Here is a 115343-nt window from a genome sequence, read left to right on the forward strand (position 1 = left end):
TCTCTAAGTAGTCCAATCAAAAATCTGAATATCTCTAATCCAGTCTTAAGTACAATTATTTGATAACTTTCAGTGCGTTTACAACCCCATGATCAAACCCGCCGATGTCATCAGCACCAAACGCTTAATCAGCCTTGCACCTGATAACTGGGTAAAATGGGTAACGCAAATTCCTGATCTTGTTGCTAGTGAAATTCTCAACTCAGAATTTCAGTGGATAAGTCGAGAAAGTGATGTTTTAATCCGTGTCGAAAGTCCCCAGTATGGAAAATTTCTCGTTTTTAACGAATTACAACTACGCTATAAACCAGAAATGCCCCGCAGGATGCGTGCCTATGTAGCACTTGGAGAAGAAAAATATAATTTGCCAACGTATCCAGTACTAATTAATATCCTCAAGGCAAGTGACGCTGAAATACCGACAAGTTATGCATTAAATATTGCTGGTTTACGTGCTATTCAAGATTACCGTGTCATTAACCTGTGGGAAGTTGATGTCGAAATTGCTTTTCAACAACCCTTACCATCCTTACTTACGAAGTTCTGATCGGAGGAAACCTCCGCTCAGACTTCTCGCCCTTTGTACCCATTCTTAAAGGAGGTGATAATGAGTCTACAATTCGGGACGCATTGCGAATCTTGCGTGCAGATGAACAATTGAATCAACTAGAAACAGTATTAGGATTTTTTGCTACGTTTGTATTAGATAGTGCAATAGTTCAACAAATTCTCAGGTGGGATATGGCACTCATAGAGCAGTCGCCTTGGTATCAAGAAATTTTTAGCAAAGGGGAAGCACTCGGAGAAGCACGCGGAGAACTGCGAGGAAGAAAGGAGGAATTATATTCAGGGATTGAATTGGCATTAGAAATTAAGTTTGGCAATCAAGGTTCAGAATTGATGCCGATAATCTCTCAAATTACGGATTTGCAGAAATTAAAAACAATTCAGCAGGCAATTAAAACTGTAAATACAGTCAATGAATTACAGCAAATTCTATCAACTAAATTTACATAAAACATCAAAAACATAACCCCTCTCCGCCACCGGAAAGAGGTTAATCACTATCGAAACTAAGCACTATATTGTACAGACGCGATTCATCGCGTCTCCATTCAGCACTATCTAATAAGCGTCTTGCAACTCATAAAAATCAGGCGAGATGTAATCCTTCCGCAAAGGCCAACCTACCCAATCTTCCGGCATCAAAAGCCGCTTGAGATTTGGGTGTCCTTCGTAGATAATGCCGAACATATCGTAAGACTCGCGCTCTTGCCAATCTGCGGTCTTCCAAATCCAGTACACAGAAGGTACTACAGGATTTTCCCGTGGTAAGAACACCTTTAAGCGTACTTCTTCGGGGCGATCGCTATTATCACTCACTTTAATCAAGTGATACATACTCACTAATTCTTGTCCTGGGCCAAGGTCAATACCACCTTGACACTGGAGATAATTAAACCCATAAGCATAAAGGGCTGTAGCGGTAGGAAGCAAAAAATCTGCCTCTAGCTTAATTATCTCTACACCATTCTTGTCTGGTGCTAAAAACTCATGGTCAAAGCCATTTTCCGTCAACCACTGAGAAACTTTACCCGCTTGTACCAATGACTCTTCTTTGGCTGCTGGCACTGGTTTAGACTCTTCTTCGGCTGCTGGTACTGCTTTAGATTCTTCTTCAGCCACGGGTTTGTTCCTCCTTTTGTGTCTTTGCTGTCAGTAGTGCAGGTGGTATTGGCATACCAATCGCTTCCGTCAATTCCTTCGGTGGTACAGAGCGAGTTTCTGACTGCAAATACTTACCAGTTAAGATTTCATTTACTGGCTTCAAATTATGAGTTGTGCTGTAGTAGCGGTGGGTTTGCTTAATTTTATGCCGCTCTTGCATTGATTCATTGGAGATTTTCTTCCGCAGCTTAATTATTGCGTCGATAATTGCTTCTGGACGGGGAGGACAACCAGGCAAATACACATCTACAGGAATCAATTTATCGACTCCGCGCACTGCCGTAGGGGAATCAACGCTGAACATCCCGCCAGTAATTGTACAAGCTCCCATCGCAATTACATACTTTGGCTCTGGCATTTGTTCATAAAGACGCACCAGTTGCGGAGCCATCTTCATCGTAATAGTCCCTGCCGTAATAATTAAATCGGCTTGGCGGGGACTAGAACGGGGAATTAGCCCAAAACGGTCAAAGTCAAATCGGGAACCAATTAAAGCTGCAAACTCAATAAAGCAGCAAGCAGTACCAAACAACAACGGCCACAGACTAGAAAGCCGTGCCCAGTCGTAGAGGTCATCAACCGTAGTCAAAATGACATTTTCTGAAAGGTCTTGAGTGATTGTAGTCCGCTCAATGGGGTTGATGATTCGTTCTTTGCCCTGGGTTGTTAAGTTAGAATTCAAGACCATTCCAAAGCTCCTTTACGCCATGCGTAAACTAAGGCGACTACAAGAATTGCAATAAAGACTAGTGCTTCAATAAATGCTAATAGCCCCAAACGGTGAAAAGCTACCGCCCAAGGATACAAGAATACAGTCTCCACATCAAAGACGACGAAGACCAAAGCAAACATGTAGTAGCGGATGTTGAACTGAATCCAAGCTCCCCCGATGGGTTCCATGCCAGATTCGTATGTGGTGTGCCGTTCTGGGGTGTAACCACTGGGTCGTAGAAGCTTGGAAGCTGAGAGCGCTAAGGCAGGTACTAGGCTACAGATGATGAAGAAGCCTAGAAGGTACTCGTAACCACTGAGGACAAACACAATGAGTATCTACCGCTTATGGAGTATTTAAAGTAGGGAGTAGGGAGTGGGAAGTGGGGACTAGGGAGTGGGGACTGGGTACTGGGTACTGGGTACTGGGTACTGGGTAATCCTTCTGAATCTCCAATCCCTTATCCTTAATACCAAATTCTTTATTTGTAATCCTCAGTCCCCAATCCCCAGTCCTCAATCCCTCACCTGCGTTACTTTCTTTTACATTATATCTGTTTGGTTTTTCTGAAATCTGGGAAACAGATACATTTCAAGTATTTAATTCGCTTTTGATAGTGATAGAAAAGCCTAACAATTATGTCATAATTTTTAACGTATATTTCAGATTTCTCCTCTGCGAGGCCCTAGCCATGAGCGAACCAGCTGTTGAGACTCCGGTGTTAGACCGCTACGAGTGTCGAGCCTGCGGTTATGTTTACGAACCTGAGAAGGGAGACGACACGCATGATATTCCTTCAGGGACAACCTTTGCGGAACTACCCATAGATTGGCGCTGTCCAGTTTGTAGTGCTAAGAAAACCGCTTTTGCCAATATCGGGCCTGCGGGTACTGCATCCGGCTTCAAAGAAAATCTCGGTTACGGTTTGGGTGTCAACAACCTAACGCCAACCCAAAAGAATATTTTGATTTTTGGTGCTTTGGCTCTTGGCTTCTTGTTTTTTATCAGTCTCTACGGCTTACAATGACAGCCGTTATCTTAGAAACAGAAAGTAGTGAGTAGGGAAAGAGATTTTCATGATTGATTGTGTGATTATAATTACACAATTATGTTTTTATACTTATTCCTACAGCGTTTAATTAAGCTAATAAATGCTCACTTTTTTACATTGATTAGCAGTGTATTCTCTGATAAAATATCAGAGATTCAGGTGAGAATCCGTAACGTCAAGCAACCTCTATACTGATAAGTTGCCTCTGAGGTGTTACAGCAAAAAATCGCAAATATATTGCTTCTCAAAGCAAGAATCACGCTAGAAGCAAACAAGTAAGAGTGCATATAACTTGTTTTTATGCATCGATTGATACACCTTGGTTGAGATTGATCTGCTCAACTTATGTATTTGTTAGCAAATGCTAGCAAAGAAGTATCAGTAAACCTTTTAGAGAACAGCTACACAAATTTAGAAACAAGTTAAGAAATACTAATGCATTCAATTGTGAAAGGTTGGCAACGAATAGCTACCTTGTTGATAGTAGTCCTCATGTGTATAGGTTGTAGCAAAACTCCATCTGTTAGCTACAACCCCTGGAAAATCATTTCTGTGCCAACAGACTCGAATCTCCTGGATATTGCTTTTACTAAAAATCCTGAGCATGGCTACTTAGTAGGTAGCAATGCTACCCTATTGGAAACCAATGACGGTGGTGATACCTGGAAACCAATAGCACTACAACTGGATGAGCAAAAGTATCGCTTTGACTCAGTAAGTTTTGCAGGAAAAGAAGGCTGGATTGCTGGAGAGCCTGGACTGTTGTTGCACACTACTGATGAGGGTGCTTCTTGGTCGCGGATTCCCCTGAGCGAAAAGCTACCAGGTAGCCCGATCGCAGTTAAGGCACTAGCAGACAAGACAGCTGAAATGGCTACTGATGTAGGAGCCATATATAAGACCACAGACGGCGGCAAAAACTGGAAAGCCCAGGTGGAATCAGCAGTTGGTGTAGTGCGTAACTTAGAACGTTCTCCTGATGGTAAATATGTTGCCGTTTCTGCTAAAGGTAGTTTCTACTCGACTTGGGAACCGGGACAAAATGCTTGGGTACCCCATAACCGCAATAGTTCTCGGCGCGTAGAAAACATGGGTTTTGCTGACAATGGGCAATTGTGGTTGCTAGCTAGGGGAGGTCAAATTCAGTTTAGTGACCCAACTAAACCTGAAGAATGGCAAGAGGCAAAATATCCAGAGTTATCCACCAGCTGGGGTTTACTGGATCTGGCATATCGCACACCTGATGAAATTTGGATAGGTGGCGGTAGCGGTAATTTATTACGGAGTCCCGATGGTGGCAAAACCTGGGAAAAAGACCGTGAAGTAGAAGAAGTTGCTGCTAATTTGTACAAGATTGTGTTCTTAGAGCCAGAACGGGGATTTATAATTGGCGATCGCGGCGTATTGCTCAAATATCTGCCAAACCCTGAAACAACTTCTCCAGAAGCCGCTTAATGGGGACTGGGGACACTTCTCTTCTCTAGGAGAGGCTGCGCCAACGAGACGCTTTGCGTAGCTTGCTTCCCCAAAGGGGTACGACAAGCGGTAGTTGAATCTCGACTCCGCTCGATTACCGCAAAGTCGAAACTTAGTGCAGCGCTCTTTACTGGGGACTAGGGACTGGGGCGTGTTTTCAAAATACTCGTTTTACCCCATAACTTTTTAGATTCCCCTAAACCCCCTGATAAATTAGGGGACTAAGTAAGAGTTTTCCCAATCCCCATGCCCCTAATCCCCACTCTGTGGGGGCCCCGAGTTCCCCAATCTCCAATCCCTAATTTCTGAGAAGAACTTTGCAACTTGTAACTCTTTCTTAACTTTGTAGGATAATAAACTCAATAACACTCTATGTATAAGGTAGGGATCTAAATGTCAGGTACCACTGGAGAACGTCCGTTTTCGGACATTATTACTAGCGTTCGTTACTGGGTAATTCACAGCATCACCATTCCGGCATTATTTATTGCAGGTTGGCTATTTGTCAGCACCGGGCTGGCTTATGATGCTTTTGGCACACCTCGCCCCGACGAGTATTTCACACCAGCGCGGCAGGAAGTGCCCATTGTGAAGAACCGTTTTGAAGCTAAAAAACAAGTTGAACAATTTATTGGAAAGTAGTTTGAGATCATGACTAGCGGCAATAACATCAATCAACCAGTTACCTATCCAATTTTTACTGTTAGATGGCTGGCAGTTCACACCTTAGGTGTACCAACTGTATTCTTTTTAGGCGCGATCGCTGCAATGCAATTTATTCAACGTTAGGAGCAATTATGGTAGAAAGATCCCCCAATCCCAATAATCAGCCGGTTGAACTAAACCGGACTTCTTTATACCTGGGACTACTAATGATTTTCGTTCTGGGTATTCTGTTTTCTAGTTACTTCTTTAACTAATTAGAAGTACTGTTGTTAATTTTGGTTTATGAACGTGTGTTGATTAGTTGTTAAGGGAGGAGAGAAGCTGTGTCTGGAAGTGGGAGAATTCCCCTGTGGGTCGTCGCTACGATCGCAGGTTTAGGTATAATTACAGTCTTGGGCATTTTCTTTTATGGTGCCTACGCCGGACTTGGTTCTTCGATTTAACATCAGTTAGTTTGAACCGAACGCTATAAGTTAGAATTTTCTAGCATTTGTTGAAAAATCAACGTTAAAAAACCGCCTGTCTATATGAGATGGGCGGTATTAATTTTGGTCAGTTGTCAGTAGTCATTTGTCCTACCTTGCAGGAAGCCACTGGCACGTCTTAGTCATTAAATGACTAATGACTAAATCAATATCAGTTAATATCGCTGATATCGTCGCTTTCAATGTATAAAAACAGAAACGCGAAGACTATACCTGGCAAAATCCAACCAATTATGGGAACTAAGAAAGAAGACAAGTACGAAGTACTAGCCAAGATAGAAGGCAAAAAAGAAACTGCCATAGTAAAGGTTCCTATCAAATCACACTACAATTCAAAATGAGCTTACTGCAAATTCTGTCAAGATTTTTGAAATTCTAAAGATTGTTAACACAGGCAATATGGGGAGTGGAAAGTAGGGGAAGAAGCAAGGGAGCAGGGAGCAAGGGTGAATTTTCCCCTCTGCTAAGAGTACCCCGCCCCTGTGCCTCTTTTCAATGCCCGATCCCCAATGCCTCTTATCCCTGACCAGAAAGAAAAAGGTACAGAGCAAGTAAATTTATTTATAGGGTTCTTACTTTTGACTTCCCCGAACGCGAGTGCGTCCCGTAGGGAGGGGGTTGACTTACATACCCAAGAGTTCATCTAGCTGCAAGTCTGGCAAGTCTGGAGGAATCACAGTTCGCACTATTGTAACTTTGTGACTCTCCTGTTGGGTTATTAGATCAAGTGCGATCGCTTCTAAGCGAATTTCCAAACACCCCAAGGGAATATTTAATTGCGTCATCACTTCCAATCCTCCCAAAGCATTAGGTAGTAAATTTGTTAGTAAATGGGGCCCCTCTAGTAACCAGCGAGTTTGACAATCTTCAAGCCATAACTTGACAACAACTTGGGGAGGTACTTCAGGCAGTACTACGCGCACTATGATAATTTTGCCAGCAATTAATTCTCCGTCTGGTACATGCAGTTGTGGAATTGGCAAAGGCTCAATGGCTACCGCAGTTATGGGTGGGGAAGAGGATAAACCTAATAGTGGTTGCTTCTCTTCTTCAAAAGAGTCATTCTTCGTTTCATTGGCTTCTAGTTCACTATGTTCACTATATGTATCATCTACAACGATTTCTTGCGCCAACCAAGCTGACGCTATATTCATTCTTATTGGAGGTGGGGGCGGTAGTTGTGTTACCACCATTGAGAGTGTTGATTTGGATACTTCTACTACCGTATCTTCTCCTGTTTCTAGATCGGTTTCCTTTGCTGTGTCTACGTCTTCCCCAAAGTTCCCTAGATCAAAAACTGACTCTTGAACTTCTTCTGGTGTCTGTGTCTCAGCATCCAGGTTTAACAGCAAGTTGACATCAACATTGGGAGTTTTAGCACTAATAGAAAGCTCAGTTTGCTGGGCTGGCACATAACTATCGTGGTCTTCAGGTTCTAGATCATTAATGGATTCAGGTAAAGAGTATCCTTGACTGTATATCCACTTCTTAAGCAGGGGAGATGAATAAAGGTTACCTGTTGTAATGAATTGTGCATTTGGCTGGGCTTCTAGTTCTGCAACAGATTCTTCCTGGAATTGTTCATTTGGCTGGGTTTCTAGTTCTGCAACAGATTCTTCCTGGAATTGTTCATTTGGCTGGGTTTCTACCTCAGCAACAGATTCTTCTTGAAGGTGTGCATCATCTACTACTAATTCCAGCGTGTTTTCATCAGCTACAGTTATGTCCAATTGTGGTAAGTCTTCATCTGCTGAAACTTTCACATCTGGAGCATTGTTTTTTACTTCTTCTGTATCATCTGGCAAAGCTTGCAGCCGTTTCAAGTATGGCAAAGTATTGTCGAGTATTGGCATTCGACGTTGCTTGATGATCAACTGCTCCAAGTTGATGGCAACCATAGTAGCATTTTTTTCCAGAAATTCCTCTTCTGTAGGGGGTTCTGCAACAACATCTGTGGGAGTGTTGGCATTGGTTTGAATAGGGGGCAGCTTCGGCAATTGAGGCGAAGTGCCTGAATTTTTTAAGTTAGATATCCGCAGGGTAGTTTCTCGCAGAACTTGTAAGTTAATTTGTGGTGGTAAAGGTGTATTTTGGGATGGATTGAGTATCTGAGACTGGTCTGTTTTTGGAATCTTAACCAGATCGAATAGTTTCAAATCTATCCTAGCGGCCTTTGGTTCCGTGACAGCAGCAGACGAGTCCGATGGTGCTATGGAGTTATTTAAGGATGTACTAGGTGTTGCTGCGGCTGTGATTGCCAGTAATTCTGTTACATCTGCTGTAATGGTGAAGGACTGGCTGGCTAACCGGATAATTTCATCAACATCGGCGAATCGACCAGACAAAGTGATATCTGCCAAAATTAACTTGGATTCAAAGTCAGCAGAAATATCAATTGAGGTATTGATGGTGAAGGGTAACTCCTGATCTGGTAAGGGTTGCCGTATCTGGGTCAATATTTTCGAGTTTTTGGGCGATCGCAGTTCAATTTCTAGTTCAAGCGCCCGCAAGCTTTTGGAGAATAATGTTTCAGTCTGATCTAGATTTATTTTTTCTTTGAGTTCTACATGCCCATTGATTGTAAGAGGTTGTCCCCAACGAGCAATGTAAGTATCCCGATCTAAAGTTAGCAGTAATGGAGGCGGTGGTTGTGTTGCTGGAGAATCTGTAACCTTTTCATCATTAAGCAGGGCTTCAGAATTAGGTAGAGCGAAATCTATTAAATTTTGTAAAATCTGCTCTGCCGTCTCACCTTTGAGCCACACTTTATTCACAGGTTCATCGATATCTTTTTCCGTTTCATCCAGCAGAACAGTGGTATTAGGGTTGCTGTCTGTAGTAACTGACTGTTCTGTAGTGATCGCTTGATCTAAGTTAATTTTGGGTTCTGCTGGGGCAGTATCTTCTAAGTTCTTCTGATCTGGCACAACAATAATAACAGGGTTGCTGTCTGTGGTAACAGCCTGTTCTGTAGCGATCGCTTGATCTAAGTTAATTTCGGGTTCTGCTGGGGCAGTGTCTTCTAAGTTTTTTTCATCTGGCACAACAATACTAATAGGGTTACTGTCTGTAGTAACCGCCTGTTCTGTAGCGATCGCTTTATCTAGCGCAATTGTGGGTTCTGCTGGAGCTATAGATTCCAAGTTTTCACAAACAGTATCTAGCTGATTGAATGAATTTGATTCTACATTCTCCCCCTGCTCCCCCTGCCTCCTCTGCTCCCCCTCTACTTCCTGGCACAATACTTGAAGTTGGACACTGTATTGCCAAGATTTACTGAGTAGCTCCGACATGAAATCGCTGATACAGCGCAACTCCCAAACTCCCGGATCGAAGTAGGTAAAGGGAATGATCGCCATTAAGCCTTCTGAATTAGTGCGACGCGATCGCTTAAAAATTCGCCGCTTTGGTAGAACTTCTTGGGTTGAAGAGTGAGTTACCCGCACTTCCACGTCTGTATTAGGAAGGTTAGAACGAGCCAAAACTCTATACTCTCCTTCCAAAATTTCCAAATTTGGCGATTCTAGGATATGCCAAGAGCGATCGCCTTGTTTCTGTATCAGAAATTGCCAATGTTCCATTGTGAGTGATGCCCAGACCGATCAAGCCGCCCAATTATATTGTGTATTAACTTGCTTGCAAGTTTACCCTAGTATTTTGTAAATGCATCCCTTAAATGGCTATCTAGTTAACTCAGTTTTACTTACTTGCCTTCTGGCACTTTAACTAGTCGCATCAGGGGAATTTTAATGGATCGCCATGTTGCTTGTGCGTAAAGCTTTTGTTGTTTTCTCAATATTAAGTTTGACCAGAAAGAAAAAGGTACAGAGCAAGTAAATTTATTTATGGTTACTGAGTTTACGGTGAGCATCTCGGCTTTGCTCGAGGGAACCGCAGTCGAACTGCGTAGCCGAAGTATGGGCTTGGTAAATTATTGAATGCGTGAATGCGTGAATGCGTGACTTCCCCGAACGCGAGTGCGTCCCGTAGGGAAGGGGTTGACACTCTCCAGTGTTAATTTAACAGGGATGCAATAAATATTGTTGGCTGTATATGTTCAATTTATTGTAAAAAACTTTTGTATGATTTTTTACCAAAATGTCCATTTGCCATAGACACAACATACAATAAATGTAAGATTCACTTGACAATTTTTATTAAATTGTGATTGCCCACATTTTTCTTACAAAGAGTTAGGATGTGGCTCTTAAGTGTCCTCTGCGATCGCCAACGGCGGGCGCAAAGCGCCATCGCAAATCACAACACTTAACCACGTAGCACACGCCCAACCTACTTGAAACGTTTCTTTGAACCTCTACAAAGCGTATCCTCATCTAAGTAAAATGTCGGTAACAATGAGGATTTACAGGAGGGATTCGATGCTACCAACCAACTACTAGCGGCAAGCCAAGTAATCGAGTTAACAATGAGGATTTACAGGAGGGATTCGATGCTAGTCATTTTAATGGACGAGCAAATCCTTGCCCCTGAGCAAGTTTGCCAGTCTTGTTTACTCGCTGACAGGAGCGGTCAACCCCGTTGGCGTGGGGGTCAACTGCGTTGTGGTCAAGCCATTGGCAAACTCACTCAACAGCAGCCAGACCAGTATGAGTGTGTCATGGGTTTTCGCATTGCCCATATAGAATAGTGTAAATTTGCCAGCAAGACCAAGCAACTGCGTTATCCTAAGCTCAAGTAACTATTAAAAATTTAACCACAGGAGAACGCATAATGTCTTGGCGCGGGTCTACAACAGTTTCAGATCGAATTTTTGCTTCCTTGCCTTATTTGCTGCCCCTAGTTGATGGTTTAGTCTTCGGCAGCTTTTTGTTAAATCAGTTTCCACCATTACGAGTTCTGCTTTTACCACTGCAACCAGTGCTAATAATTTACGGTAGTTTAGGACAATTTGGACAAATAATTGTGTTCTTTGCCTTGTTCCTATTAGTGGTAAGAAATGAAAAAATCAGTCACTTCATTCGTTTCAACACAATGCAAGCAATTCTTTTGGACATAGTTATATTTTTGTGTTCCATACTCGTGCAAGTTTTAGGACAGGTTCCTGGTACTGGCTTTGCAATAGAAACAGTAGCTAACACCATCTTTCTAGGCGTTGTAGCAGCAGTTGGATATTCTGCCATTCAATCTCTACTGGGACGTTATGCGGAAATTCCGGCGATTTCCGATGCAGTGTATATGCAAGTGCGTTAGAAATTAACGTGGTGCTACGGTGTTTTCCAGGCGACCAATACCTTCAATTTCGACGCGGACGCGATCGCCTGGATGCAATGGATTTATACCCTCCGGCGTACCTGTAAGCACCAAATCACCAGGTAGTAGCGTCATAACCTGACTGATATAAGAAACTAAAACATCGGGAGAAAACACCATTTGATCGATACAGGCAGATTGGACTGGATTGGCGTCGTCATTCACAAAAGTCTGCAATCTCGCTCCTGGATTTAATTCCCGCACGATCCAAGGCCCTAAAGGACAGAAAGTATCAAAACCTTTGGCTCGCGTCCATTGACCATCGCGTTTTTGTAAATCCCGCGCTGTTACGTCATTAGCAATGGTGTAGCCCCAAATTTTGGTTTGGGCTACCTCTGGTGTACATTCAAAGGCGTAATCGCCAATCACTAATGCTAATTCTCCTTCGTAGTCAACTCTTTGTGACTGGGGAGGATATTTAATTTCCCTCTCGGATGGAATGATCGACGTGGGTGGCTTGAGAAAGATTAGTGGCTCAGAAGGTACTGGAGTTCCCATTTCGGCTGCATGATCTGCATAATTCTTACCCACCGCCACAATTTTTGAGGGAGCGCAGGGAGCCAGAATTTGGTAATTTTCTGGTGTCAAAGTTAAATCAGTGGGTTGTCCTTGTAGCCAAGGTGGAGCATCTAGCACTTGCACATTCAGGGATACTTGTAGTAACCCATAGTAAATTTGTCCTTCTTGATTTTGAATTCGCACATAGCGTTGCGCCATAACTTTAATGAATATCCTTTTATCTGCTTTTTTGTTGCTGTGAGCGGGTAGGAATCATCAGTTAGTTTTTTAGCGAATCGATTCAGCCTTGAGCCTGAAAGCGATTATTCGCTATAATATAAGTCCCCATCAGGTTCGGTTAATATGTTTGGTTCTTGGAGATCCCCTAACCCCCAATTTATCTGAGGTCGCCGCAGGCGGGGGGATCTTAAGCCAACCTGATATATGTCATTGGAGAAACACACCTCTTGACAAAGCTGATAGCTTGGTGAATCTTTTTAAAAAAAAAGACTACCTAGGTTCACTGCCGTCTCATCATTCCCTTGCAGGTGAGTCAGAGGTTTCTTTTGGAATATAGTTAAAGAAATCTAGGTGCTGGGAAGCGACCTAGTTTTCATTAGGGACATCCAAAAAATTCAAATTTCGGCGATTTGGCTAATGATTCAAATTTAAAACTGGTAAGATTATAGTTCCTTGTTGCTTCAGATGTTGATTAATACCGACATGTTGATTTAAATTAGGTATAAATTAGTATCAGCAGCCATTTCTGTCCATAAGGAGACTGAAAAATATGACTACAAGTTACGAAACAATGTACATTCTGCGTCCTGACCTGGGAGATGAACAGGTAGAGCAAGCAATTACTAAATATCAGAATTTGCTTCGCGACCAAGGCGCTGAGGATATACAAATTCAAAATCGTGGAAAGCGTCGTCTAGCTTATGAAATTAAAAAACACCGTGATGGCATCTACATTCAGTTAAATTACACTGCCCCTGCAACTGCGATCGCCCCCTTTGAACGCGCCATGCGTTTGAGTGAAGAAGTGATTCGCTATTTGACAATTAAGCAGGAAGTCGAAGAGGAAAAACCCCCTAAAGAGGAAAAAGAAAAACCCACTAAAGTGGCAGCAACGGTATAAGGAATAGGGAGTAGGAAGTAGGGAATGGACATGAATCAATAATTCTTCTTTCTCTACCTCACCTGCTTCCCCTGCTCCCCTTGCTCCCTCATCCCCACTCCCCAATACTCCATCCCATTCAATAAAATTTTGTTTTTTCTTTTTTCATGACTTGCTTAGGAATGCTAAATTAACAAATACTTGCCAAAGGTAGTACTCCCGCAGTTATACCTAAGAGTGGACAAGATTCTGAATGGGAGCTGTAAGCTACTGTGAGCCAATCTGATACACCCAATATTCAAGTTCTCTCTACGGAAGTATCGCAGCTACGCCAAGAGTTGCAACTTCGTGATTCCTTAGTACAACAACTATCTCAAGAACTCTTTCGGCTGGTAAAGGGTAACACTAATTTTATGCTTCAGCAGCCTGATCTTGAGCGTGATACGACCCAGTTACAAGCTTTGCAAGAACAACTCCAAGCTGTAGAGCAGCAGGTGGCGTTCTACCAAGAACAAATTACAACTCGTGACTCCGAAATTTACCAATTGCGACAGTCAGTTCAAGAACTCACCGATCGCACTCGGATGTTGGAGCAAGTAGTACAAGAGTTACCTCAAATTTACAGACGGAAGTTTGAAGAACGGATGACGCCTGTGAGAGAAAAGGTAGCAATGCTACAACGGGAAAACCGCCAACTACAAGCAGAATTGCAAAGTGTGAGTTACCGTTTAGCACTTAAAACTCGCAATGCTAGTCATAGTGGCATTGATTTACCTAATTTTCCCCGTCCGGCATCCGAAGAAACTAACATTTCGACTCCCCAGAACGCCTAAAGTTATCATTATCGTGGAATAGAATAGGTAAAAAATTGCTGTAAAAAAGTGTTTTGGATACATCAAACTAGTACACCAAGGCATTAACAATCCAAAATTCAAAATTAAAGACCTTTCAGATAAAGATTTAAATCCTGACTGAAACGGATACTATCGCAATCCTAAATCAGTTGTGAAAAATTCCGCAACGCGCAGCGTCTCGTTAAAGAGAACACCATCGCAAAGTGTCTCCTTAGAGGAGGATGCAAAGGGAAGAAACAAGGAAGAGATATAATTTTCACAAATGATTTAGGACTGCTATATATGTAAAGATAGGGTTCTTAAACCCTTTAATTTACCAGAAATAACAACTATGGAGTTATAAATAATGTAAAGGCTGATAGATAACCTTTCTCACCTTCTGCTTTTTTGCACTAGTTACGTCGGTTATAGAACAATTAGTTTAGAGTAATTTCAAAAGCCAGGGGAGTTTCACAAATAATTGCATTGTTTTGACCGATTTTAATCAATTTTTACTTCACTGCTTTAAATAGTACAATGTCTAAGTTAGTAATGAAAAGTTTGTAGTAAACGCAAAGCGTATTTAGAACATCAGGACTAAAGTCCTTACTCTTCTTCTTGATCAGAAAGAAAAAGGTACAGAGCAAGTAAATTTATTTATAGAAAAATAAAAAATGTATAACGAGTGGCACAGCGCCAGAAATATAGCGCGAAGGCGGAGTGTCTTTGCCTTTGCTCCTTGTTACAAGCGGCTAAATTTATTTGTGGGCTTGGTAAATTTTTGAATGCGTGACTTTTAAATTTTGACTTCCCCAAAGGGGTTGAGGGGATGCTACGCGAACGGATGAGCCTCGTTCGCGTAGGGTGTCGTAGACAAGACTCGCTCTATTAGTAGACGGCTTCCAACAAGTAGGTTGATTGATCTGCTTATTAGTATTATCTACGTCAAAGCCATAAGTTTCGCTCAACATTCTTCTTTAAAAAAAGAAAATTAGCCTGCTAGTACTAAATCATTCTCTTTGAGAATATGAAAAAATGCAAATATTGCTTGACTTTGCCATCCATCTATAGGTAGATTGATCATTTAGCCTGCTAGCACCAGACTTTTATCTTTAACGGTAATAAAAATGTCTTCGTAAGTGGGAAAAATTTCAAACACTGAATCTAGTTGGGTAAGTTCTAAAATTAACCGTACAGGAGCTTGCACGTTGCATAGAACCAAGCGACAACCACTCTGACGTGCAGCTTTCAACCCTTTTACTAAAGGGACTAATCCAGAACTGTCCATGAAATTAACTTCTGCTAGGTCGATAACCCAGAGTTGATAAGCTTGGGGCACTACTCTAGCCATCTGTTCACTTAAAGTCTTACCGCCTTCCAAATCTATGCTTGCTTGGGGTTTAAATAAAATCACTTGAAGTTCTTGTGTGAGAATCATGAATTTAACAGGGTAGTTGGAACACTTGACAAAAAATTGAAAAAAGACATCAATACTTCTTCTCTTTCAACAGCAAAATTACTGTTTTACCCTGATATTTGGGTAATTGCAGTCGTGCAGTTGAGAGTGATTTTTTCAGTATTCATGCCGTATAATTTGTGATAACTTTCATCAATATAGGCATAAACGCCTAACAATTTCGGTATCAACCGTATCTTTTACAAGATTTTCATCATTTAACAGGAGATTTATAAATTTTTTATAAATATTTTAATTTGTTTGTAATAAATGATGAACTTGTGGTACGAAGGTTTAAAAAATGCATAGTTAATAGTCAAAAATTAATAGTTACCATAGACTATATTTTTTGGATTATTTAAAATTAAACTAACGACTTAATGGCTTTATGTAAGGTTTTAATTGACACCTCGCGTATAGACAAGCAAAGATATAATAAAAGTAAAAATTTGTAAAGACGGCGGTGCGGGATGTCTTTAGAGCTGGTTTCACTAGAAAATATCCAGGAAGTCGCCCACATTTACGGGTATTGGGCAGTTTTTTTAGGAATTTTGCTAGAAAATTTAGGCATTCCCCTTCCTGGTGAAACTGTGACCTTAGTAGGCGGGTTTCTAGCTGGTAGCGATGAACTGAATTTCTGGCTGGTTCTGGGTGATGCAATTATGGGTGCTGTAATTGGCGGCACTTGTGGTTATTGGATTGGTAGAGCTAGTGGTTGGCCTTTTCTGATAAAAGTTGGTAGCATATTTCGGATTTCTGAAGTGCGGCTGCTGGCTATCAAAGAACAATTTAGTCAAAATAGCGCTAAAGCAGTATTTTTTGGACGTTTTTTAGCATTATTGCGAGTTTTTGCTGCACCACTAGCTGGTATAGCCGAAATGCCCTTTGGAAAATTCTTTTTATACAACTTTTTAGGAGCAGTTGCTTGGGCTAGTTTGATGGTGACATTGGCTTTTTTTGCTGGCAAAATTGTTTCCTTAGAACAATTGGTTGCTTGGGTGGGTCAATTTGCGATCGCAGCCTTACTGATTCTCGCTGCCTTAATTATTGTGCCTTTGTGGCTAGAGTCTCGCCAAGTTAAAGAAGCGAGTAGTAAAGAGTAAAAAGTGAGCAGTGAGGAGTGAGGAGTAAAGTAAAAAGTTATTTTTTAATTTTTACTTCTTATATTTTGCATTTTTAACTCCTGACTCCTGTACAGACGCGATTAATCGCGTCTCTTAACTTTTAATTTTCTGTGACCAAATGCGAGTCGGTAGCCCCCAAACGTAGATAAAGCCTTCAGCAGCTTTGTGATCAAATTGGTCTTCGGCGCCGTAGGTTGCCAAATCGGGAGTATAGAGAGAATTGTCACTCGAACGCCCAACTATTGTAGAGTTGCCCTTGAACAACTTCATTCGCACAGTTCCAGAGACTTGCTCTTGTGTCTTTTGAATAAAAGCATCCAGAGCAACTTTGAGTGGACTGTACCACAAACCGTTGTAAACGATTTGGCTGTAAGTCTCTTCAATCCCACGCTTGTAATGGGTGACATCTGCCGTCAAAGTCAAACTTTCTAAATCTCTATGTGCTTGAATTAGCACTAACATTGCGGGTGATTCGTAGATTTCCCGCGATTTGATGCCTACGAGACGGTTTTCAATCATGTCGATCCGTCCGATACCGTGATTTCCTACCGCCTGATTGAGTTCTTCAATTAGTTCAACTGGCTTTTTAGCTATACCGTTGAGGGTTGTCGGAATACCATTTTGGAAGCCAATTTTGATGTAGTCTGGCTCGTTGGGAGTATCAGCGATCGCTTTGGTCATTTCATAAATTTCTTCTGGTGGCTCAAATGACGGATCTTCGAGTAAACCAGCTTCAATACTACGACCGAGCAAATTTTTATCAATGCTGTAGGGAGAGGATTTTTTGACTGGTGAGGGGATACCAAACTTTTCCCCATAAGCGATGGTTTCCTCACGGCTCATGCCCCATTCTCTGGCTGGTGCGAGGATTTTGAGGTTAGGGTTTAAGGCAGTTACAGAGACATCAAAGCGAACCTGATCGTTACCTTTGCCGGTGCAACCGTGAGCGATCGCATCAGCACCATATTTTTCAGCCGTCTCTACTAATACCTTGGCAATCAGTGGACGAGCAAGGGCAGTTCCGAGAGGATAACGATTTTCATAAAGAGCGTTGGCTTGAATTGCTCCAAAAGCGTAATCTTTAACGAAGCTGTCTTTGACATCCGCCACGAGGGATTCACTTGCACCGGATTTGAGAGCTTTTTCTCGAACTGGCTCTAATTCATCTCCCTGACCTAAATCTGCTGCTAGGGTAATCACCTCTTCCACACCCCACTCCTGTTTGAGGTAAGGGATGCAAACGGAGGTATCTACTCCACCAGAATATGCTAGGACAACCTTTTTGGCGCGACCCATTAATTTCTCCAGTTAGGAAAACAAACAATGAGTCATTATTATATCTAAACAATCCATGTATATTTTATTCATGCAACAACTAATAAATTAATTAACTGCAAACCTAGACATTACCGTTAACTCTTGTCTGATGCTAAAGGATCATCAGCTTCAGTGTATGACTGACCACCATAGCTAGCAGAAATTTTTAAACCTTCTGCGATTGTTACTTCTTGATCGTCTGCTGCTGCTTGGTCGAATGAAAAGGTGCCGATAAGAGTTTTATCGTCGTTAGAAAAATTATAAGTTAGGGTTGCGGCTCGAGCAGGAATAGTCTCCCCTAACGAAAAAATCAAAGCAGTTCCTACCGTTGCAGCTGCTAACTTCTTGAAGATGGAGTTAGTCATTTTTTCCCTTGATAAAAGAACAGGTGGAAAAATATCGCAATAGTTTTTTGACACAGAGACGTGTGTTAGCACGTCTCTGCAATACATCAGTTAGTGTTTAGTGGAACGGTGTATTAATTTCATGGACATACAATCGCAGTTTTCATAGCTTGGAAGATATGACTTTGGTCAACCACGCCCCGAACACCAGGTACAGTATAAGTTCCAGAGCTATCTTTAATCTGAAAACCTTGTCCTAGCGATCGGGTCAGAGTTGATGCGTAAGCACCTTGGTAGTAAACAGGTACAACGCGGCGGCTATGGCTACCCCAGAGATATTTATAATTTGGATCAGACCCCCAGAAGTGCCCAGCATCAGTAGGATTGTGCTTGACGAAGGTGATATCCTTGGCGTTATACTTCAAGCCTTTAGCCTGATTTGGGTCAGGATTGGGAGTCAATTTAGAGGCAAAGTCATTATTTAGGGTTAGATAGTGGTCATGGTCAGCAGTAACCAGTAGCAGGTTTTTGCTCCAACCACCATGATTCTCTACCCAACTAATGACCTGCTGAACTGCTTTATCAAAATCATTCATGGTTCCGATGAGGTTATCCATGTTGTTGTCATGAGCAGCCCAATCGATATCGCCTCCCTCAACCATCAACCAGAAGCCATCTTTGTCTTTACCTAAAACGGTTAAAGCTGCTTTGGTTAAATCAGCCAAAGTTGGATTTTCGTTAATTTCTTTAGCGATAAAGCTGGCATCAGTTTCACCAGGAGCCAGAGGACGAACAGTATCGGGTGCAGGAGCATTAGGAGCGATGGGATTACCAGCTGCATCAATGACAGGAACACAATCCCCAATACTACCAGTTATTATCTTCCCTGATGGACAGGTAGCCGGAGTTCCAGGCTTGACAACAGAGGTATAAAGTGTGAAGTTACCCAGACCTGTACTGCTGTAGTCGCCTTTAGAGGAGCTGGTAGGAATGTTGCCATCTTGTCCACGCGCACCATACAGACCAAATAATCTGCCTCCCTTATTGGGGTCAATTTTAGCAGCCGTTTTTAGGAGTGTCTTCGCTGCATTAGGGCCGCGTTCCAAAAAGGTATAGCCATAACGATTGGACGTAGGATTATTCTTCAAATGCTGGTAAGTGTCTTCTGTAATATACGTATACTTAAATACGCCATTGACTGTACTTGTACTGTCTTGATTTTCAAAATCTTTAGGATGACCACCACCTAACAGAATATTGGGCTGAAAGTTCAGCAATGTCTGTTGCAAAATGCTGTCTTGGTTGGTCTTGCTGGGGTCGTAAACACTGTCGTACTTACTACGACGATTTACGAAAGAAGCGGCAGCGCCAGGTGTTGCATGGCTTACAGGTACAGAAGTTACCAAGCCTGTAGACTTACCTTTTTCTTTAGCAATTTCCAGGATGGTTTTCAACTTCTTCTCGTAAATGTCTACCCCCATCGCGTTGTTAAAGCTCTTTACTCCCGTATAGAGAGTTGTAGCTGTGTTAGCAGAGTCGGGATAACTGTACTTGATGTAATCTTTGTCATAAGTACCAGAATTAGCAGGGGTTAAAGGAACCCAAGGAACAGGGCCACCCTTACTGATGTCATAACCCGCAAGATTACCATTCTCTAAGCTATTGCCATCAGCTCGATTGCCAGGGTTAAAAGGAGTAGGCTGGAATGAGAAGTTGGGACGAACAGGACTTGCACCTGTAAGTGGATTAGACCCATCTAGAGCAGAGTTACTTGTTATATGGGGCTGATCTGTTGGATTGGCTGGTGTATTTCCCTGAATCGTTGTGCCGTAAGTAGTCACCAATCCATATCCGGTTAGCTTTTGGAAGCTAAGACCTGAGCCTTTACCACTTGTATAAAAAGGAGCGCCTTTGGCAACGGCTGCGGCCCGTGCCATATTCCAACCCATACCATCGCCAATCATGATAATTACGTTAATTCCATTACCAGCAGCCATAGTCGGCTGAAAAACAGAATTACCAACTACCAGTAGAATGGTGCAGAGGAAGCCAGCCATAGTAAAGGCTAAAAATCGCTTGTATTTTTGCAAAAATGAAATCATTGCAGTGTGCCTTAAAGTTAATTGAGTAGGTGTTAGCCGTTAATACTGATAAAAATTTGGTTCTAGATGACTAGCACCAAAGTCTGAGTATGTAGCAGTCACATCTGGCACAGTTGAGGCTGTAGCTTGACTTTGGTCAGAGGCGGTTGCTGGTTGTTGATTTGATGTTCCTAAAAACAACAAAGCTGCCATAACCAGACCAGATATAAACCAAACCAAGGCACGTTTGTACTGTTTCAGTAATGAAATCATTTTGGATTTTTGAATGAAAGTCATCATCAGAAAACCTCTTAGTAAATAAGGAGTTACAATCAGTGATCGCTATGCTTTGACAGTTAAAAAAATGCCAATAAGCATTATGTTTAAAAGTTATTTAGCAACTAAGTATAAACAAAAAATTTGGAGATTATAGTAATAATTTGCATAATTATCTATTTAGCTATGTTCCAGCTTTGAATTTATTTTGCTTGCAGATAACATTAAAAATAAATCTTGGTTCAATAAAGGATGAATTTGCATATCTAAAGGTTTTTTACAGCTAGTTAGCTGCAAAGTTATCTCAGCAATATTAAAAGTTTTGTGGATGTGAGTTTTCAATTTATTGAGTAAGCGATCGCATTCTTGGATAGTTGTACATTCAACTGTCAAATTGGCACAAAGCATTACCTTGTCTAAGCTAATTGTCCAGATGTGGAGTTTTTCTACTTCAACAACACCAGGAAAAGATTTGAGAGATATTTCCACCTCAACAAGGTCTATTGATTCCGGTGCATACTCCAAAAAAATCTTTAAACTTTCTTGCACTAAAGGTAAAGCACTCAAACCTGTAAAAGTTGCAACGACTATACTAATAGCAACATCTGCCCACCACCAATCCCAAAGATGAACTGCTAAAGCAGCTATAATTACACCAACAGAACTAACAGTATCGGCGATGACATGAAGCAAAGCTCCCCGCAGGTTTAAGTCGTTGTGAGTGTGGGGATGAAGTAAAGTAATATTGAGCAGATTGACGATTAAACCTAATACTGCAATTGCTAACATTGGTAAGCCTAAAATTGCTGCTGGATGTTGCCAGCGTTGAATAGCTTCCAATATGATAAAAATAGCGATCGCAAGTAAACCTAATCCATTAAACAAAGCTGCTAAAACTTCGATTCGCTGATGTCCAAAGGTTGCTTTTTTCTGATCTGGTTGCTGTGTTAAAAAACTAGCTAGTAGCGATATTGCCAAGGCTGTAATATCCGATAGAATGTGTCCTGCATCTGCCTGCAAAGATAAACTTTGACTCCATAAACCTACACTCCACTCAGCAACAAAAAAAATAGCCAGTAAACCTACCGTTATCCACAAAATTTTTGCTTTTTGGGAATTATTAACTACTTTTATTGGATTATCTGCACATTCACAGCATTGAAGTGAAACCATTGATAAAAAACCTTTTTACAGTACGTGAGAGCTTCAAAAATTATCACCAACCGTATTTGTGGTTAGGATTTTCTCAATTCAGAATTTATATTTTAAAATTTTGTCTTTGAACAAAATATGCTGAAATACTTTATTTTCTATGCTTTTTTATAAAATTATTCACCAATATCTTCTAAAAATATGTTTTTTTAGATTCAGTAATATGCGAATACTATAAAAAAATTTATTCCACTTAATTTAAGAAATGGTAATGCTTTTGTTAAAAATAAAAAATTAAAGTAAATTAACACTTATAATTTCCAGTAAACCTAGTAGAAATCATTTTGTTATTAATTTGTTACTAGTTATAGATAAGTTTATTGGTAATCAAAACTTGCGATTAGCCTCCGATTTAATTTTATAGAATGATAATCATTATTTTTTAATAATGATACAGGTAATAAATACTTTTTTGATACGCGAATAGATATCTATAAGATGCGAATACAATTATCAAGTATATGAGCTTCTAATTTGCATATTCACTTATTACCAATACAGTTAGTTTAATCATTTTCATTCTTCAAACTTCCTTCCGGTTCAGCCTGTCTGTACCAGAACCTATGACTTTTGGTGGTATAGCGATCGCTGGAATTTCCGTAACCAGAATTATGTAAGGAACAGTGTCAGCGTCACATCTGTCCTATCCTGGAGATGGATAAATAGTGTTGTGGGTGAGACTGTGTTTTTCAGCGTTGTGATACCGACTTATAATCGCCAACCGATTCTAGAAAAGTGCCTCCGCGCTTTGGAGGTGCAGGAATTAAGTAAGTCAAGTTCGGTTACTGATTACGAGATTGTCTTGGTGGATGATGGTTCTACTGATGGCACATTGGAGTGGTTAGCAGCACACAAAGAAGAGTTTCCCCATGTGCGCTGGTTTGAGCAAGATCATGCTGGGCCTGCTGCGGCTCGAAATTTGGGTGTAGAACAGGCGCAGGGAGACACAATTATCTTTATTGATAGCGATTTAGTGGTACTGAAGAATTTCTTGCAAGCTCATGCTGAGGCGCTAGTGCAAGGGAAAGAGAAATTAGGGAGCGATCGCTTTTTCACTTACGGTGCAGTTATTAATACTTGTAATTTCAACAACCCAACTGCTGAACCCTATAAAGTCACAGATTTTTCAGCAGCTTTTTTTGCTACGGGAAATGTAGCAATTCCCAAACATTGGTTAGATAAAGCAGGACTTTTTGATACTAGTTTTCAGCTCTATGGTTGGGAAGATTTAGAATTAGGTGTGCGGCTAAAAAAACTAGGTTTGACACTAATTAAATGTCCAGAAGCGGTAGGATATCACTGGCATCCAGCATTTAACTTAGAGCAAATTCCCCAATTAATTGACCAAGAAATTCAACGCGGACGGATGGGAGTTTTGTTTTATCAAAAACATCCAACATGGGAAGTGCGAATGATGATCCAAATGACCTGGCTGCATCGCTTACTTTGGGGGATTTTGTCACTTAATGGTGCGTTAAATGAACGGACGATGGCTCCATTTTTGCAATGGCTAATTAACTTAGGTAAGCCTCAATTAGCTTTAGAAATTGCCCGAATTTTCCTCAACTGGTACAACGTGAAGGGTGTCTATGAAGCCTATGCTCAAATGCAGCAAGTATTGTGATTGAAAGTTAGGTGTTAAAATTAACTATCAACAAAATAAGTATTTAAAAAAGAGTAATATCAGTTCTCTAAGCTGTTTAGGGCAGAATACCTCTCAGTTCAATTTGGCTATTCTTCAGCCTGTTAAACAAACATAATATCAATCGTGCTGTTTTTTGCCTATTTATTAGTATTTTTACGTGTTTCTTTATAAGCTTGCATCCAATCTGTGTAGCTACAGTTATACAAATGACAAATTTTATCTAATTGCTCTGGTGTCAGCCTGGGAATAGTTCTGCCTTTTTCCCAGTTCCGTACTGTAGATTCTGCCACTCCTATATGATAGGCAACATCTATAATTATTAGTCCTGCTGCTTCTCTCAACTCTTTCAGATCCATACCAAAAGCATACCAGTAAGGTATATTTTTAATGCTAAAGCTTGACTTGTAAAAATATTAACGCTAAAGTTTTAACGGTCAAGCGATGGAATATTTTTTTAAATTTGAGTTACTAAAGATGACAACTATTGCTATTGACCTTTTTTCTGGAGCTGGTGGATTGGCTGAAGGGCTTGAATCTACTGGTATTCATGTTGCTGTAGCTGTTGAGCTTCATCCACAACCTGCTTTGACATATGCTTTTAATCATCCAGATACAACTGTTTTAGTTGGTGACATTCACCATCTTGACATGAACTTTCTAGCTCAATGTATAAGAAGAAGAATTGGTAGCGATAAAGTTGATATAGTTGTAGGTGGTCCACCATGCCAAGGATTTAGTACAGCGGGAAAAAAATTATTTGATGATCCACGTAATGATCTTTTTAATCAATTTGTGCGTGTCATTGAGTATTTTCGTCCACGAATGTTTCTCTTAGAAAACGTGCCTGGTTTTAAGAAAATGTATGGTGGACAAGCATTTAACAAAGCACTTCAAATGTTTACGGAGCTTGAATATCAGTGCATTGATTCAATTATCGAAGCATCTTATTATGGAGTGCCTCAACGTCGGACACGTTTTGTAATGGTCGGTTGGCTTCAAGACAAAGCGAAGCCATTTAAGTTTCCTGCTTATACTCATGAAGATTATAAAAAAGTTGAGCAACTGACCATATTTAACGAATTAACTACAGAATCAAAATCATTTGTTACTGTTTACGAAGCTTTAAGTGATCTTGAATTTTTAAATCCAGGATGGGAATCTCATCAATATCAAGAAGCTCTACAATCAGATTTTCAATCTGCTAGACGTAATGAATGTAATCTATTATTTAATCATTTAGCAACACGCCATCGACCAAAAGGAATTGAGATGTTTTCTTACATTCCAGAAGGAGGCACAATCTCATCAGTTCCTTCTCATCTCAAAATTGCAAAAAAAACAATGGCTCGTCTGGATCGTAATAAAATATCTAATGCAGTATTATCTTTACCTGATGATTTATTGCATTATCATCATCATCGAATTTTATCAGTACGAGAGATGGCACGACTTCAAACTTTTGATGATAATTACGTTTTTTTCGGAAAACGCACTTCCGGTTTTGTGGAACGGCGTGTAGATGCTCCTCAATATACACAAGTAGGAAATGCAGTACCTCCGCTTCTGGGACGTGTTCTTGGAGCTTCTTTACAAACTGCCTTGTGCAAGACAATACAAGATATTCGGAGTTTAAAGGAACGCCGAAAACGTCACCAATGGGTTTGTGGAAGTTCTGGCTTTGCTGGATATATGCTAGATCCAAAAGCTCAAGGACAAATTGATTTATTTAATATATTTGGTGAACCATTAATTCTCCCAGTAACAACAGAAGATATTCCTGTCTATTTAGCAAATTCGTCATACGATTGGACAAAGAAAAAAAATCTAAAGCGTGGTCAGTGGGCTCCAGGAATAGAACCTAGAAGTGTACCTGTATATATGCAGCAATCTCAATAAAGAGTTTTTAGCAATTTAAAAAAACAAAACCAGAGCTATTAGTAAGTACAAAGCTTAGAAAAAGCTACTCTGTTAACTTGTAATAGTGCGATAGTCTCTTCAGTAAGACAGCAATTTGGGAAAACTGGTTCCAATCCGGTGGTGTGATTGCTATTCCATCATTGCGTGTTGTGAATTTATGTTCAAACATATATGTATTACTTTTAGTTTGTCCTGAATTTAGTTCTCCTTTTTGATATCTTAAATCATGAAATTTAATTTTATATATATTAGCAGTAACTATTCCATGATAAATCTTGTAAGCAGCGGCTTGATTCATCATAATTCCAAGACTACGATAAACACACTCTTGGTTTTCTCGCAGTCTACAAGGATTCATCGCGATATCGAAATAAATTTTCCAACGAGCAGCCTGACCAGCACGATCTACTAACGAGGTTTTTACAGATAGAAGAAGTATAGGTTCAGCACTTCCTAAATTTTTATTCCAACTAGCATTTTTTAGTACTATATCTACATCTGGTTTGATAATAGCAATAGATTGACCATCAGTTTTATTTTCTTGAGTTTCTGTAAAATCTAAGCTTAACTGAGTATCATCTTCATTATCAATATTTGTATTTTTATCGGATTCTTCTTCTGGGTTGATGGGAATACCAGCTGTGAATTTTATAGCAAGGGCTTCTGTTAAATCCTTTGGTACCGGAAATTGTAAATACCAAGAAGAGTTAACTGTTATTAAATATTTAGCTAGTGCATATGAAACTAATGTCTGGTAATTAGTACCTGCTGAACGTAGAAGCGAGTTAGTGACTGATCTGCTAACTTTTTCTAAATCATTTTCCCATTTACGCCTCATTTTGTTTTCAATCAAATTTTGAGTATCATCAGCAGCATCAAGGAATGGAAATGTGAGGTTATCAAGCAATTCGATAGGATTACTACAATTAATCTTGTAATTCTTATATCTGCTTAAGCAGGGAGCAACAACACTATCCGGTTTTAATGCTCGTTGCTCAATTTTCATAACCACTAGTTCGTTCTGTTTCTTAGCAATCATAAATTTTACAGGCTGCATTTGTGATTTTACTTAAAAAATCGTATCAACCTTAACACAATTTCCAAGTGAGTAGCCTCCTGCCTCCTGCCTCCTGCTTTGTTTCTTAGGAGCAGATCGGCGGCGATCGCCACCCGCTATAGAATGGAAGAAACAAGTCAAATCCTCTTCCCTTCTGCCTTCTGCCTCCTGCCTCCTGCCTCCTGCCTTGTTTATTCAGAGAGGGATAGTAGCTGTTCATCATCAAGACAAGATAAGTTAAGTCAAAATCGCCCCACCCATCAACCGCTCATACCGATACTTCAACTCTTCTTTCATCAAATACCAGCGCTCTAAAGTAACATCCATCTCTATTATTTTCTCCGCTGCTTGCCGCGCTAAAAGTAGAACTTCTTCATCGTCAACCAAACTCGCTAAGGTAAAATCTGGCACTCCAGATTGACGAGTTCCCAGTACTTGCCCTGGCCCACGAAAACGCATATCCATTTCGGAGATGAAAAAGCCATCCTGAGATTGTTCCAACACCTTCAACCGTTGTTGAGCATCAGGACTTCTAGAACTACTCATCAATAAACAGTAGGACTGAGCCGCGCCCCGACCAACGCGCCCCCGCAGTTGGTGCAGTTGCGATAAGCCAAATCGTTCTGCATTTTCAATAAGCATTACCGTAGCATTAGGTACGTCTACACCAACCTCAACAACAGTAGTAGAAACCAAAATTTGCGTTTGGTTATCGCGGAATTTGGTTATGGCGTCGTCTTTTTCGGCTGAACTCATGCGACCGTGTAGCAACCCAACTTGAAAGTCAGGAAAAACACTCTCTTGTAACTTTTGATGCTCGTCAACAGCCGATCGCAAATCTAGTTTTTCTGATTCTTCCACCAAGGGCAAAACCACATAAATTTGTCTACCTTGGACAATTTCTCGCCGGATCAGATCGTAAGCATGGTTGCGTTGCTGACCTGACAATACTGTTGTCTGAATTTTTTGCCGCCCCGGTGGTAGCTCATCAATTTGGCTCACATCCAAATCCCCGTGTATCGTCAGTGCTAAGGTTCTGGGAATCGGCGTAGCTGTCATAGTTAACACATGGGGTTGCTTACCTTTTTGCTGCAAACGCGCCCGTTGTTCTACCCCAAAGCGATGCTGCTCATCAATCACTACTAATCCCAGTTGATGGAAGTTTACAGGGTCTTGAATCAAGGCATGAGTTCCCACTAACAGAGGTAATTCACCAGTTCCTAACTGAGAATGTATTTGTCTTCGTTTAGCAGTTTTAGTAGAGCCTGTCAGTAATTCCACTGGTAAATGCAAGAGGTTAAACCAGCTAACTAACTTGCGATAATGTTGTTCTGCCAAAACTTCTGTGGGAGCCATCAGCGCCGCTTGATAGCCAGATTGAATTGCTGCCAGGATAGCTAACACGGCGACGACTGTTTTACCAGAACCGACATCGCCTTGCACCAAACGATTCATTGGCACAGGTTTTTGTAAATCGTTGAGAATGTCGTTAAGAACTCGTTGCTGTGCTACTGTAAGTTGAAAAGGCAGTATTTCGTGGAATTTCTCTACAAGTTGACCGCGTGGAACGAGGATGGCGCTGGTTTGAATTGCCCTTGCTTGCTGCTGACGTTGCAGTAACCCAAGTTGTAGGTAGAAAAATTCATCAAAAACTAGGCGACGACGGGCAACTTGTAAGACGGCGCTATCGCTGGGAAAATGGATATTAGCGATCGCATCTTTTAATTCCATCAAACCATACTTTTGTCGCAAACCACTTGGCAAAGGGTCTTTCAGGTGAGCCGCAGCAGGTAAAGCAGCTATTACCGCCTGTCGCACTGTATTCGCCACCACGCCTTCAGTAAGTCCATAAATTGGCACTACCCGCCCAATATTCAACGACTCAATGGTATCTCCTGGATTTGCCAAAACCTCTAGTTCTGGATTATCCAGTGTCAAGCCGTATTTACTTTCTTTTACCAACCCACACGCTGCTAAAATACTACCTACTGGGTAACGGCGTTTTAAACTTTCTTGCCAAGCGCGACTGCTAAAGCGTGTACCTGCGTAAAAACGACCAATTTTGATTTGACCACTGTTATCTTTGACAATCAGTTCTAAAATTGATAACTTCTGATTTTTAGGGCTAGTAAAGCAGTTGCAACGCTTGACTGTAGCCACTATTGTCACCGTCTCACCCGCCTGTAACTCGCGGATATTCACCTGACGTGCATAATCAATATGGTCACGAGGATAGTAAAAAAGCAAGTCGCGGACGGTGTGTAAACCAAGCCGTGCCAAATTATCAGCTTTTTTGAAGCCTATTTCTGGTAAATCACTGAGTTTTTGGTCAATGTTCGGTGCAAGCCTTCGACTCACTTCAGTGATAATTTTAGATTTTGGACTTTGGCTACGCTCAGTCGAACAATTTTGGATTTTGGATTGATAAATTCTCCCTTGCTCCCCTGCTCCTCTGCTCCTCTGCTCCCCCTGCTCTCCCTGCTCCTCTTGCTGTAATTGAGAGAGATACCTACGAGTCTCTGCTACTAAATGTTGTCTTTCTTCCAGTGCTAAATGTGGATAGCTAACAAATTGCACCGCTAGTCCTTGCCAACGGCGGCGTTCAATTTGGGGTAAGCCTATTGGAAATTTACCCAAAGTTAGGCTTAAAAATTCACTGAAACGGTATTCTCTGCCCACCAAGTCTGTAAAGCCGCGTTCGGCTTCTATTGCCAAGGCTTTGTGCAATCTTATCCAATCTGGTTTTTCATTAGTCATTGGTCAATAGTCATTTGTCATTTGTCATTGCTCATTGGTCATTTGACTTTGGACAAAGGACAAATGACTAATCCTCAAACCAACTAGCACGCCATGCAGCTTCAGCTTCTGCGATCGCTTTTTCTCGATGTTTCTTTTGATACTCTCGTTCTTGCTTGTTTAGCTGAACTAAAATACTGCGGATTTGCCTACGTTCAGAGGAAAGTGTCACATCAGCAAATTCAATTTCTCCTAGCCGCAGGTTAATAGCCATGATTTGCGTCAGTCCAGAATCTTCTGACTGTTGCTCATTTTCAATTTCAATTACTAAGTTTAATAAGTTGGGTGGCCCTGGCATTACCTCACCAGACGTTTCTGATGCTGCCGCAGCAGCTGCTAAAATCGGTTCTGGTAATTTTTTAGGTAATACCCCAGATTTTTGTATTAAAACATTAGCATCATGCGAAAGTTTTTTCAGTATTTCTTGCGTGACCTCTTCTAAGTTCTGTTGCCATTTTACTAGTTCTATCGGATTAGAGGTATCGGCGGTGAAAGACTGAGAATTAGAGGTGTCCAGAAGTCCAGAAGATGAAGAAGATATTACGGGACCATCCCCCTCATCTTCCTTAACTTCCTCACTTTTAATACAAGCAAGCAACTGCTCCGATGCCACTTGCCCCAACTTGCGGATGGCTTGTTGCAATTGCTGGCGCTGATTCAACGATAAATGCAGAAAGTTTTCAGGATATCCTTGAGTACAAAGGTGATAACTCGCCAGAATCAACTGTTTTCGTACAGCTAGCCCCAAGGTGTTTAAATAACTAGCATAAGCGTTTTGTAATTCTACTGCGATCGCCCGAATCGCTTCTTTTATTGCTGCAATATCCCGTTCAATTCGCTCGATTGCTCTTGCCATATCTTTTCATTCTTGTCCATGTGAACTATTAAATAGTACAAATGTACAAATTTATTTTAGGATAACTTTCCAGAGGATTTTATATTTTAAATTAAATGCCATATTTCCCGTCTTTACTAAAAAAATACAGGCCAGGCTATTTGCTTGACCTGTCCTTTAAGCAGTTAGGAGTTAAGAATTATAAGTTATCAATTATGAAACAACTTCCTAGAACCTATCCCACTAATAATATATTTGCTACAAAGCTTAAGCTTATTGAGAACTGAAAACGAAAACTCAAGGTTTTCAAGCACATTTCCCGAGAAGAAATAGGGATTATTAGAATAGTGGGATAGGTTCTATTAACTTCTGTACAGACGCGATTAATCGCGTCTGTACTCCTAACTCCTAGCTAATATTACTTAGTACCCATTTGTGCAGCGACTTCATCAGCAAAGCTAATTTCTTGCTTTTCAATGCCCTCGCCCAGTATATAGCGGACAAAGCGGGTCACTTGAATGTCTTCGCCTAATTGGGCCTTCGCTTGCTTCAAGAGGTCTTCCACGGAAATACTTTGATCGCGAATGTAAGGCTGATCGAGCAAAGCCAATTCTTTCAGGCGTTTTTCAATTCGTCCCTGAACAATCTTTTCTTTGATGTTATCTGGCTTGTTCGCCAAATCATCCTTGCCCATTTCAATATCTTTTTCCTTTTGGGCAACTTCGGGGGGGATTTGGTCTATGCTCACATACTCGACATTTGGACAAGCTGCAACTTGCATTGCAGTATTCCGTGCCAAGCTTTGGAAGTCTTGATTGGTAGCTGCTGACTCAGTTTGAGAACCCAGTTCTACCAATACACCAACTCGACCGCCAGTGTGAATGTAGCTATCTACTACACCTTGAGTGTCTTCTGCTAATGCAAAATTGACAAAGCGACGCACTTGAATGTTTTCACCGAGCGTAGCAATGGTTTGCTTGATGAATTCTTCTACACTCACGCTTTCATTATCAATATAGTATTGAGCCAACAAAGACTCGACACTATCAGCAGTTGCTGCTTGCTTTGCCAGGTTCTTAACTAAAGCTTTAAAAGCCTCGTTACGAGCAACAAAATCGGTTTGGCAGTTGACTTCTATGAGTACACCTACCCGGCCCCCAGGCTGAATGTAAGTGTCTACTAGACCTTCTGCTGCAACGCGATCGCTCTTCTTCCCCGCTGAAGCGATGCCTTTTTTCCGTAGCCAGTCTATAGCTTCTTCTACGTTACCATCAGTCTCTTTCAGCGCCTTTTTGCAGTCCATCATGCCGGCACCAGTTTTTTGGCGTAGCTCTTGGACGAGTTTTGCAGATATTTCCGCCATGTTGCCTCAATTCCTAACTTGACCTTGAGTTGTAATCGCTCACGGGTGTTGAGTATTTCTATCTTACTCAGGGCTGGGGTAGAAAAAATAATGAAGTTATCAGGTATGACTTTTTTTGCCTCTACCTTAGCCTGCGATTTGCCGCAGGCTAGGTGGCTTGCTGCTACTGTGCCAGCCACCACCCTACTTCGGACAGTTTTTTGACCCCTGCTTTACTTATTCCTCTTCTTCCTCATCGGGAATCATGGCGTCAGTATATTCAGTTTCTTCGTAGTCTTCATCATACTCACTACCGTCGTAATCTTCGTAATCCTCTTCAACATCCAGCTGACCGTGACGACCTTCATAAATGGCATCCGCCAATTTTCCGACTATCAGCTTAATTGACCTGATAGCATCGTCGTTTGCCGGGATGGGGATATCTACTACATCTGGGTCACAGTTTGTATCCAGCATTGACACAATGGGAATATTCAGCTTTTGGCATTCTTGAACTGCGTTATATTCCCGCCGTTGGTCTACAATTACCACGATATCAGGCACTTTCCGCATTGTTTTAATGCCGCCTAAGTATTTCTGAAGCTTCGTCATTTCCCGACGTAGCATTGATGCTTCTTTTTTTGGTAATAAATCTAGTGCGCCAGTTTCTTCGCGGCGTTCTAAATCTTTCAGACGGTCTACCCGTGTTTTGATGGTTGTCCAGTTGGTCAACATTCCGCCCAACCAGCGTTGGTTAATATAGTGGGAACCACAACGGCTGGCTTCTTGGGCAATAATTCCAGCTGCTTGGCGCTTAGTGCCAACAAAAAGAAATTTCTTTCCTTGTTCTGCGTGCGATCGCATGTAATTGTAAGCATTATCCATCAACTGGGCAGTTTGCACCAAGTCGATAATATGCACACCATTGCGGGAAGTATAAATGTAAGGAGACATTTTTGGGTTCCAGCGCCGGGTCTGATGCCCAAAGTGAACCCCTGACTCCATCATTTGAGCCAATGAAACTACTGGCATATATTTTTTAACTCCGATTCGGGTTAAACCTCCATCCAAGCGTATTTCCCAACTGGGAAACACCCGAATTCTCAGATGTGCGAGATTAGTTAACCATACTAGGTTAACATATTCTGATGAGTTCTAGTTGTTTGACCAAGTCAGGTCAATAAAATAGTGCTGCCTACTCAACACTCGGGCAGCACTATACTTGTAGTAATGAAAATCTTGCGGATAAGTTTTTCAAACCGTCTTGCAGAAAACTATACATAACGTCAGTTCGGGTTAAGGAGGTTTATTTAACTTTAACAGCCTGAAACGACACAAGTACGTTGATATATCCTAAAATCAAACAACGGTATAATAAGGGTTTGAGCTTATCCCGAACTCAGGTTAAAATATTTTGGCTTGGAAGTAGGGACGAAGAAGGCAATGTTTAGCACGGGCGTAGCTACAGTCACTTCTGGAATTACACCTTGCGGGTTACTCAATAGTATCGAGGTCTAGATTGAGCGATCGCAACCTTGCCTTTAACTGTTCTATTTGCAACTGTGCCTGTTGAGCTCGTTGGTGTTGTTGTTGAGCTCGTTGGCGTTCTTGTTCTACTAGTTCTTCTGCCTGCTGTCTTGCTAAAATTTCTTGCCTTAAAGCCTCTACCAGTTCATCAGGTATCAGTAATTTTTCCCCTGTATCCTCTCGGTAAAACCCAATTAGGCTTCCCTCAACTACCAAGCGTAATTGTAACGGTTCACTGCATCCATCTTGTATTGGTTCGTAAATTTCTCCCCGCAGGCGATAGCCACGTAACTGTTGTTCTATCCACTCGCCTTTAGGGTCAAATAGCCAGTATTCCTTGACACCTAGCTGCTCGCTCATAGAGGGTCTTTTTAAACATTTCATCTTGTCCTTTTGTACCAAAGGATGTCATTTCAAAAATAACTATGGGTACTTGACCCTCTTCCCAGATTTTATAGTTGTCCCGACCACCGGGTGCAACATCAAAAATCACCATCACATCTGAGGCTACCCGCAACTTGGGAAAGCCTTGTGCATAGTAAAGAAATTGATTTGCCAATACTGTGGCCTGACGATGTGCCAAATACTGTTTCAGGACTCCAAGGTAGTTAGCAAGGCATAAAGGTGGTCGTAGGTTTCTGCCACTGGTTGACCATCAGCGCTGGGGTAGAAGATTTCTGATTCGATACCAACTCTTAGAGTAGCCGTCATGGTTGTAAAATCAGTGCTACGAGATTATTGTAGAACAACTCTACTTCTCCCTAACTTAAGATGTACAAGCTTTTCAAAATATAACTAGATAATTCACAAAATCCTTCCCCTTCGGCAGCAGTGGTAATATAAGCAGGGTGATATTTCAACTGATTGATATATTCCAGGACATTCGCCACACCTACAGAAATAGGAAAATAATGCCGATCAAATAAACTTTCATCATTAGGGCTATCGCCAACAGTGACAATTTGTTCTGGTGAGTACTAGGGCAAATATTCGCGCAATACTTGCAACAATCCCACAGCTTTATCTAGTCCTTGGGGTTTAATGTGACACTGCACGTTGCTATAGGTAAATCCCCAACCCATTTGTTGACAGAGACTATCTAGGGTTTGTAGTTCCTCTTGACACAAACCAGCTACATCAAAAGTCCAATCGGTAATGCGAAAGCGATTATCAGCAGATTCTTGGATTTGGGGAAATTTAGTTTGTAAATTCTCAAAAGTCGTAGCCAAGTGCTGGCGATGTTTAGCTAAATCGGGAATGGATGTTAAGACTACTGGTTTCTGGTTCCCAGGTGGAAAGTACAAACCACCATTTTCTGCCATAGCACCTGCCACTGGCATAATCGCACTCAATCCACTCACCCATCCAGCAGAACGTCCTGTGACAATCAGCACCTTAATGTCAACTGCTGCTAAATCTTCTAAAGCTTGCAGCAGTGCGGAAGTAAATTTTCCTTGTCTAGTTAGAGTGCCATCCATATCTGTGGCTATCAGACGAATATTGCTGAAGCTTGTAGATGAAAACTCAGACAGGGCAGGGATACTCTGATGTCTGGACATACGTAATTTGTGAAAGGCTGTAAAAAATATTAATGATACAGCAAGATGGCATTGAAAATTTGGGCATCCTAAACATCAGGAGTCAAGTTTTTCAGTTTTCAACCATGTCCACTTCGATATTTCTTGCCCAAACCCCAGGAAAGCCCAAAAAGGCATCACAGGAAGTGCCAGCAAGTAATTTTCAAATACCACCATTATTGCTGGCAACTTCTGGAGGACTGGCAATAGCTGTGATTGCTTTGATTGTGTATAGTAAGCTCCAGAAGAATAAGCTGGAGAAAAAACTTAAGTTTGAACAATTCCGGGCGCGAGAATTAGAGAAAAAGTTTAAGCTAGCGCTGGAAACGATTCGCAAAATGGAAACTAATCCCGATTTGGTAAATTCACGGGACTTTAACCTGGATTATCTGCGAATGCGGATGGCAGAAGAAGTGTTTCATTTTGCAATCTTTAATCAAGTGAAGATTCAGATCAAAGAAAAAGTTACTCAAGCCCTGCGTCCAAATCAAGCACAACTTGGATCAGTCGGAATTGCTAATAGCGCTGCACGGCAAGTAGATGAAATTTTTGATGTAGAGTATGAGACTGGTACTCCGCCGAACTGTGCAAAAAGAGTATTATTTCGGATTCAAATCCGGTTAATGAAGTTACCGACGCAAGCGACTTCTGCAACTATTAGTCAAATTATTGACTGTATAGAAACTTACCTAAGTCCTCTGGAAGATGAAGATAGTTGGCAACCAACAATTCAAGGTCGGATTGCTACTATGCATTGGGATCAAAAGGCTAAACCTACGCCTCTACTGGTGTTGGAGCAATCTAATGAAGGCGTGAATGTGACTTTTCGTACTAATCGCCAATCAAATACCCCAACTTTGCCAAAGCCACCTGGAATGAAAAAATCAGGCTCGGCTAGACAATAAATTATGGTTGTTATTAGTTATTGGTCATTAGTCATTAGTCATTCACAAAGGATAAATAACTAATGACTAAAATCATGGCACAATAGCTACATTGGGATAATTACGGGTTAAAAGACCATCTTCCATTTCTACGATGCGATCAGCTATATCTAAAATGCGGTTGTCGTGTGTCACTAATAAGATAGTAGTTCCCTGATTTTTGGCCAGACTTTGCATTATTTCTACGACATCGCGTCCTGATTGTTTGTCTAATGCTGCTGTTGGTTCGTCTGCTAGCACCAGTGGGGGACGATTCACTAAGGCGCGAGCGATCGCAATTCTTTGTTTTTGTCCACCAGAAAGATTGTCTGGGTAATAATCAACTCGTTCTTCTAAACCCACAGACCTCAGCATGGCTTTTGATTTAGCCACTGCTTCTGTTTGAGAAATATTATTATTTAATTCTACCGCCATTTGTACATTTTGCTTTGCTGTCAAGAACCCTAGTAAATTGTGAGCTTGGAAAATATAACCAATGTTGCGTCGCATCTGCACCAGTTTGTTTTGACTTACGCCAATGAGTTCTTCACCTAAAAATTTTAAACTTCCCTCTTGTACAGACCGCAAACCACCAATTAAGCTCAATAATGTTGTTTTACCTGAACCTGATGGGCCGGTCATAATTACAATTTCACCTGGATAAATTTCTAGATTTATGTCAAATAATATCTGTTTTCTCAATGTCCCTTTACCATAGTAATGGTTGAGATTTTTAATGGCAATTACAGGATTTTTTTCTATCATATTTTTATTAGTTACAAATTAACAGTTTTGAAACGTAACTGTAGTGTTTACCAAAAATCAAGCTTTCTTAATTATTGATTATAATCTATGAGTATCAATAATTAATTTTAATTAATATTGACTTAATTAAAATATATCTGCTGGATCGGCAGAACTTAATTTGCGGACTGCGATCGCACCAGAAATAATGCACATTATCATAGTCAATATCAACACCATTACTGCTCTGTCAAAACTCATAAAAACTGGTAAAAGTGTCGCATTTCTGGCGCTATTATACATAAACAAAGCGAAAACGATGCCAGGAAAGTATCCTAAAGCTGCTAATAATAAAGCTTCTTGAAAAATGACTGTTAATAAATAAGTTTGAGTGTAACCTATTGCTTTGAGAGTAGCGTACTCAGCTAAATGATCTGCAACTTCTGTATAAAGAATTTGATAAACAATCACAGTCCCCACAATGAAACCCATGACAGTCCCTAATGTGAAAATAAATCCAATTGCTGTACTATTTGCCCAATAATTCCGCTCAAAATCAATAAATTCTTGTTTAGTTAAAACATTTACCTCTTTAGGTAAATACTTTCGTAGTTCTTGGGCAACAACGTTAGTATCTGCCCCCGGCTTTAATCTAATCAGTCCGATATCAATTAATCCTGGTTGACGATTGCTGAATATTCGCAGAAAGTTAATATCACTTGTAATTAAATTCCCATCTGCACCAAATGATGCACCTAATGTAAATAGTCCTTCTACTTTAATTCGCCGCCTTCGCACTTCTGCTGTTACAGTCTTTCCTTGTTCATAATTAGCAACAATTGGTCCATATTCTAACCGAGAAGAACGATCAAATAAAACTACATCAGGTAATTTAAGTTTATCTAAATTCTCTTGAACACCAGGTAAATTAACTAAATTATTTTCTGGGTTCATTCCAAATATTAAGATACTACGAGGACGACCTGTTACAGGATTTTTCCAGGTTGTATAGTCTAAATATATCGGATGTACTGATTGTACTGCGGGTAATTCTAAAGCTTTATATAAACGTCGTTGAGAAAAACCCCTCATCGCCAGGATAGCGCTAGATTGACTGTTAATTAAAACAATATCGCCTTGCAAACTGTTATGGAATCGAACGTTACTATAGTACAGAGCATCCCGAAAACCAAGTTGCATAAACATCAAGATATCAGCAAAAGCAATTCCTGCCAAAGCTACAGCTAGGCGAGTTTTTTCTCTTGTCAGTTGTAGCCACGACAGAGGTATTTTTTGACTCATTTTATAGGCATCCAATCACAGTTAGCAATTTTAGATTATAGATTTTTAATTGAATCTATTCGGGTGATTTTTACCAATTATATAAAGTTTTCAATTTGAGCAAAAAGCCTAGTTAAGAGCATTTAAATCCAAAATATCAAATCAAAAATTGATATTAATGCTCACCTATAACTTAATTAGTTATTAATTTCGACAACTACCTTAGCGTAAGTTAAACCAGAAACTTTCTGGCTATCTTCTAGAGGTAGAGCAATTTTCACTTCTACGACTCTGGCATCCACATCTGCTGCTGGATCTGTATTCAGCACATCTTTTTTACCAATTTTTCTACCAATTTCAGTGACAGTTCCCTTTAATTCGCCACTAAATGCTTCATTGTCGCTAGTGATAGTGGCATTTTGACCAATACGCACTTTACCAATACTATCTTCAGGGACTTCAGCAATCACAAACATTTGGCTGGTTTGGCCAATTTCAGCAATGCCATTTGCACCGATCGCTTCACCTGATTTGGTGTAAATCTTTAAAATCTCTCCTGCGATTGGTGCTTGAACGTAGCTTAATTTTAATTCTGCTTCGGCTTTTCTAATATTTGCGATCGCATTACTAACTTGGGCTTGCGCTACTTGCACATCGGTAGGACTAACGTCTAAAATTCTGCTTAGTTTGGCCTTTTCTTCATCGATTTGTCTTTGCAAAGTTGCTACGGTTTTATCACGGTTAACTTTGGCTTCGATTAACTGCTGTTGCAAAGTTGCTAAATTTTGTATTTGGGTAGCCCTGGCTTCGGCAAGTTGCTGTCGTAGAGTTGCCAATGTTTGCTTTAAAGTAGCTTGGCTTTCGGCCACCTGTTGATTAGAAGTTACTGCACTCAGGCGTCTTCTATCCCGCTCTTGCTGAGAAATAGCACCTTCTTTGTATAAATAATCATAACGTCCGGCATCAACTTGAGCATTGCGCTGTTCGGCTTGAATACGTGTAAGCGTTGCTCTTAAAGCATCTCTTTGCCCACTGAGTTCAGCTTCTAAGCGATTCACGGTTGCTTGTTGGACAAGTTTATCACCACTTAACTGGGCTGCAATCCGTGCGATCGTCGCTTGCCCTGCATTCTTTTCCCCAATTAACTGTGCTTGTAAGCGAGCAATAACTGCTCTTTGAGCTTGAATATCTCTTGGAGATCCAGCTTTGACTTGCGCTAAATTCGCACGGGCTTCTTGCACTTTGGCTTTTGCCTCTTGTAGTCCCGCTATTTGGGTATCACGGTTATCCAAAATTGCGATAATTTGGCCTTGCCTTACCTGTTCACCCTCTCTCACCAGAAGTTGTTGAATTCGTGACGATGGTGCTAATCCTGATGATGGGGCAGACAATTTAACAACTTCGCCTCGTGGTTCCAAACGCCCAACAGCACTAATGCTATTGGTAGATGGCATTACAGGAGCAGATGTAGTTAGTTTTCTCAACTGCTCGATTTTAGCTGTACCTAATATCCCAGCAGCGATTACTATTGGCACAGCTACAGCGATGCCCCACCAAATCTTAGGTTGTTCTTGATTAAATGCCTGCTCACTTGGCTTTGGCTTTTCAGTCACCCTTGACATAGTATGTTGCCCATTTACCTGAATTGTGCTGATGGAAGTAAAAATAAAAAGGTTTTTAATCAACAGCCAGCTGCTTAGGACAAACAACAGTAGTTTAAAGCTGGGTATAGCTTAAAATCCATTGAGTGATAAATGCTCAACACTATGGCTTTATAAAATGTGTTTTCTATAGTGCTTCTCGTTTGTATGCAATATATTTTGACCTGCACCCTTATTGCATCGAGCTACACTTTTGTTGCATTGACCTGCACTTTTATTGCATTGACCTGCACCTTTGTTGCATTGACCTACACTTTTATTGCATTGACCTGCACCTTTGTTGCATTGACCTGCACTTTTATTGCATTGACCTGCACCTTTGTTGCATTGAGCTTTTTTTGACTTGTATGTACACCGTAGCTTCTGAAAAGAGAGAGGCTTTGAGGCATACTCCCCAACACTAGCTCTTAAGGGGCTGTTCTTGTTAGGTCTATGTTACTGAGAAACGCTATAGTAGCTGGCTATTCAATAACTCTGAGGATTATTGAGATATGAGTGCAATAAACGTTAGCAAAATTCACAAGCAGTATGAATTTAGAATGTAGAGACACGATACATCACATCTCTACATAAAATCCCAAATTGGTATGATGCGGTACTTTACTGCTACATTCACTACGGTTATAGTTAGTCACAAATTTGAAAAGAAACATCAAAAATAGATTGTTGCCTTTACTGGATACAATCTTGGTACAAAAGTTAGTCTTCATTAAGTGAATCAAGGATTAATTAACTAAAAAATATCTGTTCACCCTAACCGAAGTCGTAAAGCCTGCGGCATAGCTACGCTTAAGGCACAGCCTAAGAAGAGAAGGGTCAACTTGAACATTTTTAACATTAGAGTTTCCTTAACTTTCTGGTCAATGAGTTAGCAGGGCTAATTGCTTGCACCTACCAAGACAACAAACCATTTTGTGATATTAGCTTCAAAGACCTTACTATTCTCCCTGTTTCTGTTTTAAGACTCCATTAAACTCTCGTTGAATGAATTCTACATTTATCCATTACGCGAAAACGTAACAGAGCCTACACATGAGTGAGATGAAGGGGATGAAGGAGATGAAGGGATAATTAATTTGGGAGGTCGAATAAAACTGTAGTCATGTAATTTTCTGCCCAAGCTGGGCCAAAAGCTTTTTCTAGTACACGACGGGTTTTATCGTTTTGCTGTTGTTTGGTGCAGTAGTTGTGTTGTCCGACGAGATTTTGTGTGACTTGTTCAGCTGAAACAGGATGTGAGGCGATCGCTTGAGTACAATGAATGTTTAAAAAGTCTCGCACCCGCGAGAGAAACATTGTTTCTTCTTCTGGGGAACTGGGGCGCACAAAGATGCAAAAATCCGAAAAAATATCTCCCCATTCAGGTAATTCACGGGGTTGGGAAAAGTTAAGCACTGTTAGCTGTGTCAGTGCAGAAGTATAAGATTCTGGTAAGGTGCGCTCTAATTGGATAGGAGAAAGGTCGGCGATCGCAGCACTAATTTGCCCTCTACCCCCAACTAAATCGCAACCAAACATCGGTAGGTTGTATTCTGGACGAGGAAACATGACACAGTGCAAAATATCCAACATATTTCCGATTTTTGCCAGTTCCAAGTGCATTTTTCGGAACTGGGGCGTTTCATAGCAACGGTTTTCAATCGTCAGTTTTTCGCCTTCTAGTCTACCTTCCACATACCCCAACTCATTAGGCAAATGGTAAGGCGATAAATCCAGGTGCTGATGCCAAGCTGCCTCAATACAATCAGCTAGCTGACGAATTAGGGGGTGTTGTTGCTCACGCAGCGACGGTATAGAAGTAAATGACATATTCTAGTTGGGAATGCGATCTAGTGGCCAGTCTACAACTTGTCGTGCCATACCTGTTGTGGTCTGCAATATAAGCAAACACATTAGTCATTAGTCATTAGTCATTGGTCATTGGTGATTAATTTTGGACAAATGACTATTGCCATAAATCAGTGACATCGTATCCCAATTCCTCTAGCATGTGCCGCAGCAGGGGTAAACTAAGTCCAATTACATTGCTGTGACAGCCTTCAATTTTTTCTACAAAGAAAATTCCAAAACCTTCAATGGCAAAGGCACCAGCACACTTGAGGGGTTCACCTGTAGCAACATAAGCTTTAATTGCCTTCTCGCTCATTTGAGCAAAGTAAACTCTTGTAACTTGAGACTTGACTAAAGTGCGGTTTTGGTCGATATCAATTAAAACATGACCTGTGTACAAATCGCCAAAGTTACCTTGCATTATCTGCCAACGAGCGATCGCTTCAGAAAAGTCTGCTGGTTTGCCGTAAATTTCACCATTGATGGACAAAACGGAATCACAACCTATAATCAAAGCTGATTCAAACTGTGGGGCTACAGTTTCCGCTTTATACTGGGCAAGAGTTTTGACCAATTCTGCTGGTTCACTTAATTCAATTTGCGACTCATCAAACTCACTTGGTTTGACTATCGGTTCAATACCAACAGTTTGCAGCAAGCGGCGTCGGGCTGGGGAAGCTGAAGCAAGTACAAAAGGTGGAATTTTCATGATCTGACAAACTTAGTAATTGGGAATGGGGGAGCCACTGCGGTCTTCTCCCAAGGGGAGACGCCAAGGGCGATGGGGTCTCCCCAAATGGAGCAAGTGGCGTCATTGGGGATTGGGCATTGGTTATTTCCCTTGTTCCCCTTCTGCCCCAGTCTTTTTTGAATTTTGTTAGCGCAGCGTAAAGCCTTCTCTACGAGAGGCTGCGCCAACGGCATGGCTTCGCTTAGAGCGAGTCCGCGAGCGTCATTTTGAATTTTGAATTTATTTCTCCCCATTTTCCAATTAATAAACAGAAAAAGAATTGACAACCTCATCAATCATTCGTTTAACTTTCGGCCAGCGTTTTTCAGGAATTGAGGCGTTGAAGGTAAAAAGTTTACCACGGCTAACAGCAACACTGGTGATGTTGTGTCGTTCCTGTTGATTGGGGAGTTTAACCTCATACTCTAAAAAGTAGTATGTTTTACCGTCTACTTCTCGCTGTGCAGCATTGACTAATTCAGCCGAACGACCAGAATCAGGAGGCGCTAGGGCTGCTTTTCCCAATTTATATCCTACTTCTGTTGGGGTTCCCAATTCTGACAAAGTTTTGCCTTCTGGAACTGGGCTAATCACAACTGAAACATTTTCAGACACCTCAATCAAATCGTGGAAAACCACATCTGGCCCATCGGCAACTTTAACTGCCAGCCAACCGTTAGGATATAAAAACTGATAGCCATCACTACTGTCTACAAAGCTTTTGAGTCCAGCTGCAGCTGCTACACCAGAATTACTCAGGCTGAAGCTCAACACCAATAGCAAAATTAATACAATTCGTTTCCACCTTTCTACAGATTCCTTTGGGCTGGAGACAACACTAGCCAGTTTGTCCAGAAAGCGGGGAGCGATGTAGTAACCCATGAGCTTGTTTATGAATAGTTAACACTTCTAAAGTTAATGTTAAGTTTTTCTGGGGACAGCGATCGCTTAAAAATCGTCAAAAATCAACATTGAATGCCTGAACATCTGTACTGCACATTTAGTTTTTTCTGTCAATGTATCAATTAAATAAAAATTATCGATTAGTGAAAAGATAAACCCTTTAAATGATAAGCTTTATCAATATTTTTAGTCGCAAAACATATCCTTAATAGAAAATTATTATGTGGGCGCATCGCCAAGGAGATTTGGCAAACTCCTTTGAGTTACCGAGTTATGTACGTACTGATGCTGCCATTTACTACAAGCAAGGAAGATTGCGGACAGCCCTCAATTTCAAAAATTTGTTTGACATTGAATATTTTGAAAATACTGGTAGCAGTATACGGGTTAATCCTGGTGAACCATTCACGGTGGTGGGAACAGTAAGTTGGGAATTTTGATTTTAGGTAATTTAGAAGCATTCACCATAAATCAAGACGACTTTCAAACTTATTCCTGTTTGTACCGGGATTGGGAGATGTAGGCGATCGCTACTAACAGAAAAATCCCAAATAGTTCACGGGTTAGGTAAGAATTAGGGATTTATTTGCGATCGCTCTTACCTGATATCATTATTGCCAACATTATCTGTATGCTTAATAAATATTATTCTCATTTAAAGGCAGCATACACGTAATGGTAGTAACAATTTCACGCCAAGCTTACTGGCAACTCTGGGATGAAAATGCCGATAATATAAGTAAATTTGACCCTAATGATGACTTAGACATTATCTACAAGTATCCTCAGGAATTAGGTCAAGGTTACTCACGATTCATTTGGCTACGGCAAGGAATCGAGTTAAACATTGGCGACTACCACAATTTTGATGGAATTATTCTTCATCATCAGGAACGGGAACATCCTCTAGAATACAATTTTCAACTCAGTGGAAGTTATACAACTCCATTTTTATCTGTTAATACCAAAGAATATAGTTTATGCGGTAGTGGAATTGCACCGCAAGAATATTGTCAATCATCACCAGGACAGCAGATACAAATTAATGTTCACATAGAACCAGAGGTTTTTCGTTCATTTATTGGCGATCGTTCGGGAGATTTACCAACAGAATTACAGCATTTAATTGCAGCAGAAAATCGAATTTATTATCAAAATTCTGGAAAAATTACTCCTCAAATGCAAGCTTGCTTACAGCAAATTTTACAATGCCCTTACTACGGCATAACTAAACGCATGTACTTGGAAGCAAGAGTTTTGGATCTAATGGCGTTATTGGTGGAACAAGAGATAGAAGCGCGAAAAGGTAAAGATTCGACTCATTCTCTGAAATCAGATGATTTAGAACGCTTATACCACGCCAGAGAAATTTTATTACAAAATCTTGACAATCCTCCCTCTTTGGTAGATTTGTCACGACAAGTAGGTTTGAATGAATGTACTCTGAAGCGGGGTTTCCGTCTCGCCTTTGGTACAACAGCTTTTCACTACTTACATCACTACCGCCTTGAAAAAGCACGACAACTATTGCATACAGGAGATATGAATGTTGTAGAAGTAGCGCGAATAGTGGGTTTTGCTAGTCGCAGTTATTTTGCATCTGCTTTTAGAAAAAAATTTGGAGTCAATCCTAAAGAATATCTAACTAACCGAAACAATTCCCGTTAGCGTTCAAAAAATTCCCTCTAACGACCATAGTTCACCCTCACACGCTAAAGCATTCCTGTAAGCTTCTTGATAAGAATTATTAATTGTCAATCAAGTCAGGTTCAGCAAGTTGGTGTTTGAGGAGTTGTGATGAAGAGTTGGTTATCTAACAGTTTTCAGTTGTGGCTGGCACTGAGTCTATCAGGATGTTTGAGTGTTTTGGTTATTGTGCCTGTGTCAGCACAAGTTAAATCAGACACCCAACCCTTACTAGTGCAGTCGTCTACACCACAAATAGCACCTGCATCAGAAATAGTACCAATCACAGGAGTGAAAGCAAATCTCACTAATAAAGGTGTGGAAATAATTTTAGAGACAACTGTTGGGACTAAACTGCAAGTTACAAATCGCAGTGCTGGTAATAATTTTATTGTCGATGTATCTGGCGGGCAATTGCGTTTACCATCGGGCGATACTTATACATTTCGTTCTGATAAACCGCTTACGGGAATTACTGAAATAACAGTAAATAATCTCGATGCAAATACTGTGCGAGTCACAGTAGTGGGTGTTGCAGCTCTGCCCACAGTTGAGTTATTTGACGATGATGCAGGTCTAGTTTTCGGTATAACTTCTGCTGCAACAGCTACCCAGCCACCTCAAACACCTCAAGCCCAACAAAAGCCAGCACTGTCTGCACCACAGCAAGAACCAACAGCACAGCAAGATGAGCCGATTGAGCTTGTGGTGACAGGTGAACAAGATGGATATCGCGCACAGGATGCGTCAACTGCAACTAAGACAGATACTCCTCTACGTGATATTCCAGCTTCGATTCAAGTTATTCCCCGCCAGATAATTGAAGACCGTGCTGTTACTCAAGTTAATCAAGCACTGCAAAATGTTAGTGGTGTCAATGCTTCTGTTTATCAAGGCGTTACCGAACAAATTAATATTCGCGGTTTTGATACTGGTAGCTATTTTAAAAATGGTAGTGCAAACCCTTTTCAATATGACCTGGTTACAACAGATAATTTAGAGCGGATTGAAGTATTAAAAGGGCCTGCGGGTGTTTTATTTGGACAAGGATCTCCCGGTGGAATCGTCAACCTAGTCACCAAAAAGCCATTGAACGAACCTTACTACAACTTATCATTCTCGGCGGGTAGTTTCGGTTTGTATCGACCTTCCTTAGATATTTCTGGGCCGTTGAACGCAGATAAAACCCTTTTATATCGCTTTATCGGCTCTTACGAACAAACCCTCAGTTTCCGCGATGGAGTTAACCGCGAGAGTTATTTCTTTACGCCAACCGTCCAGTGGAACATTTCACCCGCGACAAAATTAACAGTGGAGTTCGAGTTTATCGATGCTGATACTTCGGTCGATCAAGGTATTCCCTCCATTGGTCGCCAGATTGCAGCGATTCCAATCTCGCGCTATTTCAGTGAAACTGATGGGATAAACGAACCTTTTGGTAAAAATAGCGTTCGCAAGTATAACTTGACTACCACATTAGATCATCAGTTGAGCCAGAATTGGTCAGTTCGCAATACCTTCTTTGCTAAGTGGTTTAATCTCGGTCGCCTCTATCCAATATTCGCAGGTTTGAATGAAACAACGGGAGAATTGACACGTCGTACCTATGCTGCGGAAGGTCTTTACCGCAGTTATTTCAATAACTTAGATATCCTGGGTAACTTCAAGACTGGTTCGATACAGCATAAGTTGTTAACTGGGTTTGAGTATGGGAAGGAAATTAACACAGACTTGAAGTTTGCAATTGGCGCAAGTGGTTCGTACCCATCGATCAATATTTTTAATCCCATTCGTTCCCCTGACAGATATTCTCTGGACACACTTCCTATTACCAATAATCGTGATGAAAACTATACAACTTATGGTTTTTACCTCCAAGACCAGATTGCTTTTACTGATAATTTGAAGTTATTGTTAGGTGGACGATTCGATAATTATCAACGAAATCAATTTGACCGATTGAATTCAACACCCACCGAAGCCAATTTCACTGCTTTCAGTCCCAGAGTCGGGATTGTCTACCAACCCTTACAACCTGTATCGTTGTATGCCTCCTTTACAAAAGGTTTTGAGCCAAGTTTTGCCACATTAGAAAGTGGGAACGCTCCACCACAACGGTCAACACAATATGAAGTGGGAACCAAACTAGACTTTGGCAAATTTGGTGGAACTTTGGCTTTCTACGACATTACAAAGACTAATATTCCCACAGCCGATCCGAATAACCCACCCTTCGACATTTTGACTGGAGAAGTGAAAAGCCGAGGTATCGAACTAGATGTATCAGGTGAAGTTTTACCAGGATTAAATATGATTGCTGCCTATGGCTACAATGATGCCTTTGTCAGTAGCGACAATAGTACTCCTGTAGGAAATCGGTTTGCTAATGCGCCTCGTCATACAGCTAGTCTATGGACAACTTATCAACTCCAGAGAGGAAATTTAAAAGGCTTGGGATTTGGTTTAGGTGTTTATTATGTAGGCGATCGCGCTGGCGACCTTGCCAACTCCTACGAGATTCCTAGCTATCTTCGCTTCGATAGTTCAATTTTCTACCGACGAGATAACTGGCGAGCGCAACTGAACTTCCGTAATCTGTTAGACACAGAATATTATCTTGGCTCACCAAATAGCGATCGCTTAGGTGTGATTCCTGGCGCACCTTTTAGTGTTGTGGGAACGATTTCAGTCCAGTTTTGATGAGCATCGTCAATTGAGTATTCCCACAATTGGTATCGGTGCAAAATTCACTGCGATCGACAAGTTTTAGCTACTTCAGATGCAATACGCTTGGATTATCGCCAAAAACCTTAAATTAAATAAGAACCTATCCCACTATTCTAATAATCCTATTTCTTCTCGGAAAATGTGCTTGAAAACCTTGATTTTTCGTTTTCAGTTCTCAATAAGCTTAAGCTTTGTAGCAGATATATTATTAGTGGGATAGGTTCAAATAAGGTGCTAATCGAGAATACAGAAAACCCCGACTTGATAGCCGAGGTAGATGGGAGAATTCCAAATGTCAATGAGATATAGCGATACCGAAATCTTTTTTTCTTAGCTAACTACCAGTTAAAGTTTGGTCTTCGCTAAGTTATGTAAATAAATTTAACAATAATATTACAAATAGTCAACTAGACTTGACAAAAAAAGACTGATAGCTCTTATAAGAGCTACTTATCAGGCACAGAATGGAATTATTTTTGGAGGTGTGGTAAGTAAAGTAGGGAAAATAAAACGAGTTACTGGCTAAGATAATGGGATGAAAATGAGAACTAATCGCCTGTAGAGAATACAAAACTGAATGATTAGCTGTATAAATCAGGGGAGGTGGAATTAAGCCAGAGATTTGAGAAGCTAGCTACTAGATCACCAAAGTCTTTACAATTCCTTTGTTATCTCAAAAAGTATTTCTCGACCTATGACGAATCAAGCTCCTATCCCGGTTATTGTCAACGGTGCTGCTGGTAAAATGGGCCGTGAGGTAGTTAAGGCGGTGGCGCAAGCGCCTGACTTAAACCTAGTGGGTGCAATTGACCACAGTTTGGAACATCAAGATAAAGACGCTGGAGAGTTGGCGGGTTTAAGCGAACCCTTAGAAGTGCCAATTACCAATCAATTAGAACCGATGTTGGGGTATGTGGCTGGGGAGAGACAAGGTCCTCCAGGGGTGATTGTAGACTTTACCCATCCCGATTCAGTTTATGACAATATTCGCAGTGCGATCGCCTATGGTATTCGTCCTGTAGTTGGCACTACTGGGTTAAGTCCAGAACAAATTCAAGACTTGGCAGACTTTGCCGATAAAGCTAGCACTGGTTGTCTAATTATTCCTAATTTTTCCATTGGTATGGTACTGTTGCAACAAGCCGCAGTTGCAGCCTCTAAATATTTTGATCATGCGGAAATTATCGAACTGCATCACAACCAAAAAGCTGATGCTCCCAGTGGTACTGCCATTCAAACGGCGCAGTTATTGGGAGAATTGGGTAAAACTTTTAATCCTGCTCTTGTAGAAGAAACGGAGAAATTACCAGGAGCCAGAGGTAGTATAGCAGATGAAGGAATTAGAATTCATAGTGTACGCTTGCCAGGATTGATTGCTCATCAAGAAGTTATTTTTGGCGCAGCAGGACAGATTTATACTTTACGACATGATACGAGCGATCGCGCTTGCTATATGCCAGGAGTGCTACTAGCGATTCGCAAAATCTTAGCGCTAAAGTCGTTAGTATATGGATTAGAAAAGATACTTTAAACACACTATTGCTCACTTAGCACTCATGTTAGTAGCACTGACTCGCCAGAAATTTGAACAAGTTATCCCCCTAATTGCCACTGGTTTGCAGTACAAGTACTACTGGGGGAAGTTCTCAAATTTTTTGCAACGGCTGTTAGTTTCTGTAGTTGCCGTAGTTGTTATATTGCTTGTGACAATCATTTTTAAGCTTGAGTTTGCTTCAATAGTATTTGTGCTGGGGGTAATTAGCGCTTTTTTTTGGCTGTGGTATCCAGTGTTTCAAGCAAGTATGCGAAATTTGCAATGCCGCCGTTATAAGTATGGCGGCTTTTTCCGTGGTCGAGTGCTAGATTGGTGGATTACAGACCAGTTAATGGGTAAAACCGAAACGGTCAACAGCAAAGGTGAATTGGTGATTGTAGAAAATCGAGAAAAACAGATTAACTTAGAGGTGGGTGATGAAACAGGATTTAGCATTGAGTTTGTAGCACCATTACGTCCAGCTCACAAAGTTATTACTCGTGGTCAAATTGCAGAAATGGTAGTGATGTCAAATCGCCCAGATTTGAGCAGTATTGAAGAATTCAGCGATATATACTTTCCTAGCCGTGACCTGTGGGTTAGCGATTATCCTTATTTACGGCGAGATTTCTTTAACGAAGTTGGTCGCCGCTTGCGTGAGGACCAGCAACAAAAGCCGCGTCGGCGACGTCGTCGCACAGAAGAGTAAACTAGTCAGCAATCAAAAGATTTACGAACGGGAGAATCTAGGCTCCTTGCTTGGCACTAATTAACAAAAATATCTGGATCTTCAAGATTTTAAAATAGTATTTGCAATAAAGAGTCCGATAAAGCCGAAGTTCCTAACTCCCGTGATTTCCATTTTGTCCATAGGCTTGCCAAGCCAAGTCTACCAATCCATCAACGATCGCAGCTGCTACAACTGCATTACCTTTGCGACTGTCAATTGTGATGTTAGGCACTAGGGAGTCTTGTAAGCCTCTCTTAGCTTCATCAATATCTACAAATCCCACAGGAGTAGCAATTATTAAAGCAGGTCTAATTTCCTCAGCTTCAATTAAATCCACCAGTGCTGTTAATGCTGTTTGCGCTTGACCCACTACAAAAATGCCCTCTGGATAACGCCTTGCTAAGGTTTCTATTCCCCATGCTGCGCGAGTTTTTTCTTTTTGAGGACGTGTCAGAGCTTCCATGCTGCAATACAGGGGATTAGCAAAAGTGTTTTGAATCTCGTAGGCAATACCTACTTGCACCATCGGGACATCTACTACAATTGTGGTACGCGCGGCGAGTGCTGCTGCTCCTGCTTGCAAGGCACGCTCAGAGAAACGAATCAAAGACTTATACTCAAAGTCAGCTGTAGAGTATATTACCCGACGCACAATCTCATACTCTGCGGGTGAAAAGACATGATTTTCAATTTCACTATCAATGATTGCTAAACTTTGAGCATCAGTTAAGTGCCATTCCATTTTTGTTGAGCTTCTCAAATATTAGCTTTCAGCTTATCAGCTTCAGAGAGTTAGGAGTTAAGAGTTAAGAATTATAAGTTAATTAAAAACTCCTCACTCTTGTACAGACGCGATTAATCGCGTCTCTACTCAGCACTCTTGTACAGACGCGATTAATCGCGTCTCTACTCATTCATATCTCATTACTGGAAGAAGACCGACTGAAAACAGGAGATAGGTAGGCAACTAAGACGCCAATGAAAAATCCAGAGATATTGCGAACTAGAGGTAACCAGTCGCTTGTGCGTGTCACCACTGGTCCAATGCCAAAGGCAAGAAACAAGATTCCCCACAAAGGTGAGAAAATTAAAGCCCATTGCCAAGCAAAAACTTGTCCTTTCTCGCGGGGTTGAGCTGCAAATCCACAAATCACCCCACCAATAATTGAGGTAATCAAGGTGAGAATCCATTGCTCTCGTGGCAGTCCGGGGACAACATTACAACCACCCTTGAGTAAACAGCCTTTAACGGATTCTAAAGCTTGCAGAATAGCTTGGTCTTCGCCTTGTTCGCGGACAAAGTACAAGTTACCGAAGCGGGTTTGCAGTTCTATCCAAAAAGTCCGGGGTAAAAGTTTATAAACAGCATCGCCAACGCTAAAACTGAGGATGTTACCGCCACGAGAATCGGCAACTAGTAGAATGCTTTTGTCATCCAAACCCCAATATTTTATAACTGCCCGACCTGGGGTGCGGTCATACTGGGTCAATACTCGCAGTTTCCAGCCCGTATCGGCTTCAAACTGCTCTAAATCTTTAACAAGCTTTTCTTCTTGCAGGACAGGAAGAGATTTTGCTAAGTCTACAACTGGGGTAAAGGTATTAGGGAGTAACTCAGGATTGTCATAAGCCAGTGCTGGGGGAGAATGCATGACCCAAATTGACCCAGCCAGAAAAAATACTGCAATAGATACCAGAATTCTTCGCCAAAAACAAGATTGCATGGACGTTTTTATACAAATATTAACGGTAAAAGTGAACAAGTTGTTTTAAAAGAGTACTGGAAAAGTGATACTTCTTTACACTTGTTTACTTTACTCTAATCTAAGGGATCAAAGCAAAGCGTTTTTGAATATTGGGTATTGGGTATTAGGGACTGGGGACACTTCTCTTCTCTACGAGAGGCTGCGCCAACGAGACGCTTTGCGTAGCTTGCTTCCCCAAAGGGGTACGACAAGCGGTAGTTGAGCGGAGTCGAAACTCAGTGCATCGCTGGGGACTGGGTACTAGGCAAGAGTTTTTCTAATCGCCTTAATGCTTTTTCAAATTCGATTTGTTAGTTATACCAATTGTCCGATATTGTTCTAGTCGCCAATCTTTAATCCCCAGTCCCCAATTCAATTTTCATCATCGAAATTGTTTTCCCAGCTAGCGGCGTCGCTATAACCGTCATTAACACGGTAAATTTCTGTTTTACTCCGGCGATTTTCTTGCTTTAGCACTTCTCGTTCTCGCAACGTTAGTGATAGTTTTTCATTGCTTGGCAAGCGATCGCTTGTTCGCCTTGTGGGTTTTTGGCGCGTGAAATTTTTCCAAGCAGCTTTCGCGCCAACAAAGATGCTGCGTGTACCTACTTGCAGATTTTGAGCCTGAATTCTTGCACTATCAAGACCTTGATCGACTTGTTTCACGACTTTATTAGCACTTTTTACACTTTCACTGACATCATCAGTTAAGTCAGTGATTTCTAAACCAGTCACACGGATAGCTTCTAGAGTGGGCGGTAACTCCCGCGAGAGTGTATCAAATAGCTTTTCTGCACTACGAGCAGCGCGTGCTAACTCCTGCAAAGCCGGTATTGCCGCCACTAAAACCGCAGTCAAACTTGTGGCGACTAAGAGTAAAGAAAGTCCCAACCAAAACAGGGGTTCAATCACGGTTGTGTCATTTATGAGCGTTCTAATTGTTGGGGAAGAGAATCTGAGTCTTCAACATATGTTTGCCGCTTCAAGACTTGGCTTTCTCGCTGACTGGCATCTACACCTGCTGCGATCGCTTCCTGTAATCTATCTAAAGTCTCATCCCAGTTTCGTAAGGCGATCGCAGAGAGACGATCTGCCTGGATTTGTACACTCGTTGATAAATCTTCTGCCAATTCTGGGATAGCATTAGCAGATTTTTTCAAAATTTTACGCGTTTCGCGCCCTGTGCGCGGAGCTACGAGCAAACCGGTCAAAGCACCGATGGTAGCTCCCAGCATCAAACCGCCAAAAAATACTCCAGAACGGTTATTAGACATCTTGTTATTTCTCTCCTTACACCCATTTTAGGCGGGTTTTCTCTCCTTGTAAGACTCCACCGATTTTATTCAGTTAATCTATCGTGACAAAATATCAGCCCAAAAAGTTGCTTTTATTCATTAAATATTAAAATCATTAGTTATTTATAATCAAAACTCCCCGCGTCTTTGTCTCATCGTATCATTGCGTCCCTATATTAGCCCTGATTATAAATATTCTGTGAACTTGACATAACTCATTTTCCAACACTTCTTTTGGCTGGTGTTAACTCTAACCTACGAAAATAACGTTGCCAGATTTGCTGTCCGAGCAAAAGTAGACTGATAATTTGCCGCACTCGTTGGATTTGCATTTGTAGTGCTTGATTTTTATGCCGTAAATTATAAATACTCTCCTGACCGAGATAAATATTTTTGGGTGCTTTATTCAGTGCTGCATGGGTACAACTTTCATAGGCAGTTAACCTATCTGTTATGTATGCTAATTGCTGCTTGAGTTGCCAAACCTGCCAAGATACATATAAGAGCATCAGCGAAATGAGGGTGTTAACGAGGATAACTAAAATAACCATTGTTTATATTCACCAATATCATTAGCTTTGAGAACTTTTTCTATATACTTGACTTTGTTCTTATTTAATGATTAAAAAACTAAAAAATAAAAACTCTGGCACAAAGAACAGTCGGGATTATGCAACAAAGAGTAGTTAGATGAAGCTTTGAGCGTTATTAAAAGGCTTTACTAAGTGAAATTTAGTCTAACGCTAAAAAATTACTAAATTGCCAATTTTGTAACCACCAGATGCCCACAGTTCATAAAACCACAGCTACAATTGCTTTAGATTCACGACTCGGTTTGCGAAATCAACCCGTATGCTCTATAAGCCCCAGCATTACTACGTTCCACTCCTTAAGCTGATAATCCTAGATCATTTGCGACTTTTGCAGAATGTAAGCACAATGGTATAGCCCCTTCAACAGATGGTGAGAGAACTACACTACACTCTTTACCGGAGGCTCCCCAGCATCACCTTTATTATTGTGCTTTTACCCTACCAGTTTTCCAGTCTGTCGCCTGAACTTAACTAACATTTTGCCTACAAAAACCTAATTTGGGGTTCATCAAGCAAAAATTGCTGGATGTGCGTTGGGGAAAGGAGAAAGTTTATTAGTTTCTCTCCCCTTAAAAAGGCTTGCTCTAATTCCCTCCTTTTTAAAAACGGGGAAGACCAAGCTTTAACCCAAGCGTATTGCCTTTAACCTCTTCCTTGTTCAAGGCTTCCCTTTGGTGTTTTACTAATCCGTTACTGATAATGATTATTTTTTCTATACATCCAGTAGGAGTTTAGAATGTCAAAAAAATTACCATCAACTAATTTATTCCGAGCTATTCTTGTTGCCTTGACAATTGGATTTGTTGGGTGTGAAAATCAAACTGCAAGAACTGCATTCACTCAGACCACTACTCAGGTAAATGAGAATCTTCCCAGAGTCGTTGCAACAACAAGTGTATTATGTGACTTAACCAGACAAGTTGCCGGAAATACAGTTAACCTTACCTGCTTAATTGATTCTAGTGCCAACCCCCAATTTTATAAACCAAAGCCGGAAGATCAAAGAGCCATTAAGGAAGCTAATCTTATTCTTTATAGTGGCTATAATTTAGAACCAAATCTGATCAAATTAATTAAAGTGACTAAAAACACTGCACTGAAAATAGCCGTTGGTCAGGTTGCGGTGTCTAAGCCACAAAAATTTCAGAAAGGGGACAAGAATGTAACTAATCCTTATCTTTGGCACAATACCAAGAATACTATTAGAATGGTGCAGGTAATTAATAGTAACCTGGGAAAATTAGAATCTACCGAAGCGGAGGCTTATACCAGCAATACCAAAAGAATCACAAATGAACTCACTCAACTAGATAGCTGGATTAAGTCAAGAATTGCCAGTATTCCTCCCAAAGAACGCAAGTTAGTTACAACCTCTGATGCACTAAGTTATTACGCCAAAGCATACGGTATTCCATTAGCAGGGCTATTACAAGGTATTAGTACTAGCGAAAATCTGACAAATGCAAGAGTGAAAAACTTGGTTACAAATATTAAGCAGGCTAAAGTATCAACAATTTTTACTGAGACGGCAATTAACTCTAATGTGCTTCAATCTGTAGCTAGACAAGCTGAGGTAAAAATTTCTGACAGGAAGTTGTATGCTGAGGGACTTGGTGAACCTGGAAGCGAGGCGGATACTTATCAGAAAATGATGATTGCCAATACGCGCACAATTGTAGAAGGGTTAGGAGGGACATATTTAATGTTTGAAGCGAAAACTGCTCAGTAGTTATATAGCAGTTCTGAACTGAGTAGGTACTAAACCCCACCCCCCAGCCGCCTCCTTGCTCTTCGAGAGCTTGCTCTAATTAATCTGATAAACCGACTTTTTTAGCTAACAGAAAATTCGGTTTATCAGTCTATTTTTTTAATACTAAAATGCGAATGCTATTTATCTTTTAATCTAATATCAATAACAGTTGCATTGAAGTTGTAGTTAAAGCCTTCTAACTCAAATGGCATACCAATTTTAACTTTACTGTTACCGAGAACGGGACCATTATCAGTCAGTTGAGCTTTGCCATCTAAAGTCATAAGCAAATCTGTACTAAAATTGTTGGTTTTTGGGTCTGGTAATTCTTTAACAGTACCATCAGGTTGGGAAACATTAACTGTTCTAGGTAGCTGCTGAATGGATTTAATCTCAATCTCACCGTGGGGTTGATTGCGGATAATCACATTAGTTTTCCCGCCTTTTTTTAATCCGTTATTGAATAATTGTTCAGGGTCACGGACATTCAAACCACGAACTACTAAGTCTACTTCTATGGGTACTGTTTTCGCACCGACTTGGGCAACAGAACCAGAAGTGCCAGGAAAGATAAAGATGCCAAATATAACTAGCAGAATTACTAGTGCAGCACCTAAATCTAAGAGGTTGATTTTGCCGAATAAGCGACCTTTTGAATCTAAAATAGCCATAGAAAGTTTTCCGAGGTAATAGCGAAGTAATTGATTGTAGCAAGAAGGTTTTCAACAGTTATCAGTTAATAATTGTAAGTCAATTAAAAGTCAGAGTCCCTCACTTCTAACCAGTGGTGTGTTTAAGTCGGGGTGGTCACTGAGCGTAGCCGAAGTGTCAAATCCCTGAAGAGTTACCGTGATAACTAACAACTGTTGACTGTTCGCTGATTTAATGGGAATAGTAATTTTCCCTATTTGGTAATAACTCAAAGCGCTGGGCATTGCAGTTATGCGACAGTTTATCACGAGTTCGTAAGTTCGCAAGGGTGGCAGCTAACCCTTAAACTTTTGCTTGTTAAGATTGACACACTAAAAAATTAATATCTAGTGTTTAAGCCTATCTATAGAGGGAATCTCTGACCCCCGTAATTCAGTAAGTTTGCTTAAACATTAGTTGTATAACAACTCCTTTGGTCTTGATTTAAGAATGCAACTTAGAATACTCTAAATCCGTCTCATAATTTGTCCTATTATTTTATGTTCTCCCAAAATAATCTTCAGAGCGTATTATGTTCAACTGGAATTTTGTTGCAAATTACCGTGTATGGCGGCGTCGCTGGTTTTATCCTATAATTTCAGTGATAGTTGCCTTGAGTCTGTGCTTGAGTACACCCCTACCTGGAAGAACTTTAGACTTCTTGCCTCTTTTACTCCAAGGAGTTCAGGCATTTCAGCTTTCTAATATATCCCCTCGCCAGGAAGTTGATTTGGGTAAGCAGATTAATCAAGAATTAGTAAGCAGTCAAGTGCGGCTTTATCGCAATCCAGAAGTTAATCGCTATGTGCAACAAGTTGGTCGGCGTTTAGCAGCTAATAGTGATCGCCCCGATCTCCCTTATACTTTCCAAGTAGTTCAAGATGATAGTATTAATGCTTTTGCTACCTTGGGCGGCTATGTATATGTCCACACAGGTTTGCTGAAAACCGCAGACAATGAAGCGCAACTAGCAAGTGTACTCGGCCATGAAATTGGCCACATTGGCGGCAAACACGTAGTTAAACAGATGCAGCAAAAAGCACTCGAAAGTGGTCTCCTAACAGCTGCTGGCTTAGACCGGAATACGGCGGTGCAAATTGGCGTACAGTTAGCGCGAGACTTGCCACGCAGTCGTAAAAATGAATTTGAGGCTGATCAAAGAGGACTACGAACTTTGACACGGACTGGTTATGCTCAGTCTGCAATGGTTTCTTTTATGCAAAAGCTGCTAAATAAGAGTGGTTCTGCTCCGACATTTTTAAGTACGCATCCCGGAACGAGCGATCGCATTGATGCCCTCAGACAGGCAATTAACTCTCAACCAAGTAAAGGAAATGATGGCTTGGAGAAGGCTAGTTATAAAGCTAATATTCGACCATTATTAAGGTCTTGAGGGCATTGGGCACTTGTACTGCCCTTCGACTACGCTCAGGAACCGCGACTTGTGCCGAGCGAAGTCGAGGTAAGTCGAAGTATTGGGTATTGTTTATCCCCCAAGTTTAGCTTGTCTCCCTAATACCCTTCATCCTCCCTATTTCCCTACTCACGCTCATCTCGAAATATTGCTCAATTATGGTTGCGGCGAGCGACTTTGATTTTAGCTGGATTAACTCTGATCGTTATATCTTCTAAGGGCAAGGTACGGAGATAGTCTTTAAAAATATTAACTTGATAAACCAAGTTATTCGTGACATCTAATCCAGTCAACCAGCCACTCCGGGGATGATAAGCGCCAGTATCTATGTCTAGCCATCCCTCTCCTTGTGCCAGTTTGCCAGGAGAAACACCCGGCAGAGTAAAGGTAATGGTGTGACCGATGATAATTAGCTTATCTGGAAAGTAGGGTTTTTCAATGCTGTGAAATTCTTCTCGTATCCAGCATAGTTGATCGGCAGTTTGTTCTGTCACCGACTTGCAAGGGTCAACACCAGCATGAGTTAACCAAATATCCCCCAAGTCGAGATATGTAGGCAAACTCTTGAACCAATCCAGATGGTCATCAGGAATTGAAGCCTCATGGTAACTGGCTACGGTAGCTCGCCCGCCACTGTAGAGCCATGCTTGCATCGTCGGGGAGGAAGTTTTGTCATTGGTCAGAATGTTTAATAACATCTGCTCATGATTTCCCAGCAAACATGGGTAGTTATGTCGCTTGACAAAATTAACTACTTGTGAGCTATGAGGCCCACGATCAATTAAGTCTCCCAGAAAATAGATTTGATCGTCTGAGGTGGGGGCGATCGCCTCCAGCAATGTCATCAAACCTTCATAGTGGCCATGCACATCCCCAATTACAATTCGTCTGGGGCTAGTTTCGCTCATTTTCTCTTAGCTTCAATAGTTTGGCTAATACTTCTGCTACAGTTTAAGCTGTCTGGTTTCCGTAGTAGAAGGTAGAAATACTGAATAAGTTTTATTTTAATTTAATTATTCCCCCCCATAAATAAAATTAATTTATGATGGCAATGGGGTAGAATGCAGAATCTTGAGTGCTTAAGAAAGAAAATCGGCAAATTTCATTCACGTTCTTAGCTTAAAATTTAAGCTGTTGCTTCTATTTCAACAATGTCTAAGAATTTTTCTGCTGATATTAATTCGCGCATCTGCAAGCACATGAATGATGATCATGCTGATGCCATAGTTCTTTATGCTAAAGCATTTGGTGGTTTAACAGATGCGTAGGCGTAGCCCGTCGCAGACATCGCAGCACAAATGCTGTCAATTGATGCACAAGGCATGGATTTGACAGCGCAAGTGAATGGGGAGGCTGTACCAGTTCGCATTCAGTTTAATCATGTTTTAGCAGATGCGGAAGATGCCCATCAAACTTTAATCGCGATGGTGAAGCAGGCGTGGGTGAAGGCAAAGTAGAAATTGGGGTAATTGTATGACTAATGCTTGGCTGTCTTTAGACATGCCGTTTCGCTTTATCTTAGCTGTTAAAGATATTGGCTACTGTGGCATAAGCCTTGGTTTGGATAATTTCAAGCTTCCAGTCTGAAGAATAATCAGGCAACTCATAGCCAACACTCTTAACATGAGCCAACATCAACTTATCCCGTTGATGCCAAACTGCAAATATTCTCTCTCTGCCATCATAAAGCGTTTCTAGGTCAATTTGATAAACTTCATTTACCCACTTTAGTTTCAAGCCCAACAAATTTAACAGTCGGCTGAGTATTTTTATTGTCGAAACCTGCTCTTTCTGTCCACCTAAGTTAATCCCAAGCGCTCTTTTAATATGCTTACTATGCTGAAAAACAATATTTTTCAGCAATATCAAATCTGGATTACTCTCAGTAAATTCTCTTTCTGCTTCGAGAAACTGAAGCATTCCTAAAGCTCTCATCGCTTCAACTTTGAGCGTGTAAGTTTTTAAATCTGGGAGAAAAACTTTCCCTTCACCCCAAGACAATTGCTGATGCCATTCTTGCTGATCTCTGACGTGAAAATACTCGCTTTCGTGAGTTAGATAATAGTGAATTAACAATTGACGATAATATCCTTGGTCATCCTGCAATTTTAGCCAAGGAGTAACTTCTACACCATACCTTTGCCTAAGAACATATTTATTGATTTGGTTACGTTCTTTATCAGTCAAGGAATGCTTTACTAATAGCTGCTCATATTCTAAATAATTGATATCTTTAGCATTAGCTACAGCAGTTGCTACCGATAGTTGATTTTGTTGCTTAATCTCTTTAATTTTGCGTTTAATATCTTTAGCTTTTTGACGGCTTTGCGTCCAATCTTTTTGAACTTTGACAATTTCCAAAATTAATCTTCTGCGTGTAGCTAAATCATCAGCATCAGTTGCCAAAAATGCAAGGCGTAAATCTCGAATAATATTATTGTGAACAGCATTACTCCGCATCTGAATTTGATGCCCATCAGCAATCAAACCATCTTGCATTGATTGACGGTAAAGGCGGATAGAAGCATTTACCCGTGCAGATAACTTAGCCCAAGTTCGCAAATGAATCGGGTCATGAACTAAAGGTAAATCCACATCTATTTTATGTAGTGGACTAAGCAAAGCTAAATTTTCTTTTTGATTTTCCTGATACCAATCAGATAGCAAGCGATAATTTGTACTACCACTACCAATTAAGCCAATACCTCGTTTAGCGCACCAAACAACACGCGGTACATCATCCCGCACTCTCGCTAATGCTTGTCTTGCTTCCGAGTCAGGAATTACCCCTTGAAAAATCCCATAAACTCGGTCAAAGTGTTGGACATCAATACTAATTCCCGTACCAAGGCTAGGGGTAACAAAAACACTGTCATATTCAGAGATTTTTTCATTGATAGTTGCGATAAAATCAACCGCTTCGTGGCCAGGTGTGTTTATAGTGTGGCTACTAACTACTAAGGTTTTGGGAAATTGTCGTCGTAATTTTTGTAAGCGTTCTTTAACATAACGTTCGATTGTTTCACAACTGTAACGCCCAGCGCGACTATCGGTAGTAACATAACATTTACGTCCAGCAAATAAATCTAATTCTAGTTGGTGAATTAGCGGCGTTGGGTTGGGGGAATCATAAAAAGTTACCTCCCAACCATGCTGAGGTTTCCACTGATTAAGAACTACCCAAGGTGTTAATTTAATTCCTGCCAATCCTTGTAAATATTCAAGTGACACATTTGATAAATCAGCATCTTGGGCAATTACTAACCCCCCAGTTGTTAAAACCGTGGAAATTAGTTGCTGGAATAATTTTAATATTTTTACACGCTTGTGTTTACAAGTATTACTGTTTAATAGATGCCACAAAGACTGCTCTACTTCATCCAGAATTACTATTGCTCCTTGCCAATTTTCCGGGTTAAGTTTCCAAATAGAATCAACGCACAATCCAAAAGATTTGGGCATTGGGCATGGGGCACTTGTACTGAGCGACTTGCCTTGAGCGAAGTCGAAAGGAGCCGAAGTATTGGGCACTTGTACTGAGCGTAGCCGAAGTATTGGGCATTGGTTATTCTCCCTCATCTCCGTCATCTCCCTATCTCCCCATTGACCACTTACTATTCCCCATTTAATACCAATTTTTTCACATAAAAATCTTCCTAGTAAGATTCTGTGAGTGATTAATAAAACGGGTTGATTTCTAATTTTTGCTTGCTGAACAACGGCTTGCAGTGCTGTAGTTTTACCTGTTCCTTTTGCTGATTTGACTCCTACTAATCCAGAAGTGGGAAAAGGTATTTCACTTATATAAGGGCAATTGAAGGTGAGTGCAGCAGGAATAGTTAACTCAGTGTGGGGTTTGGTTTGAGCAAGATAAATTTCTAAATTAACACTTTGACGATAAACTTTATCAAAACTACTTGCACCTTTTGCAACGATAAACTCATCAACTCCTTTTTCTATTCCAGGAAGTTCGATAATTTTAACAGTGCATTTTTCTTGCTGAAATAAACAACCAAGTTGAGAAATAGCATTATTTACAGCAGCAATTGTTTTAGGTTGAGTTTCAAAATCAAAGCAAATATAAAAGCTACGCTTTGTAATTGCAAATGCTACTAAATCAGGAATTAGCTGACGACGGGTAACTTTGCCAAATTCATCTTTAACAACCCGGTAACCACTGGTAATTCCAGGAATGGCAATAGCTGCATATCCTTGTGTCAACAGTGTGGCTGCTTTCTTCACACCCTCGCAGAGAATGAGGGGAATGTTCTGTTGCATCACCCATTGCCAAAAGCCTTCAGCTTCACCATCAGCAGTAATGGTGATATTGTCAGGCACGACCAGATTGTAACGTGCAGCAACTTGCTGCCATACTTGCAGCGCTACCCGCAAGCAAAACACCCGCGTTGGCGTGCTGGGGGGATGCTCGTATTTGATGGACTTACCATTGTGATTCTGTCGCGGTTGGTTTGGCTTAAAGCATCCCCATTCCATCATTTGCCAATTATTTAAAGGGTCTAGCCCTGAACACCACCAACCACCTTCAGTGATATGAGCATAACGCTGCAACCATCCAGCTTTCACCATTCCTGTATTGGTGCGAGGGAGTAGCTCAGAAATCAACAGGTACTCAAAAGCTGTTACGCCTTGGAGTGACCTAAAATTGAGTTGCACTAAGTGTAAATCTATACCACTATTATTGACTAATTCTGCAAGGTGTTGGGGATGTAAATAGTGCAGATGCATAGGAAAACGCTCGAAGGGAAGACAATGAAATTAAAACATTAACATGCATCTGCTTTTTTGCTCTAAGAGAGATTGCGAAGCTTTTGTGATTATTTTTTTACTTCGTTGTAAGATACACATCGGTTAAGGCTTTAGTAAGTTATTCTGCCTATTAGATCCCCAAAGTAATAATTTTGTATTGTGATATTTGTTCGCTATTAATTTTTATTTATCAGTAAATTTTTCTGTTAAGGAATGCGAGCGCACCAGGGGTTGCAGTAAGCATCACTATAGGATAACATCTTGCAAGACAAGCTTTGTCAAGAATCGTAGACCCACACTGGCTTGTAGCTATGTGCTATTTCAGTAGTGATATCGAGCTTGAAGAAAATCAATTCGGTCATCACTTACTAGATAAACAATTCGGTGTTCTTGAGTAAGTCGCCGCGATCAAGCATCTGAATCTAAGTATTTCAATGGTTCAGGTTTCCCAATACCTCTAAAAGGATCTCGCATAATCGCTTCAACCAAGTTAAAAGCGCGAAGCGCAGTTTTGCGGTTTGTCTCTACCCAATAAGCGAGGTCTTCTCGAAATTCTGGATGAAATACAGCATCTCGAACTTTATTTTCTTAGGGTTGGGTTTCATCTTTCTTCTTTGTCAATACCCAACTCCTGACGTAATTCGTTAATACTTTGAGATTTTAAAGTTCTAGCTTTTGCTCTTTCCAAAGCAGTTAACAAACGAACTGCATTTTTAGGTGAACAAAGTAAATGAGATGTTTCTAATAAACTATCTAGTTCATCAACAGCAATTAGGGCGACGCTTTCGCCTTCTTGTCGGTTAATAATTATCACTTTTCTATCTGCTACCACTTGAGCGCAGAGTTCGGCTAGATTGTTACGAGCATCAGTCAAATTTGTCTGGTTGGACATGGTGGGAGATTTCTTAATGCTGTAGGCTTTACAGAACATAATAGCTTGATTGATTGGACAATTGTATATTAGCTAAAATCAGTATTGATAAGTGCCTCAAACTTCTAAGAAGCTAGGATACAACTATGAAAGAACCTACGGTCACAAAAAAATATAAATATCAGTTGATTGCCGACTATTTAGCCCAACTACCCTCCGATAGACTACTATCTCAAGCAAAAACAGACGAGCAACGAATCGAGTGGTTGAGGTTAAGGCTTAACTATGGATTACTATCAGTAATTTGGAAAGAAAGTCATTTTATCCGATATAATCCATTTGACGTTATTGCTGATAATAAGCAAATTGACCCTCATATTTGTGAACACTACCGACGATGGATGAACTATCTGATAGGTTTATGGAAATTGGTACAGTTTGTTGAACCGCTATTTCAAGAAAAATGTCTAAAAGCAAACTTACCTTTTAAGTATCCTTTCCAATTTCCTTTGGAAATGTTCTTCGCATTTTTGGAAGAAGAAGCAGAAGATGAGTTTTTACCTTGTCTACAAAATTATTATGAAAAATCACTTCCAAAAATCAAGGAAATGATTAACTCAGGCAAAAAATCTCATCTAGTAGAAAATAAAAATGGAACGACAAAGTTAGTTCTTGAGGAGCAACGTAATTCAATAGAAGTTAAAAAATATAAATTATTAGAAAAGAGGCATTTTGTTAAAGAAAGACGTTGGTACTTTCTTTTTATTACTTTTTGTCGGATAGAGTCAAAGTCAAATAGACGGATTAAAGAAAATTTTGATACGTTTATGACAGCATTTTACGAATTTCAGAACCATATAGCTACTTCAATTCGTAAGAGAGAATCAGCTACTTGGGAAAAAAGCTACTCTTATGCTTGGAAAAAAGGTACTAAAGTCTCTGCTAGCAAGGGTGGTTCTTATTCTGCTTAACAATTCTTCATATCTTTGACACAGTTGATAGACCCACTAGGAACAGGCTTTAGTCTGAAAAGTATAAATTTAGTGGGTTTTTAACCTATGAATAAAAACAACGGAATTGGTTTTTTACAGTATTCACCCTCCTTTTCCCAAAAATCGGAATACGATGTTTACGCTCAAAAGACAGTGGAGAAGGTAGAAAAACAGCAGGGGATGCTTGTCTCTTCCGATCCTCCAACACTACTCCCACCTGTAGTTTCAATCCCCATATTGATGTATGGAGGAATTGCAGTAGCCGTCATTATTTCAATGAGTTACTTTTCCCAAATCCAATTGAAGTTGATTACTGAACTAATCAAAACACTAAACAAAAAGACTAAGTAGTTTGCTAGCTCTACTCACATAACAATATCAGCAGTCAACTTCCAAGGCTGACTGCTGATATTGTTAAGCTCTGAAACTCAGATCCAACAGCTTCCTTGGTGGCGTACAACACCTCAGTGTTGATTTCTTTGAAACCGCGATCGCAATTAAATTTCTTGGTGCTGCACTAGATTTATATTAGTTCAATACTTCTCCAGGTTTCAGGTAGAGGGTTGACCCAGGAAATATGCACAGAAACAACATCTAGAGGTTCACCGTCTATAAAGATTTCTAAAATATATCCTGGCTCTTGCTGAGTTTTAGTAGGGCATAGATGATCCAATACAACCCCACTATTGCCGGCTTTTATAGGGCTGTTAGGAACATTCTGCTTCAGTTGTACCCACTGAAATAAACTAACTGTTGTCATTGCTTAATTTTTATCATGGACTATCAATTAAGCATAGATAGTACGCAAAGAGTCTAATTCATTAGTATCAGTTATAACTTTACGTAATGTTTCACTAAAATAGAAAACTTCATAGTTGGGTGCAAGTTCTTTTTGCAGTCGCTTCCACAAGTTAATTCCTTCTGCTTCAAAAGCCCTTTTAGCCTCTAAACTGGGAAAACCTGAAGAATTAGGATCTTCCCAGTTCAACTTTGCATCATAAACTTCTGCCCATTTTTCCAAACGGCTAATAGTTTCTTGACTTAATGGCATTATAAGAGGATCAATATCTCCAGCTTTATCGGAACTAGCCCACCATAGCGGGTAGCATCCATAATCAGCCATGAGTTTGATTTTTTCTGCCATAGTCACTTCACCGAATTATGAGGAAGTTTTGGGATTAGCACCCACTATATATCCATTATCGCCTACAGTCACGCAGATGTATTGGGTTTTGCCATTAAAATTAACTTCATAAATAGTACGAGTTTTTTTTCTTCCTTGATAACCAATTATTTTACCTTGGGTTACTGCGGTAATAATTGCATCTGGTATCTGGTTTGGCTCGATTCCCTGATCTGCAAACTCTAAAGAATGTTCTTCCAATATGTGTTGAAGTCCTGCTTCAGCATTTCCCTCTTCTAAAAATATGATTTTGCCATCAGTTTGCTTGGCAATCCGCACAATTTTCTCAGGACTGTGTTTAATGCCAGCATCAAGGAGCGCCGCAAGTAATGCCGCTGTGTCTTGATTCATATTTAATTGGATTATTTTAAATAATAATTTATATAATAAATTTAATATTATCTCAGACTAAAATTGCTTGTCAAGCCTTTTAGTAAATAAAATTGAGGGGTAAAGATCCTCAACAAATCCTTACCCCTTAATCTTCTCAATCAACCTCAAAATCTACGCTCCAACTGACTCCTTGGCAGCGTATAATACCTCAGTTGTAATCTCCTTAAACCCACGCTCACGAGCAAACTTTTCAGTATTTCGCTTTACCTTCCCACGCACAAAACCAGGAATCTTATTCAATTCTGCTTGACCATCTTTTGTCCAATTCAAATCAGATTCAGCAGAAATTCCTCTACTAATTACTTCTTTGGTATCATGACCACCGAAGATTTCTAATAGGTGATCTTCCATTCCCAAAGTGAAGGAATTGTAGATCAAATCGGTAATCTGATTCGTGCCTTCGTAACCCATAAATGGTTTGTAACCAATGGGGAAGTTTTGGACGTGGATTGGTGCAGCAATTACGCCGCAGGGAATATCTAAGCGCTTACCAACGTGGCGTTCCATTTGGGTGCCGAAAATAGCAGAGGGTTCGACACGAGCGATCGCATCCCCAATTGCACCATGATCTTCAGAAATTAGCACTTCATCGCAATACTCGCTAACCTGTTCGCGGAACCAGTCTGCATCATATTTGCAGTAGGTTCCAGCCCAAACAACATGAATCCCCATTTCTCGCGCCAGAATCTTGGTAATAGCGGCAGCGTGGGTATTATCACCAAAGACTACAGCTTTTTTGCCAGTCAAGTTTTGACAGTCAATCGAGCGGGAGAACCAAGCAGCCTGAGAGACATGCAAGGTTTGCTCATTGATGAAGTCTTCATAGTCAACTTCTGCACCTTTGATAGTGAGCGAAGTCGAACTATGAGCGTTAATTACCTGCTGAATCTTGCGAATACAACGGGCAGTTTCCACTACACCCATTGGAGTAATATCTATATAAGGTGTGCCGAATTGTTCTTCCAGGTAACGGGCTGTGGTCAAACCAAGTTCACGATAAGGCACTAGGTTAAACCAAGCTTTGGGCATCTTCTTCAAGTCATTCACCGAAGCACCTTCGGGAATTAAAGTATTGACTTCAATTCCCAAGTCAGCCATCAACCGTTTTAGTTCGGTGCAGTCGTGATTATTGTGGAAACCGAGGGTGGTAGTACCGATAATGTTAACCGAGGGCTTTTCCGTTTTGCCCTCAGCCAATTCGCCCCGCCTCCGGGCTTTTTCAATGTAGTATTGGACAATTTGATCGAGAGTGCGATCGGCGGCTTGCAGTTCGTTGTAGCGGTAGTGGTTCACATCCGCCAGCATTACATCTCCTTTCGCTTCCAGCTGCGCCCGTTCAACAAAGTTGTGCAGGTCTTCTTGCAAAATGCTGGAGGTGCAGGTGGGAGTTAACACAATCAAATCTGGGTGTTCTTCGGCATCCTTGCGGGTGATGTTATCAACCACCTTCTCTTGGGAACCGCGTGCCAAAACGTTGCGGTCAACGACACTGGTTGTCACAGGAGTGAAATCCCTTTCCCGCGATAGCATGGAGCGCATGACGTTAAAGTAGTCATCGCCAAGTGGGGCGTGCATGATCGCATGGACATTTTTAAAAGAGCTAGCGATTCGCAGAGTACCGATATGGGCTGGGCCTGCATACATCCAGTAAGCCAATTTCATGTTTGTGTTCTCCCTTTTCAACAGAAATAACACGGAGTCCGATAAAAGTGGACTATAAGTGCTTGATTATTATTAAATCGTTTCTGATTGTCTCAAAAGTTGTATACCTGATGAAGTGAAGACTTGTAAGGGTTTTATGTGGTGTCTAGGCGTAGGCATCGCTCAAACCTTCTCCCTGATTGGAATCTAGCTTCTGAATTTAACAACCTTACTGTTGTTTTTTTAAAATAAATCTTAATTTTTCGGCAAATTTGTTTTTAATTTGGGGCGGTGTATTAACCATCACCGAGAAATTTAAAAAATTTATGTACAACTTCTCCAAAATTACAAACATCCTCTGAGAGGATGTTTGTAAAAAATCAGGTTGTATCAATATCCTCCCTAATTCTCCTTAAACAAGGAAAAAATCGGGGAATAACACTAGTGCAATTTGTTCATTCGAGAAAGTAGAAATTAACCTAGAGAGGTGTTAGTTACTGCCGAAAAATTTCTACTTTTTCTAACACTACGTCTTGATTCGGACGATCTCTAGTTGTAGGAACGTTGGCGATGCGGTTGACTATATCCATACCTTTGACAACTTTACCAAAAACACTGTGTTTGCGGTCAAGATGAGGCGTTGGCCCTTCTGTAATGAACCATTGAGAACCATTAGTACCGCGTCCTGCATTTGCCATTGAGAGGATACCCGCACTAGAATGTTTCAATTCAGGATGAAACTCATCTTCAAATTGATATCCTGGGCCACCAGTACCCCAACGGTTAGCCATATCTGGATAACGAGCCAGGGGATCGCCACACTGAATCATAAAATCAGGGATGACTCGGTGAAAGCGAACTCCATCGTAAGCAGGAGTCCCTTTCTGAGATTGACCTGTCTTAGGGTCTTTCCAGTCGATTGTTCCAGTTGCTAAACCTACAAAATTTTTGACGGTGTTAGGGGTTTTGTCTTCCTCCAAAAGAACTATAATTTCACCCAAGGAAGTAGTTAAACGAGCGTGCAGTGTGCCTTCACCGGGAATATTAATTTCTGGAAAATTCATGAGGTATCCTATGAATGAAAACTGCCATTATTTGACCTACGATAAGCTTATCAGCATTCAAGTTACAGGTTTACGGATTGCGAAAAGACTGAACTAAGGAAACTTGAGAAAAAGAATATTTTACTCTGGTAAATTAATTGCTGGATTACGGCTAAAGAATCCTCTAGGTACTAGCTTAAAGCCAACTCGGTGAACAGGCATCACAGGCCAATCTTCCGATCGCGGAATATGAGTTACGCCCATTGTGTACCACAGCACGATATCTTCACCCGTCAAGGATTCATCGTCTGCAATATATTTTGGTAAACCCTGTCCGGGTTGAGTCTGGTTGGGATAATCTCCCCCAGCATAGAATTCAGTAGGTTTATATTTTGTTACCCAAACATGGTGAGTCGCAAATTCTGCCTTTTGACGGATGTTTGAGCCTTCCACAGGGAAAAATATGGAGTTTCCACCAGGCATCAGCATATATCCAGGTGCAGCCCCTAACGTATTTTTCTTATTTGCACTAACAATCATCCATTCCCGACTGCTTTTCATATCCAAATCGCGCACAGCAGATGTTTCGTTTGCTAGTGTGGTTTCTGTAATTGCGATCGCATTTCCTAAAGGATTTTTCTCATCCATCGGCAAAGCTTTCAAATTCATTTCCATCACAGAATTAGCCTGACCATCGACATCGAAATCTAGGCGATAGTTGAAAAAGTGCTGGTGATTTACTCCGAAGATATTCTTAGCAATTAGCCGACCATAGGAATCATCCTCAGATTGCTTTTGGGCAGCCGTTCCCTGCGCCAGTACGATACCCGTTAATTCATTTTGGACTTCCAAAGTCCCATCTTGGTGAAAAATCCAATTAATGCTGTAATCATAGTTGTCAACGGCCGCAGTCATCGTCATCACTAATTCTTGATTGCGACGGACATCATTACGCTGAGTATTATACTCATAGTGCTTCCACAGCATTCCGTTATCGCGTTCATAGATACCGATAACTCCTGGTATCTTATAAGGTTCTCCCTGCTCATTAGCAAATACAGCATCCAGCAAAAGACCGTTTTCAGGAATTTCTTTACTTAACTCCATCGTATTTGCTAGCAAACCAAGGTTATATTCTCCAACATCAAATGCATTCCTAAACGACCAAGTGGGATCTGGATCGCCATAAGGAACTACCATTTCTGATAAACTAGCGCGATATAAAACTGGTCTGACATTTTCCCCGTCGCCATATGTTACTTGGTACAGCATTAATCCATTACGAGGATGCATTAAATACCGAAACTTCCAACCTTGCCAGCTAATTTCATTATTATTAATTCGAAAACTTGCACCATTTGGTTGCAGAATCTTTAATGCTTTAGGCGCTGAAAGTAATTTGCCTAAGGACTTTAAATCGTAGTTCCAGTTTTCTTTAGAGAAAGGTACTTTTCCTCTGTCAACAAAACTGGCAATTTTACCCGTGTTTAAATTGACTGTTGCTAATACTCCTTCAATGGGACTACCGTAATAGTTCCAGCCTTTGCCCTTATAGTAAGATAAGGCTCGACACAGACGATTATCTGTTGCTTCTTCCTGTTTACTTAAAATTCCTGGTGCCCAACAACTAATTGTGACTTGCTCAAAATCGCTAATTCCTCGCCTTTGCATCGCTTTTTGCCATTGGGGATCAGCTTTAACTACCTGAGTTGCGAGTTCATATTCTGGATTGACGATCGCAGGTTGGACAGACGGTATTTCTTGCCAAGAACTTAAGGTTTTGCTTGTTAGATCAACAATTCCCTCATAGGTTTTATTTAGCGATCGCTCATAGATTACCAAAAAAGCTTTTCGCCCAAAAGGTTTACCAGGTGTGAAATTCAGGACTTCTTTTTTATCTGGTTCTTGTAAAGCAATCAGGGGAAAAGCTGCCATTTCACTCAAAGTTTTTTCTCTTTTAATCGCTGAAACTGCTGTGCTAATTTCTGCCTCGGTTAGCGAAGTCAGAGGATGGGAAATCGAAGCTTGTTGAGCCGTCAATTTTCCCATTAATCCCAGTGAGATAGAAATGACAATAGTGATAGTAATAGCTATCCAAAAAAAATGTAGCTGCTTAATCATTCCTTTATATTCTTTCAACAAACGTATAGTTATTTATTTCTAAGCAATAGCTCAGAAACCGATAGATTAAGAAATTAATTTGCTAACAGTATTTGTAATTATCAAATTCATCAGTTTAATCAATTGTTAGCTTTACATTTAAACCTGGGAATACTGTATACAGGTATTCATGGTAAATTGGAGTACATTGTCATGCAGCAAGCAAATTCAGGCATCGCATACATTCTTTGGTGTTTGTGCTTCTTTGGTATCTGTGGTGGGCAAAGATTCTACACCGGACAGATTGGTAGTGGTTTGATATATTTCTTCACAATTGGTTTTTTTGGGATTGGTCAACTAATCGATTTGGCTCTCATTCCTGGTATGGTTGACAAGCGAAATATCTATCTGCGTGGGTTACATGGTAATGGAACCCCTAGTGTCAATCAATCAATTACGTTGAACATTGGTGAGATTCCCCAACTTCAACAGTTACAAGCCATACAGCCACCAATATCTACAGGTAGTCCAATGCAGAAACTGCTCAAAGCTGCAAAGGAACATAATGGGCAACTTTCCATTGCTCAAGCGGCTATGTATACTGAGCTAGAATCAGAGCATCTCAAAGAGTTGCTTCAAGAAGCAACGAAGATAGGGTACGCTGAGGTCAACAATGATCCAAATACTGGAGCTATCCGTTATCACTTTGATGTGTAAGGTTTAAGAGTAAATATTTATATATTTTCATATTTAGGACTTAGGCATCAAGTACGAAATGCGGGGGCAATTCATGAATTGCCCTACGCTAAATCAAGACTATAATCCTTTGTTTATAACTGAGATCAATTCTGATCCGTTAGCAATTAAGCAGAAACCAACCGACGTAAAGATTCAGCACGACGTTTAGCAATAGAGTTATTTGGAGCCAATTTTAGTGCTTCTTCGTAACTTTGTAAAGCCTGAGTAGTTAACTTTTTTTTCTCGTAAGCGTGACCAAGATTATTCAACCCTGTTACGTAGTCTGGTTTAGCTTTTAGGGCTTCTTTATACTGACGAATTGCTAGGTCATATTGCTCTTGGGTAAAATAAATATAACCTAGCCCGTTGTAAATAGGGGCAATATTTTCTTCTCCCTCTTCTTGAGCAGCTTTGATAGCTTTTTGAAACAGCACAATCGCTTGGGAATACATTTTTTTTTCTGAATAAATACTGGCTAACTCATAATATTCTTGAGTCGTACCTTTTTCTTTCTCTAACTTCTTCCGCAATCTTGCAAAGGAGCCTTCAATCTTACGAGTTTTGAAAATCTGGCGAAAAACACCCACGGCTGCAATTGTGAGTATACCGACCAAAACAGAGAGATAAACAACGGCTAGACTGTTATCCATTGCTGCAAATACAAATATTAAAAGTTGTTTCTGTATCTATTATCAGCTTATTGTCCTTTGTCTTTTGTCCTTTGTTATTCACTAATACTTCGGCTACGCTCAGTACAAGTGACTTATGACAAATAACCGATGACAAACTTATGGTAAACCCCAATATTGAACACGTTGCTGGAGCCAACCTTCTGCTAAGTAACGAGCGATCGCTTGATTCACATTTCGTCTTAACTCATCGTACTGCAATCCCTTGGGCATAACTACAGACAAGGGTTCAGTTGATAGCTTGGTTGGCAGTAGCCGATATTGAGGATATTGTTGCACCCAACCGCTTAGAACGCTAGCATCTGCGGCAAAGGCAAAGGCGGCATTACTTTCTATTTTATCTCGTGCTTCTTGATATGAATTCACTCCTACCAACTCGGCGTTTGGCACATAGTACCGCACTTGGGCAATGGTGCTAGAGTTGTTGAGTACGGCAATTTTTTGTTTTGCAAAATCACTAAACTTCTGCACAAAGGCATCTTTTGTAACTAATACAGTGCTATCCAAATAGTAAGGAACACTTAAACTAACTATGCGGCTGCGAGATTCAGTTGCTGTTACCCTAGCGATCGCAAAATCAACTTTCTTGTCTAAGACTACAGACAAGCGATCGCGATTCGCTACAGGTTTCAATTTGACAGCCTCAGCTTTTCCAACCAAGTCAAGTGCCAATCGCTGTGCTAAGTCAATTTCTAAGCCTTGCAAATTACCTTTGGCATCTCTAAATCCCAAAGGACGCAAGTTATCTTTAACGGCAACAGTTAAATAGCCTCGCTGCTGAATTTCTGGCATTTCGGCAGCAGACGCAGGTAATCCTGTCCCCAATATGGAAAAGCAAGATATCCAAAAAATAGTGGCGGATAATACCAGATGTAACCGAGTAATTACTTTCCATGTGTTACATCTGTTATACATCCCTTGCCACCTTTATCCTTTAGCTTGATTTGCGAGTTCAGCAACTTTACCAAAGCTAGCTGGATCGAGGACTGCTAATTGCGCCAACATCTTGCGATTGAGTTGGATATCAGCTTTTTTCAAGTTACCAATCAACTGGCTGTAACTCAAGCCGTGTTGCCTTGCAGCAGCGTTGATCCGGGTGATCCAGAGGCGGCGAAAATCGCGCTTTTTCTTTTTGCGATCGCGGTAGGCACTTCGTAGTGCCTTCATCACTTGTTGGTTGGCAGTTCTAAACAGAGTTGAGTGGGAACCGCGAAAACCTTTAGCTAGTTTGAGAATTTTATTGCGGCGTTTCCGAGCTACGTTACCGCGTTTTACCCGAGTCATAACTTATTTCCTAAAATACTTACAAATATGGGAGCATCAAGCGCACATTCAGTTCATCGCGTTCATGTACAAGCGCACTCTGGCGCATACTACGCTTTTTGTCAGAAGATTTGTGCTCTAAAAGGTGGCTTTTGAAAGCTTTACGACGGACGATTTTGCCGGTGCCGGTGGCACGGAATCGCTTTGCTGCTGCTTTACGAGTCTTTAGTTTAGGCATGGTCTAGCTTTAATTCGACACGATCCATTATTATACTAATAAAATTGCTTGAATGGTAATTAAGTGAACTATTTAACCAGCTACCACTGTTATAGACAAAATTAATTTCACCGATGGATGAAGTAAATATAGTCGAATATGACCCACGGTGGCAGACTTTGTTTGCACAAGAAGCCGAGCGGATTTGGCAGGTACTAGGCAATGACTTGGTTGTGGAAATTGAACATATTGGGAGTACGGCAGTACCAGGAATGGCAGCCAAACCAGTTATTGACATTATGGTAGGAGTGCGTTCCTTAATAGATGCAAAATCTGCTGTTTTGAGATTAGAATCTTTGGGATACGTTTATTGGCGTGAAAACCCAGATCCTGGACGGATGTTTTTTGTTAAAGGAATGCCACCATACGGAAAGCAACGGACTCATCATGTTCACATAGTCGAGGTTAACAGCAAATTTTGGCAGGAACACAAGCTATTTTGCGACTATCTGAGAAGGCATCTTGAAGAGGCTAAACGTTACGAAGTTCTAAAACGCGATTTGGCGGAAAGTTTTCGGAGCGATCGTGAAGCCTATACCAATGGTAAAAATGACTATATCCGGGCTGTGATGGCAAAAGCACAGTGCGAAAAGATCGGGAAAATTCCTTATTGAGTTAAATAAGTGCAATAATGCCAGCAAAAAATCATTTAACTTCCCAGCAAATAGAGAAACTACAAAAAGCTTTAAAACTGGAAGAGAATCACGATTATCATTTTTATTTTAAACATTTTGAGTATTTGCATTCATTGATAAAATGCACTTTACTTTAACTTTTCACGGATGTTAACCGACAGGGGTTAGAGCAAGATTAAAATAATTCGTAATTGATAATACTAGCCTCTGGCAAGTATTACAAATAACAAATGACAAATTAGTTAATTCGCTGCTGTTTGGGCTTCTTGATAAATTATTTCTTGAAACTGAATCATATCTTTTTGCGGATCGGCGTGGCTAACTTTCACCAATATCTGTTCACCTAACTTCACAGAACGTTTGAAAACCATTGGTAACTGCAAGCCCAAATCTTCTAACAAAATTAGGGCCAAGTTGCTGTCTTCTCGCAGCCACATCAACACTGTTACATCCCAAGTTTCCTCTGGATGACGGCGTAAATACTCTAGCGCATAATATCTATTAGTTTGCCGTTCCACCATTGTCACCTCTTGGGTAATGCTGGTAACAGTCATCATCACTTCTTTAAGTTGATCTGCGGAAAATGGCAGAACTTCACCCCGCAAATGGGCTTTAAGTTGGAAGTGGGTAAGCAAATCACTGTAACGACGGATGGGAGAGGTTGCTTGGGTGTAAGTATCCAAACCCAAACCAGCATGGCGCAGAGGCGTAATGCTCATTTCGCTCTTAGGCATACAACGACGCATAGCGCAAGCGCGAACAAATCCGGCGGGAAGTAGCAGCAATTCCTCTTCTGGGGGTAATTCTGGTTGCGGCTGACCGCGAAAGGGCAAAGGTATGTTATGAGCTTTACCATAACGAGCCGCAACTTCACCGGCAACAATCATCATTTCTGCCACTACTTGCCGCGACGGGGAATCGTCCAAAATGTCAATATTAATTTCGTCACCTTTGACTTTGATCATCGCTTCCGGCATGGTGATGCTAATTGCCCCTTGAGCGTAACGCCAAGCTTTGCGCTTCTGTGCCCAAGTTGCGATCGCAGCAATTTCCGGTTCTGCCTGTACCCGTAATTGCAGCATTTCATCTACATCTTCGTAGGTGAGACGATAAGTCGGCTTAATTAAGCTGGGATGAATGCTGTAATCTTCTACTGCCCCAGTTGTATCTAAAATAATCCCAAAACTGAGGGCGCAACAAACCCGTCCCTGGATCAGACTCATTGGCCCAGTCGCCAATACTTCTGGGAACATAGGAATCATCCCCGTAGGTAAATAGACTGTGCTACCTCGCTTTCTGGCTTCCAAATCTAATTCATCTTCGGGTACTAACCATCGAGTTGGATCGGCGATATGTACCCACAGGCGTTCTTGACCATCGGGTAGTACTTCCCAACTCAGACCATCATCGATCTCTGTGGTAGTTTCATCATCAATGGTGTAGACCTTCAGGTGAGTCAGATCAAGGCGGTTTGTATCTGAGTCAATCGGCGGGAAATCCAAACGCTGTTGCGCCACTTCTAATACCTTATTAGGAAATTGGATCGGAATTGAAGAACGACGCAGGAACAAGTTTTCATAAGGACTCCAGCAACCCAAATCCACCAACAGTTGAAAGGCTCCTTGGGGTGTTGTGGGCCGTCCCAGCATGGTCATAGTTTCTAATACTGGAGCGCTTGGCGGATAAGCGCGAGCCAAGGAATCATAATTGACCCCTGTCCGCACGGTGTCAGCAAGCAACGCGGCGTATTTTTCGAGTCCTTCTAAGCGCTGGCGATCGTGACGTCCCCACTCTACTGCTTCACCTTTAAGCGCCTGCTCTACACGGGTTAAAAATTCCTGCTGTCCCTTCGCTTTTAGTGCCTCTACTTCCATCTGGTGTTTGCGTTCTGCCACCTGAGCAGCAGTTCGCGGTTCGTAAGCGTCTCCTTTTTGCTTGAAATAAAGTTTGTCGTCTGATAACAGGTAATGGGCGGCGTAACAAGGAGGGGCAATTGATTCAGAAAATAGCAAATTTGCCATTTGATCTGGGGTGACTGTTTCCCCATCTTCAACCAGTAGTTCCCAAGCCACTTCTAAGCTAGATGGATCTAAATAAGGCTTGACCTGCTCCAGAAAATTGGCAATCTCTGAGGGCTTGTACGTTTGTCCAGTAACTGTATAAGTTATTTGTCTAGGCGCGAGGCTGTGGGATTGACCACGTTCATCTACCACAAACCAACGGGTTTTACCGTCTGGACGTTCTACGATGCCCAGACGGCGATCGCCTTGAACCCTAAATTCAACTAGCGTCCCCTTCTCCACAACTCTCGCACTTTAATTTGGTGAACAGTTTAAATAGTTAGGAGTGAGGAGTGAGGAGTTAATTGATAACTCATAACTCATAACTGCTAACTCATCACTCGTTTTAGCCTTCCGCATTGATAAATGGCAACAAAGCCACAATCCGCGAACGTTTAATTGCTAATGTCAACTCTCGCTGTTGCTGAGATGTAAGCCCAGTAATTCGACGTGGCAGTATTTTACCCCGCTCGGTGACAAACTTACGCAATAAATCAACATCTTTATAATCGATTGGTTCTCCTGGCTTGATTGGAGAAAGGCGACGACGGAAATAACTCATCTTTACTTAATTTCCTTGTGAACGGTATGTTTGTTGCAGTGGGTACAGAACTTTTTCAGTTCTAGCCGATTAGTGGTGTTGCGACGATTCTTGGTGCTGGTATAACGTGAAACACCAGCAGAACGCTTATCTGAATTTGTCCGACACTCGGTACACTCTAGTGTCACAATAATGCGGGCACCTTTACTCTTAGCCATAATCTTACAAACAGTGAAGCATGAAGAGAATTAACACAAATGACTATCGTCTCACATTTCGCCGCATATTATCAACTAAATTTTTGACTTTTATATCGAGCGAGTAGCCACGACGCGACGAAACTATGAAAGTTCCGCAGTAGCGATCGTGTAAAGCCTGCCGCATCTGGGCATCAGAGAAGGCAGTTCCACAATCAATTGCTAGGGGAAGTACTAGCAGTATAGCAGTGGGATTGGCTCTAATATTGCTCAGGGCAATTGACACTAAAAGCGCACCCAAGCCGATAATCGCTTCTCGCTTCACCAGTGAAAGCAAATCTGGAACTCTGCTCACTACTTCCCCATCCTCAACTTCTAACACTTTTAAATCGAAAGCCCAACGCCCTAAACTTTGCCCTTGATTGTTGTACACCACCAGCACTCGCAAAATCAGCCAAAGTATCACAAAAACCAGGATTTGTACAAATTGAATCCCGATATCGCCGCCTCCCAGTAGCGAACTGACTAACCAGACACCAAGGAAATCAAGCCCCAATGCCATACCTCGCCGCCCAATTTTAGCCTTGGGATAGTGTTTTTGGGGAAGTCGTTCGATAGTCATACAACACAGGTATTTTTATTGAGGGATGGGGAAATAATTGCTCCTGTTTTTAATATTAAGGTGATTACATCTAGATCAATAGACAGGTGAACCGAAAGGTTCTACAATCTGACTGATTGCGGTAAATTTACCTATTGCCCAATCCACATAAGCATAGTAAAGATTTTCTAGTGATTACGTTTGATTGCGGAAGCACTAAATTAATATAGGAAAGTCTTTAAGTAAGGGGCAGCAAAAAAATGGATGTAAAGCTGATTCTAGCTGGATTGACAGTTATCTTTACGCTTTCGTGCTTATTTTTTGGCACGAAAAATGGATTCTATGATTCAGATAACTATCACGGTAATGGCTCTGCACATTGAGATAAATCTGTAGACGCTTAGGCGACTTCACGCAGGGTGAGTTGGTTAAGAGCTTCAGAACTTGCAAAGGGAAAATGAACAAAAGGTATCTTTTAGCTTCTAATTTGATGGCTTCTGGTTAGTCCACCTTTATGAACCATTGCGGGTTCGGTAGAGGCGTCCTCCCCAATCAAAAATCTCTATTCTCAGGGTGTAGGGGCGCACGATAAAACTTACCCCTAAGTCACAAAACCAAAATTTGTGTAATTTTTGGCTTTTGGGATATGTCCATGATGATGAGGTTTGAGGGGAGGAGAGCATGAGGGATAATCTGTCGGCATCCTCTCGCGTAGATGGTGCGGAAGGGGGTAGTGAATTAGAATGTTTGCCCTATAGTGTCCAGCATTACGATGAGGGTGTGTGTTTATTGGTGAAGATGGGGCCACACCGTATCCTGTTAGATTGTGGTTTGGAGGATATTTCATCGCTGGCGAAGGGGCTTACTAAGTCGGTACGTGGAGTTGGTTCGCCCTCACCAGCAGATTTGGTTTTGATTAGTCACGCCCACCCAGACCACGCCAGAGGCTTACTAGCACTGCATAAAGCTTTTCCAAAGTTACCTATTTATGGTAGCGAAGTAACCAGCAAGTTACTGCCGTTGAATTGGCTAGACCAAGATCCTGAGGAAATTTCCGAATTTTGTCACGCCTTGCCGTTGCGATCGCCTGTAGAATTCCAAGATGGTTTAGTGGCAGAATTATTTCCCGCAGGGCATCTACCGGGGGCTGTGGCAATTCTCCTTACCTATACCACCAAACAGCGTAGTTACAAACTACTGTATACAGGAGATTTTTTCCTGTCGAACTCTCGGTTAGTAGAAGGTTTGCGTTTAGAGGAACTGCGAGGGTTAGACTTGGATGTACTAATCATTGAAGGCAGTTACGGCACATCCCGTCATCCTCACCGCCGCAACCAAGAAAATCAACTAGCAGAACGAATTAATCGCGCGATCGCTGACCATTGTTCTGTGATTCTTCCTACTCCTGCTTTAGGATTGGGTCAAGAATTATTAATGCTTTTACGCTCTCATCACCACTTCACTGGACGAGATTTAGATATCTGGGTAGATGGTGCTGTCGCTACTGGGTGTGATGCCTACCTAGAACTGCTACCCTATCTTCCCCCATCTGTACAGAATTTCGCTCGCCATCAACCCTTATTTTGGGATGAACGAGTACGTCCCCGCGTGCGTCGTTTACAAGCAGAACATCGTCCCACTGTGGGTAAGTCACCTTGTATTGTGCTTACCGATTCTACAGATGATTTGAGTAAGCACTGCCAACTAGACACTGGGCCTTGGCTAATCCTACTACCAGAAAAGATTGATATAAAAGTTAATAAAGAATATTTAGCACCTACCACTGTTGAAACTTATCTCTTGGCTCAACATAGTGATGGCCCTGGTACTACACAGCTAATTCATAATTTGCGACCCCAGCACGTCATTTTTATTCACGGTTCTCCTGCCTACTTGGCAGACCTGACTAGCTTAGAGGAGTTGCAAAACCGCTACCATGTCCATTCTCCGGCGGCTGAGACTTTAGTAGAATTGCCTATCGGTGATACATTTTTACAACCCGCAGCACCAGAAACTAATTACGAAGGCGAACTGACAGAGATGGGAACAGTAATCACAATCACCCTAGCCGATGTGATTACTACCGATCCGCGTTGGCGGCAATTTGCTGATACTGGTTTAATCGAAGCTCGTTGGCAAGGCGAAGAACTAGTATTAAAGGGATTGTCTCAACGAGAATTGCTCAACCAAAATAGCGATCGCTATACATGGACAGATATAGACTGTTGCGGTACTTGCCGACACCAAAGGGGGCAGCGATGTTGGAATCCAGCTTCTCCGTTGTATAACTTTAAGGTGACTCTAGAAGGTTACTGTCCTGCTTTTGAAGGTTTAAATGATAGTTAATAGTCATCAATCCCATGCCCAAAGCCATTTTTTCTTAATGACTAATGACTCTTACAGGTGAGGCTCGTCCCCGCTAGCGCTACGCTAACGCCAGTCGCTCCTGGGGGAAACCCCCAAGACCGCGCTGGCTCACTAATGACTAATGACCCTTACGGGTGAGGCTCGTCCCGACGCTCGTTCCTCGCTCTAAGCGAAGCCATGCCGAAGGCTTTACGCTGCGCTATCACTAGCGCTACGCTAACGCCAGTCGTTCATGGGGGAAACCCCCAAGACCGCGCTGGCTCACTAATGACTAATGACTGATTATTCTGGATTCGAGTCAGTATAACGGTTGTGGATGCGTTCGGCTTCGGGACAATCTTCAGTCATCAAAGGTTCCACATTCCCGCGTGGTACTGAAGCCAGTTTTTGCGTTACAGCACCAATGCTCTCGAGGCGAACCATTTCTTCCCAAGAACAAATTTCGTCCTCTTCTTCTGTTTCATAGCGTAGAGTCACTAAATCTCCCTCTATGTCGATGATGCGGGCGCGTTCAATCCAGCGTTGCTGGTCCCGCAAGAAAACACATACCTCGCGCCCATCGCAACAGAGTTGATAAATCTTGCGGTGTAGCATGTACTGTTTCTGCCTTTTTAAACAACGTAGTTAAACCTGTCAAAATCTGGGTTCTACCCAATTACATTACACCTTTAAGAGGTTAATTTCACCGTTGAGAACAAGTACGCTTCATCACCCAATCCCAAAACTTGCTTGTATTTGTCAAATATTGGGAGATTTTGGGTTATAAATCAATGCTTGTTTTAGCAATGAACTTACATCTCCCTTGGGATCATTCTATGGAATGTCTGCTTGATTGAAGTCAAACAATTCCGAACCTGTCCTAACCAGGTTGATATTTGCTGGTGAGTCCTTGTTACTATTATGTAATAAAAAATACTCCAAACTAATCGTTGATTGCGGTTGTTTAATTTGCCTACTTATAATCATTGGCATTGCTGGGAAGTCCGGGGACTTGGTTTTACTTTTACCCATGTGTATATGATCTTAACTCATTCTCTTGCTGACCTTGATAGTTTTCAACAATAACACCTAAATAGTTTTGATTTTTGCAGGTTTTTGCTTGATGATGACTAAGATAAAAGGCAAGGGAGGAAAAAGAATTATTGGGCAATAATTCTTTCTTTTCCTGCTTCTCTTGCTCACTTCAAGAAATAACTTGCTCTTTTCCAAACTCTATTGGGAGTATCAGCAAGATTTATATGGTAGCGGAAATTCCATAAGCGCGTTCGATGAGGAGGCTTCTCGTTTAATTTTACCTGCCCGAACTGCATCGTATAGGGCTGCGAGCGCTGACAAATCCTCTTCCTTCCAGCATTTAGTGACAAGCACTTGATGGAGTAATCCCTCAGATTCAACACTAAGATATCCAGTTTGGAAAGCAGATTCAACGAGTGTGCGAATCATCTTGGTTAGGACAGAGTAAACAAATTGTTACGTCAAGTGTGGAACATTTCCTTCTGATATTAATTGATATGGAGCATAAATATGATGTGATTATCATTACACCAAGTTAGTGATTTAGATCACATCAATGGGTGACAATATAGTATTTAGGTGCATCTATAGGACTCATATTTGATTGCTTGAAAAAAACTCAGTATACCTTTATTCCTTCTTCCCAGCAATGCACTGAGTTTAGACTTTGCAAAAGTCGAGTTTCGGCTACGCGGTAATCGAGCGGAGTCGAGATTCAACTGCCGCTTATCAAAGTGTCCCAAATATTGAGTCTCTACAAGTAATTCACCGAATCAAATCGGATTGCTATATCTATTTTCTACGTAGAGAGTATTCGCACAAATTTCCAGCGTTAATACTGATATGACGTATAATTCGACAATATTAAAACATAGGGAATTTTTTAAGTAAGTATCCCCAAAATATAGTTAAACACAAGCATTCAAGCAAAAAACTGGCGGAAATCTTCATCCTTTTGACTTAATTGCACCCAGTCTAAGTTTAAGGACTGGAATTTTTGCACTAAGCGATCGCAAGCCGGACGTTCGGTAGCGTAATGTCCGGCATCAATTAAAATGAGATTGCGATCGCGGCTTTCTTGAAACTGATGAAACTTACAGTCAGAAGTCAGATAAGCTTGGGCACCACTTTTGGCGACGGCTGAAATGAAACTAGCCCCCGAACCACCCAAAACAGCAACTCGTGAAATTGTTTGCTGTAAATCAACACTTGGGAAAAAAATCAAATTAGGGGGAGCAAGTCGCTCTTGAATGGCTGCGAGTAATTCGTGTAATGTCATAAATGGCTCTAGCAAACCAATACGACCATATCCTAACCCTGCTTGTGTAGGTTGTATAGGAGTAACTTCTTTGAGTTCTAAAATTTGAGCTAAAACGTCAGCAGTACCATCTTGCACTTGGTCGAAATTGGTATGGGCAGTATAAATACCAATATTGTGGGTAAAGCATAACCGTACCATTTCTGCGATCGCTTCCCCAGTGCGTAAAGATTTGGGAGGAGTAAAAATCAAGGGATGATGAGCAAATATCAGGTTAGCATTAAGAGCGATCGCTTCCTGCATTACTGCCAAAGTCGGTGTCAAACATACCAAAACCCGTGCTTTTTCCTGCAATACTCCTGGTTCAATCTGCCACCCGCAATTATCCCAACTTTCACACCAAGCGGGATTTGCCCATGCTTCAAACCAAGTAATTAACTCAGCAATTTTCATAACTATATTTCTTCAGCAATTTTTAATTTTAATTGCTAATCAGTGTCTCTGTGGTTGGATATTTAATTTTAATGCTAATTGCTGGCGCATTTCTTGGAAAGGTTTGTTCCAGACAGGGCTAGCATTCCAGTTCCACATTGCTACTGGGATAAGTTCTTCTTGGGCAAGATAAGTTAAAAGACAATATTCATCTTCCGGTTCACGAGAAAAGGTGAAGGGATTACGGTAGCCTGTGTCACATAACTTATAAGATATGATTTGTCCGTGATTAATCCGTTGTAAAAGTTCTTTTCCTTTGACGAGCAAATAATCCAAAAAAACCAGACTAAAAGGCTCTATATGTGCGCGTTTTTGTGGCTCTTTTTGTACCCATCTTGCCCACTCAAACCCATACATAAAATCGTGAACGTAACGGAAGCGCATTTCCGTTTTATTTCCGAACATTTCTGTTAGAGAAACCATCTTTTCACCAAAATATTTTAAAAAAGCTATAGCACCTTCATCTGCTACTAAAGCTTGCCTTAGCATACTACTTACCAGAAAATCAAAATCCCAGAATATGTTTTCTGGAAAGTTTTGCAACTGAGTACGGACTATGCTTTCGAGAGTTTCTTGAAGGGGTATGAGGAGTTTAATATCAGTTTTTTGTTCACTAATTAAATTTTCCAATTCTGCGAAACTGGTAATTAATATTTTTTTGGGACTAAGTGATAATAGGTTAATAGACTGCTGGGCAAGGATTTCATCAATAGATTGGAAAATATGAATCGGTGTCAGTTCTTGCTTCATAGTAATTGAAATAGCCCAGACAGCTTACAGCAAATATTAGTTTATCTCAAAATAAAGAAAATTTTAACTAATCATAAATAAACTTTACTTTTTTATTTAAAAATTTACACTAATTATTTAGCCTCTATCTGATTAATGTTCATAAAAAAGCGATCGCGGCGAAATTTATTTAATGCATATCACCGCGAGTTTATGAGATTATAGCCAAAAGGTAAGCGAGATAACCAGAGTATTTAAACTCTAAAAAACTCCACCTTAAATAAAACTTGAGAATCACCTATCCAGAAATATGGACAACTAATTCTCTTAAATGATTGCGTTGGCGGTGTTCCCAAATATAAATTCCTTGCCAAGTTCCCAGTACTAAATGACCACGATTAATGGGGATATGTTCAGAAGTGTGGGTGAGTGCGGTACGAATGTGTGCCGGCATATCATCAGCCCCTTCTGCATCGTGAATATATTTTCCTGATTCTGGGACGAGTTTTGCCATAAAGTTAGCTAAATCCACAAGGACATCGGGATCGGCATTTTCTTGGATGATTAAACTAGCTGAAGTGTGACGTAAAAATAGAGTACAAAGACCAGTTTCAACTCCTGATTCTGCAACTGTGGTTTCAATTTTCGCAGTGATGTTGTAAAAAGATTTACCAGTGGTGGAAATTTTTAGTAGCTTTTGGTAGTGAGTCATCTGTAATTTGATTAATTATTGACTAATAACTTTTGGTAGCACAAATGTTTGCCCCTAGTATATTTTACGTAATTGAAAATGGCTATAAGCTTCTCATAGGAAAGCTAGTACCGCAAGGCGGAAGTTACGCATTCAAAAATCAAAAGTCAAAAGTATTATGGAATGAGCTTTTTAGGGATTTTAAATGGTTGCTGTATTTCCGCCGTGGAGTACTAGCAGCTGATTCAATGTTGTAAATTGAATAAAGTTTAATTACTGTACAAAAAATTGAGAATAGCTTTAGCGATCGCTTCATTACCATCCTTAGCAATTGGTTCAGATTGCTTTGGTGGTTGAGGTAACTCATGGAGAAAATTCCAAGTTCCTTGAAAAAACTCAGATGGGGTAATGATTTGGTGCTGGTTATAATTTGTTATGCCTTTTACTATAAAAGTTGCTTCAGCAAAGTCCTCACGGGGGATGGTAACGATAGGTACTCCTAGTAATGTGGCTTCAGCAAAAGTGCTGTAACCAGGCTTAGAAACGACTCGCCCACAAATAGGCATAAAATCCACAGGGCGGTATTTGTGGTCATCAATTTTCACTAAATTAGGTAAATTAGGGGCAGATTGATCAAAAATGATGAATTGCCAATCTGGGAATTGTCGCAGGTTATCATAGGGAATTTGCTGCAAACCTAAGCCGCCAAAGGTCAACAAAATAGTTTTTTCCACTGGTGCGGTTATCCCCCAAAGAGAGCGTAAATCATCAGCAGAGTAATGGGGAGAACCGCCTGTTAAGCCGACATCTGTGATATTGTTAAAAGCCTGCATCGGTTCATGGAAGGGTAGACGAAACAGGCGATCGCACTTTAAGTACCAATCAGTAATCCAATCTGCAACTGCGGTAAATTCACCTCCCCAATCTCGGTAGATCAAGTCCCAACCAAAGTTACTCATCATCCAGCAGGGAATATTTGCACCTTTGGCAAATCCAGGAGCCAGGAAGGGAATATCTGCCAAGATGAGATTAACGCGATTTTGGCAGATAAAATTGACTTCTGAGGCAATCAGTGAATTTTGATGCTTCTTAATATCGAGCAACTTTTCTAAAGTAGCTACTTTATCCATTGTCAAACTATCAGTTTGCACCACACCCAAATCAAATGCACGGGGACGATAGATAAAATCGCCTTCTATATAGCACTCTAGCAACCAGCGTGGGGCAGTAGTTACCAGAATTAGCAAAACTTCTGGACATAATTTTTGAATTGTCGCAGCTACAGAAGCTGTGCGGGTAGCATGACCAAAACCGTGGTTAGTTATGGCTAAGTATAAGATTGGACGTTCCATTTTATAATTAGGAGACGCGATTAATCGCGTCTGTACAAAAGTTAGGAGACGCGATTAATCGCGTCTGTACAAAAGTTAGGAGACGCGATTAATCGCGTCTGTACAAAAGTTAGGAGACGCGATTAATCGCGTCTGTACAAAAGTTAGGAGTTAAAATCATTATTACTAGACTGATAACTTATAACTCCTAACTTTTAATTAATTTTGCTAAAACTTTGAATTGCCTCAATCAATTGGTCGATTTCTGATTCTAAAGTAAAGTAATGGACGGTGGCGCGTATACAACTAGGATCGGCAATTGTGCGAGTTAATATTCTTTGTGAGTCTAAAAATTGCACAAATTTGAGATTAGCTTGGGACTGATTATTTAGCAGTTGGAATGAGACGATACCGCTTTCGGGTGGGGAAGTTAGCAGACACTTAACATCAGGTAATGCCACTAGGGACTTCCAAAGGTAGTCACTGTTTTGGCAAATTTGCTCGTAACGTTCCTGTGAGGTTCCCCATTGCTGATGGATTGCGATCGCCTCCTGTAACCCAACATACAAGGGATAAGCTAATGTAGATACTTCATATCGTCGTCCATCTGGAAGCCAATCTACAGGCTGAGATTGACTATCCACAACAATGCCATTCAAACCAATAAATGTAGGTTTCAGGCTTTCTCGTGCTTCTGGTCGGACATACAAGCCACCAGCACCCGCAGGGCCACATAACCATTTGTGACCAGTGAAAGCATAAAAATCTACTCCCAATTCAGTCAAGTTTAAAGGCAACAAACCAGCAGATTGAGCAGCATCTATCAGTAAAAAAGAATGATTATTTCTGCATACTTCAGCAATTTTATCAAGAGGTAAAACTTGACCAGTATTCCAGAAAACATGACTTAATATTACAAGGCGGGTATTAGGACGTAAGTGCTGGGCAATAACTTTTACAGGGTCGCCCTCATTTAAAGTTGCTTTGAGGGGACAGGTGGTAACTTCCACCGCGAATCTCCGTGATATTTCTTGTGTTGTGGCAATCACACCTGGGTGTTCGCAATCTGAAAGCAGTATATGGTCGCCAGCACGCCACTCGATGCCCCACATAGCGATATTACAGCCAATAGTGACATTCTGCGTAAGAGTAATTGTTTCGCTTGGTGCATGTAACTCTGAAGCGATCGCAACTCTAGCAGCTTGAGTTTGGGGCGCTATCCAGCGATACGCCTCATTACCAAAGGGGCCTATTTGCTGAACATAAGCTTGAGTTTGGGCGATCGCATCCATTGCCTTTTGAGGCATTGGCCCTTGTCCCCCATAATTGAAATAAGTCTTATTCGCTAAAGCAGGAAATTGCTCTCGATGGCTGTGCAACCTGGTTTGTGTGGCAAAAGTACTGGTCATACCAATTTTAGATTTTAGATTGTAGATTTTGGATTAGTCAAAAGTCATTGATCGTTAGTTATTTTTTACTCATCTCCCTCATCCTCCTCATCTCCTCATCTCCTCTATTCTCCCACTCCATCATTAATTGTCTGAGTTACTCCCAGACCGTACTAATTCTTGTTAACTTAAAAGAATGCTAATTAATGCTGAACTCCTACTGCAATACCAACGCTGTAAACGTCGGACTTTTCTAGATATCCACGGTGACAAAAGTCAGCGTGATACTCCCAATGAGTTGCTACAAAAACTACAAGAGGACAAAATCGCTCATCAGCTGAGTGCTTTGGCAAAGGTGACTTATCACCAACCAGATTATTCTTATGGAAACTGGGAAGCGGCAGAGGCAGCAACTTTAGAATTGATGCAGGATGGGGTTGAGTACATCTATAAGGGAGTACTGTTAGCAACTTATTCTGAAGGATACACCCTGCTAAGTCGTCCAGATTTACTCGTCAAACGCCCAGGAAAATCTTGCTTTGGAGATTGGATGTACGTTCCGGCTAATATTGAACTGGGTAAGCGCCCTAAGCAGGAATATCAAGTTGTTGCCGCATTTCATGTGCAGGTATTGGCAACAATACAGGACTTTGCACCAGAAACAGCTTGGCTGATATTGCGTACTAAAGAAAGAAATTATCCTGTGGATTTGCTCAAATGGACACCACGGATGCAGCAGATTTTGGAGGAGTTGATTCAAGTTTTAGAGTTACCAAATTCGCCAGAGGTATTTATTTCTCGGCAAAAGTGCAATCTTTGCCATTGGTACAGTCAATGTTATGCGATCGCTCAATCTGAAAAACATCTCTCACTATTACCAGGTGTAACACCCATTCGCTACACTCAACTGCAAGACGTAGCCATCACCACATTAGAATCTCTCGCTAACACTAGTCCCAGCGCTTTAGAAAACCTAGTTGGTTTTGACAGGGAAGTAGCGCCTAAGCTGATAGTGCAAGCTCAATCTGCATTGGAAAAACGACCGTTAATACTACCCTACCCGCTACCAATAAAAGATATTACATTCACAGCACCTATAGAGCTTTACTTTGATATTGAAGCACAACCAGATTTGGATTTAAATTATCTTTTAGGGGTTTTGGTCGTTGATAGACTTGCCAATACAGAACAGTTTTATTCGTTTTTAGCAGAGAAACCAGAAGACGAAGAATTAGTTTGGCAGCAATTTTTGGATTTGGTTTGGCAATATCCCGAAGCACCAATTTACCATTTTTGTGTGTACGAGTTTGATACAGTCAAACGGTTGGCCAAGCTTTACAAAACTCCTTCCTCCTTAGTGCGTCCTGTACTGAGTCGATTTGTGGATGTATATGAACAATTAACCCAAAGTGTAGCATTGCCTATAGAAAGTTATGCCCTGAAAGCGATCGCTCGTTGGTTAGGATTTGAGTGGCGCGAAAAAGAAGCTAGTGGTGCTAAATGTATTTACTGGTACGATCAGTGGCTAGAAACAGGCGATCGCACCTTATTAGAAATTATCCAAAGCTACAACGAAGATGACTGTCGCGCTACCCTGAGAGTGAAAAACTGGCTTGTAAACTTTTTTCAGGATGAGTATGGTTTACGGCTAGCTTAAGTAATTTTGGCTTTTTTAAAAGTTTTCAATTGCTTAAAATACATGTTATTTGTAGCAGTGTACAGAGTGCAACCATGCTGATTTTGGCGTGATATCTTATTTCTAATTTTTCACTTCTACACAAAATAAATGCAGCTAATTAAAAATATCTTGAAAATACCACGAATTATTTACTTCTTTATCCCAATTATAATTCTCATTTTTTTATTCAATTTTTTACTTATAAATGCCGTTGAAATAAGTAGCATAGAGTTTATCGGTGAAGCTACTTTAGCCAAAGGTTTAACCTTACAAAAAACTGAAATTGGAGGTTTATCTGGAATTACCTATGATTCCAAAAACAACCTTTATTATGTTATTTCCGATGACCGTGGACAAAAAGCTGCCGCTCGTTTTTACGCCCTCAAAATCGACTTAAGCAAGGGTTTACTAGAAAAGGGTAGAGTTGTTCCTGTCAGCGTTATTACATTATTAAATGAAAATGGTCAAACATTTCGCCCAGGTGAAACTGATACAGAAGGTATTGCCTTAACTAATAAAACAACTGTATTTATTTCTTCTGAAGGTGATGCTGCAAAATTAATTAATCCTTTTATTAAAGAGTTTTCACTATCTTCTGGTAAAGAAATTACAACACTTCCCATACCAAACAAATTTTTGCCCGATAAAAGTGGTAAACAAGGTATCCGCAACAATTTGGCTTTTGAAAGCCTTACCATCACACCTGATAAAAAGCATCTATTCACAGCCACCGAAAATGCTCTTATTCAAGATGGTGTCGCAGCGAAAGCTAATATCGGTACTCCTTGTCGGATTTTGCAATACAACTTGCTCAACAACCAGCCAGAAAAGGAATTTCTTTACCAAACAGAAGCAGTTTCCCCTTTTTTGAATCTGACTGGCAAATTCGCTAGTGGATTACCTGATTTACTTGCTCTCGATAATCAAGGACACTTCCTAAGTTTAGAACGGTCTTTTACTGGTTTAGGATTTGCTATTTCCCTATTTCAGGTTTCTTTAAAAGGATCTGACGATATTCATCAGATAAATAGCCTTTTAGCAGTTGACTCCAAAAATGTTAAACCAGTTCAGAAAAAACTGCTGTTAGATTTAAGAACCCTAGATGTGCTGCTAGACAACATCGAAGGCTTAACTCTTGGGCCTAAACTACCCGATGGTCAGCAATCATTAATTCTCATCAGTGATAACAATTTTAACTCCCTGCAACGCACCCAGATACTAGCCTTTAAAATTAAAATCGAAACACCACTAATCAGATTATTACGCCGTTTACTCCCAAATCTCAACCGTTAGCTGTACAGAGATATTAAGGTTTACTACTATTTACTTTTTCCTGTGTATTCACGGAATCTACTAAACAGCTTTATCTAGCTTATTTGTAGTTTCAGTGTAATTTCTCAACCGTGTTGCTTAATAAATATGTTACACAATATTTAGGAAACTTTTCAGAGAGATTAACTTTGATTACAACATATATTTTCTAACAAATATAATAATTTCTCAATTTGTATTTCATAATTAGCTAAATTTATTAAAATATTTTGCCAACAATATTTTTCATGAATGATTTTTATGTTACAAAATAAAATTGAGAATATGGTAGGGCAAAAAGCAGAGAGCGACGATTATATTGGACAGTTCTTAAATAATCGCTATTTAATTAAAGATTTAATTGGCAAAGGAGGGATGAGTAGAGTTTATTTAGCAGAAGATACTGCCAAAGGTGGTATGGCGATCGCAGTCAAAGTTTTATCATTTAATTTGGCTAATCAGCACATGTCCCAACGCTTTGCTAGAGAAATTTTTATTGGCGCTCAGTTGGGTCGCAAAAGTAAACATATTGTTCGCGTTTTAAGTTATGGCGTTACTGATGATAAAACTCCATTTTATGTAATGGAATACCTACAAGGAAAAAATCTCAAACAACTTCTCAAAGTTCAGCCCCTAACAATAGCAAAATTTTTAGAGATTTGTAATCAAATTTGTTTAGGCTTACAATGTGCCCACCAAGGTATCAGCCTCAAAGGAGAGATTTATCCTATTGTTCATAGAGATATTAAACCAGAAAATATATTCCTTACTGAAGATAATAAACAAGGAGAAATTGTTAAAATACTCGATTTTGGTATTGCCAAGTTTTTAACAGAGCGAAGTGGGATGACCCTAACAGATTCTTTTATTGGCAGTTTACCTTATTGTTCTCCCGAACACATGGAAGGGCAAAAATTACTAGATGTCCGCTCTGATATTTACAGTTTAGGAGTACTAATGTTTGAGATGCTGACAGGAAAACATCCATTTCAGACAAAAAGTAACTCTTTTGGCACTTGGTATCAAGCGCATCGCTTTCAAATTCCACCTACCCCTGAGGAAGTGAATCCACAAGTAAAAATTCCACAGACGTTAGAAAAAATAGTGATGAGTTGTTTAGCTAAAGAAGTAAGCGATCGTCCTCAAAATATCAACCAAATATTAGAAGATTTAGAAAAAGTTAATCTTCAGATTAATGATGGTATTTCCAACAAGAACAGTGACATTATTAATCTTTCATTTCCGGTTAAATTAGTATCTTCAACTTTATTATCAGAAAAAGAGTGTTTGCAGAAGAATTGGCCTAAAAATAAACCAATTGCGCCAATTGGTTTTCCCCATTTACTACAAACGACTGAAAGAGCTATACCAACTTTTTGGGCAATGTTACCCAAACAGGATATCACAAAATTTTTGGATAAAATACATGGTACTGAATTTATTAGTCAAATTAATGTTTACCCAATGCTATTGTGGGTAACAGTACTATATGATACTCAACCTTCTATGGCTAAGTGGCTACCTTATTTTCTAGATTTGAAAGATAATACAAGCCAGAAGATAGCACGTAGTTTAGTAGAAGTAGGTTACTATCATTTACTATTTTTTGCTGTAGAAGATCCAACTCAATGCTCTTATGTAACAACCTTAAATCTTACAAATAACCAGCGCCAGCAACTTATAAATTGCTTAGACATGAGGCAACATTCAAATGAATCAATTCAGTCTAATCAAGCAAAAAATCTTTTAAAAGCAGATTATGAAAATTTGAAGTTAGACATCTTACAAAAGTTGGCTATAGCTCAGAAAATGGAGACAGAAGGGTTAAAAAATTGGATGGATAAATTTTTAGAAAGTTTTTTAACCCTTTTATCACGTCCTTGAAAGGTTGCTAGAAAAATGTTGAAATTATTAATTAATGATATTTTTATATGTGTATTACTAACTTTAAATAGACTCAGCAGGAGAGGTGAATAAAGTGAATCAGAGCTTATTTACATCCCCAAGTAGTACGGGCTTGCTTGCCAATCGTTATCAACTCAAGCAATTAATTGGTAGCGGTGGCATGGGTGAAGTTTTTTTAGCAAATGATATTTTGTTAGGAGGCATACCAGTTGCTATCAAGTTTTTAACTCAAACTGTTGTCAATAAAAAAATGCAACAAGACTTTGCTCGTGAAGCTTTAATGAGTGCAGCTTTGAGTCAAAAGAGCTTACATATAGTGCGGGCGTATGATTATGGTGTGAATGAGAAAGGAAAACCATATTACGTCATGGAATATTTATCTGGTAAGAGTTTAAAGGATTTAATTCCGCTACCACTGCCCATGTTTTTGACTCTTTCCCGCCAAATTTGTTTGGGCTTACAGTGTGCCCATCAAGGCATTAACATTGATGGCAAAATTTCTCCGTTAGTTCATAGAGATATCAAACCTGCCAATATATTAGTTATTCCCGATCCAATACTGGGGCAGTTAGTTAAAATTCTCGATTTTGGTATTGCTAAATTTTTGAATTATACATCATTAACAGCTAGTACAAGCAGGGAATTTCATGGTACTTTACCTTACTGTTCTCCAGAACAGCTAGATGGGGAAAAATTAGATAGTCGCTCTGATATTTATAGCTTGGGTGTGATGATGTTTGAAATGCTCACAGGCAAAAAACCTTGGAAACCAGAAACTGATTACTTTGGAGCTTGGTATAAAGCACATCACTTTGAACAACCAAAAGCGATCGCAGATGTTCAACCTACTCTTAAAATACCTCAAAAGCTAAATATTTTAATCATGTCTTGTCTTGCGAAAAAATCTTGCGATCGCCCACAAAATATCGCTCAGATTTTGCAATTTTTAAACAGTTTAGAAGAGTCTAATTACCCCAGTATAGCTACAACTTTACCCTCTAGTTCCATTCTTAGCCGTCCTTTAGATTCAGGTTTACCAATCACAGTAGAACAAGGCTGTCGAAAACTTTTGTGGCCTCAAAATAAACCAATTCAAGAAATTGTTTTTCCTCAGCTTATAGACACCAAACAGGGATCTATGACAACGCTATGGTTGATGTTGCGTAAACAAGAAATCAACAACTATGCCCTTTCTACCCCTTATAACCAGTTTATCTTCATGACATCTCCTCACCCAATGCTGTTGTGGGTAACTGTACTCTACAATCGGCAATTGGCTCCTAAATGGCTACCTTGCTACTTAGATATGCAAAATCCCCAAAATCTTAGACTGGTAAGTTTCCTGGCTGAAAATGAACACTATCCTTTGATTTTCTTTACTTTAGAAGCACCACATTCCTGCACCAATGTTCTTAGCAGTCCCATTGAGCCAACTGAGCGACAAATGTTGAAAACCTGGGCGCAACAAATTCATAATCTACCACCAACATCTGTGCCCCACTTGAGCAAACAGCTATTAAAGCAGCAGTATAAACAAATACAATCCCAGATATTGCAGCATCTGGAATCACAGCCACAGCCTGTATTATCAGGATTTTGACGAAAAATCTGCACCTTTTGAGAGAGGGTGCAAAAAAGTCCTAATTTTCAACTCCAAAACACTTGACAAATAGAAAAAAAATAGTGATAATAGCAAAGTTGCCAAATAAGGGACTGTAGTTCAATTGGTTAGAGCACCGCCCTGTCACGGCGGAAGTTGCGGGTTCGAGCCCCGTCAGTCCCGTTCTAAATTTATGAGTAGTGAATCACTGAACCGAATTTAGGTGATTTTGGATTTTGAATTTCCCAAAGGCATTGACTCAGAATTCAGAGTTTGAATATAAGCTACATTTATCATGCTTTGCAAAAGAGAGAATTAACTGTGACTGTCAGAGTCCGTATTGCACCGAGTCCAACCGGAAATTTACATATTGGTACAGCTAGAACGGCTGTATTTAACTGGTTATTTGCCCGCCACCACGGCGGTAAATTTATACTGCGAATAGAAGATACAGATTTAGAGCGATCGCGTCTTGAATACACCGAGAATATTCTAGAAGGATTGCGTTGGCTAGGGCTTAACTGGGATGAAGGGCCATTTTTCCAATCTCAACGCCTGGATTTTTATAAGGAAGCAGTGCAAAAACTGCTAGATCAAGGATTAGCCTATCGCTGCTACACCACTTCTGAAGAACTAGAAACTCTAAGAGAAGCTCAGAAAGCTAGAGGCGAAGCTCCTCGCTATGACAACCGTCACCGCAACCTTACCCCAGAACAACGCGCTGCATTTGAAGCAGAAGGTCGCTCCTCTGTGATTCGCTTCAAAATAGAAGATGGGCAAGAAATTGTCTGGAATGACTTAGTAAGGGGAAAAATGTCTTGGCGAGGTAGCGATTTAGGTGGTGATATGGTCATCGCCCGCGCCTCAGAAGAAGGAAGCGGTCAACCTTTATACAACTTTGTCGTTGTAGTGGATGACATCGATATGCAAATCACCCATGTCATTCGCGGAGAAGACCATATCGCCAATACCGCCAAGCAAATTTTACTGTATGAAGCAATAGGTGCAAAAATCCCAGAGTTTGCCCACACGCCGCTGATTTTGAATATGGAAGGGCGCAAGCTTTCTAAGCGGGATGGTGTTACTTCCATTTGTGACTTTGAGAAAATGGGCTTTACTGCTGAAGGCTTAGTGAATTACATGACATTACTGGGTTGGTCGCCACCAGACTCGACCCAAGAAATATTTACCTTAGAAGCAGCAGCTAAAGAGTTTGGTTTTGAGCGTGTAAATAAAGCAGGTGCAAAGTTTGACTGGGACAAGCTGGATTGGTTGAACAGTCAGTATATCCACAAAACACCAGTAGATAAACTCACAGATTTACTTATACCTTATTGGCAAGCGGCTGGGTATAAATTTGATGGTGGAAGAGAACGCCCTTGGTTAGAACAGCTTGTAACTTTAATTAGCCAGAGTTTGACTCGTTTAGTAGATGCAGTACCTCAAAGCCAACTGTTTTTTACTGACACAGTTGAATTTAGCGACGAAGCCAGTACACAACTGAAGCAAGAAGGTTCTAATGCTGTCCTTGAGGCGATTGTCACAGCTTTAGAAAATCAGCCGCAACTGTCAGAAGCCGCCGCCCAAGATATTATTAAACAAGTGGTGAAAGAGCAAAAAGTCAAAAAAGGCTTAGTAATGCGATCGCTAAGAGCAGCCTTAACTGGAGATGTTCATGGCCCCGACCTCATACAATCTTGGTTACTACTAAATCAGATTGATTTAGATAAGTCGCGCTTGAGTAGAGCAATAACGAAAGCTAATTAACGATTACAACAATTTTTAGATGGATCTGAGAGTGGGGAGTGGGGGAAATAAGGGAGCAGGGGAAGCAGGGGAAGCAGGGGAAGAATAACTATTAATTATTTATTGACCAATGCCCCATGCCCTATTCCCTATTGCCCATTCCCCATTTCCTATAAATTTTGGATTGCTCGAGTAATAGAGCAACTATAAGAACAAGAAATCATTAACTAATTACTAATGATTTATTCCCACTTTCAAATCTAAAATAGGTAGTCAATTCTCCTCACGTTGGGAACTTGGTGTGTAAAATTCATGTCTTCAAAAACACTTAGAAGCGAACGTAATTACAATGCCAAAAAAAGCGTTCAATAGAGGGATGAGATTATCGTTCATGATAGTTATGCTGTTCATCACATCGACAGTAAATGCTGCCGTCGATGCTCAGGAAGCGCCAACGATATTTGGAGATGTCACCATTGGTCCTCAGTTTTCTCCAGACCCTCTGACAGTTCGCGGGATGAGTGGTGGTTCAATATCTGGGAGTCAAGTAGGTGCCAGAAGTGAAACAGCCACTGGCCCTTGCACCGGCTTTGTTGATGAAACACCAGACCACACATTAGCGCTAACAAGTAAATTTGACTACCTAAAGCTGCAAGTTCAAAGTCCTGAAGACACCACTATCATTATTAAGGGGCCCGGTGGTACTTGGTGCAATGACGATTTTGATGGCAAAAATGCTGGCATGATTGGTGAATGGCTGCCTGGAACTTACGAAGTTTGGGTTGGTTCCTACGAAAAAGGTAAGTATCTTCCTTACACTCTACAAATTACAGAAGTTAAGTAAGGAATGGGGCATTACCGCAAAGCGGAAGTCAAAAGTCAAAAGTTTTGTATATCAAGGCTTTTGCAGGGCATTGTTTATTTTCCTTTTCTCCCTCATCTCCCCTACTTCCCCTAGTCATGATTGAAAGAGGCTGGAATGACACAAGGAGCATTCTGGAGAAATTATCCGTGTCTTTGCATCCCGTTGCGCTCCCTTTTCTCGTGCGATTTTGTATTAAAATTAAGTTAACTTTGATTAAGATTCTTGTTGGCATCGCCATAATGTCCTAAATGCCTTACGGCAGTGCATATAAGAGATCAAATTAAACAAAATGGATTTATAAACATCCGTTTAACAGCTTAAAGTGACAGAGTAATGAACATTCGGTTGCTGAGGCTGATGAGTTGTATAGGCATCTAGAGGCAAATTAAAATGAAATTCTCTTGGAAAGTCTTAGTACTCTGGACATTGCCTGCTTTGGTAATTGGTTTTTTCTTCTGGCAAGGGGCTTTTGCAGGCTCTCCTACCGACATGAGTAAGAATGCAGCGAATACCCGCATGACTTATGGTCGCTTTCTAGAATACTTGGATGGCGATCGCGTCACCAGCGTGGATCTGTACGAAGGCGGTAGGACAGCAATTATAGAAGCCCGCGATCCAGACATCGAAAATCGTGTCCAAAGATGGCGTGTGGATTTGCCTGTTAACGCTCCTGAGTTAATTAGCAAGCTGAAAGAAAAAGACATTAGTTTTGATGCTCACCCCATGCGGAATGATGGCGCAATTTGGGGATTGTTGGGCAATCTCATCTTTCCAGTTTTATTGATTACCGGGTTGTTCTTTTTGTTCCGGCGTTCTAGCAACCTCCCCGGCGGGCCAGGTCAAGCGATGAATTTCGGCAAATCCAAAGCGCGTTTCCAAATGGAAGCAAAAACCGGGGTCAAATTTGATGACGTAGCCGGGATTGAAGAAGCTAAGGAAGAATTGCAAGAAGTTGTCACCTTCCTGAAGCAGCCAGAAAGATTTACGGCAGTAGGCGCACGGATTCCCAAGGGAGTGCTGTTAATTGGGCCTCCTGGAACTGGTAAAACTTTACTAGCAAAAGCGATCGCTGGTGAAGCAGGCGTACCTTTCTTCAGTATTTCCGGTTCGGAATTCGTGGAAATGTTCGTTGGTGTGGGTGCATCCCGCGTCCGCGATTTATTCAAGAAAGCCAAAGACAACGCCCCCTGTATCATCTTCATCGATGAAATCGACGCAGTTGGACGGCAACGGGGCGCTGGTATCGGTGGCGGTAACGACGAGAGAGAGCAAACCCTTAACCAATTGCTCACCGAAATGGACGGGTTTGAAGGTAACACAGGCATCATTATTATTGCTGCTACCAACCGTCCTGACGTATTAGACTCAGCTTTGTTGCGTCCCGGTCGCTTTGACAGACAAGTAACTGTCGATGCACCCGATATCAAAGGACGTTTGGAAATCTTACAAGTCCATGCGCGGAACAAGAAATTAGATCCTAGTGTATCCTTGGATGCGATCGCTCGCCGCACTCCTGGATTTACTGGTGCTGACTTAGCCAACTTACTCAACGAAGCGGCAATTCTGACTGCTAGAAGACGCAAAGAAGCGATCACCCTCCGCGAAATAGATGACGCAGTGGATCGGGTAGTCGCTGGGATGGAAGGTACTCCTTTGGTAGATAGCAAGAGCAAGCGCTTAATTGCTTACCACGAAATCGGACACGCTTTGGTTGGGACTTTGTTAAAAGACCATGACGCAGTGCAGAAAGTCACCTTAATCCCAAGAGGACAAGCGCAAGGTTTGACTTGGTTTACTCCCAATGAAGAACAAGGGTTAATTTCTCGTTCTCAATTGAGAGCAAGGATTACTGGTGCTTTGGGCGGTCGTGCTGCTGAAGAGGTGATTTTTGGCGCTGCGGAAGTTACCACTGGTGCTGGTGGAGACTTGCAGCAGTTATCGGGAATGGCGCGGCAAATGGTGACTCGTTTCGGAATGTCCGACTTAGGGCCACTTTCATTGGAAAGCCAGCAGGGTGAAGTGTTTCTGGGTCGTGACTGGACAACCCGATCTGAGTATTCCGAATCTATCGCCTCTCGCATTGATGGACAAGTGCGAGCGATCGTGGAAGAATGCTATGAAAACGCCAAGAAGATTGTGCGTGACCATCGCACTGTCACCGATCGCTTAGTCGATTTGCTCATCGAAAAAGAAACCATTGACGGCGAAGAATTCCGCCAGATTGTGGCTGAGTACGCTGAAGTTCCTGAGAAGCAGCAGTACGTACCACAACTGTAATAGTTAGCTGTAATCAGCAATGCTCACTTAATATTTTGCAAAAGTTGGGGATGGTAAATACCATCCCCAACTGATTTTTTAGCTATAGAATGAAGTATTTTGCGATCGCGCCTCAAAAAATCCACCTCTAAATCATTCGGTGATTTGCGATGAATCGGAGCATGAAAGGCTCTTCGTATCGTCAAGAAGCATGACTCATCACCGGAAATTTACAGGTGGAAATTTTTAGTGGTGGGTTAGCCTATAATCCTCCGCCAAGACGATGGTTTGTTAGGTTTCGTGCCTTAACCCAATCTACAAGATCGGGCGATCGCTTGTACTCTATCTAAGAGCAAACTGCTGTAAAGAGCTAACCTGTAATACCTAGCTGATTTCGCAGATTATTCAAAATATAGTAATACCATGATTTGTTTTGGTCATTTTGCCATCCTTGGATTGTATGCCAGTCAACTCTTAAGTTCCACAGATGGACCTGTTTAAGTTCGTTGTCCGGAGGACAACCAGGAAAAGCTGCTCGTAATCCGTTATAATTTCCTTGAAATCGACCTTGGCTCACTGCTTGGGCAGCACTTCTCCCAGATTCAAGATTTATTTCAGCTATAGTCTCAAACAATGGGAGAAGTCGATCCACTCCAAGATCAAAGTAGACACCATAATAATATATACGCGGCTCAGGCGAGTTAGGCGGCTCACGACCTTCATACACATCTGGTTGCGCTATCCAACTGTCCAAGTGTTCATTTGTCTCCTCAAAAAACTCTCTCCAAGCACCTATGATGGGGATCTCCATTTCATTAAGTTCACCACCTGGAAGTGCATAATCATTGCCACCATTAAGCCGCTGCCCTGGTGGGGAAAGGACATGACCTCCGCCTATAGGGTCGTGGAAAAACAAGCCATATTGATTTTTGAAACCTATGATAAAGTCGCCTCGTCCATTGTGAGCGACAGCATAGACGTATCGTTTGACCTTTTTTTTCTTCTTCTTGCTTTTTCCAGAAGCTGTGTTCTTCACCCACTGTGCTGCTTCTTTCCCACTGTTTTTGTATTTTTGATTAATAGAGCCACCCACAGCTTTCCCAATTTTAATCAGCTCGTCTGGGGGTAGCTTTACCTTTTGTGTGTCTCCAGATTTTCCAGGTACTACATAAGAATCTAAATCAACACTCGCTGCCATCCATGACGGTTCCAATGATTTCGATGGTTCGTTTTTCTGCCCGAATATAAGAGCCGCAATTAATGCAATGGCAGACCATCCGTAATATAGTGCCTGTTCCAAACCCCTCTTTTGTAAAGAATTGTCTAGGGTCTCTGTTATGGTATCGTATACGTCTGTAGACGGAACCGTATTACATTCACAATGGAATCCCACACCTCCAGGTACTGTCATCGTCATCTTCCAATTACCTGGCTTGGGGTTTTTGACAATAAGACATCGAACTGAAGAACCCGACATGATCACTAGTTGGTTTTCTTCTTGAATATTATGATCGTATTTGGTTCCATCAGGTCCTTCAATTGTCAGTATTGCACCAGTTGGGAAATCGATTGAGTCATCGTCTTTAGTGAGGACTGCATATAAATAAGGTGCCCCCGCTTTGATATTCATCGTATGGCTGGAGGCATGCCTTTGTTTGTTATTAGTAGCGCTATTACATGCACAATAACAGTATGAATTGTCACCATACAAATTAATCCAGTTAGAACGAAAGGCTGGTAATGTCATAACTGAATACTCAAGACTGTCCTCGCGCTCTATTGAATCTCCTCCAAAATAATGAGTTTCCACTGCTAGCTGCCCATTACAGGCAACCTTTGGCACTTCACCGTGGCTATAATCTTTGCTCTTTTTATCATCCCAGCTATCAATGGTGTTATTGTTAACTTGACCTGTGCCGCGATACCAAAGAGTATTTTTAAGTCCCTGAGATTTGTGAACCTCGACTACTAAACCGTCATTAGTGACGGCAACTGAGGGTTGTACTCCGTTATCATATTTGACGCTTTTGCTTTGGTCGCCCTTAACCCAAATGGTTCCATCATTTTTAACTCTGCCAACGCGATACCAAAGAGTATTATCTTTTTCGTGAACCATGACCACTACCCCGTCATCAGTAATGCTAACTGAGGGTCGTACTCCATTGTCATTTTCAATTTTGATGCTTTTGTCGTTATTCTCCCAATCAATCGTGTTACCTTTAACTCTGCCAACGCGATACCAAAGAGTATCATTGCCCTGAGACTTGTGAACCTCGACCACTAGCCCGTTATTATTCATGGCAACTGAGGGATATACTCCGCTGTCATATTCGGCGCTTTTGTTGTTATTCTTCCAATCAATCGTGTCACCTTTAACTGTGCCAAGACGATACCAAAGAGTATTTTTCAATCCCTGAGATATGTGAACCTCGACCACTAACCCGTCATCGGTAATGGCAACTGAGGGTTGTACTCCGTTATCATATTTGACGCTTTTGTCCTTGTTACGCCACTGGATCTCCTTACCTTTAACATCACCAACACGATACCAGAGGGTACTACCTAGTCCCTGAGTTTCGTGAACTTCTACAACCACATTTCCATTATTCAAAGCAATATCTGGCGACCTACCAGTATCGTAACGATCACCTTTACCAAAATTGTCATCTCCAACAGATGTACCATCTCCAATAGATGAACTATCTTTTAATACTGGTAATACTGGTCTTGTGTTTGGGTTATCTAAAATTTTTTTAATTGCATTCTGCAATGGAAAACGGTTTGAGTCCATAGTAATAATTTAACTCCGTAAACTAGCATCATCTGTGATCAACGAAATACTAAACTGAACCAATGTGGTTATCAACTGATTTTGATTTATGACAATGTTTGACGTACAATGCGTGAAACTTGTTGGCGCAAAGTGTTAAGCTAATGAGCATTGAAGTTGCATAAAACCAGCGCTAGAGCCGCTTACTACAAGGAAATCAGTATGGAAAAATTAATGGCGATTAGCTTATTTAATCGCTCAATATAACTTCTCTGACATATCCTTACCGACTGCACGATGCCTTTGACTTGGCAATACTTGTTTGTAAGCTGACCAAAAATCTGTGTAATAAATTGTGCAGCAGAACTATCATTAAAACTTGTCTAAATCGATCGCCCATACCATTGCACCTCCCAATTCTTTTTCAATCAAATAACTGACCTTATAACCAAGTGATTTCTCGTTGTCATAACTTACCCAAAGTCCGGTTTTAGTGCTGTAGGCGTAGGGAGTCAAAGTGGCATCATCCCACTTTTGGACGTCGAGTTCGCCACTGGCAATTTTCTCAAGAATTTCATAATAAGCGAGGATACCAGGGGTGGCTGTCGCTGGTCCTGCAGGTCCCGCACTACTAAAAGGCTTTCCGTAGCCATCGGTACGGTTTGCAACAATATAACTTCGTCCATAGGTGGGCATTCCTAGCACGATCTTTTCCTTAGGAATATTTGCTTTGATGTAAGATTCCACCGTATCCTTAATGTCAAAAGTACCATTGGGTACGGAATCTTGCATAAGAGGCGCGTTGACTCCTGTTCCCATTGTCTTGGGATCGTCAAAAGCCCCGTGGTAGTCGTAGGACATGACGTTGAACCAATCTAAATATTGACCGCACTGAGCCAACCATAGGAAGAATTGGTCGCCCGTTTTGCTGCCCTTGGGTACTGCAGCAGAAGCTATAGTGATGATAAAATTTTGCCCAGCAGTTTGACGGAACTCTTTGAGCAGTGTTAGGTAATTGTTGTAATCGGCATCTTGACCACCGCGTGCAGAGTCGGCGGGATATTCCCAGTCGAGATCAATGCCGTCAAAGCCGTACTTTTTAGCATAGGCGATCGCAGAATTAATAAACTGCCTCCTGCCACTAGGATCGGCTGCCATTTTGCTGAATAATTTGCAGGTGAAGGGACCGTAGGGGTGAGCTGTTCCGGCTGACTCAGGCGTATCATCGCAACTGTTAAAACTCCAACCACCAATTGAAAGAATCGTTTTGAGGCTGGGGTTTTTCTTCTTTAAATTCTGCATCGCCGGGTACAGAACTGTCTGATCGTTCCATTCCACTGGTTGAATTGTGTAGTCACCTGTATAACGTTGGTTTCCGGTTCGTGTTGGCGATGGATCGACACTCCAACTCACAAAACCGAACATACCAAAGGCAAAGTTGATGTGTGTAAATAGCGAGGGGTCAATTTGCTCGGGAAAAAACTTTCCTCCGCCTTGTCGGTATTGTGCCCAGTTGCCAAAGTAACCAACAAATTTATATCTTTTAGATGTACTGCTCAGGGCTTGAGCAGTGAGAGTCTCAATCAGAGGTGCGCTGACTGCTGCTGTGGCTCCAGCTGCAAAACCGCCTGTGACTTTGATAAATTCACGTCGGGATAGACCATCAAACATAATGATATCCTGCAAAAAGAAAAAGCACTGTGGTTAACTGTAAGTAGCTTGAGAAATGAAGATATGAACGCTACTTACAGTATTGACAGGATTATATTACTATGTATAGGCGTATAATATCAAGCTAGTCCAGTGCGGAGAATAATGTCAATTATCAACCTTCCTTATCCGAACCGTATTAGAGGTTAGCTTAGTACAGCTTTGCGTAAAATCGTAGCGTTTTTAATGCAAGGGGACGCATTGGGACTGTCAGCCGATGCATTGGTATTGTTAGCTGATGCATTAGCATTGTTAACCGATGCATTAGCATTGTTAACCGATGCATTGGCATTGTTAGCTGATGCATTGGCATTGTCAAATTTAATTCGCTACAAATTAATGAAATACTGTACTTAAACCCCATCCATCTTGAGAACTGGAGTTTTACGAGAAAAAATATTACTGTATATAGATAAGTGTAGCTGCGTAGTGAAGTGGGGATGCTGAAAGTAGAATGCGATCATTGGAATGAAAGTGCTTCTTCTTTAAGAGAAGAAGCCTTGAGAGCGAAGCATATTCGCACACGCGAGCAGCTAATGGCTTTATACGAGATATGTAACCGGAAAAGTGCAACAAAAGTAGGACGACAAACAAATCGAAACCCCCAGCAGAGTTAATTCAACGCGTTGATTTATTTCAAAAAGATATCAATTCTAAGCCCTTTGATATTAGCGATCGCCTATGGGTAAAAAATCATCTCGAGTCCGATGAGGAAAAACCACGGGTTTCAACTTAGACGAGGTTTAGATCCTAGAATTCGCTTGCCACTTGTGGATTTAGCAGTACCCGTATTGCGTCAAAATTCTGCCAAAGAATGCCAAAGACTCTGCAAATGCATTCACGGTTTAGTTGTAGCTACCGGAAGTTTATCACTTTGGCATTTTGTGTTGCAGTTAATACTTTGGCATCGCCTCCAACCTAGTATAAATCCCATATCTGCGACAACGGTCGAATTTACCTCTATAGAAGAGATTTGGTCAGATAGTTTATTAGTATTGTCCGTAATTGCCCGCGTTGGACACTCCCAACCCGATGCGTCCAGCGAAGACATCGCCTATGCTTTTCGTTCTGGAGTTTTTCGGCTTCCTAAAGCTGGAGAACAAGAAAAACCAGACACGCCACTTATTTGTAATTTCACTGAGCTTAAGAAGAGTATTGATCGCCTCCGTCTTGCCACTCCCAAACTCAAGCAAGCTATTGTTAATGCCTGCGCCCACACGGTACTTTTAGATAACAAAGTTACACAATCAGAAGCAGATTTACTAAGAGCGATCGCAATGACGCTAGACTGTCCCATTCCCCCATTTTTAAACCCTCAGCGTAGCGTTTCCAAACAAAAACAATCTTCTCTACAGCGAAGTTAACATAACCAGTGATATTAACTTCGCTTAATTACTTGTTAAACAGGGTGAACCTCATCCCCCATAACGTCTGCGGGGTGAACATTAGCGCTACCACTGTTAGATCCATTGGATTGGAAAGAGTTCGGCGGACAGCATCTAACTCTTCTTTGGCTTGTTGTTGGAAGACTTCTGTTAAATAATCGGTGCAGGCTTTGGCGTAATCAGCACCTTGAATTTTGGCATCTTGGGGTAGTCGCGGCTGACGGGAAATCAAAAACTCTTGAATTTGTTGTTGCTCAAGGGGTTGCAAGTAGTATGTTTTGGCTGTTGAGGGTGGTGTCCACTCTAGGGGCTGGGTAGTCATGATAATGTTGCCCCGGAAATAGCTTTCGACAAACTGGCAGATTTTAGCCCGTGTTTCGGCGGTGACTTCGTTGAGTCCGTCTATGCAGATATCTATGGCGCCACTGTAAATCAGGTTTTTCAGGAAGCCAGCATCTTGGGCTTGTCAGTGTAATTTGTCTTTGATGGCTTCAATTACGCCTTTATGACATTTCTGGGCGGGGAGATAAACGACTATACGTTGGGAGTTTTTCAACAGATGACGGAGAAACATCGACTTGCCTAAGCCGGAATCTCCTTCTAAGATAATTTGTCCTTGAATACTGGGTAATGCTGGGGTAATTGGCAGGATGTCTCCTGAAGTGGGAACTTTGACTTGAGATTCTGGGAAGTATGATTGCTCATAAAAATTATCTAAACCAGCATCGGCTAATAGGGAAGGTTTGAATGGTTCAAATAATTTGCGCCGGAAGGGAGGAAACCAGGTGAGGAGAAAGACGACATAGCCGACGCCGAGAATCCGGCGTACCCAAGGGTTCCAGAAGAAGATGGCTTGGACTTGGGGAAATTTGGGGTAGGCGAAGATGAGGAGAAGCCAAAACGCAGCGTGAATGAGGATGGTGTTTTTGGCTTTGAAAAACCACTGCTAATATTTCAGATTATTAATTACTGACTGCACCGCATTCGCATCAGTGGGGTTGACTTTTTTAAGGTTGCTGTAATGGCTTTGCAGTAAACCAATATCTTGCCATTTCCAAGGAACGTTTTTGTTAGCGGCAACTTCGGAAATTTGCTTGGCTAAGTCGTTGCGTAAGCGTTCTAGTCCTTGGCTATTATTCCAAGTTTGCAAAAATAGATTGAGGGTTTTGACACCTTCATCATGTGAGAGTTTGTCAGGAGTTGCTTGAGGAGAGCCGAGCCATTTGAGTAGAGTTTTCACTTCCTCAGTGCCACCGCCCAGGAAATAGGTTAGAAAACGCCAATTTAAGTATTCTGAATTACCAGGCTCATAAATATTATTCAGAATTACAACAACTTCATTTAACTCCAGTTTTCTGATATTCTCTAATGCCTCTGCCGCCCTGCCACGAACATTTGAGGCAACCTTTTCATCCTTGAGAAAGTTGAGGATGTCAGGGATGTAGGGAGCCGCCGCCTGCTTGAAGTTGCTCAATGCATAAACCGCACCATAACGAACATCTAAGTCAACCTTTTCATCCTTGAGGAAGTTGGCGATGTCAGGGATGTATCTCGCGGCCGCCTGCCCGAAGTTGCTCAATACCAATGCCGCACTATAACGAACTCTTAAGTCAACCTTTTCATCCTTGAGGAAGTTGGCGATGTCAGGGATGTATCTCGTCGCCGCCTGCCCGAAGTTGCTCAATACCAATGCCACACTGCCACGAACATTTGAGTTAACCTTTTCATCCTTGAGGAAGTTGAGGATGTCAGGGATGTAGGGAGCCGCCGCCTGCTTGAAGTTGCTCAATGCCACTGCCGCACTGCCACGAACATCTGAGTCAACCTTTTCATCCTTGAGGATGTTGGCGATGTCAGGGATGTAGGGAGCCGCCTGCTTGAAGTCGCTCAATGCCACTGCCGCACTGCCACGAACATCTGAGTTAACCTTTTCATCCTTGAGGATGTTGGCGATGTCAGGGATGTATCTCGTCGCCGCCTGCCCGAAGTTGCTCAATGCCTCTGCCGCCCTGCCACGAACAATTGAGTCAACCTTTTCATCCTTGAGGATGTTGGCGATGTCAGGGATGTAGGGAGCCGCCGCCTGCCCGAAGTTGCTCAATGCCTTTGCCGCACCATAACGAACAATTGAGTCAACCTTTTCATCCTTGAGGATGTTGAGGATGTCAGGGATGTAGGGAGCCGCCGCTTGCCTAAAGTTACTCAATGCCTCTGCCGCCCTGCCACGAACAATTGAGTCAACCTTTTCATCCTTGAGGATGTTGAGGATGTCAGGGATGTAGGGAGCCGCCTGCTGCCCGAAGTTGCTCAATGCCACTGCCGCCCTGCTGCGATAATATGATTTAACCTTTTCATCCTTGAGGATGTTGGCGATGTCAGGGATGTAGGGAGCCGCCGCTTGCCCGAACTTGCTCAATGCCTCTGCCACACTGCTATGAAAATATGAGTCAACCTTTTCATCCTTAGAGATGTATCTCGCCGCCTGCCCGAAGTCGCTCAATGCTACTGCCGCACTGCCACGAACATCTGAGTCAACCTTTTCATCCTTGAGGATGTTGGCGATGTCAGGGATGTAGGGAGCCGCCGCCTGCCCGAAGTTGCTCAATGCATAAGCCGCCCTGCCACGAACATCTAAGTCAACCTTTTCATCCTTGAGGATGTTGGCGATGTCAGGGATGTAGGGAGCCGCCTGCTGCCCGAATTTGCTCAATGCCACTGCGGCACTGCTACGAACAAATGAGTAAACCTTTTCATCCTTGAGGAAGTTGAGGATGTCAGGGATGTAGGGAGCCGCCGCCTGCCCGAAGTTGCTCAATGCCTCTGCCGCATTGCCACGAACATATGAGATAACCTTTTCATCCTTGAGGATGTTGGCAACTTTCTGGGCTATTTCCTCCGGTTTCTTAACCACGGTTTTCAAGTCTTTTAGCTCATATGCATCTAATTTGTCAAAAGCATATCCCTTCACTTCGTCGTAGCTGTCGTCAAGGGCTGCTACTATACCGTTAATCTGCCAATCTTGGGGTTTGGGTTTGAGGGTTTCTTTGGCGCTAACCCAAGGTAGACAAAGGAGGAAAGAAAGGATAAAGACTAAAGGATAAAGAATAAGGGGGGAAGGCTTGCTGCGGTGGCGGGGAGTTGTGAGCATAATTTGGCGCAAGGTGGCAGATTACAAGCTGTTATGAGTATAATAACAACCCTGCAATTCCTAATTCCTGATTGAGAGCCTTTAATACTCGCCCACGAGCATTAAAGACTCATTAACGAAGCTCTGAGGTTCATCGACGAAGCTCTGAGGTTCATCGACGAAGCTCTGAGGTTCATTCACGAAGCTCTGAGGTTCATTCACGAAGCTTTGAGGTTCATTCACGAAGCTCTGAGGTTCATCGCCGAAGCTTTGAGGTTCATTCACGAAGCTTTAAGGTTCATTCACGAAGCTTTAAGGTTCATTCACGAAGCTCTGAGGTTCATCGCCGAAGCTTTGAGGTTCATTCACGAAGCTCTGAGGTTCATCGGCGAAGCTTTAAGGTTCATTAACGAGTATTAAAGACTCATTTAACGTAAATTTGACAAACCTCTCCCTGCCTTGAACTAAAGTTCAAGTCTGTCCCTCTCTGAGTCGAAGCTACAGTGTACACACAAGTCGAAAATATTAGTCTGTCAAGGAATAATTGACGAGTACATTCTCTGTAGAGACGGCGATTTATCGCGTCTCTCTAACGTGCCAGTTTTTAGATGCGATAAATCGCGTCTCTACATGAGGATTTGGCAATGTTTACAGGTTATGAATCAGATGCAGGTTTTGTAGGTTTACTTTTAATCGCTTTAAACCGTTCACCTAATTGTTCAGCAATAGTTTTTAACCCTGGAGTTTTCTTAGCAGCAGTTTTGACGTAATCATAAACTGTCAAACTGCTCCCCATTGCTTCGCTGCCGACTGCCATTAAGGTATCATCTACTTGTTCTGTCAGTTGTCGCAGTCCAATCAAAACTTCGGTGAGGTTAGCGGCTAGTTGATAATCTCGCACAAATTCATCTAAATCAAAACTGGCTGGTAAAATGTCTCGGTTAGATTGGGCAGCAATCAGGCTATTGTTGACAAAAGCTAGTCTTTTATCGCCCATCTTAAATAAGTTGCGTCGTTCTTCTGCACTTAGAGTCACGAGAAAAGGCATCTTTGCTTGGATAGTTGCAAAGGCTGCTTTGATTTCTTGGATATCTGCTGGGGTAAGGGAAGCGGTAATGTTCTGGTAAGCCATTGGTTATTTTCTGTGGTAAATCTGTTTGTTATGATTCCCACTGGTAAATGCGATCGCACAATAGGTACTAGGGCAAAAGCAATACGGTTCGGTTAAGGAGACGCGATAAATCGCCGTGTCTGCAATTATTGGCGCGATGGTTTCTTACCAAAGCCATAGCGCAATGTATCCTTAATCCAAGTTTGGAAGTTGTCGATGTAGCTAAATATCACTGGCACTACTACCAATGTCAACAAGGTGGAAGTTGTAAAACCGCCCATAATCGCAATTCCCATTGGTTGGCGAACTTCAGAACCCGCGCCAATCCCTAATGCTAAAGGCAGAGTCCCGGCGATCGTTGCCAAAGAAGTCATTAAAATCGGACGCAGACGTGATACACCCGATTCTACAAGTGCCTGACGTTGGGTTTTACCTGACTGCATGTTGATGATTGTATAGTCCACTAACAAAATTGAGTTTTTGGTAACAATTCCCAACAGCAGAATGATACCAATCAAGGCATATATTCCCAAGGGTTTTTGAGCAACCATTAACGCTACCAATGCGCCGCCTAAACAAAAGGGCAAGGCTGCCATAATCGATAATGGATGGAGAAAGTTGTTATACAGCAACACCAGAATTGCATAGATACACATTAATGCCAGTCCTAATGCAGCGCCAAAGCGACTGAAAATGTCTCGCATAATTTTGGCGCTACCTGATGGTTGCTGTACTACCCCTGGAGGTAAGTTTTGCATCACAGGTAGTTTGTTGATTGTTTCTACTGCTTCTCCTAAAGAAATCCCTTGTAAATTGGCTTCTAAGGCAACTTGACGGGCGCGATTGTAACGGTTGATGGTTGCAGGGCCACTCCCAAAGCGGATGTCTGCAACTGCAACGAGGGGAATCAATCTCCCATTTTGACTGGGGACTTGCAGATTTGTAATTGTGTTGATGTCAGCCCGCGCTTTCGGGTCGATTTGCACCCGAATGGGGATTTGCCGATCGCTTAAATTAAATTTCGCCAAGTTGGCCTCATTGTCGCCGATGGTTGCAAGGGAAGCAGTCCGAGCGATCGCCTGCACTGTCACGCCCAAATCTGCTGCCCGTTGCGGGTTCGGAATTACCAAAATCTCTGGTTTAACCAAACTTGCAGTCGAAGACACTTCTACCAATCCGGCTATGGATCGCATCTGCTTTTCTAAGGCATCAGCAGCTTGATTCAGTGCTTTGGGGTTTTCACTTCTGAGGACAATTGATAAACCTTTGCGATCGCCACCTGGTGACTGACTTTGAAAACTGATTCTTGCTCCTGGTATTTGCTCAAAGTCAGGGCGTACTTGTTCCTCAAACTGTTTTTGGGAAATATTTCGTTCTTCTCTAGGTTTAAGATTAATGGTAAGGATTGCAGAATTGATTTCTTCCGTTGCTAATACACGTTCAACTAATGGGTTTTGCCGGATGATGTCAGTCGCTTGTGTGACTACCTTATTAACGTCTTCTAAAGTGGAACCAGGAGGTAATTCTATAGATACGTTAGAAATTCCAAAATCGCCATCATCCACAAAACCCTTGGGAATCAAGGGAACCAGCGTTAGACTTGCAATAAAGAAAGCTAAAGCGATCGCCATTGTCGTCAATCTATGCCGTAACGCCCACTCTAAGAGCGATCTATAAGGTTGAAAACCCCGATGCTTTTCAGTTGTGAGTTTTCTACTTCCGTTCCCGCTACCTGGAAGTGTAAATTTAAAATTAAAAATTTTTATTATTACTCCCCTACTCCCCTGCCCCTCTGCCTCCTTTAAAAGATACGCCCCCATCATCGGCGTAACCATCCGCGCTACCAGAGTTGAGAAAATTGTGGAAACAGCAACGGTAACACCAAATGGTTGGAAAAACTGCCCCGGAATCCCACCCATAAAGGCAACGGGCATAAACACTGCAACAATCGTCGCTGAACTTGCGATTACCGCTAATCCTACTTCATCAGAAGACTCGAAAGCAGCTTCCCAAGCTGACTTACCCATAGCCATGTGCCGTTCCATGTTTTCAATTTCTACAACGGCATCATCTACCAAGTTGCCCACCGCCAGCGCTAATGCCAACAAAGTCATATTGTTGAGGGTGTAACCAAAAGCTTGCTGCACTGCGAAGGTGGGAATTATTGATAGGGGTAAGGCAACAGCCGTAATTAATGTTGCTCGCCAGTCCCGCAAAAACACTAAAATAACGATGACTGCCAGCACCGAAGCTTGAATTAATTCATCAATGGTACTTTGGTAGGATTGGCGAACAACATCGGCTCTAGTAAAAATTAAATCTAGTTTGATATCTGCGGGAAGGGTTTTTTCCAGTTGTTTAACTGCTGCTTTCACTCCTTGTTCTACAGTCACCAGAACGCTGCCAGTACTACGCAACACTTGGAAAGCTACCACAGGTTGATTATTTAAGCGAGCGGCTTGACGCACATCGCCAAATTTATCTTCTACGGTTCCCAAGGTGGATAAGGGTACAGAACCGCCTTGTGGTAAGAGGATTTCGTAGGTTTTCAACATATCCACACTGGCGGCACTCCCTAAAGTGCGGATACTTTGTTCGCTACCACCGACTTCGGCGCGTCCGCCAGGTAAGTTAATATTCAAAGCGCGCATTTGGTCGTTTACCTGGGTGGCGGTGATAGCCAGAGATTGTAAGCGGTTTGGATTAAGATTAATCCGAATTTCTCGGTCAACCCCACCCACACGCTGAAGTTGTGCGACACCAGGGACTCCCAATAAAGTGCGGCTAATGGTTTGATCTACAATATTGCTTAATTCTTCTACAGAACGCCGATCTGATTTAACTGCGTAAGTGATTACTGGGCCACCGGAAAATTCCAGGCGTTGCACAATTGGATCGTTGATGTCTTGGGGTAAGTTTTGGCGAATTTGAGCGATCGCATTGCGAACATCATTGGTGGCGCGATCGCTATCTGTACCCAAAACAAAATTGATTGTCGTGTTAGACTTCCCATCGCTGACGGTGGAAATCATATAATCGATATTGCCTAACCCCGCGACGGCATCTTCAATTTTTTTCGTCACTTGAGATTCTAGTTCGGCCGGGCCTGCACCCGGTTGGGTGACTTTTATCGAAACTGTTGGCACATCAATATTTGGGTTAGTATCAATCCCCAAGGATATGAAGGAGAACCAACCTACAACCGTCAAAATTAAAAATAATACTATTGTGGGAACAGGTTTTTTAATTGACCAAGCTGAGAGATTGAAAGACATCGGGAAATTTTAGATTTTAGATTTTGGATTTTGGATTAGTCATTTGTCATTTGTCACTTGTACTGAGCGTACCCCTACGGGGAAGCAAGCTACGCGTAGCGTCTCGTAGAGAAGCCGAAGTATTGGTTATTTCTGCCCATTCCCTATTCCCCATTCCCCATTTCCCATTCCCATTTCTTTCAATTTGCAACTCGAACTTTATCGCCATCTTTGAGATATCCTGCACCATCTACTACGACGCGATCGCCCAATTGCAACCCACTCTTGATTTCCACTTTGTCGTCATTGGCGGGATCTCCTAACTCTACTTTCTGGCTGCGGACTGTATCTTCACCCGATAAGGTGAATACAATTACATTTGAGTCTGCTTGAGATTGCACTGCTTTTTGCGGTACTACCATCCTCATCCCTAAGTTAGTAGTAATTGCAGCACTAGCAAACATCCCTGGTTTAAGTAAAGTTGTTGACGGTAAGTCAATTTTGACTGTAGCCTCCCGCCTTTGATCGTTCACCTGTGGCTGTATTTCCCTGACTCGTCCCTGCGATCGCACGCGCTGATCGACATCTGAAGTAATTTGCACAGATGCACCAATTTTCACTTGATTTAGTTGAATTTCGGGTACTTTCGCTTGAAGTTCTAATTTTTCATCTCGGATAATCGAAAATAGCTTTTGTGTGCCACCAATCACAGTACCTACCTGGGTTTGTGGCGGCACACCAGTGACATCACCGACTCTGGCAAGTTTTTCGGCAATTACTCCAGCAACCGGCGATCGCACCACAGTTTGTCCTAATTGAGTTTGTAGTTGTTGCACCTTAGCAGCACTACTCTTGACATCGGCTTTGGCTTTGTTGATGATAGCTTGGGCGCTGCCGATATTGGACTGGGCACTACGCACATTTTCTTGGGATAGATTCACAACTTCTATGGCAGTTTTCACAGCGTAGGAACGAGTATCGAGTTCTTGCTTACTAATCGTCCCAGAATCAACTAGTTGTTGATAGCGCTGATAATTCTTCGCTGCTTCTTCTAACTTCGCCTTAACTTGAGCTAAATCTGCTTGTTTTTGCTGGACTATGGCTTTATTTGATCCCAAATCTGCCTGCTTGGCTGCTAAATCTGCTTGTTTTGATTCCATATCTGCTTTGGCTTGGCTAATCTGGTTTTGCAATATGGAACCATCCAATACCGCCAACACTTGGCCTTGTTTGACAAAAGCCCCTTCTTTTACATCTTCGGGAATGCTTTTGATTTGTAAGCCGTTTGTCTGCGGTAAAACTGGAATTAAATCGAGTGCTGCTACAGTCCCAGTAGTTTTGAGGGTACGGAAAACACGGGCGGTTTCTACTGTGGCGATGGTAACTGTCATTGCTGGGTTAACTTTTTTATCCGCTACCACGCCTTGTTGACGGGATGGAAGACGACTTAATATACCCATCCCAGTAAAGGCGATCGCGATTCCTAAACCAGCACCTAAGAATAATGGCTTCAACCATGCCCTGGTTGGTTTTTGATCCGATTTGCTCAAAAAGCTAGCATCTTCAGATGTTACAGGTTTATTCACCTCGACTTCTGAAACACTATCATCGCTCACAGTCCTACCTCCACTTTTTGTCTATGCATACCAGTCTCAATATTTTTTTAAGAAAACTTGAAGTTTATTTACTTCATATCAACTATGACGCATTTCATAGTAAATGTCTTTTATCTACCAACGTATCTAATAAAACAAACTTGCTAAGAGTAATTACTATGCCAAATGGCTTGCAAAACTTATATAAATTATGATACAAAAATTCTTTTATATCATTTAGCCACTCAAGGTCACATACTATATGTATTTAGATCACCGTCAACCAATGGTTAGATATGAAAAACTAGTGAAGCTAATCTAGATTGATCTAATTTAAAATCTAGCCTTTTATGTATAAAGTTATATCAAATAAATATTTTTCTACGTCATCGATAATTCCTCTGAAGCCTTTGTGTCATCAGCAAATCATTATCTATCATGCAATTTAGGCATAGGACAAGCTAGCGTCTACAGCTATACATGAGTTAGAAAGGAGCAAAATATATTGTCCTAAATTCATGTGAGTTCGACGAACCTCTCCTATCCAGCCTCCCTGCGAGGGTAAGCAATGAAATAATCGGGTTTTTAAGCCTTTCTCCTAGAAGTAGAGAGGAATGGAAGTGAGGTAAAATTCCAGCAAGGGTAAACCTGATTATGGAATTTTGAAATCAAATCAATAAATAATTAGTATTTACCAGAGTAACCAGATATGTTCAATGCCACTGAAATTTTAATTGATGCCTTTGTAAATGAAATTCGAGAAGGCTACCGTCGCACCTACGGCTGCTTCAAAAATGATTATCAGGACATTATCGCCTGGGCTGGTAACATGGCTTTAGAAAACATTGCCAATAGCGACGCCCTTTATCATAATGTTGAACACACAATCCTTGTAACCCTGGTGGGGCAAGAAATTTTACGTGGCAAACACATTAGAGAAGGTGGTGTTTCCAGTGAAGACTGGCTGCATTGTATCATTTCCTTGGTGTGTCATGATATTGGCTACGTTAAAGGAGTTTGCCGACAAGACCAAGAGACAGCAAACTTATATGCCACAGGTAAAAATGGCAAAATGATTTCTGTAGCTCCTGGCGCTTCTGATGCCAGTCTGACGCCGTATCATGTTGATAGAGCCAAGCTTTTTATTGATGAGCGTTTTGGAGGTCATAAGTTAATAGATGCTGAGGCAATTAAGAGCAATATTGAATTGACTCGATTTCCCGTGCCTACGGCAGAAGATCATCAAGATACAAAGTGTTTTGCAGGATTAGTCCGTGCTGCTGATTTGATTGGTCAACTAAGCGACCCGCGTTACCTGAAGAAAATTACTTCTTTATTCTACGAGTTTGAAGAAACTGGTGTAAATAAAGTTTTGGGCTATAAAACCCCTGCCGATTTACGGAATAACTACGCTAAATTTTACTGGAATGGTGTCTATCCCTATATCCAAGAGGGACTGCATTATCTATCACTAACACAACAGGGAAAACAAATTCTAGCTAATCTCTACTCAAACGTTTTTGTTGTAGAACATGAAAAACAACAGCAAGAACAGCAGCGCTATTTAGAAAAGTTAGGAACTGGGAATTAGGAGTTAAGAGTACAGACGCGACGCCAGTCGCTACAACGGGGAGCCACTTGCTCCACTTGGGGAAACCCCAAGTGGAGCAAGTGGCGTGGGAACCCCCGCAACGCGCTGCCTCATTAATCGCGTCTGTACAGGAGTGGGGAATGGAGAGTTAAGAATTATGAGTTATGAATTAAGATAAAAGTTTAATAACTCATAACTCATAACTTATAACTTATAACTCCTAACTACTATGGATTGGTGGCGACGACTGAAGAAAAATCCTTTGGCACGATTTGGGGCAATTTTGCTGTTAATTTTTTATATAGCAGTCATTGCAGCAGATTTTGTGGCTCCTTATGACCCCTATGCTTCACAGCCTAATGGTTCACTGCTGCCACCAACTAAAATACATTGGGTTTCTAAGTCAGGGCAGTTTATCGGGCCATATATTTATCCGACTACTCAGGGAGACACGAATTTAGAAACAGGCGATCGCCAACTCATTGTAGACTTGACAAAGCCATCACCCCTGCGTCTATTTGTCTCGGGGCCAGAATATCGATTGTTGCAGATGAGTTTGCCACTACCCCCGAAGTGGGATGAAGTCACAATCTTTGCTGGTATTCCCTTAAATTGGCATTTATTTGGTACAACAACTGGGGCAAAGTTCAACATCTTGGGTACTGATGACCAAAGCCGCGACCAATTCAGTCGCTTGCTGCATGGTGGTCGCATCAGTATGTTTATTGGCATTTTTGGGATTATCATTACCTATCCCCTTGGTTTGATTATCGGAGGAATTTCTGGCTATTTCGGCGGTGTAACTGATAGCGTCATTATGCGCTTGGCAGAAGTGCTAATGACTTTCCCTAGTATTTATCTTTTGGTGACTTTAGGGGCAGTTTTACCACCTGGTTTAAGCAGTACCCAGCGCTTTTTGCTGATTGTAGTGATTACTTCGGTTATTAGCTGGGCTGGTTTAGCACGGGTTATTCGGGGACAGGTACTATCAATTAAAGAGCGAGAATTTGTCCAAGCATCACGCGCAATGGGTGGAAACCCAATTTATATCATTCTCCGCCACGTTTTGCCGCAAACAGCTAGTTATGTAGTTATCTCTGCTACTCTTGCAATTCCCAGCTTTATTGATGCAGAAGCGATATTAAGTCTCATCGGTTTGGGAATACAACAACCAGACCCCTCTTGGGGCAATATGCTTTCTCTAGCTAGCAATGCTTCAATTTTGGTGTTGCAACCTTGGTTAATTTGGCCGCCGGCTGTGTTGATTATTCTCACAGTGCTAGCATTCAACTTACTCGGTGATGGGTTGAGAGATGCCCTCGACCCCCGCAGTTTAAGAAGATAAGCCCTCAATAATAGAAATGGAGTCGCCGAAATAACAAATGCGAACTCTGAAGTAACAAATGAGTTCGCCGAAGTAACAAATGCGAACTCCGAAATAACAAATGAGTTCGCCAAAGTAACAAATGCGAACTCCGAAATAACAAATGCGAACTCCAAAGTAACAAATGCGTATTCCGAAATAACAAATGCGATCGCCGAATTAACAAATGCGAATGCCGAAGTAACAAATGCGAACGCCGAAGTAACAAATGC

The 115343-nt window shown here is 41.3% G+C and carries 102 protein-coding genes, 1 tRNA gene and 5 pseudogenes; 42 read left to right on the forward strand and 66 right to left on the reverse strand.

Features of this window, described 5'->3' with window-relative positions:
* Positions 1-88: 88 nt before the first annotated feature.
* A pseudogene (locus V7L20_RS26565) lies at positions 89-1017 on the forward strand (Rpn family recombination-promoting nuclease/putative transposase).
* Between the two features lie 108 nt (positions 1018-1125).
* Here the strand turns inward: V7L20_RS26565 and V7L20_RS26570 are convergent.
* The 3 genes from V7L20_RS26570 to ndhC are packed head-to-tail and all read right to left on the reverse strand — an operon-like array spanning position 1126 to position 2769.
* Entirely contained in the window at positions 1126-1686 is a 561-nt protein-coding gene (locus tag V7L20_RS26570; protein WP_334746947.1) for an NAD(P)H-quinone oxidoreductase subunit J, read from the reverse strand.
* The gene (gene ndhK / locus V7L20_RS26575) at positions 1679-2416 is read right to left on the reverse strand and encodes a photosynthetic/respiratory NAD(P)H-quinone oxidoreductase subunit K (protein WP_334746948.1); all 738 of its coding nucleotides are present in this window, start codon (positions 2414-2416) and stop codon (positions 1679-1681) included. The genes V7L20_RS26570 and ndhK overlap by 8 nt, the downstream gene beginning before the upstream one ends.
* Positions 2407-2769 carry a photosynthetic/respiratory NAD(P)H-quinone oxidoreductase subunit C gene (ndhC, locus tag V7L20_RS26580; RefSeq protein ID WP_334746949.1) on the reverse strand — a complete coding sequence of 121 codons (363 nt, stop codon included), beginning with the start codon at positions 2767-2769 and terminating at the stop codon, positions 2407-2409. The genes ndhK and ndhC overlap by 10 nt, the downstream gene beginning before the upstream one ends.
* Before the next feature lie 362 nt (positions 2770-3131).
* On the opposite strand from ndhC, the gene V7L20_RS26585 reads away from it, so the two are divergent.
* The 6 genes from V7L20_RS26585 to V7L20_RS26610 all read left to right on the forward strand — a co-directional run bounded on the left by V7L20_RS26585 (position 3132) and on the right by V7L20_RS26610 (position 6076).
* Complete coding sequence (locus V7L20_RS26585) at positions 3132-3467, forward strand: rubredoxin (RefSeq protein WP_334746950.1); 336 nt, start codon at positions 3132-3134, stop codon at positions 3465-3467.
* 459 nt (positions 3468-3926) lie between these two features.
* Positions 3927-4946, forward strand: coding sequence for a photosynthesis system II assembly factor Ycf48 (locus tag V7L20_RS26590; protein WP_334746951.1), 1020 nt, complete (start codon positions 3927-3929; stop codon positions 4944-4946).
* Positions 4947-5360: 414 nt separating this feature from the next.
* A complete protein-coding gene (gene psbE / locus V7L20_RS26595; RefSeq protein WP_162399775.1) occupies positions 5361-5609 on the forward strand; it encodes a cytochrome b559 subunit alpha in 249 nt (82 codons plus the stop codon).
* 9 nt (positions 5610-5618) lie between these two features.
* A complete protein-coding gene (gene psbF, locus V7L20_RS26600) occupies positions 5619-5756 on the forward strand; it encodes a cytochrome b559 subunit beta (protein WP_015115279.1) in 138 nt (45 codons plus the stop codon).
* Between the two features lie 8 nt (positions 5757-5764).
* Positions 5765-5887 carry a photosystem II reaction center protein L gene (locus V7L20_RS26605; protein WP_322670285.1) on the forward strand — a complete coding sequence of 41 codons (123 nt, stop codon included), beginning with the start codon at positions 5765-5767 and terminating at the stop codon, positions 5885-5887.
* A 69-nt stretch (positions 5888-5956) separates the two neighbouring features.
* Positions 5957-6076: a photosystem II reaction center protein J gene (locus V7L20_RS26610; protein WP_012411803.1), complete on the forward strand. Its 120-nt coding sequence runs from the start codon at positions 5957-5959 to the stop codon at positions 6074-6076.
* Positions 6077-6269: 193 nt separating this feature from the next.
* Here V7L20_RS26610 and V7L20_RS26615 read toward each other — a convergent pair whose 3' ends face one another.
* Positions 6270-6419 (reverse strand): photosystem I reaction center subunit VIII, encoded by a 150-nt coding sequence (locus V7L20_RS26615; RefSeq protein ID WP_334746952.1) that lies wholly within the window; start codon positions 6417-6419, stop codon positions 6270-6272.
* Positions 6420-6741: 322 nt separating this feature from the next.
* The gene (locus V7L20_RS26620; protein ID WP_334746953.1) at positions 6742-9699 is read right to left on the reverse strand and encodes a hypothetical protein; all 2958 of its coding nucleotides are present in this window, start codon (positions 9697-9699) and stop codon (positions 6742-6744) included.
* Positions 9700-10568: 869 nt separating this feature from the next.
* Between V7L20_RS26620 and V7L20_RS26625 the strand changes: the two genes are divergently transcribed.
* Both V7L20_RS26625 and V7L20_RS26630 read left to right on the forward strand, forming a co-directional pair.
* Positions 10569-10766, forward strand: a complete 198-nt coding sequence (locus V7L20_RS26625; protein ID WP_322648808.1) for a hypothetical protein — start codon at positions 10569-10571, stop codon at positions 10764-10766.
* Positions 10767-10849: 83 nt separating this feature from the next.
* Positions 10850-11329, forward strand: coding sequence for a Tic20 family protein (locus tag V7L20_RS26630; protein ID WP_334746954.1), 480 nt, complete (start codon positions 10850-10852; stop codon positions 11327-11329).
* A 3-nt stretch (positions 11330-11332) separates the two neighbouring features.
* Here V7L20_RS26630 and V7L20_RS26635 read toward each other — a convergent pair whose 3' ends face one another.
* Complete coding sequence (locus V7L20_RS26635) at positions 11333-12106, reverse strand: fumarylacetoacetate hydrolase family protein (RefSeq protein ID WP_334746955.1); 774 nt, start codon at positions 12104-12106, stop codon at positions 11333-11335.
* Positions 12107-12677: 571 nt separating this feature from the next.
* Between V7L20_RS26635 and rpsF the strand changes: the two genes are divergently transcribed.
* Both rpsF and V7L20_RS26645 read left to right on the forward strand, forming a co-directional pair.
* Positions 12678-13028, forward strand: coding sequence for a 30S ribosomal protein S6 (gene rpsF / locus V7L20_RS26640; RefSeq protein ID WP_334746956.1), 351 nt, complete (start codon positions 12678-12680; stop codon positions 13026-13028).
* 251 nt (positions 13029-13279) lie between these two features.
* Positions 13280-13840, forward strand: coding sequence for an Npun_F5560 family protein (locus V7L20_RS26645; RefSeq protein ID WP_334746957.1), 561 nt, complete (start codon positions 13280-13282; stop codon positions 13838-13840).
* Positions 13841-14924: 1084 nt separating this feature from the next.
* Here the strand turns inward: V7L20_RS26645 and V7L20_RS26650 are convergent.
* Entirely contained in the window at positions 14925-15278 is a 354-nt protein-coding gene (locus tag V7L20_RS26650; RefSeq protein ID WP_334746958.1) for an STAS domain-containing protein, read from the reverse strand.
* 488 nt (positions 15279-15766) lie between these two features.
* Between V7L20_RS26650 and V7L20_RS26655 the strand changes: the two genes are divergently transcribed.
* Positions 15767-16399: a DedA family protein gene (locus V7L20_RS26655; RefSeq protein WP_334746959.1), complete on the forward strand. Its 633-nt coding sequence runs from the start codon at positions 15767-15769 to the stop codon at positions 16397-16399.
* 114 nt (positions 16400-16513) lie between these two features.
* Here V7L20_RS26655 and V7L20_RS26660 read toward each other — a convergent pair whose 3' ends face one another.
* The 5 genes from V7L20_RS26660 to V7L20_RS26680 all read right to left on the reverse strand — a co-directional run bounded on the left by V7L20_RS26660 (position 16514) and on the right by V7L20_RS26680 (position 21611).
* Positions 16514-17716, reverse strand: a complete 1203-nt coding sequence (locus tag V7L20_RS26660; RefSeq protein ID WP_334746960.1) for an argininosuccinate synthase — start codon at positions 17714-17716, stop codon at positions 16514-16516.
* Positions 17717-17832: 116 nt separating this feature from the next.
* Entirely contained in the window at positions 17833-18102 is a 270-nt protein-coding gene (locus V7L20_RS26665; protein WP_334746961.1) for a hypothetical protein, read from the reverse strand.
* A 119-nt stretch (positions 18103-18221) separates the two neighbouring features.
* Positions 18222-20183 carry an alkaline phosphatase gene (locus V7L20_RS26670; protein WP_334746962.1) on the reverse strand — a complete coding sequence of 654 codons (1962 nt, stop codon included), beginning with the start codon at positions 20181-20183 and terminating at the stop codon, positions 18222-18224.
* A gap of 39 nt (positions 20184-20222) precedes the next feature.
* A complete protein-coding gene (locus tag V7L20_RS26675; protein ID WP_334746963.1) occupies positions 20223-20462 on the reverse strand; it encodes a hypothetical protein in 240 nt (79 codons plus the stop codon).
* Positions 20463-20618: 156 nt separating this feature from the next.
* Complete coding sequence (locus tag V7L20_RS26680; RefSeq protein WP_334746964.1) at positions 20619-21611, reverse strand: cation diffusion facilitator family transporter; 993 nt, start codon at positions 21609-21611, stop codon at positions 20619-20621.
* A gap of 709 nt (positions 21612-22320) precedes the next feature.
* Between V7L20_RS26680 and V7L20_RS26685 the strand changes: the two genes are divergently transcribed.
* Entirely contained in the window at positions 22321-23274 is a 954-nt protein-coding gene (locus V7L20_RS26685) for a glycosyltransferase family 2 protein (protein ID WP_334746965.1), read from the forward strand.
* Between the two features lie 158 nt (positions 23275-23432).
* Here the strand turns inward: V7L20_RS26685 and V7L20_RS26690 are convergent, their stop codons facing one another.
* Positions 23433-23651, reverse strand: coding sequence for a helix-turn-helix domain-containing protein (locus tag V7L20_RS26690; protein WP_334746966.1), 219 nt, complete (start codon positions 23649-23651; stop codon positions 23433-23435).
* Positions 23652-23769: 118 nt separating this feature from the next.
* On the opposite strand from V7L20_RS26690, the gene V7L20_RS26695 reads away from it, so the two are divergent.
* Positions 23770-25191, forward strand: coding sequence for a DNA cytosine methyltransferase (locus tag V7L20_RS26695; RefSeq protein ID WP_334746967.1), 1422 nt, complete (start codon positions 23770-23772; stop codon positions 25189-25191).
* 64 nt (positions 25192-25255) lie between these two features.
* Here the strand turns inward: V7L20_RS26695 and V7L20_RS26700 are convergent, their stop codons facing one another.
* The 8 genes and pseudogenes from V7L20_RS26700 to V7L20_RS26735 form a co-directional block, all read right to left on the reverse strand.
* Positions 25256-26269: a hypothetical protein gene (locus V7L20_RS26700; protein WP_334746968.1), complete on the reverse strand. Its 1014-nt coding sequence runs from the start codon at positions 26267-26269 to the stop codon at positions 25256-25258.
* Positions 26270-26506: 237 nt separating this feature from the next.
* A complete protein-coding gene (gene recG, locus V7L20_RS26705; RefSeq protein WP_334746969.1) occupies positions 26507-29026 on the reverse strand; it encodes an ATP-dependent DNA helicase RecG in 2520 nt (839 codons plus the stop codon).
* Positions 29027-29093: 67 nt separating this feature from the next.
* Positions 29094-29921, reverse strand: a complete 828-nt coding sequence (locus V7L20_RS26710) for a hypothetical protein (protein WP_334746970.1) — start codon at positions 29919-29921, stop codon at positions 29094-29096.
* Positions 29922-30318: 397 nt separating this feature from the next.
* The gene (tsf, locus tag V7L20_RS26715) at positions 30319-31263 is read right to left on the reverse strand and encodes a translation elongation factor Ts (protein WP_334746971.1); all 945 of its coding nucleotides are present in this window, start codon (positions 31261-31263) and stop codon (positions 30319-30321) included.
* The gene (locus V7L20_RS26720) at positions 31203-31442 is read right to left on the reverse strand and encodes a hypothetical protein (RefSeq protein WP_334746972.1); all 240 of its coding nucleotides are present in this window, start codon (positions 31440-31442) and stop codon (positions 31203-31205) included. The genes tsf and V7L20_RS26720 overlap by 61 nt, the downstream gene beginning before the upstream one ends.
* Positions 31443-31479: 37 nt before the next feature.
* The gene (gene rpsB, locus V7L20_RS26725; protein ID WP_334746973.1) at positions 31480-32274 is read right to left on the reverse strand and encodes a 30S ribosomal protein S2; all 795 of its coding nucleotides are present in this window, start codon (positions 32272-32274) and stop codon (positions 31480-31482) included.
* Between the two features lie 462 nt (positions 32275-32736).
* A pseudogene (locus V7L20_RS26730) lies at positions 32737-33480 on the reverse strand (Uma2 family endonuclease).
* 50 nt (positions 33481-33530) lie between these two features.
* Positions 33531-34328: pseudogene (locus V7L20_RS26735) on the reverse strand (HAD family hydrolase).
* A gap of 104 nt (positions 34329-34432) precedes the next feature.
* Between V7L20_RS26735 and V7L20_RS26740 the strand changes: the two are divergent.
* Positions 34433-35251 carry a hypothetical protein gene (locus V7L20_RS26740; RefSeq protein ID WP_334747118.1) on the forward strand — a complete coding sequence of 273 codons (819 nt, stop codon included), beginning with the start codon at positions 34433-34435 and terminating at the stop codon, positions 35249-35251.
* Between the two features lie 72 nt (positions 35252-35323).
* Here the strand turns inward: V7L20_RS26740 and V7L20_RS26745 are convergent, their stop codons facing one another.
* The 6 genes from V7L20_RS26745 to psbP form a co-directional block, all read right to left on the reverse strand.
* Complete coding sequence (locus tag V7L20_RS26745; protein WP_334746974.1) at positions 35324-36034, reverse strand: DevA family ABC transporter ATP-binding protein; 711 nt, start codon at positions 36032-36034, stop codon at positions 35324-35326.
* A 126-nt stretch (positions 36035-36160) separates the two neighbouring features.
* Positions 36161-37315 carry an ABC transporter permease DevC gene (gene devC, locus V7L20_RS26750; protein WP_334746975.1) on the reverse strand — a complete coding sequence of 385 codons (1155 nt, stop codon included), beginning with the start codon at positions 37313-37315 and terminating at the stop codon, positions 36161-36163.
* 176 nt (positions 37316-37491) lie between these two features.
* Positions 37492-38916, reverse strand: coding sequence for an HlyD family efflux transporter periplasmic adaptor subunit (locus tag V7L20_RS26755; protein ID WP_334746976.1), 1425 nt, complete (start codon positions 38914-38916; stop codon positions 37492-37494).
* 1110 nt (positions 38917-40026) lie between these two features.
* Positions 40027-40764, reverse strand: coding sequence for a phycocyanobilin:ferredoxin oxidoreductase (locus V7L20_RS26760; RefSeq protein ID WP_334746977.1), 738 nt, complete (start codon positions 40762-40764; stop codon positions 40027-40029).
* A gap of 136 nt (positions 40765-40900) precedes the next feature.
* Positions 40901-41494: a Maf family protein gene (locus V7L20_RS26765; RefSeq protein ID WP_334746978.1), complete on the reverse strand. Its 594-nt coding sequence runs from the start codon at positions 41492-41494 to the stop codon at positions 40901-40903.
* A 282-nt stretch (positions 41495-41776) separates the two neighbouring features.
* Complete coding sequence (psbP, locus tag V7L20_RS26770; protein WP_334746979.1) at positions 41777-42397, reverse strand: photosystem II reaction center PsbP; 621 nt, start codon at positions 42395-42397, stop codon at positions 41777-41779.
* Positions 42398-42639: 242 nt separating this feature from the next.
* Here psbP and V7L20_RS26775 point away from each other — a divergent pair, with 242 nt between their 5' ends.
* The 5 genes from V7L20_RS26775 to V7L20_RS26795 all read left to right on the forward strand — a co-directional run bounded on the left by V7L20_RS26775 (position 42640) and on the right by V7L20_RS26795 (position 49074).
* Complete coding sequence (locus V7L20_RS26775; RefSeq protein ID WP_334746980.1) at positions 42640-42858, forward strand: hypothetical protein; 219 nt, start codon at positions 42640-42642, stop codon at positions 42856-42858.
* Positions 42859-43093: 235 nt separating this feature from the next.
* Positions 43094-44086 carry a helix-turn-helix transcriptional regulator gene (locus V7L20_RS26780; protein WP_334746981.1) on the forward strand — a complete coding sequence of 331 codons (993 nt, stop codon included), beginning with the start codon at positions 43094-43096 and terminating at the stop codon, positions 44084-44086.
* Between the two features lie 129 nt (positions 44087-44215).
* Positions 44216-46804, forward strand: a complete 2589-nt coding sequence (locus V7L20_RS26785; protein ID WP_334746982.1) for a TonB-dependent siderophore receptor — start codon at positions 44216-44218, stop codon at positions 46802-46804.
* A 721-nt stretch (positions 46805-47525) separates the two neighbouring features.
* Positions 47526-48362 (forward strand): 4-hydroxy-tetrahydrodipicolinate reductase, encoded by an 837-nt coding sequence (gene dapB, locus V7L20_RS26790; RefSeq protein WP_334746983.1) that lies wholly within the window; start codon positions 47526-47528, stop codon positions 48360-48362.
* Positions 48363-48387: 25 nt separating this feature from the next.
* Positions 48388-49074 (forward strand): phosphate ABC transporter permease, encoded by a 687-nt coding sequence (locus V7L20_RS26795; RefSeq protein ID WP_334746984.1) that lies wholly within the window; start codon positions 48388-48390, stop codon positions 49072-49074.
* Between the two features lie 133 nt (positions 49075-49207).
* Here V7L20_RS26795 and V7L20_RS26800 read toward each other — a convergent pair whose 3' ends face one another.
* The 5 genes from V7L20_RS26800 to V7L20_RS26820 all read right to left on the reverse strand — a co-directional run bounded on the left by V7L20_RS26800 (position 49208) and on the right by V7L20_RS26820 (position 52686).
* The gene (locus tag V7L20_RS26800; RefSeq protein WP_334746985.1) at positions 49208-49837 is read right to left on the reverse strand and encodes a precorrin-8X methylmutase; all 630 of its coding nucleotides are present in this window, start codon (positions 49835-49837) and stop codon (positions 49208-49210) included.
* 172 nt (positions 49838-50009) lie between these two features.
* The gene (locus tag V7L20_RS26805) at positions 50010-50819 is read right to left on the reverse strand and encodes a TPM domain-containing protein (RefSeq protein ID WP_334746986.1); all 810 of its coding nucleotides are present in this window, start codon (positions 50817-50819) and stop codon (positions 50010-50012) included.
* Positions 50820-51212: 393 nt separating this feature from the next.
* On the reverse strand, positions 51213-51752 hold the full coding sequence (locus V7L20_RS26810) for a DUF948 domain-containing protein (RefSeq protein WP_334746987.1): 540 nt from the start codon (positions 51750-51752) through the stop codon (positions 51213-51215).
* An 11-nt stretch (positions 51753-51763) separates the two neighbouring features.
* Complete coding sequence (locus V7L20_RS26815) at positions 51764-52114, reverse strand: YtxH domain-containing protein (protein WP_334746988.1); 351 nt, start codon at positions 52112-52114, stop codon at positions 51764-51766.
* Between the two features lie 236 nt (positions 52115-52350).
* Entirely contained in the window at positions 52351-52686 is a 336-nt protein-coding gene (locus V7L20_RS26820) for a hypothetical protein (RefSeq protein WP_334746989.1), read from the reverse strand.
* A gap of 778 nt (positions 52687-53464) precedes the next feature.
* On the opposite strand from V7L20_RS26820, the gene V7L20_RS26825 reads away from it, so the two are divergent.
* Entirely contained in the window at positions 53465-54457 is a 993-nt protein-coding gene (locus V7L20_RS26825; protein ID WP_334746990.1) for a metal ABC transporter solute-binding protein, Zn/Mn family, read from the forward strand.
* 158 nt (positions 54458-54615) lie between these two features.
* Here V7L20_RS26825 and V7L20_RS26830 read toward each other — a convergent pair whose 3' ends face one another.
* Positions 54616-55149, reverse strand: coding sequence for a DUF4330 domain-containing protein (locus V7L20_RS26830; protein ID WP_334746991.1), 534 nt, complete (start codon positions 55147-55149; stop codon positions 54616-54618).
* A 551-nt stretch (positions 55150-55700) separates the two neighbouring features.
* Here V7L20_RS26830 and V7L20_RS26835 point away from each other — a divergent pair.
* Positions 55701-56561 carry a M48 family metallopeptidase gene (locus V7L20_RS26835; protein WP_334746992.1) on the forward strand — a complete coding sequence of 287 codons (861 nt, stop codon included), beginning with the start codon at positions 55701-55703 and terminating at the stop codon, positions 56559-56561.
* 173 nt (positions 56562-56734) lie between these two features.
* Here the strand turns inward: V7L20_RS26835 and V7L20_RS26840 are convergent, their stop codons facing one another.
* Positions 56735-57490, reverse strand: a complete 756-nt coding sequence (locus V7L20_RS26840) for a metallophosphoesterase family protein (RefSeq protein ID WP_334746993.1) — start codon at positions 57488-57490, stop codon at positions 56735-56737.
* A gap of 243 nt (positions 57491-57733) precedes the next feature.
* Here V7L20_RS26840 and V7L20_RS26845 point away from each other — a divergent pair.
* Positions 57734-58039 (forward strand): annotated as a pseudogene (locus tag V7L20_RS26845) (DUF2470 domain-containing protein).
* Between the two features lie 61 nt (positions 58040-58100).
* On the opposite strand, the gene V7L20_RS26850 reads toward V7L20_RS26845, so the two are convergent.
* The 3 genes and pseudogenes from V7L20_RS26850 to V7L20_RS26860 form a co-directional block, all read right to left on the reverse strand.
* Positions 58101-61328 carry a plasmid replication protein, CyRepA1 family gene (locus V7L20_RS26850; RefSeq protein WP_334746994.1) on the reverse strand — a complete coding sequence of 1076 codons (3228 nt, stop codon included), beginning with the start codon at positions 61326-61328 and terminating at the stop codon, positions 58101-58103.
* Positions 61329-61670: 342 nt separating this feature from the next.
* Positions 61671-61970 (reverse strand): annotated as a pseudogene (locus V7L20_RS26855) (Txe/YoeB family addiction module toxin).
* Positions 61951-62241 (reverse strand): type II toxin-antitoxin system Phd/YefM family antitoxin, encoded by a 291-nt coding sequence (locus V7L20_RS26860; RefSeq protein WP_334746995.1) that lies wholly within the window; start codon positions 62239-62241, stop codon positions 61951-61953. Before V7L20_RS26860 ends, V7L20_RS26855 begins: the two are co-directional and overlap by 20 nt.
* 125 nt (positions 62242-62366) lie before the next feature.
* On the opposite strand from V7L20_RS26860, the gene V7L20_RS26865 reads away from it, so the two are divergent.
* Together V7L20_RS26865 and V7L20_RS26870 are read left to right on the forward strand one after the other, a co-directional pair.
* Positions 62367-63191, forward strand: a complete 825-nt coding sequence (locus V7L20_RS26865; protein WP_334746996.1) for a hypothetical protein — start codon at positions 62367-62369, stop codon at positions 63189-63191.
* Between the two features lie 87 nt (positions 63192-63278).
* Positions 63279-63563, forward strand: a complete 285-nt coding sequence (locus tag V7L20_RS26870; RefSeq protein ID WP_334746997.1) for a hypothetical protein — start codon at positions 63279-63281, stop codon at positions 63561-63563.
* A gap of 172 nt (positions 63564-63735) precedes the next feature.
* Here the strand turns inward: V7L20_RS26870 and V7L20_RS26875 are convergent, their stop codons facing one another.
* The 6 genes from V7L20_RS26875 to V7L20_RS26900 all read right to left on the reverse strand — a co-directional run bounded on the left by V7L20_RS26875 (position 63736) and on the right by V7L20_RS26900 (position 69593).
* Positions 63736-63972, reverse strand: a complete 237-nt coding sequence (locus tag V7L20_RS26875) for a hypothetical protein (RefSeq protein ID WP_334746998.1) — start codon at positions 63970-63972, stop codon at positions 63736-63738.
* A 27-nt stretch (positions 63973-63999) separates the two neighbouring features.
* Positions 64000-64356: a hypothetical protein gene (locus V7L20_RS26880; RefSeq protein ID WP_334746999.1), complete on the reverse strand. Its 357-nt coding sequence runs from the start codon at positions 64354-64356 to the stop codon at positions 64000-64002.
* A 15-nt stretch (positions 64357-64371) separates the two neighbouring features.
* On the reverse strand, positions 64372-64746 hold the full coding sequence (locus V7L20_RS26885; RefSeq protein WP_334747000.1) for a hypothetical protein: 375 nt from the start codon (positions 64744-64746) through the stop codon (positions 64372-64374).
* A 153-nt stretch (positions 64747-64899) separates the two neighbouring features.
* Positions 64900-66450 (reverse strand): ferredoxin:protochlorophyllide reductase (ATP-dependent) subunit B, encoded by a 1551-nt coding sequence (gene bchB, locus V7L20_RS26890; RefSeq protein WP_334747001.1) that lies wholly within the window; start codon positions 66448-66450, stop codon positions 64900-64902.
* A gap of 473 nt (positions 66451-66923) precedes the next feature.
* Positions 66924-67493 carry a peptidylprolyl isomerase gene (locus V7L20_RS26895; protein ID WP_334747002.1) on the reverse strand — a complete coding sequence of 190 codons (570 nt, stop codon included), beginning with the start codon at positions 67491-67493 and terminating at the stop codon, positions 66924-66926.
* A 120-nt stretch (positions 67494-67613) separates the two neighbouring features.
* Entirely contained in the window at positions 67614-69593 is a 1980-nt protein-coding gene (locus V7L20_RS26900) for a primary-amine oxidase (RefSeq protein WP_334747003.1), read from the reverse strand.
* Positions 69594-69785: 192 nt separating this feature from the next.
* On the opposite strand from V7L20_RS26900, the gene V7L20_RS26905 reads away from it, so the two are divergent.
* Positions 69786-70289 carry an NINE protein gene (locus V7L20_RS26905; protein ID WP_334747004.1) on the forward strand — a complete coding sequence of 168 codons (504 nt, stop codon included), beginning with the start codon at positions 69786-69788 and terminating at the stop codon, positions 70287-70289.
* A gap of 146 nt (positions 70290-70435) precedes the next feature.
* Here V7L20_RS26905 and V7L20_RS26910 read toward each other — a convergent pair whose 3' ends face one another.
* The 4 genes from V7L20_RS26910 to rpmI all read right to left on the reverse strand — a co-directional run bounded on the left by V7L20_RS26910 (position 70436) and on the right by rpmI (position 72500).
* Complete coding sequence (locus V7L20_RS26910; RefSeq protein WP_334747005.1) at positions 70436-70960, reverse strand: tetratricopeptide repeat protein; 525 nt, start codon at positions 70958-70960, stop codon at positions 70436-70438.
* Between the two features lie 138 nt (positions 70961-71098).
* Positions 71099-71914, reverse strand: coding sequence for a transporter substrate-binding domain-containing protein (locus tag V7L20_RS26915; protein WP_334747006.1), 816 nt, complete (start codon positions 71912-71914; stop codon positions 71099-71101).
* Positions 71915-71926: 12 nt separating this feature from the next.
* Positions 71927-72283 carry a 50S ribosomal protein L20 gene (gene rplT / locus V7L20_RS26920; RefSeq protein ID WP_229453438.1) on the reverse strand — a complete coding sequence of 119 codons (357 nt, stop codon included), beginning with the start codon at positions 72281-72283 and terminating at the stop codon, positions 71927-71929.
* Positions 72284-72302: 19 nt separating this feature from the next.
* Positions 72303-72500 (reverse strand): 50S ribosomal protein L35, encoded by a 198-nt coding sequence (gene rpmI, locus V7L20_RS26925; RefSeq protein WP_109007939.1) that lies wholly within the window; start codon positions 72498-72500, stop codon positions 72303-72305.
* Between the two features lie 113 nt (positions 72501-72613).
* On the opposite strand from rpmI, the gene V7L20_RS26930 reads away from it, so the two are divergent.
* Positions 72614-73153 carry a GrpB family protein gene (locus tag V7L20_RS26930; RefSeq protein ID WP_334747007.1) on the forward strand — a complete coding sequence of 180 codons (540 nt, stop codon included), beginning with the start codon at positions 72614-72616 and terminating at the stop codon, positions 73151-73153.
* A gap of 263 nt (positions 73154-73416) precedes the next feature.
* Here V7L20_RS26930 and V7L20_RS26935 read toward each other — a convergent pair whose 3' ends face one another.
* The 4 genes from V7L20_RS26935 to V7L20_RS26950 form a co-directional block, all read right to left on the reverse strand.
* Positions 73417-75477: a ribonuclease catalytic domain-containing protein gene (locus V7L20_RS26935; protein ID WP_334747008.1), complete on the reverse strand. Its 2061-nt coding sequence runs from the start codon at positions 75475-75477 to the stop codon at positions 73417-73419.
* 103 nt (positions 75478-75580) lie between these two features.
* The gene (rpsR, locus tag V7L20_RS26940) at positions 75581-75796 is read right to left on the reverse strand and encodes a 30S ribosomal protein S18 (protein ID WP_012411240.1); all 216 of its coding nucleotides are present in this window, start codon (positions 75794-75796) and stop codon (positions 75581-75583) included.
* Between the two features lie 2 nt (positions 75797-75798).
* Positions 75799-75993: a 50S ribosomal protein L33 gene (gene rpmG / locus V7L20_RS26945; protein ID WP_094333178.1), complete on the reverse strand. Its 195-nt coding sequence runs from the start codon at positions 75991-75993 to the stop codon at positions 75799-75801.
* Positions 75994-76036: 43 nt separating this feature from the next.
* On the reverse strand, positions 76037-76594 hold the full coding sequence (locus V7L20_RS26950; RefSeq protein ID WP_334747009.1) for an RDD family protein: 558 nt from the start codon (positions 76592-76594) through the stop codon (positions 76037-76039).
* Between the two features lie 660 nt (positions 76595-77254).
* Between V7L20_RS26950 and V7L20_RS26955 the strand changes: the two genes are divergently transcribed.
* Positions 77255-78919 (forward strand): MBL fold metallo-hydrolase, encoded by a 1665-nt coding sequence (locus tag V7L20_RS26955; protein WP_334747010.1) that lies wholly within the window; start codon positions 77255-77257, stop codon positions 78917-78919.
* Between the two features lie 303 nt (positions 78920-79222).
* Here V7L20_RS26955 and V7L20_RS26960 read toward each other — a convergent pair whose 3' ends face one another.
* The 7 genes from V7L20_RS26960 to V7L20_RS26990 form a co-directional block, all read right to left on the reverse strand.
* Complete coding sequence (locus V7L20_RS26960) at positions 79223-79534, reverse strand: DUF6679 family protein (protein WP_334747011.1); 312 nt, start codon at positions 79532-79534, stop codon at positions 79223-79225.
* 630 nt (positions 79535-80164) lie between these two features.
* Complete coding sequence (locus V7L20_RS26965) at positions 80165-80383, reverse strand: hypothetical protein (RefSeq protein WP_334747012.1); 219 nt, start codon at positions 80381-80383, stop codon at positions 80165-80167.
* Between the two features lie 493 nt (positions 80384-80876).
* The gene (locus V7L20_RS26970; RefSeq protein WP_334747013.1) at positions 80877-81665 is read right to left on the reverse strand and encodes a Nif3-like dinuclear metal center hexameric protein; all 789 of its coding nucleotides are present in this window, start codon (positions 81663-81665) and stop codon (positions 80877-80879) included.
* 39 nt (positions 81666-81704) lie between these two features.
* Positions 81705-82454 (reverse strand): hypothetical protein, encoded by a 750-nt coding sequence (locus tag V7L20_RS26975; RefSeq protein WP_334747014.1) that lies wholly within the window; start codon positions 82452-82454, stop codon positions 81705-81707.
* Between the two features lie 277 nt (positions 82455-82731).
* Positions 82732-83145, reverse strand: coding sequence for a secondary thiamine-phosphate synthase enzyme YjbQ (locus tag V7L20_RS26980; RefSeq protein ID WP_334747015.1), 414 nt, complete (start codon positions 83143-83145; stop codon positions 82732-82734).
* Positions 83146-83393: 248 nt separating this feature from the next.
* On the reverse strand, positions 83394-84476 hold the full coding sequence (locus V7L20_RS26985; RefSeq protein WP_334747016.1) for a glycosyl transferase: 1083 nt from the start codon (positions 84474-84476) through the stop codon (positions 83394-83396).
* A gap of 194 nt (positions 84477-84670) precedes the next feature.
* Positions 84671-85864 (reverse strand): aminotransferase class V-fold PLP-dependent enzyme, encoded by a 1194-nt coding sequence (locus V7L20_RS26990; protein ID WP_334747017.1) that lies wholly within the window; start codon positions 85862-85864, stop codon positions 84671-84673.
* Positions 85865-86039: 175 nt separating this feature from the next.
* On the opposite strand from V7L20_RS26990, the gene V7L20_RS26995 reads away from it, so the two are divergent.
* The 8 genes from V7L20_RS26995 (at position 86040) to ftsH2 (ending at position 97225) form a co-directional block, all read left to right on the forward strand.
* The gene (locus V7L20_RS26995) at positions 86040-87500 is read left to right on the forward strand and encodes a TM0106 family RecB-like putative nuclease (RefSeq protein WP_334747018.1); all 1461 of its coding nucleotides are present in this window, start codon (positions 86040-86042) and stop codon (positions 87498-87500) included.
* 129 nt (positions 87501-87629) lie between these two features.
* Positions 87630-88814, forward strand: a complete 1185-nt coding sequence (locus tag V7L20_RS27000) for an esterase-like activity of phytase family protein (protein ID WP_334747019.1) — start codon at positions 87630-87632, stop codon at positions 88812-88814.
* Between the two features lie 279 nt (positions 88815-89093).
* The gene (locus V7L20_RS27005) at positions 89094-90716 is read left to right on the forward strand and encodes a serine/threonine protein kinase (protein ID WP_334747020.1); all 1623 of its coding nucleotides are present in this window, start codon (positions 89094-89096) and stop codon (positions 90714-90716) included.
* A 94-nt stretch (positions 90717-90810) separates the two neighbouring features.
* Positions 90811-92337 (forward strand): serine/threonine protein kinase, encoded by a 1527-nt coding sequence (locus V7L20_RS27010; RefSeq protein WP_334747021.1) that lies wholly within the window; start codon positions 90811-90813, stop codon positions 92335-92337.
* A gap of 109 nt (positions 92338-92446) precedes the next feature.
* Positions 92447-92520, forward strand: a tRNA-Asp gene (locus V7L20_RS27015).
* Positions 92521-92658: 138 nt separating this feature from the next.
* Positions 92659-94104: a glutamate--tRNA ligase gene (gene gltX / locus V7L20_RS27020; protein ID WP_334747119.1), complete on the forward strand. Its 1446-nt coding sequence runs from the start codon at positions 92659-92661 to the stop codon at positions 94102-94104.
* 328 nt (positions 94105-94432) lie between these two features.
* Positions 94433-94927 (forward strand): hypothetical protein, encoded by a 495-nt coding sequence (locus tag V7L20_RS27025; protein WP_334747022.1) that lies wholly within the window; start codon positions 94433-94435, stop codon positions 94925-94927.
* A 411-nt stretch (positions 94928-95338) separates the two neighbouring features.
* The gene (ftsH2, locus tag V7L20_RS27030; protein ID WP_334747023.1) at positions 95339-97225 is read left to right on the forward strand and encodes an ATP-dependent zinc metalloprotease FtsH2; all 1887 of its coding nucleotides are present in this window, start codon (positions 95339-95341) and stop codon (positions 97223-97225) included.
* A gap of 23 nt (positions 97226-97248) precedes the next feature.
* On the opposite strand, the gene V7L20_RS27035 is transcribed toward ftsH2, so the two are convergent.
* The 3 genes from V7L20_RS27035 to V7L20_RS27050 all read right to left on the reverse strand — a co-directional run bounded on the left by V7L20_RS27035 (position 97249) and on the right by V7L20_RS27050 (position 101645).
* The gene (locus V7L20_RS27035) at positions 97249-97410 is read right to left on the reverse strand and encodes a hypothetical protein (RefSeq protein ID WP_334747024.1); all 162 of its coding nucleotides are present in this window, start codon (positions 97408-97410) and stop codon (positions 97249-97251) included.
* Between the two features lie 164 nt (positions 97411-97574).
* The gene (locus V7L20_RS27040) at positions 97575-99995 is read right to left on the reverse strand and encodes an NUDIX hydrolase (RefSeq protein WP_334747025.1); all 2421 of its coding nucleotides are present in this window, start codon (positions 99993-99995) and stop codon (positions 97575-97577) included.
* A gap of 351 nt (positions 99996-100346) precedes the next feature.
* On the reverse strand, positions 100347-101645 hold the full coding sequence (locus V7L20_RS27050) for a glycosyl hydrolase family 18 protein (protein WP_334747026.1): 1299 nt from the start codon (positions 101643-101645) through the stop codon (positions 100347-100349).
* 225 nt (positions 101646-101870) lie between these two features.
* On the opposite strand from V7L20_RS27050, the gene V7L20_RS27055 reads away from it, so the two are divergent.
* From V7L20_RS27055 to V7L20_RS27065, 3 genes are all read left to right on the forward strand, one after another.
* Positions 101871-102041 (forward strand): hypothetical protein, encoded by a 171-nt coding sequence (locus tag V7L20_RS27055; RefSeq protein ID WP_334747027.1) that lies wholly within the window; start codon positions 101871-101873, stop codon positions 102039-102041.
* A gap of 83 nt (positions 102042-102124) precedes the next feature.
* On the forward strand, positions 102125-102301 hold the full coding sequence (locus V7L20_RS27060) for a hypothetical protein (protein ID WP_334747028.1): 177 nt from the start codon (positions 102125-102127) through the stop codon (positions 102299-102301).
* Positions 102302-102391: 90 nt separating this feature from the next.
* Positions 102392-103048, forward strand: a complete 657-nt coding sequence (locus V7L20_RS27065) for a hypothetical protein (RefSeq protein ID WP_334747029.1) — start codon at positions 102392-102394, stop codon at positions 103046-103048.
* 28 nt (positions 103049-103076) lie between these two features.
* On the opposite strand, the gene V7L20_RS27070 is transcribed toward V7L20_RS27065, so the two are convergent.
* Together V7L20_RS27070 and V7L20_RS27075 are read right to left on the reverse strand one after the other, a co-directional pair.
* The gene (locus V7L20_RS27070; RefSeq protein WP_334747030.1) at positions 103077-103391 is read right to left on the reverse strand and encodes a hypothetical protein; all 315 of its coding nucleotides are present in this window, start codon (positions 103389-103391) and stop codon (positions 103077-103079) included.
* 624 nt (positions 103392-104015) lie between these two features.
* A complete protein-coding gene (locus V7L20_RS27075; protein WP_334747031.1) occupies positions 104016-106217 on the reverse strand; it encodes a HEAT repeat domain-containing protein in 2202 nt (733 codons plus the stop codon).
* A gap of 207 nt (positions 106218-106424) precedes the next feature.
* On the opposite strand from V7L20_RS27075, the gene V7L20_RS27080 reads away from it, so the two are divergent.
* Positions 106425-106616, forward strand: a complete 192-nt coding sequence (locus tag V7L20_RS27080; RefSeq protein ID WP_334747032.1) for a hypothetical protein — start codon at positions 106425-106427, stop codon at positions 106614-106616.
* Between the two features lie 235 nt (positions 106617-106851).
* Here V7L20_RS27080 and V7L20_RS27085 read toward each other — a convergent pair whose 3' ends face one another.
* The 3 genes from V7L20_RS27085 to V7L20_RS27095 all read right to left on the reverse strand — a co-directional run bounded on the left by V7L20_RS27085 (position 106852) and on the right by V7L20_RS27095 (position 112177).
* Positions 106852-107328 carry a hypothetical protein gene (locus V7L20_RS27085; protein WP_334747033.1) on the reverse strand — a complete coding sequence of 159 codons (477 nt, stop codon included), beginning with the start codon at positions 107326-107328 and terminating at the stop codon, positions 106852-106854.
* A gap of 125 nt (positions 107329-107453) precedes the next feature.
* The gene (locus V7L20_RS27090; protein WP_334747034.1) at positions 107454-110582 is read right to left on the reverse strand and encodes an efflux RND transporter permease subunit; all 3129 of its coding nucleotides are present in this window, start codon (positions 110580-110582) and stop codon (positions 107454-107456) included.
* 179 nt (positions 110583-110761) lie between these two features.
* A complete protein-coding gene (locus V7L20_RS27095) occupies positions 110762-112177 on the reverse strand; it encodes an efflux RND transporter periplasmic adaptor subunit (RefSeq protein WP_334747035.1) in 1416 nt (471 codons plus the stop codon).
* 688 nt (positions 112178-112865) lie between these two features.
* On the opposite strand from V7L20_RS27095, the gene V7L20_RS27100 reads away from it, so the two are divergent.
* Together V7L20_RS27100 and V7L20_RS27105 are read left to right on the forward strand one after the other, a co-directional pair.
* Complete coding sequence (locus tag V7L20_RS27100; RefSeq protein ID WP_334747036.1) at positions 112866-113747, forward strand: Npun_R2479 family HD domain-containing metalloprotein; 882 nt, start codon at positions 112866-112868, stop codon at positions 113745-113747.
* Between the two features lie 229 nt (positions 113748-113976).
* Positions 113977-115092, forward strand: a complete 1116-nt coding sequence (locus V7L20_RS27105; protein ID WP_334747037.1) for an ABC transporter permease — start codon at positions 113977-113979, stop codon at positions 115090-115092.
* Positions 115093-115343 lie beyond the last annotated feature (251 nt).

This window comes from Nostoc sp. (genome assembly GCF_036916735.1).
GTDB lineage: Bacteria > Cyanobacteriota > Cyanobacteriia > Cyanobacteriales > Nostocaceae > Nostoc.

Coding starts and splice junctions, on each gene's coding strand:
- ndhK (WP_334746948.1), bottom strand. CDS start 2,416: ATGGTCTTGAATTCTAACTTAACAACCCAGGGCAAAGAACGAATCATC.
- V7L20_RS26585 (WP_334746950.1), top strand. CDS start 3,132: ATGAGCGAACCAGCTGTTGAGACTCCGGTGTTAGACCGCTACGAGTGT.
- V7L20_RS26590 (WP_334746951.1), top strand. CDS start 3,927: ATGCATTCAATTGTGAAAGGTTGGCAACGAATAGCTACCTTGTTGATA.
- psbE (WP_162399775.1), top strand. CDS start 5,361: ATGTCAGGTACCACTGGAGAACGTCCGTTTTCGGACATTATTACTAGC.
- psbF (WP_015115279.1), top strand. CDS start 5,619: ATGACTAGCGGCAATAACATCAATCAACCAGTTACCTATCCAATTTTT.
- V7L20_RS26605 (WP_322670285.1), top strand. CDS start 5,765: ATGGTAGAAAGATCCCCCAATCCCAATAATCAGCCGGTTGAACTAAAC.
- V7L20_RS26615 (WP_334746952.1), bottom strand. CDS start 6,419: ATGGCAGTTTCTTTTTTGCCTTCTATCTTGGCTAGTACTTCGTACTTG.
- V7L20_RS26620 (WP_334746953.1), bottom strand. CDS start 9,699: ATGGAACATTGGCAATTTCTGATACAGAAACAAGGCGATCGCTCTTGG.
- V7L20_RS26625 (WP_322648808.1), top strand. CDS start 10,569: ATGCTAGTCATTTTAATGGACGAGCAAATCCTTGCCCCTGAGCAAGTT.
- V7L20_RS26630 (WP_334746954.1), top strand. CDS start 10,850: ATGTCTTGGCGCGGGTCTACAACAGTTTCAGATCGAATTTTTGCTTCC.
- V7L20_RS26635 (WP_334746955.1), bottom strand. CDS start 12,106: ATGGCGCAACGCTATGTGCGAATTCAAAATCAAGAAGGACAAATTTAC.
- rpsF (WP_334746956.1), top strand. CDS start 12,678: ATGACTACAAGTTACGAAACAATGTACATTCTGCGTCCTGACCTGGGA.
- V7L20_RS26650 (WP_334746958.1), bottom strand. CDS start 15,278: ATGATTCTCACACAAGAACTTCAAGTGATTTTATTTAAACCCCAAGCA.
- V7L20_RS26655 (WP_334746959.1), top strand. CDS start 15,767: ATGTCTTTAGAGCTGGTTTCACTAGAAAATATCCAGGAAGTCGCCCAC.
- V7L20_RS26660 (WP_334746960.1), bottom strand. CDS start 17,716: ATGGGTCGCGCCAAAAAGGTTGTCCTAGCATATTCTGGTGGAGTAGAT.
- V7L20_RS26665 (WP_334746961.1), bottom strand. CDS start 18,102: ATGACTAACTCCATCTTCAAGAAGTTAGCAGCTGCAACGGTAGGAACT.
- V7L20_RS26670 (WP_334746962.1), bottom strand. CDS start 20,183: ATGATTTCATTTTTGCAAAAATACAAGCGATTTTTAGCCTTTACTATG.
- V7L20_RS26675 (WP_334746963.1), bottom strand. CDS start 20,462: ATGATGACTTTCATTCAAAAATCCAAAATGATTTCATTACTGAAACAG.
- V7L20_RS26680 (WP_334746964.1), bottom strand. CDS start 21,611: ATGGTTTCACTTCAATGCTGTGAATGTGCAGATAATCCAATAAAAGTA.
- V7L20_RS26690 (WP_334746966.1), bottom strand. CDS start 23,651: ATGGATCTGAAAGAGTTGAGAGAAGCAGCAGGACTAATAATTATAGAT.
- V7L20_RS26695 (WP_334746967.1), top strand. CDS start 23,770: ATGACAACTATTGCTATTGACCTTTTTTCTGGAGCTGGTGGATTGGCT.
- V7L20_RS26700 (WP_334746968.1), bottom strand. CDS start 26,269: ATGCAGCCTGTAAAATTTATGATTGCTAAGAAACAGAACGAACTAGTG.
- recG (WP_334746969.1), bottom strand. CDS start 29,026: ATGACTAATGAAAAACCAGATTGGATAAGATTGCACAAAGCCTTGGCA.
- V7L20_RS26710 (WP_334746970.1), bottom strand. CDS start 29,921: ATGGCAAGAGCAATCGAGCGAATTGAACGGGATATTGCAGCAATAAAA.
- tsf (WP_334746971.1), bottom strand. CDS start 31,263: ATGGCGGAAATATCTGCAAAACTCGTCCAAGAGCTACGCCAAAAAACT.
- rpsB (WP_334746973.1), bottom strand. CDS start 32,274: ATGCCAGTAGTTTCATTGGCTCAAATGATGGAGTCAGGGGTTCACTTT.
- V7L20_RS26740 (WP_334747118.1), top strand. CDS start 34,433: ATGTCCACTTCGATATTTCTTGCCCAAACCCCAGGAAAGCCCAAAAAG.
- V7L20_RS26745 (WP_334746974.1), bottom strand. CDS start 36,034: ATGATAGAAAAAAATCCTGTAATTGCCATTAAAAATCTCAACCATTAC.
- devC (WP_334746975.1), bottom strand. CDS start 37,315: ATGAGTCAAAAAATACCTCTGTCGTGGCTACAACTGACAAGAGAAAAA.
- V7L20_RS26755 (WP_334746976.1), bottom strand. CDS start 38,916: ATGTCAAGGGTGACTGAAAAGCCAAAGCCAAGTGAGCAGGCATTTAAT.
- V7L20_RS26760 (WP_334746977.1), bottom strand. CDS start 40,764: ATGTCATTTACTTCTATACCGTCGCTGCGTGAGCAACAACACCCCCTA.
- V7L20_RS26765 (WP_334746978.1), bottom strand. CDS start 41,494: ATGAAAATTCCACCTTTTGTACTTGCTTCAGCTTCCCCAGCCCGACGC.
- psbP (WP_334746979.1), bottom strand. CDS start 42,397: ATGGGTTACTACATCGCTCCCCGCTTTCTGGACAAACTGGCTAGTGTT.
- V7L20_RS26775 (WP_334746980.1), top strand. CDS start 42,640: ATGTGGGCGCATCGCCAAGGAGATTTGGCAAACTCCTTTGAGTTACCG.
- V7L20_RS26780 (WP_334746981.1), top strand. CDS start 43,094: ATGGTAGTAACAATTTCACGCCAAGCTTACTGGCAACTCTGGGATGAA.
- V7L20_RS26785 (WP_334746982.1), top strand. CDS start 44,216: ATGAAGAGTTGGTTATCTAACAGTTTTCAGTTGTGGCTGGCACTGAGT.
- dapB (WP_334746983.1), top strand. CDS start 47,526: ATGACGAATCAAGCTCCTATCCCGGTTATTGTCAACGGTGCTGCTGGT.
- V7L20_RS26795 (WP_334746984.1), top strand. CDS start 48,388: ATGTTAGTAGCACTGACTCGCCAGAAATTTGAACAAGTTATCCCCCTA.
- V7L20_RS26800 (WP_334746985.1), bottom strand. CDS start 49,837: ATGGAATGGCACTTAACTGATGCTCAAAGTTTAGCAATCATTGATAGT.
- V7L20_RS26805 (WP_334746986.1), bottom strand. CDS start 50,819: ATGCAATCTTGTTTTTGGCGAAGAATTCTGGTATCTATTGCAGTATTT.
- V7L20_RS26815 (WP_334746988.1), bottom strand. CDS start 52,114: ATGTCTAATAACCGTTCTGGAGTATTTTTTGGCGGTTTGATGCTGGGA.
- V7L20_RS26820 (WP_334746989.1), bottom strand. CDS start 52,686: ATGGTTATTTTAGTTATCCTCGTTAACACCCTCATTTCGCTGATGCTC.
- V7L20_RS26825 (WP_334746990.1), top strand. CDS start 53,465: ATGTCAAAAAAATTACCATCAACTAATTTATTCCGAGCTATTCTTGTT.
- V7L20_RS26830 (WP_334746991.1), bottom strand. CDS start 55,149: ATGGCTATTTTAGATTCAAAAGGTCGCTTATTCGGCAAAATCAACCTC.
- V7L20_RS26835 (WP_334746992.1), top strand. CDS start 55,701: ATGTTCAACTGGAATTTTGTTGCAAATTACCGTGTATGGCGGCGTCGC.
- V7L20_RS26840 (WP_334746993.1), bottom strand. CDS start 57,490: ATGAGCGAAACTAGCCCCAGACGAATTGTAATTGGGGATGTGCATGGC.
- V7L20_RS26850 (WP_334746994.1), bottom strand. CDS start 61,328: ATGCATCTGCACTATTTACATCCCCAACACCTTGCAGAATTAGTCAAT.
- V7L20_RS26860 (WP_334746995.1), bottom strand. CDS start 62,241: ATGTCCAACCAGACAAATTTGACTGATGCTCGTAACAATCTAGCCGAA.
- V7L20_RS26865 (WP_334746996.1), top strand. CDS start 62,367: ATGAAAGAACCTACGGTCACAAAAAAATATAAATATCAGTTGATTGCC.
- V7L20_RS26870 (WP_334746997.1), top strand. CDS start 63,279: ATGAATAAAAACAACGGAATTGGTTTTTTACAGTATTCACCCTCCTTT.
- V7L20_RS26875 (WP_334746998.1), bottom strand. CDS start 63,972: ATGACAACAGTTAGTTTATTTCAGTGGGTACAACTGAAGCAGAATGTT.
- V7L20_RS26880 (WP_334746999.1), bottom strand. CDS start 64,356: ATGGCAGAAAAAATCAAACTCATGGCTGATTATGGATGCTACCCGCTA.
- V7L20_RS26885 (WP_334747000.1), bottom strand. CDS start 64,746: ATGAATCAAGACACAGCGGCATTACTTGCGGCGCTCCTTGATGCTGGC.
- bchB (WP_334747001.1), bottom strand. CDS start 66,450: ATGAAATTGGCTTACTGGATGTATGCAGGCCCAGCCCATATCGGTACT.
- V7L20_RS26895 (WP_334747002.1), bottom strand. CDS start 67,493: ATGAATTTTCCAGAAATTAATATTCCCGGTGAAGGCACACTGCACGCT.
- V7L20_RS26900 (WP_334747003.1), bottom strand. CDS start 69,593: ATGATTAAGCAGCTACATTTTTTTTGGATAGCTATTACTATCACTATT.
- V7L20_RS26905 (WP_334747004.1), top strand. CDS start 69,786: ATGCAGCAAGCAAATTCAGGCATCGCATACATTCTTTGGTGTTTGTGC.
- V7L20_RS26910 (WP_334747005.1), bottom strand. CDS start 70,960: ATGGATAACAGTCTAGCCGTTGTTTATCTCTCTGTTTTGGTCGGTATA.
- V7L20_RS26915 (WP_334747006.1), bottom strand. CDS start 71,914: ATGTATAACAGATGTAACACATGGAAAGTAATTACTCGGTTACATCTG.
- rplT (WP_229453438.1), bottom strand. CDS start 72,283: ATGACTCGGGTAAAACGCGGTAACGTAGCTCGGAAACGCCGCAATAAA.
- rpmI (WP_109007939.1), bottom strand. CDS start 72,500: ATGCCTAAACTAAAGACTCGTAAAGCAGCAGCAAAGCGATTCCGTGCC.
- V7L20_RS26930 (WP_334747007.1), top strand. CDS start 72,614: ATGGATGAAGTAAATATAGTCGAATATGACCCACGGTGGCAGACTTTG.
- rpsR (WP_012411240.1), bottom strand. CDS start 75,796: ATGAGTTATTTCCGTCGTCGCCTTTCTCCAATCAAGCCAGGAGAACCA.
- rpmG (WP_094333178.1), bottom strand. CDS start 75,993: ATGGCTAAGAGTAAAGGTGCCCGCATTATTGTGACACTAGAGTGTACC.
- V7L20_RS26950 (WP_334747009.1), bottom strand. CDS start 76,594: ATGACTATCGAACGACTTCCCCAAAAACACTATCCCAAGGCTAAAATT.
- V7L20_RS26955 (WP_334747010.1), top strand. CDS start 77,255: ATGAGGGATAATCTGTCGGCATCCTCTCGCGTAGATGGTGCGGAAGGG.
- V7L20_RS26960 (WP_334747011.1), bottom strand. CDS start 79,534: ATGCTACACCGCAAGATTTATCAACTCTGTTGCGATGGGCGCGAGGTA.
- V7L20_RS26965 (WP_334747012.1), bottom strand. CDS start 80,383: ATGATTCGCACACTCGTTGAATCTGCTTTCCAAACTGGATATCTTAGT.
- V7L20_RS26970 (WP_334747013.1), bottom strand. CDS start 81,665: ATGAAAATTGCTGAGTTAATTACTTGGTTTGAAGCATGGGCAAATCCC.
- V7L20_RS26975 (WP_334747014.1), bottom strand. CDS start 82,454: ATGAAGCAAGAACTGACACCGATTCATATTTTCCAATCTATTGATGAA.
- V7L20_RS26980 (WP_334747015.1), bottom strand. CDS start 83,145: ATGACTCACTACCAAAAGCTACTAAAAATTTCCACCACTGGTAAATCT.
- V7L20_RS26985 (WP_334747016.1), bottom strand. CDS start 84,476: ATGGAACGTCCAATCTTATACTTAGCCATAACTAACCACGGTTTTGGT.
- V7L20_RS26990 (WP_334747017.1), bottom strand. CDS start 85,864: ATGACCAGTACTTTTGCCACACAAACCAGGTTGCACAGCCATCGAGAG.
- V7L20_RS26995 (WP_334747018.1), top strand. CDS start 86,040: ATGCTAATTAATGCTGAACTCCTACTGCAATACCAACGCTGTAAACGT.
- V7L20_RS27000 (WP_334747019.1), top strand. CDS start 87,630: ATGCAGCTAATTAAAAATATCTTGAAAATACCACGAATTATTTACTTC.
- V7L20_RS27005 (WP_334747020.1), top strand. CDS start 89,094: ATGTTACAAAATAAAATTGAGAATATGGTAGGGCAAAAAGCAGAGAGC.
- V7L20_RS27025 (WP_334747022.1), top strand. CDS start 94,433: ATGCCAAAAAAAGCGTTCAATAGAGGGATGAGATTATCGTTCATGATA.
- ftsH2 (WP_334747023.1), top strand. CDS start 95,339: ATGAAATTCTCTTGGAAAGTCTTAGTACTCTGGACATTGCCTGCTTTG.
- V7L20_RS27040 (WP_334747025.1), bottom strand. CDS start 99,995: ATGGACTCAAACCGTTTTCCATTGCAGAATGCAATTAAAAAAATTTTA.
- V7L20_RS27050 (WP_334747026.1), bottom strand. CDS start 101,645: ATGTTTGATGGTCTATCCCGACGTGAATTTATCAAAGTCACAGGCGGT.
- V7L20_RS27055 (WP_334747027.1), top strand. CDS start 101,871: ATGCAAGGGGACGCATTGGGACTGTCAGCCGATGCATTGGTATTGTTA.
- V7L20_RS27060 (WP_334747028.1), top strand. CDS start 102,125: ATGCTGAAAGTAGAATGCGATCATTGGAATGAAAGTGCTTCTTCTTTA.
- V7L20_RS27065 (WP_334747029.1), top strand. CDS start 102,392: ATGAGGAAAAACCACGGGTTTCAACTTAGACGAGGTTTAGATCCTAGA.
- V7L20_RS27070 (WP_334747030.1), bottom strand. CDS start 103,391: ATGACTACCCAGCCCCTAGAGTGGACACCACCCTCAACAGCCAAAACA.
- V7L20_RS27075 (WP_334747031.1), bottom strand. CDS start 106,217: ATGCTCACAACTCCCCGCCACCGCAGCAAGCCTTCCCCCCTTATTCTT.
- V7L20_RS27085 (WP_334747033.1), bottom strand. CDS start 107,328: ATGGCTTACCAGAACATTACCGCTTCCCTTACCCCAGCAGATATCCAA.
- V7L20_RS27090 (WP_334747034.1), bottom strand. CDS start 110,582: ATGTCTTTCAATCTCTCAGCTTGGTCAATTAAAAAACCTGTTCCCACA.
- V7L20_RS27100 (WP_334747036.1), top strand. CDS start 112,866: ATGTTCAATGCCACTGAAATTTTAATTGATGCCTTTGTAAATGAAATT.
- V7L20_RS27105 (WP_334747037.1), top strand. CDS start 113,977: ATGGATTGGTGGCGACGACTGAAGAAAAATCCTTTGGCACGATTTGGG.